The organism is Streptomyces sp. NPDC002125 (assembly GCF_053593715.1).
Window position 1 is genome coordinate 1 of record NZ_JBSFDD010000020.1, and the last position, 112,668, is coordinate 112,668.

Consider the following 112,668-nt stretch of genomic DNA (forward strand, 5'->3'; position numbering starts at 1 on the left):
GGCCACCCGCTCGTCGGGGGGCAACCCCCCGGGGGCCCCTTGCGCCCGCACCCCCCCCCCCGGGCGCCCCCGGGGGGGCGGGGGCGCCCCCCCCCCCCCGCCGCCACCGGGCCCGCCCTCGTTACGCTGGGCGGGTGTGCTTCTATGCGGAGACCTCGTACAAGCTCCACTACGCGTGTGTGACCTGCCGGGTCAGCTTCAAGAAGCACCCGGACCCGGCGCGAAGGCACACGTGCCCCAACTGCTCCCTGCCTCTGCTGTGTGCGGGGCACGACTTCGCCGCGCCGCCCCGTCGGGACGTGCGGGCCTGGTCCGTCGTCGCCGCGGTGCTGAGACTGGGACTGCGCTACGAGGGCCGGTCCGCGTGCGGCTGCGCCAGGGAGCCGGAGTCCCGCCCCCGTACGCGTGCCGAGCTGCGCACCCGCCTCGTTCTCTCCTCCAGATACGGCGTACCGCTGAGTGAGGCGCTGGCCCGCAGGGACCCGTGGCCGGCCCCCGAGGAGTCGGCCCGGGTGCGTGGGGCGGGCGGTCCACCGGGCCACTGAGACGGGCGGCCGAAGGCGGTGACGGGACGATGGCGTAAGGCAGTTCCACGCCGCTCCCCTCCGGACGTACCGGCAGACGCGGCGCACGCCGGACAGCGCGGAGCTCCCGGCAGTGCGGCGCGTGCGCGCACTGCCGGGAGCGGTCCTGCGGGGGTTGTTCCTTACGGCTGTTCGCCGTCGTGGAGCGCGGTCACCTCCTGGTCGGTGAGCGCCTTGTCGAACACCTTGACCTGGTCGACCGAGCCGTTCCAGAAGTCGACGTTGCCGCCGGACCACTTGGCACGGCCGACGGACAGCGCGCCGGAGCTCACGTCGGCGGTGCCTGCGGCCGCGGTGGAGGCCAGCTTGCCGTCGACGTAGAGCTTGATCTCGTCACCGCTGCGGACGCCGACGAGGTGGTACCAGTGGCCGAGCTCGGGCTGGATCTCCAGCCGGGCGCGGTGGGCACCCGGGGTGGAGAAGGCGAACGCGCCCTGTCCGTACTGGAGATAGAACGGGTTCTCCTGGCGCCGGCCGTCCTGGCTGACGACGGTCGCGTAGTTGCCGGGGAGCGCGTCCAGCGACGCCCAGGCGGAGACGGTGTAGTCACCGGTCGTGTCGACGACCGGGCCGTCGGTCTCGGCGAACTGGCCCTCGCCGTTGAACTTCAGCGCGGAGCCCTGCACGCCTGGCGTCCAGGACGTCCCCTCGGAGAGGGTGAGGTCCTTCTGGTTCGGGCCGCTGTCGGCCGCCGTGGTCCCCTTGTTCTCGTCGAGGGACCACGCACCGCCCCCCTTGATCTCGTCCCGCTCGCCCGCGGCGGCACCGGCCGCGATGACCTCCTGGTTGATCTTCCGCACCTTCGCGGGGTCGACCTTGATCTCGCGGCGGTCGTACGTCCAGAGACCGTTGAGCTCGTTCTCGAGGTCGGTCACCTGGGTGTAGATGGAGCCGGAGAGCTCGGCGCGGGCCGCGTCCAGGTAGTACGTGCGGGTGTTGTCGACGTACTTGGCGGTCAGCGCGTCCTTGTCGGCGACGCCGCTGTAGATCGCGGTGGGGGCACCCGGCCACATGTTTCCGGGCATCCGGAGGGTGAAGCCGCCGTGCTCACCGTCCATCGCCGCGCGGTTGGCGTCCGGGAAGGCGGGGTCGGTGTTGTTGTAGTCGTGGTGGTCGATGATGTCGCCCTTGCCGCTGTCACCCTTGGAGTTGCAGCAGTTGACACCGCTGTGGGCGTTGACGACCCGGGAGGGGTCGGCGGCCTGGACCTTCTCGGTGATCTTTCCGGTCTCGGTGCGGTCCCACTCGCCCCAGCCCTCGTTGAAGACGATCCAGGCACCGATCGAGGGGTAGTTGTGCAGCTGCTCCATCATCTCGGCACCCTGGTCGAGGAAGGCCTTCTGGCCCTTCTCACCGGTGATGTTGCCGGAGACGAAGTCCTGCCAGACCAGCAGCCCGAGCTGGTCGGCGTGGTAGTACCACCGCGCCGGCTCGACCTTGATGTGCTTGCGTACGGAGTTGAAGCCGAGGTCCTTCTGCGCCTTCAGGTCGAAGACGAGCGCCGCGTCGCTGGGCTGCGTGTTCAGACCGTCGGGGTAGAAGCCCTGGTCGAGCTGGGCGAGGGAGAAGAACGGCTTCCCGTTGAGCACCAGCTTCTGGTAGCCGCCGACCTTCGCGACGCCGAAGGAGCGCATCCCGAAGTAGCTGTCGACGGTGTCCTTGGAGCGGCCGTCCTTGAGGGTGACCTCCAGGTCGTACAGGTACGGGTCGTCCGGCGTCCAGAGGTGCTGCCTGGCGACCGGGAGGCTCAGCTCGCTGTTGGCGGGACCGGTGACGGTACCGACGACCTTGCCCTTCTTGTCACGGGCGACGGCGGTGACACGGGCGGACTTCGAGGCGTCCTCGGAGTTGACCGTCAGGGCCAGGCGGCCCTTGTCGATGTCCGGGGTGGTCTTCAGGGAGTCGACGGCGGCGGGAGCGACCGGCTCCAGCCAGACGGTCTGCCAGATGCCGGAGGAGGCGGTGTAGAAGATGCCGCTGGGGTTGGCGGACTGCTTGCCCGTGGGCTGGTCGGCACCGGTGGTGTCGGTGACCGCGACCACGATCTCCTGCGGACCGCTGCCCTTGAGGGCGTCCGTGATGTCCGCGGTGAAGGCCGTGTAGCCGCCGGTGTGCTCGGCGACCTGCTTGCCGTTGACCCAGACGCGCGCCTGGTAGTCGACGGCACCGAAGTTGAGCTTCAGACGGTCGTCGCCGCTCTGCTTGCCGACCGACCAGCTCTTGGGCACGGTGACGAGCTTGCGGTAGAACATGTGGTCCTCGTGGCGCTCGATCCCGGAGAGCTGGGACTCCACGGGGAACGGCACGGTGATGCGCTCGTCGAGGGACTTGCCGAAGACCGGCTGCTCACCGGCGGTGGCTCCGGCGAACTCCCACGGTCCGTTGAGGTTCTTCCAGTCGTCGCGCACCTGCTGCGGGCGGGGGTACTCGGGCAGCGGGTTCTTCTTGTCCAGCTTCTCGCCCCACGGGGTGAGAAGCCGGTGCGTGGAGAGGTTCTTCGCCCTGCGGCTGATCTCCGGGACGGTCTCGTCGCCGTTCTTCAGCCCGCCCTGACCGTCGTACGCGAACCTGACCTGCTGGTTCTTCTGGATGGCACCGCCCAGGGTGACGATGAGCGCCTTGCGGTTGTTCGAGGCCCTGACGACCGACTTCACCGGCATCGGCGTGGTGTCCGCCTCGACGGCGAGGTGGCCCTTCACGTCCTCGATGCCGCTGACCTCGTGGTCGAAGGTCGCCTGCACCTTCAGGCCGTCCTCCGCGACGCTCAGCCCGACCGGGTAGACCTCGAAGTCGGCCGGCGGGGTGAACGCGGACTCGGGGACGATCTGCTTGGCGAGCTTCGCGCTCGACCAGCGCAGGAACATGTTCGCCCCGCCGACGTCCTGGAACATCTCCAGCCGGAAGGTGTGCTGCTCACCGGCCTTCAGGGTGACGGGCGCGCTGGTCTGCTCCTTGTCCCAGTCCGGCACCCAGTGGTCGATGACGGGCTTGTCGTCGATGAAGAGCCGGAAGCCGTTGTCACCGATGGCGGAGAAGGTGTAGTCGCCGTCCTCCGGGGCCGCGATCTGCCCCGTCCAGCGCGCGGTGGTGTGTTCGGTCTTCCCGGTGGCCGACTCGAACGCACCGGTCAGACCGGGGAAGTTGATGTCCGGGTCCAGCGCCACCGCACCGAGCGTCGCGAAGTCGCGGGCGCCCGGGGCGGACATGGCGAAGTACTCGCCCTTGAGGCCGTGCACCTCGGTGGAGGGGTCCTCCGCCGCGAACGTCCTGGCGGCGGCACCCGCGGAAGGAACCGTTGCGGGGGCCGCAGCAGCGGCGGGGACCATGGTGGCCCCGACGGGCATCATCAGCGCCGCCGTACAGGCGAGCGTTCTCAAGAGCGTGCGGGGGCGGGCTAGTTGTCGTATCAAGGCGTCGTCCTCGTCGAAGAAGCCGGAGTGCCCCGGACCGCGGAGCACTGCACATAGTCGAACATTGAGCCACAGCCCCAAACACCTGACAACGGTCGTGCAGTGAGAATTTTCAACGATAGAAAAATGAGACCCGGCTCGCTCCCGGCGGCGGGCATGCCGGACCCGGCGAGCGGCTGTGCGCCGTCCGCCGGGTACCGGACCGGACCTCGTCGACGTGTTACCGAGGAAGACCCGCAGGTCCCGTGGCCCAGGAGGTGTTCGGCCGGTCAGCGAGCCGGTAGGTCAGCGCACCTCCCCGGGTGACCAGTCGGGCGTCCGTCCAGGACCGGTCGCTCGTCCGCCCGTCGACCTTCACCGCGTCGATGTACGGATGTGTCGCATCGGCCTCCGGGGCGCTGATGGTGATGTCTCCGCCCTCCCGCCTGTCCAGGACGGCGGACGGGAAGAGCGGCGCCCCGAGCAGCATGGTGGCGCTGCCCGGCGTCTGCGGGTAGAGGCCGAGGGCGGAGAAGACGTACCAGGCCGACATCGTGCCGAGGTCGTCGTTGCCGGGCAGGCCGCGCGGGCCCGTTCCGTACACCGTGTTCACGATCTCGCGTACGGTCTCCTGGGTCTTCCAGGGCTGCCCCAGCGCGTTGTAGAGCCACGGGGCGTGGATGCCCGGCTCGTTGGTCGGGTCGTAGCGCAGGGCGTCGCCGCCCTTGACCGACCAGGAGCCGTCGGCCTTGTGGAAGAAGCCGTCCAGCCGCTTCGCCGCCACGTCCCGGCCGCCCATGGCCTCTGCCAGACCCTGTACATCCTGCGGGACCATCCAGGTGTAGGTGGCACTGGTCCCCTGCGCGAAGCCCCGGTCGCTGCCGGGGCTGAACGGGGTCACCCAGGAGCCGTCCAGGTTGCGCGCCTGGATGTAGCCGGTGGTTCCTGCGCCGTCGCCTGCCCCGGGGTTGAACACGTTGCGCCACCAGGTGCCGCGCACCTCGAAGGCCGCGGCCTCCTCGTCGCGCCCGAGCAGCCGGGCCCACCGGCCGAGCGCCGCGTCGGCGACCGCGTCCTCCAGCGTCTCGGCGGCCCCGCCCCAGCAGTGGCAGACGTCCTGGGCCGCGTAGTGGGACTCCAGGTACTGCGCGAGGTTGGGCCGCTGACCGGTGCACTGGCCGGGGCAGCCCGCGTCGGAGAGGCCGTCCGGGTGGGGCACCGTGGCCTGGCGGGCGAGGGACTCGAAGGCACCCTCGTAGTCGAAGTTGCGTACGCCCATCGCGTAGAACGTGGCGAGGGTGGCGGCCGTGGGGTCACCGGTCATCACATGCGTGGCGCCGTTGATGTGCACCCAGCGGTCCCAGACGCCGCCGTTCTGCCGGGCGAAGTTGTACAGGGACTGGGCGAAGTCGCCGGCGATCCTCGGCTTGAGGAGCGCGAGGAGCTGGATCTGGGCGCGGTACTGGTCCCAGCCGGAGAAGTTGCTGTACTGCGCCTTCTGGCCGCGTGCCACCCTGTGCGGTTCGCCGTCCATGCCGGGGTAGCGGCCGTCGGTGTCGCTGATCAGGTTCGGCTGCATCAGCGAGTGGTACAGCGCGGTGTAGAAGGAGGTGCGCTGCGCGTCGCTGCCGCCTCCGACGCGCACGGAGGAGAGCTCCCGGTCCCACGCACCGGCTCCGGCCCGGGCCACGTCGTCGACGCTCGCCCTGGGTGCGATCTCCTTGCGGAGGTTGGCCTCGGCGCCCGCCTGGCTGACGTAGGAGATACCGATCCGCATCCGGACGTCGTCGTCCTCGGCCGTGTCGAAGCCGACCCAGCCGCCGGATCCCCGCCCTGCGCGGTCGGCGCCGGTGGCGTAGCCCTCGCCGCCGCTTCCGCTGGTCGCGCCCGGTGCGAGCGTGCCGTCGCGCCAGGTGCCGGTGCCGGCGAAGTCCCGGTCGAAGGAGGCGCTGAAGTAGAGCCGGTAGTAGCTCTTGCGGTTGTTGGTGCCTCCGTTGGCGCGCCGGCCGCAGAACGCCCCGGTGAGGACCGAACCGGTCACCTTGCGGTGCGCGGTGTCGATCCGGATCTCGGCGTCCTCGCTCCCGTTGAGGGAGTTGGACACCCGGAAGAGAAGACTGGCGGACTTGTCGGCGGGGAAGCTGAAGTCGGCCACGCCTGCACGCTCGCTGACCGCCAGGTCCGCGGTGGCGCCGGAGTCGAGTCCGACGGTGTAACGGCCGGGCACGGCACGCTCGTTGTCGTGCGAGAAGCCCGAGGCGTAGACGGCGTCCTTGGTGTCGGCGGACGGCGAGGAGGTGACGTCGCCGACGAACGGCATGATCGGCACGTCCCCCGCGGCGCCGGGGTTGCACCCGGCGCCGTTGACATGGGTGAGGCTCAGTCCGCGCATCCGGGTCACGCCGTACTCGTAACCGTTGGCCGCCCCGGTGCTCGTCTGGTCCCCCGTGGTGCTGGTCGGGGACCAGGCGATCATGCCGTACGGGCGGACAGCGCCCGGATAGGTGTTGCCGCCGTTCGCCGTGCCGATCATCGGGTCGACGTAGGCGGTGGGATGCGCGACGAGCGGGGCCGCCTGGGCGGCCGGGGGCAGGACGGCCCCGGCGAGGGCGCCGGTGACGACGAAGGCGGCGGCCCGTGCGGCGAACCGCTTGGCCGCGGAGCGTCTGGAGGGCATGTTCTCGGATACCTCCGGCAGGTTGGACAACGTTGTCAGCTTCGCTCACGGTGCGATGTGACAGCGTTGATCGATTCGCGGCCGAGCGTAGATCCCTCGGGCGTTCGAGGGAATGCCCGGGGCCGTGCCGAGCGGTGAACTGGCGGTGAACGGCGCCTGCGGAGGGCCCTGCTGACACGATGTGACCTGCTGGGAGACAATCCGATCAGCCACCGAGGAGCGCCGTGATCCGCTGGACGTACGCCTTCATCGACCGACCCGCCCCTGACGCAAAGCGCGCGGCCTCCTTCTGGAGTGCGGTCACCATGACCCGCCCGTCCGCCCCGTGGGGCGAGCGGGGGGAATTCACCACCCTCTCCCCCGAGGGGGCGGACGCCTGCCTGGTGACGCAGGCCGTCGGGGACCAGGGAGGGGCGCATCCGGATTTCGCGGTGGAGGACATGGCCGCGTTCACCGCCCGGGCCATTCGGCTGGGCGCGACAGCCGAAAGATCGCGGCCCGAATTGACCGTCCTGCGCTCGCCCGGCGGGCAGCCGTTCTGCGTGGTGCCCTGGCGGGGACAGCGGACCCTGCCTCCGGTCCTGACGCACCCCGGGGGCACGACGACCCGGCTGGACCAGCTCTGCCTCGATGTGGCACCGGACGCGTTCGGGACCGAGGTGGCGTTCTGGGCGGAGCTGACCGGGTGGGACGCGCGCCCGGGCGACCACCGGGAGTTCCACGTGCTCCGGCCACCCCTGGATCTGCCCGTCCACCTGCTGATCCAGCGCCTGGACGAGCCGCGCCCCGCCTCGGCGCATCTGGATCTGGCCTGCTCCGATCTCACCGCGGGGCGGAGCCTGCACGAACGGTTGGGTGCCGAGTTCCTCCGCGACGGCGACGGATGGTCGGTCATGCGGGATCCGGCGGGCGGGATCTACTGCCTCACCGGACGCGATCCCGCGACGGGCGAGTAGGCCGTTCCCTCCGGCCCACCTTGCTGACCACACGAAGACGCCTGCCAGGTGGAGGGCCGTTCCGCCGCAGTCACTGTCAGTGTCAGTGTCAGTGTTCCCGCATACGGTTCTCCCATGGACCATCAGCGGTCGTCACCTCGCCTGGAGGACCATTTCACAGGCCGGGAGACCGGACAACGTTCTGTGAGGGTGAGCGATCTGGGTGGGTGTGCTCCACGTACGTGCGCATCCTGCCGGAATGGAGAACACACGTGAGTGAAACGCCGATGCACGAGACGCGAGACGCACGAGAGGCGTGGGCCCGGGTGACCGGGTGGCTTGAACGCAACGAGCCTGAAACTCTCGCTGCGCTCGGCGGCCCGGGAAGTCTTGCGGCCATCAGGGCAGCCGAACTGCACATGGGTCTGGACCTGCCGGCGGAGATGCGGCAGTGGCTGCTGGCGAACGACATCGATGCCGACCGGCAACCGGATGGACAGTCGTGTCTGGTGGCGCTGGGGTGCGAGATAGACATCCCCGGCGGCCATCTCCTCCTCGGGCTGACGGACATTCAGCGGGTCTACCTCAGCCGGATGGGCCTGGAGGAGATACAGCGGTCCGCAGACCCCGACCATCGGGTCTGGCGACGCGAGTGGGTGCCCATCGCCGCGGAGCGCGATGGGCTCTACGGAACGTTTCTAAACACGTTCAACGGAACCATCGGAACGTGGGACGAGGCATACGGTCCCGAGGAAGGCGCATACGCCTCGTTGTTCGCCTTCTTCCAAGAGACAGCGGACCGACTGGAAGGGGTCTCCTCGGGAGATTGGAGAGGTCCCGGCAAGTGCGCTGAACCCCGTAGTCTCGATCCCCGTCCGAAAGACGAGCCGATACGCCTCTGGGCACGAGCCAACGGTTATCTCGTAAATAACCGGGGTCGTATACCGGCGGAAATTCGCGAGGCTTACGAGGTAACACAGAGGTGAGCGCCGGCTCCGGCTGTGCCGGGCAACCACCGCCGGGGTGCCGCCCCGGTCCCCAGGTCCGTCGCGGCAACCAGCCCGAGGTCGGTGTCGCCGATGCGCAAGCCGCGGTAGAAGGCCGCCCCTTCCTCCGGTACCCGGAAGGTCTCCTCGACGCCGAACAACATCGGCAAAGCTGCACCGCCAGACGATCCACGCCCCGGACCGCCGCCCACGACCACCCCCACTTCGATCGTTCACATCTGCCGGCCGTGGTGGTCTACAAGGGTGGTGAGCAGGTGGGCCAGCTGTTCACGTTGTGTCATGGACAGCGGGGCCAGCACCTCGTCTTCCGCGTCGGCGAGCAGTTTGTCCAGTCTGAGCAGCTTCCGGCGGCCCGCGCCGGTCAGCGTGACCATGTTCCGACGGCGGTCGGCAGGGTCGGGTGCGCGTTCGGCCAGCCCTCGGTCGGCCAGTTCGTTGATGACTGCGACCAGGTCGCTGCGGTGGATGCCGGTGCGCGAACTCAGCTCGGCCTGACTCGCTGAGCCGAACTCGTCCAGCGTGGCGAGCACCGCATAGTGCCACTTGCGGGCGTCCACGCGGGCCATCTCTTCATTGACCCGACGATCGGAATGGATCGCGGCGAGGGACAGCAGCCGGGTGGGGAGTCTGCGCAGCCGCTCGGCACCCGTCCATCGGTCGCCCGGTCGAGTCGCCGCGGATGCGTCGTGGGGCGTGCTGTCGCTCATGGCGCCACCCTACCTCGTTGCGTTAGTCAGACTAACGGTTTAGGGTCGGCCACCGAACCGTTGGTGTGACTAACGAATGGGAGGCATGCATGCCGGTCACGAACGTGCTGGACTCGACCATGTACCACGAGGAGCTACCCGGCGACGGCACGCCCATCGTCTTCCTGCACGGCAACCCCAGCTCGTCCCATCTGTGGCGCAACGTCATGCCCGCGCTCGACGTGCCCACCCCGATCCTCGCCCCGGACCTGATCGGCATGGGCCGTTCCGGCAAACCCGACGCGCCCTACCTGTTCGCCGACCATGCCCGCTACCTGGACGCCTGGTTCGACCGGCTGGACCTGGACGACGTGATACTCGTCGGCCACGACTGGGGCGGAGCGCTCGCCTTCGACTGGGCGGCGCGGCACCCCGGCAGGGCCCGCGGCGTGGCCTTCCTCGAGACCATCGTGCGGCCCATGTCCTGGAGCGAGTTGGGCGACGGGCCCCGGTCACGCGCCGAGGCCGTGCGTGGACCGAAGGGCGAGGAACTGGTGCTCGACCGGACCTTCTTCCTGGAGTCGGCCTTCACCGGCGGCGTGCTCCACCCGGTCGACGAGGGGGACCTCGCGGCCTACCTGACCCCGTACCCCACCCGGGACAGCCGCCGCCCCATCCTTGAGTGGGCCCGCTCGCTGCCGCTCGACGGGCAGCCGGCACACGTCACCGCCCGAGTCGAGCAGTACGACGAGTGGCTGGCCGGCAGCCACGACGTACCCAAGCTGCTCCTCACCTTCGACTCCTCCCCGACCCTCCTGATCGGCGCGGAGATGATCGAGTGGTGCAAGGCCAACATCGCCGCGCTGGAGATCCGGCACTGCGGCCCGGCCGGGCACCACGCGCCGGAGGACCAGCCCACGGCCATCGCCGAGGCCGTCACCACCTGGGCGAAGCGACACGGGCTTGCGCGAAGCCGGTAGCCCGCTTCGAGACACCCAGGGCAGGCTCGGCCCGGACGGGTGACCCCACCCCTGCGTACTCCGCCGGGACGACTGCCCCACCGCCGCGCCCTCCGCCCTGGGGGCCGGCCACACAGCCCTTGGCTCAGCCCGCCTGACGGTGGCACGCCCTCCACGCCTTCACTCCGATTGAAACGTCAGGTAGCCTGACAATTCAATCGGAGCCGATTCCGGAGGTTCGCCATGACCATGGAGTACGCCACCCAGTACCGCTCCCGCTCGCACATCCCCCCGCAGCCGGGCAAGCCGTACTTCATCGAGAAGGGCATGGGCGACCGGGCCCACCTCTTCGGTGACCTCGTCACCGTCTACGCCGGCGGAGAGCAGACGGAGAACGCCTTCAACTTCTTCACCGTCGAAGGCACGAAGGGCGACATCATCCCGGCCCACCTGCACGCGGACACCTACGAGGTCTTCTACATCGGCAGCGGAGCCGCCCGGCTCTTCGTCGAGGACCAGGAGGGTGAGCAGTACGAGAAGCTGCTCACCACCGGCGACTTCGGGTTCGTACCCAAGAACTGCCCGCATGCCTATCGCATCGAGCGGCACCACAGCCAGATCATCGGTGTGGCCGCGGGCCCCGGCGGCACCTTCGAGCGCTTCTTCGAGAACCTCGGGACCCCGACCGACGAACTGACGCTTCCACGCGAGCCCTTCGTCCCCGAGCCCCACAAGTTCGGCACGGTTCCGCAGGAGTACGACGTGCGGTTCATGCCCGAGCAGACGTGGCGCACCCAGGGCTGACCCGTCGTTCCGTACGCCGGCGCGCCGGTCGCGGGTGCCTGCCCCGACGGCCCGCCGGCGGAAGTCCTCGCCTCCTCCCGCCAGCAAAGGTCCGTTCCATGACGCGATCCGGTCTCCCGCCCTTCCCCTTCGAGCTCCTCTCACCGCCCGACCCCGCCACGCTGGCCCTGCCGCCCGTGGCGACTCCCGAGCCGGGGGTGGAGCTCCTGCGCGGTGCGGTCTACGCCGTCCCCGACGGCAGCCGTCCGCTGGAGCTGGACCTGTGGCGGCCGGCCGGGGCGGACGGGCCCGTACCCGTCATCGTGTTCGTCCACGGCGGCGGCTGGCGGACGGGGCGGCGGGACGACATGGGACCCCGTTTCCGCACCTGGCGGCCCGGCCCGTTCGCCCGTCTCGTCCAGGCGGGGTTCGCGGTCGCCTGCGTCGACTACCGGCTGAGCGGCGAAGCACGCTTTCCCGCACAGCGGGACGATCTCGCCGCCGCGCTGAGCTGGCTGCGCCTCCGAGCGGACGAACTCGCGGTGGACCCTTCACGGATCGTCCTGTGGGGCGAGTCCGCGGGCGCGCATCTGGCCGCGCTCGCCGCGCTGATCTCGGCGACACCGGAGGAAGCAGTGCGGGGGTGCGTGTGCTGGTACGGCCCCAGTGATCTCGGTGCCCTCGCGGAGGACCACGGCGGCGGCTTCGACCCCGGCGACCCGACCACCCGCGAGGCCCGCCTCCTGGGCGCTGCCCCCGCCGTCGACGAGGAACTGGCCAGGGCCGCGAGCCCGGTCACCCATGTCTCGGCGGGCTCCCCCGCCTTCCTCCTGCTGCATGGGACCGACGACACCCTCGTGCCCAGCCGCCAGAGCGTCCGCCTGGCCGACGCGCTGCGCGCGGCGGGAGCCCCGGTGGAGCTGCGGCTGATCGAGGGGGCCCAGCACCTGTGGGTGGGGCTCCCGGACGAGGCCGTGGCCGAGTGCTTCGAGGGCTCGGTCGCATACGCCAGGGCGCGCACCCGCTGACCGGCCGCCCGGCCGGGGCCGGGACCGTATGCTCGGAAGTCCGCCTGCCGACGAGGAACGATGACCGACGCCGCACCCAACATGCCCCAGCTGCTCAGCGAGGCCAAGCGCTGGTTCGACGACGCCCTGCACGCCGGGATGCGGGCCGCCGGCGAAGAGCCCGTGACCGCCGCGCAGGCCGCGGTCTTCGCGACGCTCGACCCGGGCGGCACCTCGATCTCCGAGCTGGCCCGCCGGATGGGGGTCACCCGTCAGACGACGCATCAGGCGGTGCACAGCCTGATCGGTCTGGGGCTGATGGAGCAGACGGACGATCCGTCCTCGGCCCGGTCCCGCATCGTGCGTACGACCCCCGAGGGTGCCCGGGCGCACGCGCGGGCGCAGCTCATGCTCACCGAGCTGGAGGCCGTCCTGGCCGAGCGCATCGGCCCTCAGGCCGGGCTGCTGCGCGAGATCCTCGCACGCCCCTGGGGCGAACCGCCCGCTCCGGCACAGGGTGACGCGGGTACGCGGGCACGCCGACGCGATTCGGCCTGACCCGCCTGCAACCGGGACTGGAAACCCGTCCGGGGGCGGGCGGTCCGCGAAGTGCACAAGCGGAACGACTCGTACGAGTAGTGCGGATGATCTTTCACTGAGTACGGTGAAGTGTCAGGCGGTCGACAGCTCGGCCAAGTCGCCCTCGGGATACCGGGTTCGGCTGTCGGTACTTCCCGTGCGCGAGAACGTCTCCGCGGCAGGAAGGTGCGCCGCCGGACGACGACCCGTTCCCCGGCCCCGGTGGTGAGGCGGTTCGTGTCGCCGGTCCGGCGATGACGTACCGCCGGCGCCACAGGGACCAGAAAGTGAGCAGACAGATGCAACCGACGTTCGTACTGGTTCACGGAGCTTTCGCGAACTCCTTCTCCTTCGCGCCGCTCCAGGCCGAACTCGGCCTCCTCGGGCACCGTTCCGTCGCCGTCGACCTTCCGGGGCACGGGTTCGCGGCGACGTACCACCGCGCCTACCAGGCGCCGCAGGACCTCGAAGCGCTCGCCACCGCGCCCGGGGCCATCAAGGGCGTCACGCTCGCCCACAACGCCACGCACCTCATCGGGATTCTGGAGCGGGCCAAGCAGAACGGGCCCGTCGTCCTCGTCTCGCACAGCCGCGGCGGCATGACGGCCACCGTCGCGGCCAATCAGCGGCCGGATCTGATCGATCACATCGTCTATGTCTCCGCCTGGTGCCCCGTCGACCTCGACGTCGGCGCCTACTACGCCGAGCCCGAGATGGCCACGGTCGACTCCAAGGGGCTGGCCTCGGCGATGGTCGGCAACCCTGCCGAGCTCGGGCTGCTGCGCTCCAACTTCCGCACGGCGGACTCCGGAACCCTCGCGGCCTTCAAGGCGGCCTTCCTCGCCGACGGGACGGACGAGGAGTTCATGGTCTTCCTCAACACCTTCCAGCCCGACGAGAACCTCGACGTCGGCACGCCCGACGACCGTGCGCAGGCAGGGACTTGGGGCCGGATACCCAAGTCGTACGTCCGGCTCACCGAGGACACCAGCATGCCGCTCGCCGTGCAGGACCGGATGATCCGCGAGGGTGACGCGCTGACGCCGGAGAACCCCTACGACGTCCGTACGCTCACCAGCAGCCACCTGAAGTGGCTGGTCGACCCGGCACCGGCGGCCCGCGTTCTGGGTGAGATCGCCGCGCTGCTGCCCGCGGACTCGTGACCGGTACCCGCGCCGCCGGCCCCGGAGCCCGCGCTGCCCCGATTCCCAGCGGATCGAGGGCGGTTGCATGCCAGTCATGGCCGGACTTCGGCTCTTCCGGTCGTTGCGGTCCACTCACGGGATCTTGAGGCCGCGAGCAGCCCATGGCAGGCTCACGCCGCATGATCGATGAATTCGCGAAGGACAACCTGCACGGGAGACTGCGGCGGGACCGCGAGACGCTGCTCTGGAAGCTCGACGGCTTGTCCGAGTACGACGCCCGTCGACCGTTGACAGCGACCGGGAGCAACCTCCTCGGCCTGGTCAAACACGTGGCCTGCGTCGAGGCCAGATACTTCGGCGAGGTCTTCGACCGCCGGTTCCCGGACCCGCTGCCCCGGTGGCAGGACCACGACGGCAGCGATCTGTGGGCGGCTGAGGGCGAGACCCGCGATCAGATCGTCGAGTTGTACAGGCGCACATGGGAACACTCGGACGCGACGATCGACGAGCTTCCCCTCGATGCCCCCGGCCACGTGCCCTGGTGGCCGGCTCCTCATTCCCACACGAACCTGTTCGCCGTCATGGTCCATGTCCTCGGCGAGACCAACCGGCATGCCGGGCATGCCGACATCCTGCGCGAAGGCCTCGACGGCCGGACCGGAATGCGCCCCGAGCATGAGGTGCGGATCGATGAGGAAGCCCGCGCCGCCTACTGCGCGAACATCGAGCAGGCCGCCAGATCGGCCGCAGCGGCCGGAGCATAGAGGCTGTGCCACGTGATGTGAGGTTCGAGCGGCAGCAGAACGGCGGTCGGAGTCGATCACTCCGACCGCCGCCTCAATCGGGCATGTGGCGCACGCTCTCCCGGCTACGGCGTCGTGATGACCGGCCGCGGCGCGGTCGCCATGCCGCTCCCGATGGCGAAGCTCGGGTGCGGCGGCTGGTTGTAGGCCGTGTTCTGCCAGGCCAGCGCCGTGCGGTACATCGTGTCGTGGAGCAGTGTGGTGATCTTCGTGCCGGTCTCGTGCGGCGTGGAGTAGATCCGCAGTGCCGTGTTGTTGGTGGTCGCCCAGACCACTTCCTCACGCCAGTCGCCGAAGATGTCGCCGGAGAGCGCGGGCGTGGCCTTGGTGCCGTTGTTCGAGTGGACCGAGGACCCGGTCAGCAGACGGGTGTCGCCGGAGGTTCCGTACTTGTCGATGTGGTCGCCGTCGAGGAGTTCGCGGGTGGTGTCTCCGTCCCACCAGGACAGGAAGTTGGAGCTGGACGGTTTGCGGCTGGTGACGACGTCGCCCTTCGGGCCGCGTACCCCGGAGACGGCGGAGGACCAGGACTCCGCGCCGGCGCTGCCGGACCAGATGTCGCCGGACACCCCTCGCCCGTTGTCCCCGCTGGCCGGGGTGGACCACAGGATCTGGCCGGACTTGGCGTCCGCCATCCAGGAGGACGGCTTGGAGCTGTCCTCGTCGACCTTGAACTCCTCCAGGCCGGCGCGGGAGGGGTCGAGGTCCCCGACGTGCATGGCGTCCCCGTGGCCGTTCTTCGTGGTCCACAGTCCGGAGCCGTTGTCGTCCACGGCCATGGCGCCGTAGATGATCTCGTCCTTGCCGTCACCGTCGGCGTCGGCGATGGACAGCTGGTGGTTGCCCTGGCCGTCGTATCCCTTGCCTGTGTTGGTGGAGCTGTTCGTGTCGAAGGTCCAGCGCCGGGTGAAGGCTCCGTTGCGCCAGTCCCAGGCGGCGATGACGCTGCGCGTGTAATAGCCGCGCGCCATGATCAGGGACGGCCTCGCGCCGTCCAGATAGGCCGTGCCGGCGAGGAAGCGGTCGACCCGGTTGCCGTACGAGTCGCCCCAGGAGGACACCGTGCCGCGCGCGGGGACGTAGTCGACGGTGCCCATCGCGGCACCGGTCCTCCCGTTGAACATCGTCAGGAACTCGGGGCCGGACAGGATGTAGCCGGAGGAGTTGCGGTGGTCCGCGGAGGAGCTGCCGATCACCTTGCCGGTTCCGTCGACGCTGCCGTCGGCGGTCTTCATCGCCACCTCGGCCTGGCCGTCCCCGTCGTAGTCGTACACCTGGAACTGCGTGTAGTGCGCCCCGGAGCGGATGTTGCGCCCCAGGTCGATGCGCCAGAGCCTGGTGCCGTCCAGCCTGATGCCGTCGATGATCGTGTTGCCCGTGTAGCCGGACTGGGAGTTGTCCTTGGCGTTGGTGGGCTGCCACTTCAGTACGAAGTCGAGGGCGCCGTCGCCGTCCAGGTCGCCCACGGAAGCGTCGTTGGCCTCGTAGGTGTACGCGACCCCGTCGGGTGTCGTCCCGCCCGCGGGCGGGCTGATGGGCACGTCCTTGTATCCGGCGCGGAACTGGATCGCGTGCACGGAGTCGGCCTGTTCCACGCCGTTGACGACCGCGCGCACCGTGTAGTCGGCGGTGGCGGGCGCGCCCGCGTGGAAGTAGTTCGTCGACGCGGTGACCGGCGAGGCGTTCACCTTGGTGCCGGCCCGGTAGACGTTGAACGACACGTTGTCGGGGTCGGTACCCAGCCAGCGCCAGCTGACGAGGTTGCCGCTGTCGGTGTGGACGCTCACGAGGCCGCGGTCGAGGGCCTCCGCCTGCCGGGCGGTGGCGGCCTGCGAGGCCGGGCCGAGGGCGACGAGCCCGCCGGCGGCGAGCAGCCCGGCCGCCAGCGCGCCGATCAGCGCGCGGGTGCGGGTGGTGCGGCGTCTGCGAGGGGGACGGGATCCGGGTGGGGTGAGCGGAGGCTCCACGGGAGGCACCTTCTGGCCGGGGATGGCTTACGCCCCCTCAGTTGCTCCCGGAAGCCGAAAGGTTGCCGCCCGGTTCGTTCCGCGTCACGGCGTCCCGGCCCCGCCCCACGCCCGCCGTGTGCGCCGCGGCGTGCAGGGAGCGCAGGGCGAGCAGCAGGAAGCCGATGTCGTCGAGGTAGACGGGGTCCGGCAGGAGGTCGACGGGCGACACGGTGTAGATCACGGCCGCCCACACCAGCGCCTTGTCGCGCAGGGGGATTCCGGCGTCCATCAGCAGCTTCCTGGCGCGGATCACCCGTACCAGCAGGACGGCGGCGCAACCCGCCAGGAGCAGCAGTACGATCGCGCCGATGAGGAGCCAGACCCAGGTGTCCATGGCTCATCCTCTCCCGGCGGGGCGCCCGGAGCGGGGAGGCGTCATCCGTGGCTCCTGGCCTGGCGGCGGGAACGGCGACGCTTCAGTGCGCGGCGTTCGTTCTCGTCCGTGCCTCCCCACACGCCGGCGTCCTGGCCGTTCTCCAGAGCCCATTCCAGGCACTGTTCCCGCACGGGGCATGCCCGGCAGACCGCCTTGGCGTCCTCGGTCTGCACGAGTGCCGGGCCGCTGCTGCCGATGGGGAAGAACAGGTCGGGGTCCTCCTCGCGGCATGCCGCGTGGGTGCGCCAGTTGTCCATGTCGCTCACTCCTTCTCGTACGGGACGGTCCCGCCGACGCGGCGGTTCCCGCTTCGTCGCTGTGTGTTCCGTGCGTTGCGTGAGTCGCGCACTGTGCGCGTGACCGCCTCTGGGCGTTCGAAACCACAACAGGCCCGTTCTTCAAAGGTTTCCGGGATTTTCCCGGCCGGCCGGGAGGGGCGTGCCCGGGTGCGGGGCGGACGCGCAGGCGGCGTCCAGCCTGATGCGGCAGTCCATGACGGCGGCCGGTTCGTCGATGATGTCCACGCGGCTCCCGGGGATCTCCAAGACCGCGCGGTCGCCGATCTCCGGGGCCTGTACGCGCAGCAGGTGCAGGGGCGGGACTCCGGTCATGGGGTGCGGCGGGTGGTCGAGGGGGACCACCTGGACCGTGAGGTGCCGGCGGTCGACGGCCTCCTCCAGCAGGGCCCGCTGCTCGGCCATCACCCCGGGGCCGCCGACGCGGGTGTGCAGGGCGGCTGCGGGGAACAGGGCCCACAGGGCCGCCCCGCGCTCCTCCAGACGGCGTTGCCGCTCCCCCAGCAGTTCGACGCGGCGGTCGCGCCACGCGCCGGATTCGGCGGGGAACAGGGCGTGACAGAGGGCGGCCTCGTAGGCCGGGGTGCGCAGCAGTTCGGGGACCACCGCGGGGTGCCAGGCCCGGATGAGCCGGGCGGAGGACTCGATGCCGATGACCTCCTGCTGCCACGGCAGCATCGTGTCCCGCCACCCGTGCCACCAGCCGGGCAGATTCGCGGCGGCCAGGCCCGCCATGATCGGCTCGCCCTCGGCGTCGGAGACTCCGTAGCGCTCCAGGAGGACCCGGACCTGGTGGGCGTCGAGCCCCGTCTCGGCACGCTCGATCCGGCGTACGGTCGCGGGGTGGGCACCCAGTGCCACAGCGGCGGCCTGCAGGCTGACGCCCGCGCGTTCCCGCAGGAGGCGCAGGCGTGCCGCCAGAACACGGTGCTCGACCGTGGGGCCGGATCGGGGCCTCATCCACGCACCTCTCTCGACGCCCCGAAACGGGTGGGTTTCGGGCAGACGCAGCACAGCTTCAGACACTATCTGGAACTATTCGGTCATTCTGCCTCTTGCAAAGTATGCACATTGCACGGAGAGTACGTACATGTCGGAAATAGTCGCGTGCGCGCGTCTCATCCCGGAGGGCTCGGGTGGGCGCAGCGCACAGAGCTGGTGGATTCCCCGCCTCCCCCGGGGTGTCCCTGAAGCAAGGCACCGCGTGCAGCACGCCATGCGGAGCTGGGGAGAGCCCGACGAACGTGTGGAGACGGCTGCCCTGGTGGTGACCGAGCTGGTGGCCAACGCGGTGGAGCACACCACGGGCCGGCGCATCCGGTGCCGCCTGCTGCGGACTCCCGGCCGGGTGCGTATCTGCGTGTGGAACCGCCGGCTGCGGCACGGGCAGCCACTGCCCCGTCCGAGGGACCCGGTCACGCCGCACACCCGCCACGCCGCCGCCCGCCAGGAACAGCACCGCGCCGCAGGCGACGGGTCTCATGGCCCGGGCGCGCACGACGGCACGGAGGCACCGGGGCCGATCGCCGCGACCGTGCCGGACGGCGTGGACGGGCACGAGGGGTTCAGCCTCGCCTCGGTCGCCGAGGACGGGCGGGGCCTGATGCTCGTGGACGCGCTGGCGTCACGGTGGGGCACCCGCACCAGCGTGTCCGGCCGGCTGGTCTGGGCCGACATCTGAGCGCCCCGGGCGGTCACCTCAGGCGAGCGCCCGGCACTCCGGATGGCCCCAGCCGCTCGCGTTCTTCGCGATCATGTCCTTGGCCGCATACGGCTTCCCGCACTGGCAGCGGCCCGCGAACTTCGCCCTGATCGTCGCGCCCGACCGGGCGGACCCACCGGCAGCGGTGCCTGCGGACCCCGTTCCGCCGGACCGGGTGGCCCCCCCGCGCGCCGCGCCCGTACCTCCCGCCCTGCCCTTGGCCGAGCGGGCCGGTGCCGGCACGGGCAGCGCGGCGGTACCGTGCGCGGTGCCCGCGGCCCGCTGGGACACGGCGACCTCGCTCGCGGCCTGGTCGGCCAGCGCGTTGAGCGGATCGCCGTCGACCTGGTGCGCCGGCACGTAGCGGAATTCCACACTGCGCCCGGCCAGCAGCTCGTCGATGCCGACCACCAGCTCGCGGTTGGCGACCGGCTTGCCGCCCGATGTCTTCCAGCCGTTGCGCTTCCAGCCCGGGAGCCACTTGGTGACCGCGTTCATGGCGTACTGCGAGTCCATCCGCACCTCGACGGGGACGGCGGGGTCGGTCGACCTCAGCAGTTCCAGCAGGGCGGTGAGCTCGGCGACGTTGTTGGTGGCCGTGCCGAGCGGGCCCGCCTCCCATCGCTGGGGGTTTCCCCGGTCATCGGCCACGACCCACGCCCAGGCGGCAGGTCCCGGATTGCCCTTCGATGCCCCGTCACACGCGGCGATGATGCGCTCGTTCATGCCCACGATCATGCCAGCCCCCGGGGCCGTTCCCGACGGCCCGTGAACGCGCGGGGGCCCCGGACCGCAGAGAGCGGCCGGGGCCCGTATCGCGTGCGCCCAGAGCCTCGCGTCGGATCATGCCGGGCTCGCGTGCCCCGGCCCGATCCGGACGGAAGACCTAGAGAACGCCGGACGCGGAGACGGCGATGGCGGCCTTGGTCTGGCCGGAGGACGAGCCGTACGACTCGATCTTACGGACGAGCTCCATGCTGGACTCGTCGGCGACCTCGCCGAACACCACGTGCTTGCCGTCCAGCCACGGGGTGACGACGGTGGTGATGAAGAACTGCGAACCGTTGCTGTTCGGTCCGGCGTTGGCCATCGAGAGCAGACCCGGCTTGTTGTGCTTCAGGGTGAAGTTCTCGTCGGCGAACTTCTCGCCGTAGATGCTCTTGCCGCCGGTGCCGTTGCCCCTGGTGAAGTCGCCGCCCTGGAGCATGAAGTCCGGGATGACGCGGTGGAACGGCGAGCCCGCGTAACCGAAGCCGTGCTCGCCCGTGGCCAGTGCGCGGAAGTTCTCCGCGGTCTTGGGGGCCACGTCGTCGAAAAGGTTGAACACGATCCGCCCAGCGGGCTTCTCGTCGATGGTGATGTCGAAATACGCCTTGATGGTCATGAGTCCATCCTGACATCACCGGACGCCTCCCGTTGCACAGCCCCCGCCCACGCGGTCCCGGAGCCGTGCGGCGGCACAGACGAACGCGGCGTACCACGGGGGTGAGCCGTGGTACGCCGGCCATCCGGGCCCATCGCTCAGGGAGAACGCTCAGGCCTTTCGCTCAGGCAGCACGCCGGGAAGAACGCCGCTTCCCCCCGGCCACGCCGTTCAGCGGTTGCCGCGGTGGCCGCCGTCACGACCGCCGCCGCGGTGGTCGTCGCGGTGGCCGCCGTCACGGTGCCGGCCCCAGGACTCGGAGTCGATCTTGCGACCCCGGTTGTCACGGAGGGTCGCGGTGTCCCGGCTGTCCCACACGTAGTTGCGACGGTCCTGGTAGACGTCGTGCCGGGTGTCGCGGCCCACGCCGGTGTGGACGCGGACGGAGGAACGGCCGGCCAGCCGCAGGTCGAACGTGTACGAGCGCCGGCTCTCGTCGGTGAGCGTCCAGCCGCGGAGGTTCACGGAGTGGCGGCTGGTGTTCGTGACGGTGACCCACTCCGCGTTCAGGCTGCGGTTGGAGCCGTTGTCGCGGCCGGGGCTCTCGTACTGGATCTCGCCCAGGACGATCGCCGAGCGCTGGCGGTCGTGGTCCCGGCCATCGGCCGTGGCCGGCAGGGCCGCGGCGCCGAGCAGGGCGCCGGCGGTGAGAACGGTGGCGGTGATCCGTCGTGCGGAACGGGACATGGAAACCCCTCATCAGGCGGGCCCGGAATGGAGTGCCGGGCGTTTTTCCGACCCCGGCGTCGTGCCGGGAACGCAAACTTTGTCCCGCTTTCGAGATGGCCGAAAGGTGCCCTGGTTCGTGTGACAAAGTGCGGACATTTCTGTCACACACGACTGCATTCGACACGGATTCCGGCGGTCGTAGACCTGTCAACCGTTGATCATTGCACCGACCCTTTCGGCGGGCCGTTCGCCTGGTCGGAGCGCCCCGTTCACACCCGCTCCGCTCCCCCGGGCGCCGAGGCCGGGAAGGCCCTGTTCCGTGTAACAGCAGCGAGAGCGCTTGCCTGGACAGGCGTTTCATTACCGTCGGGATAGAAGTTCGCGCGTTCGAGCCCTCAGGACCCAGCGGGACGGCGCGATCCGGGCGCGCTGCCCGCCGCTGGTGACCAACGCGTTCACCGGCGTCATCGGATCCAGCGCCATCGTCCTGGCCAGCAGGACGCCGACGGCCAGCGGGAGCAGGGTGACGGCCAGCGCCGATCCGGCACTGGTCAGGTTCTTCTGGATACGGGGGCGCGGCGGCGCGATGCGGACCATGACCCCATTCGACCGCCGACGGCCGGTGGCGGCATCGGGCCGGGTACTCAGACGGGCCGCTCCCCCGTACTCACTCCGGCCGGTGGGCACCTGCCCCGGACGGCGCCGTCACGCTTCGGACGGCGGGCCCCAGTGCGAGAAGCGGGGCAGCCACTTCACCCGGTAGTCGGGGTGCCCCGCGTGCTCGGCGGCCATCTGCCGGACGACGAAGCCGAGCCCCACGGCGCGGCCCGAGGTGAAGTCCTGGGCGGGCCGGTCGGTGTCCAGGACCGCGATCTCCTCGTACTCGTCCAGGAGGACTCTGGTCGTCTCGATACGGCGTAGGGTGCGCGCCGGGTCCTGGAAGGCGATGTGCCGGTCGTAGCCGCGCGACCGTACGACGAACGCGATGCCGCTCGTACGGTCGTGCACCTCGCCGGGCGCCTCGGCCGGGGTGCGCCAGCCGTCTCCGCCGGCTTCCCGCGCGATGAGCTCCTCCTCGGCGAGGCGCGCCCGCACGAAGGCCAAGAGGTCCGAGTTGTCTGCCATCTGGTTCCGAATCCTTCTCCGTCACAGACCACGGCGGATCTTTGTTCACCGTCGCGGACCCGTTCTGCCCGACCAGCAGAGGATGCCTCACCCGGGCGCCCGGACCGCAGCCCGGGGCGGAGATCAGCACGACGGATCCCGGCGGGCGGCCAGCAGGAGGGCGATGTCGTCGGGGCGGTCGTCGTCCAGTCCGGCCCGCGCGATCACCCGGTCCGCGGTCTCGGCCAGCGACAGACGGCCCGTGTCCGCCAGCGTGCTGCGCAGCCGTTCGATGCCCTCGTCGATGTCCGTGCCCGCCTTCTCCACCAGTCCGTCGGTGAACAGCGCCAGAACGGCCCCGTGTCCGAGCCGCAGCTCGGTCACGGGGTACGAGGCATCGGGGTCGACACCGAGCACCACACCCCCCGCCAGGTCCAGCACCTCGGTCCTGCCGTCGGGGTGCCTGAGTACGGGCTGGGGGTGTCCGGCGCGTACGGCCCTGACGGTGCCGGTGGCCGGGTCGAGGAGCACGTAGCAGCAACTGGCGAACTGACCGGGATCGAGGCCGATGAGCAGTTGGTTGGTGGCGCTCATGATCTCCTGCGGCTCGTGCCCGGTGAGAGCGAAGGCGCGTACGGCGCTGCGGAGTTGGCCCATGGTGGCGGCAGCGGCGACTCCGTGGCCCTGGACGTCGCCGATGACCAGGGCGAGTCCGCTCCCGGTCTCGACGACGTCGTACCAGTCGCCGCCGATCTCGATGTCCTGGGTGCCCGAGAGGTAACGCCCGACGGTGTCGACCTGGTCGACGACCGGCAGCCGGTGCGGCAGCAGCGCGTCCTGGAGCCCTCGCGCGAGTGCGGCCTCCGTGTCGTAGCGCTGGGCTCGCTGGAGCGCCTGGGCGATGAGCCCGGCCAGCGCGGTGAGCGCGGTGCGCTCCTCGGGGCTGAAGCCGCGGGGCTGGTCGAAGCCGAGGATGCACGAGCCGACGGGCCTGCCGGAGGCGATCAGCGGCAGGAAGGCGCGGGCGCCCACATCGGTGTCCAGGGGGATGCCTGGGTAGGCCTCGGCCAGTTGCTCCATTGACTCGAAGAACAGCGGCCGGCCGGTCGTCAGCGTTTCCACGCCGGGGATGTGCGCGTCGAGGCCGACCCCGTCGAACCGGTCCAGGAAGCCCGGGGGGAAGCCCGTCTCCCAGGCCATGTGGAGACGCCGCTCGTGCTGGAGGTAGATGGCCAGCTGCCTGCCGCCGAACGCGGGGAGGAGTTCCTCGGTGACCACGGCGGAGACCTGGCGCGCGGTGACGGCCTCCGTCAGCGCGATGGCCAGGGCGACCGGCCGGTACAGGACGGCGGAGCGGTCGGCGGGCTTGCCGGATCCCGCTCCCGCCTGGGTGGCGGGATCGGGCGTGTGCCCGGGCCGCCCGGAGCGGATGACGGTGACGGTGACCCCGTCCCGGCCGGGGAACATCGCCACGGAGAGCCACTGCTTCGGGTTGCGGCGGGCGAGGAAGTAGACGGGAGCGTCGGAGAACAGGGCGGCCCTGTGGTGGTCCTCGTACGCAGGATTCGCGAGCCAGGGCAGCGCCTCCCACAGGATCCGGCCCGCCAGCTCCGCCCTGGGGTGCTCCAGGATCTGCTCGGCCCTGCGGTTGACGTAGGTGATCCTGCCGGTCCGGTCGAGGGAGAGCATGCCGCGCGGGACCCGGTCGGCCGCCTCCGGGACCACGGGCTCCGCTCCCGGGTCGAGCAGGAGGCCCGCTACCCGGTGGCCGTTCTCCCCGCGGCCGGTGAGTTCGACCACCAGAGGGCGGCTGTCGGGGCCCCAGAGCCGCATGCGGCGCACACGGGGCTCCGCCGAGCGCGCGGCCCGGTGCCCGAGGGCCCACAGTCCGTAGACGTCGTCCGGCAGCAGCCCGGCCGTCATCGCCTCCATGGTGTGCACCGCAGAGGCGGTGCTCCCGTGGCCCAGGATGGCGTGGGCCTCCTCGTCCGCGGTGACGGCCCCGCTGTCGACGTCCCACTCGAAGCGTCCGACCCGCAGCGGGCGCGCGGTGTCCGACGGCAGCCGCAGAAGCCTGGGCTCGCCCTCCCATTCGACCGGGTGCCCGTCCCGTTCCAGGGCGGCGAGCTCTTCGCCGAGCCGCTCCGCGAGCTCCTCCATCCGGCGCCGGTCGGCACCGCCGACCGGCACGCCTCTGGTGGCGTAGCGCAGCACGACGAGGACGCCCAGGGGGGTGGTCCCGCCGACGACGGGGACACAGAGCGAGCCGAAGGGGAACGGCAGGCCCGCCATCAGCTGCGGGAAGCGGCGCATGGTCTCCTCGGCGTCGCCGAGGTACACCGGATGGCCCGAGCGGTAGGCCTCGGCCACGGGGAAGGGCCGGTTCACATGCATGCGCGACCAGGGCCGCAGCAGCGGGCCGGGCAGCCCCGCGAGCACCGCCAGCATCAGGAGGTCGGGGGTGCGCGTGCGCAGATAGACGCCGCCGGCGTACCCCCCGACGGCGTCGACAGCGCTCACTACGGCCTGGGCGAGCGCCAGCGACAGCCCGTCGGGTGTCCGGCCGGCTTCGGGGCTCCAGGTCACACAGCCAGGATGCGCACCGGCTCCCGGCCGCGCATGTCCACGGCCGCGGCTCCCCCTCAGGTTCCGGCGGGCACGGAGGGTTCCGTACCGGCCCGCGCGCAGACCGATGCGGCGGCCCGGGAGGCGAAGGACAGCATGTCCCGTACCGTCCCGGGGTCCGGGCTCGCGGTGAAGGAGCCGAGGGCGCTCATGCGGCTCAGCAGGCCGGCGGCGAACGCGTCCCCGGCGCCGATCGTGTTGACGACCTCGACGGGCACCGCGTCGACGGACACGGGCGGAGCCGTCGCCGTGTACGCGGTGCTGCCCCGGGCGCCCCTGGTCAGGACGGTCAGCCGCCCGCCCGCCGCCAGCCTGCGGCAGGTGTCCTCCGGGCGGGCCCCCGGCCACAGTCGCTCCAGGTCCTCGTCGCTGGCCTTCACGACGTGTGCGAGGCCGCACAGCGCGCGCAGGACCGCCGAGCCGTCGTCCTCGCCCAGGGCGCGGTCGTGCCGGACGTTGGGGTCCACCACGAGGAGGGAGCCGGAGGCCGCGGCCTCGGCTGTCGCCCGTACGACCGCGGCCGCGGGTTCCACCACGGCCGCGAGCCCGCCGACGTACACGGCACCGAACCGGGAGGTCTGCGCGGAGAGGTCCGGCAGCCGGAAGGTGGCCGTGTCCTGGAGGTGGAAGTGGTAGCCCGTGCCCCCCGCGCCGGGCTCCGCGACGGCCAGCGCGGTGGGCAGGCCGGAGCGTGCGCACAGGGTGAGGTCGGCCCCGGCCTCCCGCAGCCGCTCCTCGATCGTCCGGGCGAAGCCGTCGCCGCCGATGCCGCCCGCGAACACGGTGGGGGTGCCGAGCCTCGCCAGCCCGACGGCGACGTTGGCCGGCGCCCCGCCGAACTGTGCGGCCCGTACGCCGCCGTCCCCGTCCACCGGTACGAGATCGATGAGGGCCTCGCCCAGCACCAGCACGGGGCCGGGCCGCCCGCCCGTCACGGCTCGACCACGATCTTGCGGCCGATGCCCGCCTTGAAGCGGTCGATGGCCTGGGGGTATGCGTCGAGCGGCATCCGGTCGCTGATGAAGACGGCCGGGTCGAGGACCCCGCCGGCGAAGAGCGCGGCGGCGCGTTCGTAGCTGTGCAGGACGGCCATCGAGCCGGTGATGGTGATCTCCTGGTTGTAGATGCGGTACGGCTCGATGACGGCCGTGGTCGCGTAGTCCGCGACCCCGAACTGGAGGAAGGTGCCGCCCTTGGCGACGCGCCCCAGGCCGTCCTGGATGGCGGCGGCGTTGCCGGTCGCGTCGATCACGACGTCCCAGCCGCCGGGCCGGTCCAGCTCGTCGGCCCCGGCCGCCGACCGGGAACAGCCGAGGAGCCCGGCCGTGGCGAGGCGTTCGGGGTTGACGTCGAGGACGTCGACGCCCGCCGCGCCGGTGCGTTTGGCGAGCTCCAGCATCATCAGGCCCATGGTGCCTGAGCCGTAGATGAGCACCTCGGCACCGAGCGTGCTGTTCAGTACGTCGTATCCCCTCACCGCGCAGGAGAGCGGCTCGATCAGGGCCGCGTCCTTCACGTCGATGTGCTCGGGCAGCTTGACGCAGTTGGCCACGGGGGCGACCGCGTACTCGGCCGCGCCGCCCGCCACGGTGACGCCGATGGCGGCCCAGCGCTCGCAGAGGTTGCCGCGCCCCATGCGGCAGTACCGGCACTCGTGGCAGTGCAGGGAGGGGTCGACGGCCACCCGGTCGCCGATGGCCAGCTCCGTGACGTCCCGGCCCGTGCCCACGACCTCCCCGGCGAACTCATGACCCGGGACGATGGGCAGGGTGGGCGCGAACTCGCCCTGGAGGATGTGGAGATCGGTGCCGCAGAGGCCGCAGGAGGCGACGGAGACGACGACGTCACGGGGGCCGGGCGCCGGGTCGGGGACGGTGGTGACGGAGATCCTGCCGGGGGCTTCGACGATGGCTGCCCGCATTATTTCACTGCTCCGAGGGACAGGCCCTGGACGAGTTTGTCCTGGGCGGCGTAGCCGGCGGCGAGCACCGGCAGGGACACGACGACGGACGCGGCGCACAGCTGGGCCAGGAACAGGCCCTGGCTGGTGACGAATCCGGTGAGGAAGACGGGCGCGGTCTGGGCGACGACGCCGGTGAGCACCCGCGCGAAGAGCAGCTCGTTCCAGCTGAAGATGAAGCAGATGAGGGCGGTGGCCGCGATGCCGGGCGCGGCCATCGGTGCGACGACCCGGACCAGGACGGTAGGCAGCCTCGCGCCGTCGACCTGGGCTGCCTCGATCACGGAGACGGGGATGTCCGACAGGAAGGACTGCATCATCCAGACCGCGATCGGCAGGTTCATCGAGGTGTAGAGCAGGACGAGCAGCCAGATGTTGTCCAGCATTCCGGCGTTCTTGGCGAACAGGTAGACGGGCAGGAGTCCGGCGACGACGGGCAGCATCTTCGTGGAGAGGAAGAAGAACATCACGTCCGTCCACTTGCGGACGCGCCGGATGGACAGGGCGTACGCCGCCGGAAGCGCCAGCAGCAGCGTCAGGAGCGTGGAGAAGACCGACGCGCCCAGGGAGTTGAGCAGCGGCGGCCACGGGGTGACGCCGGTGTCGGCGCCGAAGAAGGCCCGGTAGCCGTCGAGGGTGAGCGGCGCGAAGAGGGACGGCGGGTTGGTGGCGGCGTCCGGCTCCGCGTGCAGCGAGGTCAGCAGCATCCACAGCGCGGGCAGGCAGAAGGCGAGTCCGGCCGCCCAGGCCAGCAGGCCGAGCGCCGTGCTGCGCCGTTTGGACCTGCGCAGGGCGCTGCGCGCGGACGGGGCCGGCGCGGGGACGGTGGCGGTGGTCATGCGCGGTTCGCCTCCTCACTGAAGAGGGACGAGACGGTCCGGAGCGCGAAGGTGGCGATGATGATCGTGCCGATCACCACGACGACTCCCGCGGCGGACGCCAGTCCGTATTCGTGGGCCTGGTAGAAGGTCTGGTAGATCGTGTATGGGAGGTTGGCGGTGCCGAGCCCGCCGGCGGTGAGGGTGAACACCGCGTCGAAGTTCTGCACGATGTAGACGGCGCCGAGCAGGACGCCGAGTTCGAGGTATCTGCGAAGGTGCGGCAGGGTCAGGTAGCGGAACGTCTGCCAGGCGCTCGCCCCGTCCAGTCGCGCGGCCTCGACGACCTCGGCGGGCCGGCTCTGGAGCCCGGCGAGCAGGATCAGCATCATGAACGGCGTCCACTGCCACACGAGTGCGGCGATGACGGCGAGCAGCGGCATCTCCGCGATCCAGTCGGGCTGGCTCGGGGTGGTGTCGCCGAAGAGCTCACCGACCCAGCTCAGCGCGCCGTTGAGCAGGCCGTACTCCGGGTTGTAGAGCGCGTGCTTCCACAGGAGCGCGGCGGAGACGGGCACGATCAGGAACGGCGTGATGAGCAGGGTGCGGACCATGCCGCGGCCGAAGAACGTGCGGTCCAGGAGCAGCGCGAGGGCCAGCCCGAGCACGACGGTGGCGATGACCACGCCCGCCGTAAGCAGGATCGTGGTGAGCACCGAGTCGCGCAGCGCGGCGTCGGTGAAGACCGAGGCGTAGTTGTCGAGCCCGTTGAAGGCGCGCTTCTCGGGGCTGAGGGAGTTCCAGTCGAAGAGGGAGATCACCAGGGTCGCCACGAAGGGCAGCTGGGTCACGACGACCAGGAAGACCAGTGCGGGCAGCAGGGGCGCCCTGGTGGCCCAGGCCCGGGGTCCGCTCCCGCGGCGGGCGGGGGCGTGGGGTGGCCGGGGCGGTGACTGCGGGGTGGTGCCGACTGCTGTGGTCATCGGTACTCCTTGGCGACCTGTTCGGCCAGCTCCTGGGACGTGGCCAGCGCCTTGTCGACGGACTGGCGGCCGGCGATGGCCGCGCTGATCTCCTGCGCGACCCTGGTGCCGAGATCGGTGAACTCGGGGATGCCCACGAACTGGATTCCGGGCACAGGGCGCGGCTGGACGCCGGGGTTCTTCGGGTCGGCGCCGGCGATGGCCTGCTCGGTGACGGTAGCGAAGGCACCCGCGGCCTTCAGGTAGCCCGGGTTGTCGTACGTGGATGCCCGTTTGCCTGCGGGTGCGCTGGACCATCCGCTGGTCTCGCCGACGAGCGACTCGTACTCCTTGCCGGAGGCCCAGGAGACGAACTTCCAGGCGTCGTCGGCCTTCCTGGATGCCTTCTGGACGCCCCACGCCCAGGTGTAGAGCCATCCCGAGCTCTTGGTCCTCTCGACCGGCGCGGGGACGTAGCCGACCTTCCCCTTGACCGGTGAGCCCGCGGCCTCCAGCGAGCCGGCGCCCGCCGTGGCGTCGTACCACATGGCGGTCTTGCCCTGGGTCATGTTGTTGAGGCACTCCGCGTACCCGGACTGGGAGGCGCCGCGCTCGCCGTGCTCGCGCACGAGGTCGACGTAGAACTTCGTGGCCTTCTTGAACTCGGGCGCGGTGAGCTGCGGTTTCCAGTCCTCGGTGAACCAGGTGCCGCCCATGGTGTTGACGACGGTGGTGAGCGGGGCGACGAGCTCGCCCCAGCCGGGCAGTCCGCGCAGGCAGATGCCCTTCATCCCGGGCTCGGCGCCGTCGGCCCGCGCGGCGAGTGAGGCGACCTGTTCCCAGGTGGGGTGCGCGGGCATCTCCAGCCCCTTCGCCTCGAAGACGTCCTTGCGGTACATCAGGAAGGACGACTCGCCGTAGAAGGGCTGGGCGTAGAGCCTGCCCTCGGCGGTGAGCAACTCCCGCAGGGGTTCGAGGATGTCGTCCTGGTCGAAGGCGGTGTCCTTCGCGGCGTAGTCGTCGAGCGGATGCAGCCAGTCGTTCTTGGCGAAGAAGGGGACCTCGAAGTTGCTGATGGTGCCGACGTCGTACTGGCCCGCCTGGTTGGAGAAGTCCTGACTGATCTTGTCCCGGACGTCGTTCTCGGGCAGCACCGTGAAGTGGACCTTGATGCCGGTCTCCTCGGTGAAGTGTTCGGCGGTGAGCTTCTGCAGTTCGAGCATCTGGGGGTTGTTGACCATGAGTACGTTGAGTGCGTCACCTCCTCCGAAGGCGGTGCCGCCCGCTCCCGCGCATCCGGCGGTGACCAGGGCCATCGCTGCCGTGCCCGCGACCGCACGCACGCGGATCCCACGGCGTCGTTGCTGGTGGGGCATAAGTTGATCTCCTGTATCGGTCGTAGCGGCTCATGGGTCGGTAGCCGTGCCCTTCGCGGCTCTCCTGACGGTCCGAGGGCGTGGCGGGGCTGCCCTCCGGCCTCCTGGGCGGGACGGGAAGGTGAGCGGGGGACGGCGGGATCAGACGCGGATGACGTTCGGGCCGAGGAGGGAGTAGCGCTGGGCCTCCGCCGAGGGCAGCCCTGTGTCGGTGACGACGGTCTCGAAGTCGTCGACGCCTGCGAAGCGGCAGAAGCTCACCGCTCCGAACTTCGTGTGGACGCCGGCGAAGACCCGGCGGCGGGCACTGCGCATGGCCTGCGCCTTGACCTCGCACACCGCCGGGTCCGGGGTGGTCAGCCCGTACTGCCGGGAGATTCCGTTCGCGCCGACGTAGGCGAGGTCGATGACGAAGTCGGCGAGCATACGGGTGGCCCAGTGGTCGACCGTGGCCATGGTGGAGCCCCGCACGCGCCCGCCGAGCAGGAGCACCGCGGTCTTCTCGGCGTCCGCGAGGACGGTCGCCACGGCCAGGGACGCGGTGACCACGGTCAGCGGCCGGTCGCGCGGGAGGGCTTCGGCGATGAGCTGGGGAGTGAAGCCCTCGTCGACGAACACCGTCTCCGCGTCGCCCAGGAGGTCGGCGGCGGCCTTCGCGATCCGGGACTTCTGCGGCACGTGGTGCGTGGTGCGCATCGCGAGCGTCGTCTCGAACCCCGCGCTCTCGACCGGGTACGCACCGCCGTGGGTCCGCCGTACGAGTCCGTGCTCCTCCAGGGTGTGCAGATCGCGCCTGATGGTCTCCTTGGCCACCTGGAACCTTTCGGACAGCCGGTTCACGTCGACCGAACCGTCCTGCCGGGCGGCTTCCAGAATTCCCCGTCGGCGTTCCTCGGTGCCCACGACACCATCCCTGCGCTAGTGCGGATCCGGCCGTGGACCCGGCGTCCGTTCGGGCCCACGCATCGTTTGTACAAGCAGCATCGGCTGTTGGACCAGCTTCTTCGCGCCACGGGCTGTGCCCGTTCGTGCCCGAATCGCCTCGGGGTCCCGCGCTGGTGGTCCGCGTGACGGGGGTGGCGGGACGGCCCGGCTGTGCCCGCTTCGCCGATGACCGTGCCCGTTTGCCGCCCGTACGGTGCTCCCACGGGCCCGGGCCGTGCACCGGGATCCGGAGGCGGGGAGCCGTGGTGAAGGAGGACCGCAGCGCGCGAGAGGGGAGTGGAATGCCGTGCGGGTCAGGGAAGTTGATCCCAGCATGACTCAAGGACCAGCACCTCGCGCCCTGTCCGACGCGGCCCTCTCCGACCTGCTCGCGGGGCAGCAGTTCGGGACTCTCGCCACCGTGAAGAAGAGCGGCCATCCGCACCTGACCACCATGCTCTACAGCTGGGACCCCGAGGCCCGTGTCGTGCGGCTGTCCACCACGGCCGACCGCGTCAAGGTCCAGCACGTGCGGCGCGATCCGCACGCGGCGCTGCATGTGCGGGGTGACGACGTCTGGTCGTTCGCCGTCGCCGAGGGCACGGCGGAGGTGTCCGGGATCACGACGGCTCCCGGCGACGCGGTCGGGCGGGAGCTGCTCGCGATGATCCCGTCGGCCGCGAAGCCGGAGGACGAGGACGCGTTCCTCGAGCAGTTGGTCGCCGAGCGCAGGATCGTCATCCGGCTGAGGGTGGAGCGGCTGTACGGGACGGCTTTGGACGTCTAGCACATCCGTCTTCCATGGGGAGGTTATTTGGCCGGGAAATGCTGGAATATGCGCCTCCAGGCTGATTTCGGCCAACAATCCATGTCTCATCACTCTTCGGACAACCTCCGCCGCGAGAGTCGTCTCTCACAGGCTGAGCGAATCCACTGCCCCACGGGGCACTCGGACATCGGAGAGCGATGAGCACCAGAACCCCCCGCAACCGCCTGTGGCGTCCGGCGGTCGCCGCCGCCGCGGTGATCACCGTGACCGCTGGAGTCTCCGGCGCCACGCCCGGCGCCGGGAAGGCGTCAGGCGTCCCGCAGCTCGGCCTGGTCGCCGCCTCGAAGTCGGTGACACTCGACTCGTGGACGGAGGACCCCGGCGTCTACCTGGACCTCGGGACGTATCTCACCGCCTCGGGAGCCCCGCTGGAACTGCGGGTGACCCGGAAGAGCTACAAGGACCCGGTCGTCGCCACCCAGGTGATCCGCGACGGGGCCAGGACCCGCACCAGGGTCCTGCCCGCGGGCACCGTGAAGGACTTCTCCGGGCTGCCGGGCTTCGTCCGGATCACGGTCAGGGACGCGGCGGGCAAGATCGTGGTGAACCGTTCGGAATCGTTCTGCCCGAACAACGCCTCGGGCAGGATCCAGCCCGAGGCCCCGGCCACGTCGAAGTATCCCGAGAGCTGCCCGACGAACCCGTTCACGCTCGGCTCCGTGTGGGGTGTCGAGAAGGGCTGGGCGTCCAACACGTACGCCGGCTACTACGCGGCGCCGGTCGTCCTCCCGGCCGGGCAGTACACCGCCGAGGTGGCCGTGGCCCCGCGCTACCGGATGCTGTTCGGGGTCACCGGAAAGCCGCAGACCGTCAAGGTGACGGTGCGCGAGCGCAGTTGGGAGGAGGAGAACCCCTCCTCGACCGCCCGGGGCAGCCGTGCCGCGTCCGGGCACGCCGGACACACGGGCCATGCGGGCCACGCCGGGTCGCGCACCCCCGCTCCGGTGTCCGCGACCACCGGAGCCGGTCCCTCGTACAACGTGGGTCACGGACCCCACCCGCCCGCGCCCGCGGCCGTGCCGTGGGCCGACAAGCGCCTGGGCTTCCGGCCGGCGCAGGGCGAGACGCCGGGCCGTACGGACGGCTCCCGGCAGGCTCCCGCAGTGGCGCCCGAGGCGCGGCGTCCGACGGGCAGGGCTTCCGTACCGGACGTGCCGAAGCCCGATCTGCGTTCGCTGCCCGCCTACGGCATCACGATCGGCCAGACGACCGGTGGCGAGCCGGGCAAGGACTACCTGGCCTTCAGCGCCAACGTGTGGAACGCGGGCCCCGCGCAGCTGGTGGTGGACGGCTTCCGCAAGCCCGGCAACGCGCTGATGGACGCCTACCAGTACTTCTACGACGCCTCCGGCAAGCAGGTCGGCTACACCCCGACCGGCACCATGGAGTGGGACCCCCGGCCGGGTCATGAGCACTGGCACTTCACCGACTTCGCCAGCTACCGGCTGCTGAAGGCCGACAAGAAGGAGACGGTGCGCAGCGGCAAGGAGGCCTTCTGCCTGGCGAACACCGACGCGGTCGACTACACGGTGAAGAACGCCAACTGGCACCCGGGCAACACCGATCTCTCCACGGCCTGCGGCCAGGAGAACTCCATCTCCGTCCGGGAGGTGCTCGACGTGGGTTCCGGTGACACCTACACCCAGGACCTTCCCGGCCAGTCCTTCGACATCACCGGTCTGCCGAACGGCACGTACTTCATCCAGGTGCTGGCCAACCCGGAGAAGCGGCTCAAGGAGACGGACCTCGGCAACAACAGCGCCCTGCGGAAGGTGGTCCTGGGCGGCAAGCCCGGCGCCCGCACGGTGACCGTCCCCAAGCACGACCTGGTGACCGCTCCCTGACACCCGTCCGCCGCGCGGCCCCCGGGGAAGGAGTCCCGGGGGCCGCGCGGCTCGGTGCCAGCAGGAGCCCGTACGCCGGGATGGCCGTGTGTCAGACTTCCCGCACCACCGGTCCGGAAGGGGATGTCCCATGGCCGAAGGCCACCAGCACCCGGCAGCCGAGGCGTTCGACGCCATCGGTGCCGATTACGAGCGGGCCTTTGCCGGCTCGGACGCGCACCGCGCCTCGCTGGAACGGCTGCTGGAGCAGCTCGCCCCGCGCAGCCGGGTCCTGGACGTCGGCAGCGGGACCGGGCGGCCGACCGCGCACACCCTGGCCGGTGCGGGGCACGAGGTGCTGGGCGTCGACGTCTCGCCCGTCATGGTGGACCTCGCGACGCGCGGCGTCCCCGGGGCGGCCTTCCGCTGCGCCGACATCCGCGACGTCGCGCTGGAGGAGGGCTTCGACGCGGTCTGCGTCTACTTCTCGCTCCTGCAGATGACGCGCGAGGAGCAGCGCGCGCTCGTGCGCCGTCTGGCGGGCGTCCTGCGTCCCGGCGGCCATCTGGTCCTGGCGACGGTGCCGCTGGACGTGGAGGGCGTGAGCGCCGTCTTCATGGGCCAGGACGTACGGGTGACGAGCTTCGGCCCCGAGGCGTTCCGGGCACTCGCGACGGAGGCCGGGCTCACCGTCACGCACCAGGAGGACACGGTGTTCACGCCGTCCCATCCGGCGGCCGTGCCCGAACCCCATCTCTTCCTGCACTGCCGCAGGTGACCTGACGGCCACCACCCCGGCGACCCGACAGCGCGCGGCCGGTCACTCCGGGCCGTTCACCTCCGGCTGGAGCACCTGTTCCGTCCAGATGACCTTGCCTCCGTCGTCGGTGTAACGGGTGCCCCAGCGTTCGGCCAGCTGGGCGACGAGGAAGAGTCCCCGGCCCCCCTCGTCCATGCTGGCCGCCTGGCGCAGATGGGGCGAGGTGCTGCTGCGGTCGGACACCTCGCAGATCAGTGTCCTGTCGCGGATCAGGCGGACGCGGATGGGGCCGGTGGCGTAGCGGATGGCGTTGGTGACCAGCTCGCTGAGGATCAGCTCGGTGGTGAACGCCTCCTCGACGAGATCCCACTCGGCCAGCTTCCGGGACACGTCGGAGCGGACCCGGGCGACCGCCGAGGGATCGGACGGCACGTCCCACTCCGCCACGTTCTCGGGGGCGAGACGGAGGGTGCGTCCGACGAGCAGCGCCACGTCGTCACGGGCCTTGGCGGGCACCAGGGCCCGCAGGACGGCCTCGCAGGTCTCCTCCGGCGGCCGGTCCGGGTGCCCGGCCAGGGCCTCGCGCAGCGTCTCCAGGCCCTCGTCGATGTCGCGGTGCCGGTCCTCGACGAGCCCGTCCGTGTACAGCACCAGCCGGCTGTCCGGCGGAAGCTGTACGTCGAGGGTCTCGAAGGGCATGCCGCCGAGGCCCAGGGGCGGACCACCGGGGACGTCCGCGAAGACGGCCTCGCCCTCGGGGCTGACGACGACCGGCTGGAGATGGCCGGCCCGGGCCATGGTGCAGCGCCCGGAGGCCGGGTCGTAGATCGCGTAGAGGCAGGTGGCCCCGGTGACCCCGCTCCCGTCGGAGCCGTCGGCGGTCTCGTCCTGGTCGATGCGGGCGACCAGCTCGTCGAGATGCCACAGCAGCTCGTCGGGCGGCAGGTCCAGGGTGGAGAAGTTGTGCACGGCCGTACGCAGGCGTCCCATGGTGGCGGCCGCGTGGAGGCCGTGCCCGACCACGTCGCCGACCACGAGGGCGACCCTGGCGCCGGGCAGCGGGATGATGTCGAACCAGTCGCCGCCGACCCCTCCGAGCCCGCCGAGCCCTGCCTGAGCGGGCAGGTAGCGGTAGGCGGCGTCGATGGCGCTCTGATCGGGGAGGCCGCGCGGCAGCAGGCTGCGCTGCAGGGTGACGGCCACGTTGTGCTCGCGCGAGTAGCGGCGGGCGTTGTCGATGCTCACGGCGGCGCGGGCGACGAGTTCCTCGGCGACGGAGAGGTCCTCGTCCTCGAACGGCTCGGGCCTCTCGGCACGCCAGAACATGGCCACACCCAGGATCACCCCCCTGGCCCTCATCGGTACGGCGATGAGGGAGTGGAAGCCGCTCTCGACCATGCGGTCGGCGCGTTGCGGCTGCTGCTCCTGCCAGCCGGAGCGGGCCGACAGGTCGGGGTCGAGGACGGCCTCTCCCCTGAGCAGCGCGGCGCCGATGTCCGTGGTCGGCCGGAAGCGCATGACCGCGCCCAGCGGATGGAGCCCCGTGTCGCCGCGTGCGCCGCTGAGGGCGGAGCGCCTCAGTCCCCGGCCGGCGGTCCCGGCGGATGTGGGCTCCTCGCCGCGCAGCACCTCCTCGGCCACGTCGACGGTGGCGTAGTCGGCGAACCTGGCCGTGGCGAAGTCGGACAGCTCCTCGCAGGTGCGCATGACGTCCAGGGTGGTGCCGATCTCGGTGCCGGCGTCGTAGAGCAGCTTGAGCCGTCCGCGCGCCATGGCCGCCTTGCCGGAGAGGGCCTGGAGTTCCGTGGTGTCGCGCAGGGTCGTGACGCTGCCGGGGGGTCCGCCGTTCCTGTCGGTGGCCCGCTGGCTGACCGCCAGCAGCCGGTCGCCCACGGAGTGCACCTCGTCGGTCGCGCTGCGTCCCGAGGCGAGCAGTCCGGCGATCACCGGGTCGAGCCCGAGCCGGTCCACGGGCGCGCCCTCGACGTCCAGGGGGAGGCCGAGGAGCCTACGGGCCTCGTCGTTGGCCAGCAGGAGCCTGCCGTCGCCGCTGACGATGACGACGCCCTCCCGCACGGCGTGCAGCACGGCGTCGTGGTGCTCGTACATGCGGGTCATCTCGGTCGGGCCCAGGCCGCGCGTCTGGCGTTTGAGCCGTCTGGTGACGAGCGCGGTGCCGCCCATGGTCAGCAGCAGGACGCCCCCCGCGGTGCCGAGGAGCAGGGGGAGCTGGCTCTGGGTGACCCCGCTGACGTTCTCGATGGTGATGCCGGCGGACACCAGGCCGACGACCTCGCCGTTCGCGCCGGTCACGGGCACCACGGCCTGGATGAGCGGGCCGATGGTCCCTTCGATCTTCTCGGTGACGACGTGGCCCTCCAGGGCGGGCTGCACATCGCCGACGAACTTCTTGCCGATCCGGTCGGGCAGCGGGTGGGTGAAGCGGATGGCGTCCAGGTTCATGACGACGATGAAGTCGACGCCGGAGCCCATCCGTGCCGCCTCGGCGCTCGGCTGGAGCTCGGCGGTGGGGTCGGGGCTCTGGAGGGCGGCCTCCGTGCCGGGGGCATTGGCGAAGGTCTCGGCCACGGCGACCGAACGATTGCGGGCTTCGCGCTCGCTGTCGGCCCGTGACTGCAGCACGAGTGCGGTCACGGAGGCAGCGACGAGCAACACCACGATCGCCACCTGCAGGAGAAAGACCTGACCAGCGAGGCTTCTCATCCGGAGAAACGAACGCGGGCGGCCGTAGCGTCCGGCCATGTCCCCCTTTCTACACGGCTTCCCGCATCCCCGCCGCCCCGCCACGAACCCTCACGGACCGGCCCCAACCGCCATGACCGGTGTCAGAGGCGGACAGGGCAGCCGAAGCGGACCGCGACTCCGGGCGAATACAGCACGCTCTGCGGCTCCCCGACGGGCGCGGGCAGCCCCGCCGCGGTCACCAGGTCCTCGTCGCACTCCAGGAGCGTGGCGCGGTGCAGCGGCCAGCGGGGGTGGGCGTTCGGGAGGAACACCGGGCGGCCGTGGAGGGTGCTGTGCAGGCCCCAGCGCGCGGTCAGGAAGTGTTCGAGTTCCGTGGGGGCCGTGATCGGCCCGCCGGTGCGCAGCACGATCCTGCTGTGGGCGCCCCGTGGCCCGGGAAATCGCCGGCTGCTGGTGTACGTGAGCGTGCCGGCCTCGCGTACGACGTCCATCCGGGACCAGACGTACGGCAGCCGGAAGACGCTCCTGGCGACGGCCACCGGGATGAGCCTGGAGGCGTCGAGCGAGCGGAAGACGACACCGCGCCTTCCCCGGGCGTCGCGCGAGTACAGCCGTACGTTCGTCTCGGGGAAGCTGCCGAGGTACGGGATGCCGGGGAGGCGGAGCCATCCGACGCGGTGCATGCGGAAGGCGACGAGTCCGACGTAGGTGACGCCGCCCAGGGTGTCGGGCTCCGTTCCGTCGGGCAGCAGCGGTGCCACGTCCGCGGGGTCGGCCGCCCAGTGCAGGAAGGCCAGGTCCAGCCAGGACTGGGTCATCAGCGGGCGCATGTCCGGGTGCGGCGGGTCGGGGGTCGTCGCTTCCGGAGGGAGGGCGAAGGCGGGCACACCGCCAGCATGTCAGCTCCGGCGCCGGAGCGGCTATTGCAGGGCTCGTACCGCCGCGCCGAACAGCGGGGGCATGCGCTGGGCGGCCGGCACGATCAGTCCGGCGGTCAGGGGGTGCCGTGCAGCCGTCAACAGCGCCTGGGTGAGCAGCCGGTGACGTCGCGTCAGTTTTCGCCACCGAGCGGCGTAGAGCTCGGGCCGCCCGGCCAGGAGGCAGTCGACCGCCGCCGAGGCGGTCGCCGTGGCCAGTGCGACGCCCTCGCCGGTGAGGGCGTCGACGTAACCCGCCGCGTCGCCTACGAGCAGGACCCGTCCTGCTCTCGGTCCGCTCGCGGTCCGGCGCAGGGGGCCCGCGCCGCGCACGGGCCCGGCTTCGAGCCCCCGGATCGCCCGGGCCAGCGCGGGGAAGGCCGCGAGGTGCTGTTCGTGGGTGCGCCGGTGGTGGCTGAGCACGGCCACACCCACCAGCTCCTCCCCCACCGGTGTCACGTACGCCTCGCCGTGACGTGACCAGTGCACCTCCACGAAGTCCGTCCAGGGCGCGATGCCGTAGTGGCGGCGCAGCCCGTATCTGCGGGGTGCCGCGCAGGGGCGCTCCAGGCCGAGGGCACGGCGCGTCGGCGAGTGCAGGCCGTCGGCCGCGATCAGCCAGCGCGCCGTCAGGCCCGCCGCCGTGACGCTCCCGGGCCCTTGGCGCACCTCCCCCACCCTGCCCGCGACGACGCGTACGCCGAGGTCCGCGGCCCTTCGGTGCAGGGCCGCGTGCAGTGCGGTCCGCCGTACGCCGAGGCCCGGGTGGTCCCGGAAGGGCGCCTCGGCGCGCCGGTGGCCCTCGATGTAGCGGATTCCGCGCAGTTCGCTGCCCGCCGGGGTCACCCCCAGGGCGCGCAGGGCCGCCACTCCGCTGGGCATGATGCCCTCGCCGCAGGCCTTGTCCACGGGAGCCGGGCGGGGTTCGACGACGACGGCCTCCAGGCCCGCCGCGGCTGCGCGGATCGCCGCCGCGAGCCCGGCGGGTCCGCCGCCCGCCACCAGGATGTCGATCACGCCCGCGCCTCCGCTCCGGCGGCGCTCGCCAGCGCGCCGTCCTCGCATCGGATGCGTACGGCCATGAGCGCCGCGTTGAGCACGGTGAACACGACGGCGGTCGTCCAGGCGCCGTGGACCAGTGGCAGGGCCGCGCCCTCGGCCGCGACCGCCACGTAGTTGGGGTGGCGCATCAGGCGGTAGGGGCCGCCGGTCACCAGGGGAAGGCCGGGGACGACGATGACCCGGGTGTTCCAGCGGCGGCCCAGGGTCCGTACGCACCACCAGCGCAGCCCCTGGGCGGCTGCCACCACCGCCACCATCGTCCAGCCGAGCCAGGGCAGGAACGGCCGTTGCGCCAGCCAGGTCTCGGCGAGACAGGCGCCGAGGAGAGCGGTGTGCAGGGCCACCATGGCCGGGTAGTGGCCTCGTCCGGCCTCGGTGCCGCCCCGGGCCAGGCTCCAGCGCGCGTTGCGCAGCGCCACCGCCAGTTCGGCGAGGCGCTCGACGGCGACCGCCAGTACCAGCGCGGTGTACCAGATCATGTGTTCCTCCGGACTACCAGCGCAGCAGCACCAGTTCGCAGCAGAAGCCGGGGCCCATGGCCATCAGCAGACCGGGGGTGCCCGGCTCGGGCCTTCGCCGTTCCATGGTGTCCCGCAGGACGTGCAGGACCGAGGACGACGAGAGGTTGCCGACCTCGGCCAGCGACGTCCAGGTGACGTCGAGGGCGCCGTCGGGCAGGGCCAGGACCTCCGTGACGGCGTCCAGGACCTTGGGGCCGCCGGGGTGGCAGACCCAGCGGGCGATGTCCTTCGGTTTCAGGCCGTGCTCCGCGAGGAAGCCGGTGACATCGTCGGCGAGATACCGGCGTACGACGTCGGGGACGGACGGGTCGAGCACCACGGTGAACCCGGAGCCTCGGATGTCCCAGCCCATGACGTGCCCGGTGTCCGGGTACAGCCGGCTGCGGGTGTCCAGCACCTCGGGTCCGTCGGCCGGGACGGGGCGGTCGCCGCCGACGAGGACCACCGCGGCGGCGCCGTCGCCGAACAGCGCTGTGGCGACCATGTTGGCGGGGGTGGCGTCCCCGCGCTGGAAGGTCAGGGAGCAGAGTTCGACCGAGAGCAGGACGGCCACCTGGTCGGGTCTGCCGAGCAGATGGTCGTGCAGCCGCGCCACCCCGGCGGCTCCGGCGACGCAGCCGAGCCCGAAGACGGGGAGCCGCTTCACGTCGGGGCGCAGTCCGACGCGTCCCACCAGCCGTGCGTCGATCGAGGGCGCCGCGATCCCGGTGACGGAGGTGAACATCAGCAGGTCCACGTCAGCGGGCCGCAGTCCCGCCTTGCGCAGGGCGCCTCTGACCGCTTCGGCGCCGAGCTCCACGGCGGCGGAGATGAACACGTCGTTCGCCGCCCCGAAGTCGTCGAGTCCGGCGTAGCTGTCGAGCGGCAGGACCGTGTTCCGGCTGCGGACCCCGGCGTTCGCGTGGAGGCGGTCGAGCACCCGGCGGTCGGCGCCGTCGGGCAGGCAGGTGCGCGCCACCATGTCGGTGACCGCGCGCTGGCTGTGGCGGTGCGGCGGCAGCACTCCGTGCACGGCCGCGATGCGGGTCATCCGGGCCACCGCTTCGGAGAAGTCATGACCCATATCCTGCCCACAGAGCGGGGCAAATCGTCGCACATGTGACGCGCGGCTGCCGTGTTCGTACGCCCCTGCGTCCCTACGATCGCTCCGTGGACACCACGGACCGGCTCTCGTCCCCCTCCCCCGCCGCGCGGCTGCCGCAGCTGGCCGGGGGGCTGGCCCTGTCCTGCCATCCGGGTCCGGTCGCGGCGGTGACGGTGCTCGTCACCGCGCTGGCCGTCAGTTCCGGTCTCGGGGGCGGGCGTTGCGCGCTGGTCGCGTCGGCGGTGCTCGCGGGGCAGCTCTCGGTGGGCTGGTGCAACGACGCCTTCGACGCCCGCCGCGACGCCGAGGCCGCCCGCCCGGGCAAGCCGGTGGCAGAGGGCGTGGTGGGCGCCGGCACGGTCTGGGGCGCGGCGTTCGCGGCGCTGTTCCTGTGCGCGGCGCTGTCGTTCGCGTGCGGCGCCGCCGCCGGGGCGGTGCACCTGGCCGGGGTCCTGGCGGCCTGGGCGTACAACCTGAGGCTGAAGGAGACGGTGCTGTCCTGGCTCCCGTACGCGATCGGCTTCGGCGGCCTGCCCTGTCTGGTCGCGCTGAGCCTGCCCGGCCGGCCCTGGCCCGCGTGGTGGGCGGTGACGGCGGGGGCGCTGCTGGGCGTCGCGGCCCATCTCGCCGATGTGCTGCCGGACATCGAGGCGGATCTGCGGGCGGGCATCCGCGGTCTGCCGCAGCGGTGGGGCGAGGCGCGCACCCGGCGTCTGCTTCCGGTGCCCCTGGTGGCGGCGACCGCGGTGCTGGCACCGGTGCCCACGGGGGCGCCCGGAGGCTGGGGCCCGCTCGTCCTGTGCGCACTGGTGGCGGTGGCGGCGTACGCCGGTTCGCGGCGGGTCGGCACTTGGCGCAAGGCGGCACTGGCGGGGACGGTGGCCGTGGCGGCGGTGGACGTGGCGCTGCTGCTGGCCAGGGGCACGGCGATCGCGTGACGCGTGACGGCCCGTACGGACGCCGTGCCGTCCGTACGGGCTGCGGGGCCGTGCGCTACTGGCCGGCGAGACCGGTGTGCGCGATGCCCCGCACGATCTGCCGCTGGAAGAACGCGAAGACGATCAGGAGCGGCGTCCCAGCGATCACGAGCGAGGCCATGATCTGGGCGTACCGCACGCCGAACGTCGACTGGACGTTGACGAGGCCGACGGGCAGGGTCATGCCGCCCGGGTCCGTGGTCACGAGGAACGGCCAGAGGAAGTTGTTCCAGGTGGAGATGAAGGTGAAGATCGCCACGGCGGCCAGCACCGGCCGGGAGAGCGGGATCACGATCGTCCAGAACACCCGCCAGCGGCCCGCCCCGTCGACGAAGGCGGCCTCCTCCAGCTCCCGGGGCAAGCCCTCGAAGAACTTGACCAGGATGAACACCATGGCGGGCACGGCGACCTGGGGCAGGATCACGCCCCAGTAGGTGTCGACCAGGCCGAGCTGGACCATCTCGCGGAACAGGGGCGCGATGAGGACCTGCGGGGGCACCATGATGCCGGCGAGCACCAGACCGTAGAGCAGCCGGCGGCCCCGGAAGTCGGTGCGGGTGAATCCGTAGGCGGCCATCGCGCAGGTCACGACGGTCAGCAGGGTCGTCATGACGGAGATGTACGCCGAGTTCATCAGCCAGACCAGCAGGTCGCCGGACTCCCAGACCTTGGAGTACGCCTCGAAGGTGACGCGTGAACCGATCCAGGAGAGCGGGGTCTTCGCGGTGTCTCCCTCCGGCTTCAGGGAGGTGGCGACGGCCCAGGCGATCGGAAGGAGCCAGGCGGCCGTCAGCACCAGGGCGACGACGAGCAGGACGATCCGGCCGGGGGTCCACCGCGGCCGGCGGCCCCCTTCCGCGGCGGATCCCCGGGGCCTCTCGGACTCCTCGGCCCCCGTGCGGGGCGGGATGACGGTGACGGAACCGCTCACTTCGCGGCCTCCTCAGCTCGGCGCCGGGACAGCAGCGGCTGCACCAGGGAGACGGTCAGGATCAGGGCGAAGAAGATGTAGGAGACGGCGGAGGCGTAGCCGATGCGGTAGCCCGTGAAGCCCTGCTGGTAGACGTACTGGAGGATCGGCCGGGTGGACTCGTCGGGGCCGCCGCCGGTCATGATGTACACCTGGTCGAAGATCTTCAGCGAGGCCAGCACCTGGAGGACGACGACCAGTCCGGTCGTGCGGCGGAGCATCGGCAGGGTGATGTGCAGGAGCCGCTTCCAGGCGCCCGCCCCGTCCAGCTCCGCGGCCTCGTACAGATGCGCGGGGATGGCCTGGAGCGCGGCGAGGTACAGCAGGAAGTTGAAGCCGACGGTCCACCAGACGGTGGTCGCGACGATGCTGAGCATGGCGTAGCGCTCGTCGGTGAGCCAGCCGATCTCCGGGGTGAGGCCGACGGAGGCGAGCAGCTGGTCGGCGAGGCCGAAGTCGGACGGCAGGATCATGTTCAGGAACAGGAGGCAGACGACGCCGGAGGGAAGCAGGAACGGGGCGAACCAGCTGAGCCGCCAGAGCCACTGGACGACGCGCAGCTGATGGGCGAGGAGTGCCAGGACGAGTCCGACGACGACGAGGGGGACGGTGGACAGGACCGTGAACCAGACGGTGTTCCACAGCGAGGACCACACCTCGGGGTCGCGCACCGCTTCGGCGTAGTTGTCGAGGCCGACGAACTCACCGCCGCTACCGGTGATGTTCTCGCTCGTCAGGCTCATGCCCAGGCCGGATATCAGCGGCCAGATCAGGAACATGGCGTAGACGAGGAAGAAGGGCGCGATGAACACCAGGCCGTGTTCGGTCCACTTCCTGCGCACGGAGCGGGCCAGCCGCCCGGCCGTGCTCCCGGCGGGCTGCGTCACGGGTGCCGTCGCCGCCGCGGTGGTGGAGGTCATGACGCGGCTCCCGGGAGGGGGTTGCGGGTGTCGAGGAGGGTCCGCAGCCGGGCCTTGGCCTCGGTCAGGGCGTTGCGCGGGCTGCGGGAGCCGGTGAGGACCCCGGAGAACACGGCCCCGAGCTCGATCCACAGCCGGGAGGCGGAGCCGGCGAACCAGGCGGGCTCGTCCAGGGCGACGTCGTCGATCACGTCGCGGTATTCGGACTGCGGCTTGAGCGCCAGGTAGGCCGGGTCGTCGAGCACCGGCAGATAGGCGGGCACATGGCCGCCCTTGGCCCAGGCCACGGAGTTGCTCAGCATCCAGGCGACGAGGATGTGGGCAGCCTCGTTGGCGGCCCCGCCCCGGTCCGCCTGGTGCGGCAGGACGAAGGCGTGGCAGTCGGCCTGGGTGGCCGCGCTGCCGAAGAGCGCGGGAATGCGGGTCATGGAGAACGGGAGCCCGGTGGTCTTGAAGGTGGTGATCTCCCATTCACCGTTGAGGTGGAAGGCGGTCTTTCCGCCGTTGAAGACCCCGATGGACCCCGCGTAGTCGACGCGGCGCACCATCAGTCCTTCCTCGACGAGCCGGGCCAGGTATTCCAGCACCCGGAGCGCCTTGGCGTCGTCGAGCGCGAGGCGCTTCCCGTCCCCGGAGAGCACCTTGCCGCCGGTCTGGGCGTAGAAGCTGGAGAAGAGCCGCCACGGGGTGATGCAGTCGGGTCCGAGCGTCTCGGTCACGAGCCCCGGCTGCCCGGTCACCTTCTTCGCGGCGCGCAGCGCGTCGGCGAACTCCTCGGCGCCGTTGATCGGCTTGAGCCGGCCGCCCGACAGCAGTCCGGCCTTCTCGCACACCTCGGTCTGGAAGTAGAGGACGAAGGGGTGGGTGTCCAGCGGTACGGCGTACTGCTTGCCGCCCGCCTGGCCCCGGCGCCAGATGTCCGGCGGGAAGTCCTCCTCCTTCACCCCGTGCTCCGCCAGCAGATCGAGGTCGAACGGGTCGAGGAGCCTGCCCGGGGCGAAGCCCGCGAGCCGGGCGAGGTGCAGGGCGGCGAGCTCGGGGGCCCGGCCTCCGGCCCCGGCCATGCCGAGCTTGGTGTAGTACGGCGCGCCCCACTGCAGGGTCGAGGCCTCCAGGGCGATGTCCGGGTGCTCACCGCGGAAGTCGTCCAGCATGCCCTGCATGTTGACGCCGTCACCGCCTCCGAAGAGGTGCCAGAACCGCAGCAGGGTCTGTCCGGGACCGGCTGCGGTGGCGGGGGCGGCACAACCGGACAGGGAGCCCAGGGCTCCGGCGGCGGCCAGGGCGCCGGCACCGCCCGCGAGGGCTCGGCGCCGGCTGAGAAGGGGTGGTTGCATGGCGGCTCGTCTCGACTCGTCTCTGAGGTGCGGGGACGCGGCGAAGGAGGACAGGATGTTCGAAATCTCGACGCCTGCCCGCCACTTCGGACGGGACCGTAGGCCCGGCGCAACCCGGCGTCAATGACTCGCGCTGAAATTGCGAACAATGTTCGACACCGCGAACAAGAACCCCTCCCTGCGGCCCTGCGCACCCGGAATCGGGGGCGGTCGGCGGGGTACCCGAGGAGGAATCGCGGAGGCACCCGGGGAGAAATCGGGGGGATGCGCTCACATTTCTTACTGGGGGGTAGGCCCGCCCGGCATCCTTGCTATACCTTCCGTCTAACAAGCGGTACGAGACGGCTGCCCTGCGGAAGGACGCCGGTCCTCCGCTCATGCTGCCGACACAACAGGCCCCAGTCATAGGCCGGTTGACGAATCATCACCGCAACCACGCAATGTGACAGCACCAAGGAACACCGCTGACGAACCGAGGAGCCGCACCATGGCAAGCAGCACCGTTCGACCGGATGCGCAGGACCGGCCGCCCGAGGACGACCTCACCCGTCGTCTCCTCGAATCGGCCGCCGTGCTCGCCTACGACCCCGCCACCGAGGTCGACTGGGACACCCCGCTGGACAAGGACTTCCACGGTGCGAGCCCGGAGTGGAGCACCCTCTACGGCACGGCGTACTGGGCCGAGCTCACCGAGGAGCAGCGCAAGGAACTCACCCGCCAGGAAGCCGCGTCGGTGGCGAGCACCGGCATCTGGTTCGAGATGATCCTGCAGCAGATGGTGCTGCGCGACGTGTACGCCAAGGACCCGACGAGCGCCGACGTCCAGTGGGCGCTCACCGAGATCGCCGAGGAGTGCCGGCACTCGATCATGTTCGCCCGGGGTGCGCAGAAGCTGGGCGCCCCGCCCTACCGGCCCCACCGGCTCGCCGTGGAGCTGGGGCGGGCCTTCAAGACGCTGGCGTTCGGCGAGGCGGCGTACGCGGCGATACTCGTCGCCGAGGAGGTCCTCGACGTCATGCAGCGCGACTGGATGCGGGACGAGAGGGTCGTGCCCTTCGTCCGCACCATCAACAACATCCATGTCGTCGAGGAATCCCGGCACATGAAGTTCGCCCGCGCCGAGACGCGCAAGCACCTCAGCGGTGCCGGTCCTGTCCGGCGCAGGATCAACGCGCTGGTCATCGCGATCGCCTCGTACGTCATCGTCACGAGCATGGTGAACAAGGGCGTCTACGCCAACGCCGGACTCGACGCGGAGCGTGCGATCGGCGAGGCCAAGGCCAACGAGCACCACAAGTCGATGATGCGCTCCAGCTGTGCGGGCCTCATGGACTTCCTGGCCTCGGCCCGCCTGCTGACCAAGCCCGCCCTGGTGTTCTACAAGCGCGCCCATCTGATCTGAGCGGACGACATGACCTACGCCATCACCCAGACGTGCTGCAGCGACGCCACCTGTGTCTCGGTGTGCCCCGTCAACTGCATCCATCCGACTCCGGAGGAGCCGGACTTCGGCCGGACGGAGATGCTCTACATCGACCCGAAGTCCTGCATCGACTGCGGTGCCTGCGCCGACGCCTGCCCGGTGGACGCCGTCCTCCCCCTGGACAGCCTGCCGGCCGCGCAGCGGGAGTACGGCGCGCTCAACGCCGCGTACTTCGAGGGCCGGGAGGCCGCACCGGCTCCCGCGGGGCCGAACTTCCACGTGTGGGGCGAGCCGTCCTTCGACCGCGAACTCCCGGCGGACTTCGCGCCGCTGCGGGTCGCGGTGATCGGCACCGGACCAGCGGGGATGTACGCGGCCGAGGACCTGCTGCTGCACACCGCCGCCGAGGTCACACTGCTGGACCGGCTGCCGGTCGCCGGCGGGCTGATCCGCTACGGTGTGGCGCCCGACCACCTGTCGACGAAGAAGGCGGGTGACACGTTCGCCCGGTTCCACACGCATCCGCGCGTGCGGATGCACCTGGGTCTGGAGGTGGGCCGCGACATCACGCCGGAGGAGATCGCCGCGCACCACGACGCGGTGATCTACGCGGTCGGCGCTCCGGCCGGCCGGCGGCTCGGGATACCCGGCGAGGACCTGGCCGGCAGCATCTGCGCGACCACGTTCGTCTCCTGGTACAACGCCCACCCCGACGTCGCTCCGGACGCGGTGGACCTGTCCGCGGAGCGGGTCGTCGTGGTCGGAAACGGCAATGTCGCACTCGACGCGGCCCGCATCCTGGTCTCGGACCCCGGGGCGCTGGCCGCCGGGGACATCGCGGGCCACGCGCTGGACGCCCTGCGCGACGGCGCGGTGCGCGAGGTGGTGCTACTGGGACGGCGGGGGCCCGAGGACGCGGCGTACACCCGGTCCGAACTGCTCGCGCTCACGCATCTGCCCGGCGTCGAGCTGATCGTCGACGACCACGACCCGAGGACCGGTGCGGCGATCGACGCCGCCGCGCCGGGCGGCAGGGCCGCCCTGCTGAAGGATGTCGCCCGCGAGGAGGTGGACTGGTCGGTTCCGCCTCCGGCGGGACGCCGCATCGTGTTCCGCTTCCACTCCGCGCCCGAGGAGGTGCTCGGCGACGGCACCGTCCGCGCGGTCCGGGTCACCGGCGGGGCCGGGGACCGGGAGATCCCGGCCGGGCTGCTGCTGCGGGCCGTCGGCCAGCGCGGGGTGGCGGTCGCCGGGCTGCCGTTCGACGAGGCGACGGGCACCGTCCCGCACGAGGGCGGCCGGGTGACGGACCGTCCTGGCACCTATGTCGTGGGCTGGATCAAGCGCGGCCCCTCCGGCGGCATCGGGGCCAACCGGACCTGCGCGGCCGAGACCGTCGGCACGCTGCTGGCGGATGCCGTGGCCGGCACGCTGCCGGCGGCCGAGCACGGGGCGAAGGCGTTCCAGCGGCTCGTGCGGCGCCGCAACCGGCGGATCGTGGACGCCCGCGGGCTGGCCCGGATCGAGCGGGCCGAACGCGCCCTGGGCCTCAGGGAAGGACGGCCCCGGGTCAAGCTGGCGACGGTTGGGGAGCTGGTGGCGGCCGCGAAGAGCGGGCGCCGCATACCGGGCTGACCTGGCAGAAAGGCCCGGGTGAGGGACGAGAGGGACGTCGACGCGGTGCTGCCGCTCCTCACGGGCGGCAGCGGCGGGGCTCGCGGGTGCGATCGCGGGGACGCACGGCCCCCGCGTCCCCGTCACGCGCGCCTGGCCCGCCGGACGTGACGGGGGAGAGGGCCGGGAGCTCCCCGGTCCTCTCCCCCGTTCCTCCCGGCGGTGGCGAGCCGCTCAGGCTCCCGCCGTCGACTGGGCCTCGGCCGCCGCGCGGTAGAGGCGGCGCAGCCGTACCACACCGAGGTCGTGCTGGTAGAGGTTCTCCCGCTGGTCGGCGTCGGCCGGCATGGACTCCAGCATGACGCGGTCCTGCTCAAGGACGTCCCAGTGGCGCTGCTCGATCAGCGTCCGGTAGAGGAAGCGCCAGGACGCGCGCTGCCAGTCCTGGACACGGCGGTAGCGCCAGAAGAAGACACCGCTGCGCTGCTCGTCCACCGGGCAGACCATGCCGACGATGCCGAACGCTCCGCCGGGGCCCGCGGACGGCGGGTACGGGATGGAGAGGTCGACCCAGTCCACCCCGGTGCGGCAGAGCTCCACCCAGTCGAAGTTCACGCCGCGCTGGTCGGTCTTCTCGAAGAAGTAGCCGCGGGCGGTCTCCCGGATGCGGAACTTGGCCGTGGTGTCGCCGTCGAACATCGTGTGCGAGTCGTGGTGCAGGAAGGCGCCGTGCATCGGGTCGAGCAGGTTCTCCACGGCGTACCGCCAGGGCGAGTTCCACTCCGCGTAGCACAGGATGGCGTCCACGTCGGGGTCGGTGAGCGGCTCCGGCAGGGTCAGATCGGCCGGCTCGGGGTGCTCCTCGTCGCCGAAGTAGGCGAGGATCGCGCCCGAGACCTCGCGCACGGGCAGCGAGGTCACCAGCCGCTTGCCCTCCAGGCTGCAGCCGGGCAGCCCGGGGACGGAGGAGACCGTGCCGTCGGGCTCTACCTCGACTCCGTGGTACCAGCAGGCGACCCGGTCGCCGAGGTGTTTGCCGAGCGACAGCGGGGCACCGCGGTGCGGGCAGCGGTCGGCGAGCATGGACAGGGTGCCGTCGGACTTGCGGAACAGCAGCCACTGCTCACCGAGCGCGGTCACCTTGCGCATCGCGCCGGGGGCGACGAAGTGCGAGGGGACGACGGGGTGCCACTGGTTGCGCAGACCGGTGGCGTAGATGTGTTCCGCGGTGGCGGAGGACGTCAGCGTCATGGTCAGGCTCCCAGTCGGTTCATCTCGGCGCGGAAGGAATCCTCGGTCCACGGGCTGCCGTCGGCGGCGTGGACCTGGCGGGCGTTGAGTCCGCGCACCACGTCGGCGAGCTCGTGGCCCACGTGGGTGTAGACGTCCTCGAGCGTCGCGGCGAGCTTGTACTCGTACGGCGTCGGCTCGTGCGTACGGGACTGGTGGATCTCCAGGTACGGCCAGGTGTCGTTCACGGTGTCTCCTGAAAGTGCGGGGGAAGGTGTCACAGGTCGAGGACGAGCCGGCCGGAGGCGCACCGCGAGACGCAGATCATCATCGAGGTGCCCGCGGCCCGCTCGGCCTCGCTGAGCAGGAAGTCGCGGTGGTCGGGGGTTCCTTCGAGCACCCGGGTCTCGCAGGAGCCGCAGATCCCGTCGCGGCACGAGTTGTCCACGGTGAGCCCGGCGCCCTCCGCGGCCTCCAGGACGGAGGTCCCCGCGCCAACCGTGAGCGTCACGCCCGAGGTGCGGCATTCGACCTCGAACGCCTCGTCGTCCCCGGTGCGTTCGACCGTCGGCGCGGCGAACCGCTCCAGGCGCAGACGGTCCCCGGGGCAGCGCTCCTCGACGGCTCCGAGCAGCGGCTCGGGACCGCAGGAGTACACGAGGGTTCCTTCGGGAAGCCCGCCGAGCACGGAGTCGAGGTCGATGTGCCCCTGCTCGTCCTGCGGTACGAGGGTGAGGTCACCGCCGAGCGCGTCGAGCTCGGCGGTGAACGCCATGGAGGCCCGGCTCCTGCCCCCGTAGACCATGCGCCACTCGGCTCCCCGGCGGGCGGCCTCCCGGGCCATCGCCAGGAGTGGAGTGATCCCGATTCCGCCGGCGACGAACACATACGCGTCAACGTCCTCCAGCGCGAAGTGGTTACGCGGCTCGGAGACGGTGATCTGCTGACCCGGCCGCAGCTGGGTGTGCACGAAGCGTGAACCGCCTCGCGAGGCGGGCTCGTTGAGCACGCCGATGCGGTAGACGTCGGCGGTGCGGGGGTCGCCGCACAGGCTGTACTGGCGGACCTGGCCGCCGGCGTGGACGTCGATGTGCGCGCCGGGGGTCCAGGCGGGCAGCGGCTTGCCGTCGGGATGGACGAGCTCGACGGACAGGACGCCCTCGGCCTCCCAGGTCATACGACGGACGATCAGCCGCAGCGAATCCTCACTCATGGTCTGTTGCCTCCTTACCGGCAGTTCGGGCGGCCGGGCTACTGGCCCGGGATGCGCACGGGCGGGGTGAACGGGTTCTTCATCGGGCCGAGCGCGTCCAGGTCGACCTCGACGAGCGTCGGTCCTTCGGAGGCGACGGCTTCGCCGATCACCCGCGCCGCGTCCTCCTCGGCACCGATACGGGCGTACGGCAGCCCGCACGCCTGGGCGAGGAGACCGAAGTCGGGCGTCGTCAGGTCGACCCCGGAGCGGCGTTCGCTGTGGCGGTCCTGCATGTTGCGCAGGACTCCGTAGCCGCCGTCGTTGAAGACGATCAGGGTCAGCCGGGGGCGCTCCTGGGCGAGGGTGAGGAGCTCGCCGAGGTGGACGGCGAGTCCTCCGTCGCCCGCGATGACGACGGTGGGCGCGTCGGGGCGGGCGAGGGCGGCGCCGATGCCCATGCCCAGGCCCTGTCCGATGCCGCCGCCGCGCGGGAAGACGTTGTCCCTGGGGTCGTACATCTCCAGGAGCCTGTTGCCCCAGCTGCTGGAGGGGATGGTGACGTCGCGGGCGACGACGGCCTCGCGGGGCAGGGCGGCGCGGATCGCGTCGCAGATCGCGGCCTGCGGGCCGATGTTGTCGTGCAGGATCGCGCGCACCTCGGTGCGTACGGCGCCGATCCGGTCCGTCCAGCCGGGCTCGGCGGGCACGGCGTGCGGCAGCAGGCCGGTGAGGGCCTCGGCCGCGTCGGCGTGCAGTGCGTGGGTGGCCGGGTGGACCCTGCCGATGGAGGCGGCGTCGACGTCGATCTGGATGTGCGCCCCGGGGAGCCCGAGCGTGTAGTCGGCGGTCTCGTTCGACCGGAAGTGCGTGCCGATGGTCAGCAGGACGTCCGCGTCGGCGAGCAGGGCGCGCACGGCGGGCGTGGTGGCGAAGTTGCCGATGACCTGCTCGTGGTCCTCGGGCACGCTGCCGCGCCCGGAGTTCGAGGTGATCAGTCCGGCGCCGGTGGCCTCCAGCAGCGCTGCCAGCTCACCGCGCGCGGTGTTCGCGCCGCCGCCCGCCCAGATCAGGGGACGCCGGGCGGAGGCCAGGAGGGCTCCCGCTGCGGCGAGCTCGTCCGCGCCCGGGGTGAGGGGCGCGGGCGTACCGAGGCCCTCGGGTTCGTCGGTCTGCGCAGCGTACTGGAGGTCGATGGGCCATTCCACGCTGGCGGGTCCGCCCGGTGCGGCGAGCGCCGCGCGGGCCGCCTCGCGCAGGATGCTGCCCGCCCGCGTGGCGTCCGGCACGCTCCTGGCGTACGCGGAGACGGCCGTGAGCATGCCGAGCTGGTCCTTGGTCTCGTGGATGAAGCCCCGTCCGCTGCCCAGGAACTCGCTCTCCACCTGACCGGTGATGTGCAGGACGGAGCTGCCCGCGCTGAGCGCCTCGATCAGCGATCCCGCCGCGTTGCCGGCGCCGGTCCCGGTCGAGGTGAGGGCGCAGCCGAGGGTGCCGCGGGCGCGGCCGTAGGCGTCGGCGGCGTTGACGGCGGACGCCTCGTGCCGCACGGGGACGAATCGCAGCTCACGGTCGACGGCTTCGACGAGCGGCAGGTTGTGGACGCTGACGATGCCGAAGACGGTGTCGATGCCGAGTTCGCGCAGGACGGTGACGAGGAGATCGCCTCCGTTGTCGTGACGCATGGTGGTGTCTCCTCAGAGGATGGAGCGGCCGACGCCGCCGCAGACGTCGATGCTGGTGCCGGTGATGTAGGAGGCGCGGGGCGAGAGCAGGGCGACGACCGCGTAGGCGACCTCTTCGGCCCTGCCGAGGCGGCCCAGCGCGATGCCCCGGTCCTCGGCCAGCTCCGCCTGCCACTCCTCGTAGGTCAGGCCGGAGTCCGCGGCCGCGTGGCGGCGGGTCCACTGCCCGGTGTCGACGAGCCCGAGGCAGACGGAGTTGACCCGGATGCCGTCGCCGGCGAGTTCGGCGGAGAGGGACTTGGAGAGGTTGAGGATGCCGGCGCGGGCGGCGCTCGTGGTGATCAGCCGGGTCTCGGGCTGCTTGGCGAGGACCGCGTTGATGTTGACGACGCTCGCCGCTCCGGAGGCGGCGAGGTGGGGGCGCGCGGCCTGGAGGGGGTTGAGCACCCCGGCGAACTTCAGCTCCAGCTCGTCGCGCCAGTCGTCGGCGGTGGAGTCGTCGAGTCCCTTCATGCGGGACTGCCCGGCGTTGTTGACGAGGCCGTCGATGGAGCCGAACGCGTCGGCGGTGCTGTCGACGAAGTCGCGTACGGCGTCGGCGTCGCGTACGTCGCAGACGCCGGTGAGCAGGCGGTCGCTCCCCGCGCCGAGGCCGGCTGCGGCCTTGGCGAGGCGGTCGGCATCACGGCCGCAGGTGGCGACGCGGGCGCCCTCGTCGAGCAGGGCGCGGACCGTGGCCAGGCCGACGCCCGAGCTGCCGCCGGTGACCACGATCGTGCGGTCGGCGAGGCCCAGATCCATAACTCGTATCTCCTGCGGTTCAGTTCATGGTGAATCCGCCGTTGACGGCGATCACCTGTCCGGTCAGATAGCGGGACTCCTCGCCGAGCAGGAAGGAGACGATCCCCGTGAGGTCGTCGGGCTGCTGCGGCCGGGAGATGGCCCGGTTCATGCGGTAGAGGTCGTGCCGCTCGGCGGGCACGGTCTCGGTCGCCTCGCACTCGGTGAGGCCGGGGGCCACCGCGTTGACGGTGATCCCCTTGCCGCCGAGCTCGCGCGCCATGGCCCGGGTGAGCGCGATGACGGCGCCCTTGGAGGCGATGTAGTGCGCGAGGCGCGGGGAGCCGTACAGGGCGGCGTCCGAGGCGATGTTGACGATGCGGCCGGGCTCGGTGAAGAGCGGGTACAGGGCCTTCGACACCAGCCAGGGGCTGCGGGCGTTGACCGCCATCAGCCGGTCCCAGACCTCGATGTCGATGTCCTGGAACTCCTTGCCGCCCACACCGTTGGCGAGCGCCGCGTTGTTGACCAGGCCGTACAGCGGGCCGAGGCCGCGCACCGCTCCGGCGAGCGCCTCGACGGACGCGGGGTCGGCGACGTCGCAGCGTACGAAGTGGGCGTCGATGCCCTCGGCGCGCAGTCCGTCGGCCGCGTGCTCGCCCCGGTCACGCTCCAGTTCGGCGAGGACGACCCGGAAGCCGTCGGTTCCCGCCCGGCGGGCCATGGCCAGTCCCAGGCCACGGCCCGCTCCGGTGACGACGACGGTGCGCCGGCCTGCCGGGGGCAGGTCAGCCACGGGTCACGCCGTGCATCGGCGAGTACTCGGGGTAGGTCGGCACCTGCGGCTTCTGCGTGCCGATGACGACGCAGAACAGGGCGTCGGTGTCGCCCTCGTTCTTGAGGGACCGGGTCACACCGGCGGGGACGACGATCATGTCGCGGTAGCCCAGGGTGCGGTACTCGGCCTCGTCGGCGCCGCGGTGGATGCCGACCTTGACCTCGCCCTCCAGGACGAAGAAGGCCTCCTCGACGTCGTGGTGGGTGTGGGCCGGGCCCTCGGCGCCGGGCGGCAGCAGCATGTTGGAGAAGGTGAAGCCGCCGGAGGGGAGGATGCGGCTGTCGCTCTCGTGGTTGCCGGTGGCGCCGGAGCCGACGTAGCGGATCTGGCCGCGGCGGAACTGCGGGCCGGCCTTCTCCTGGAAGGAGAGGGTGTCGAAGTCGGCGACCCGGGAGGCCTTGGTGGCGATGAGGGAGTCGGTGTACGCGGAGAGGTCGTCGCCGTTGTCGTACGCGTCGGTGGTCAGAGGCATGGTGAGGGCTCCTGTTCGGGGAGGGATGCGGTGATGTGGAGGTGGGAGAGCACCCAGGCGTTGAAGTGGCCCGGCTGCTCCTGGTTGGCCAGGTGACCGGCGTCCTTGACGATCACGTAGGCGGTCTTGTGGATGGCCCCGGCGATGGCCTGGCTCGCCTCGATGCCGGTGACCCGGTCCTGTTCGCCGCAGAGGACGAGGGTGGGGGCGGCGATCGAGGGGAGTTCGGCGCGCAGGTCGGCGGAGGCCATGGACTCGGCGGCGTGGGCGTAGCCCGGCAGCCGTACCGAGGCGGCCATGGTGTCCACCACGCGGCGCACCAGCTCGTCCGGTGCGGCGGGCGAGACGAGGCGCGGGCCGCGGGCCTCGGCGAAGGCGCGGGGGCCGAGCTCGGCGAGGTCGGCCGCCCTGGCGCGCATGCCGGCCGCCTTGGTCGCGTCGGTGCCCGAGCCGGGGCTGGAGTCGGCGACGATCAGCGAGGCGACGAGCTCCGGGTGGCGGGTGGCGAGCCGCAGCGCGATCACACCGCCCCAGGAGACGCCGAGGACGTGCGCGGTGGTGGCGCGCTCCCGGATGAGGGCGGCGGCCGTGTCGGCGTAGTCGTCGAGGTCGAGCGGGGCCTCGGGGTCGGGAGACTTGGCGTATCCGGGGGCGTCCCAGGCCACGACCCGTGCGGAGGAGGAGAGTTCGGCGAGCTGCGGGGCGAAGGCCGCCGAGGACGAGCCGATGCCGTGCAGGCAGAGCAGCAGGGGGCCCTGGTCGCCCGCCTCCTCGACGTGGACGGGGGCGGCGCTCACAGGATCTGCCCGGTGCGGCCGGCGATCGCGGCGAGGCTGCGCAGTACGGCGTAGGGCACCACCTGGCTGGTGGCGGGGTTGCCGGGGTCGGGCAGGTGCGCGACCTCGAAGCGGTAGGAGCCGTGTCCGCCGGACGCCTCGATGACATGGCGGGTGTGGTGGGCCGCCGGGTCGGCGACGACCTGGACCCGCACAGTGTCCAGGTCGCCGACGGCCAGCGCGACCGAGGCGGCCACGTTCGTCGACTTGGGGAACTTGACCGGCACCTCGCGGGCGGTTCCGGACATGACCTCGACCGGGCCGGTCGCCGTCCGCATCCGGTTCAGCAACTCCTCGTCCATCCATGGCTGTTCGAGCGTCGAGGGCAGCTTGGTGGTGGTCAGCCGGACGTCGTCGAGCGGACCGAGGGAGCGGACCGCCTGGAGCAGGTCGAGGCCGCCGACGGCGCCGCCCGTGAAATACACCCGGCCCGGTCCTGCGGCGAGCAGCCGCTTGGTGAGCTCGTCGTCGGTCAGCGCGCCGGTGGAGGCGATCAGCAGATCGGTGCCGGAGGACAGGACCCGCTCGCCCCATTCGCGTACGACGCCCTGTCCGGCGGCCTCGACGATCAGGTCGCAGACCTCCATGGCCTCCTCGAAGGTGGCCTGGGGCACGGGGGCGGCCTCGCCGAGCGGGCGGTTGTCGATGACGTGGACCAGTTCGGCGCCGGTGATCCGGCCCTCGGCGAGCGCGGTTCCCACGACCCGGCCGATGGCGCCCCAGCCGACGACGGCGACCTTGCGTACGGTGCTCATGCGGTGGCCTCCTGGGCGTCTACGGGAGCGAGCGGGCCGGAGCCCGGGGTGTCGGGGGAAGCGAGCGGGCCGGGGTCCGGGAAGCCCGCCATGCTGCAGCGGATCTCCTTCGAGGGCGGGCCGGCCGTGCCCCACAGGTCGGACAGTTCGGGGACCCGCCGCCACACCCGGGCGATCCAGGCGTCCTCGACGATCTGGGCGACCTCCGAGGTGTATTCGCAGACCAGTCCGGAGGGGTCGGTGAAGTAGGAGAAGGTGTTGTTCCCCGGCCCGTGCCTTCCGGGCCCCCACTGCGGGGTGATGCCGTGGTGGCGCAGCCGCCCGAGGCCCCGCATGAAGTGGTCGACCGAGCTCATCTCGTACGCCACGTGGTTCAGCGAGGTCCACTCGGCCTGGTTGAAGGCGATGCAGTGGTGGTCGCTGTTGCAGCGCAGGAACGCCATCTGGTGCTCGGACCAGTCGGAGACGCGCAGTCCGAGCACGTCGCAGTAGAAGGCGACGGCGGCGTCGATGTCGGTGGTGTTGAGCACGGCGTGCGTGACTCCGACGGGTACGGCGCCGTCCCGGCCGCGCGGGGTGACGGCCTCGACCTGGGCGCTGATCTCGATGAGGCGCCCCTCGGGATCGGTGAACCGCAGCCCGTAGCCGCCGCCGGCCTGGTCCAGCGGTCCGGGTCCGGCGACAGGCACGATCGAGCGCGCCTCCAGGCGCCGGGCCGCCTGGTCGACCTCGGCCGGGGTGGCGACGGCGAAGGCGATCCGGCCGAGGCCGACGCGGTCGCGCTGGGTGAGGTGGAGCACGTGGTGCTCGTCGCTCGTACCGCGGAGCCAGCGGGCGCCGGTGTCGGACTCGACGGTCTCCAGGCCCCAGACGTCCTCGTAGAAGCCGGCGGCCTCGGCGAAGGCGGGGGTGTGCAGTTCGACGTAGCGCAGGGAGCGGAGCCGGGCGATCGGACCGGGCGGTGGTTGCATGGGGTTCCTCCGGGAAAGGCAGGTGTGCCGGGTCAGTTGGCCCACGGGAGCGGGTGGTCCGAGACGCCCCAGTACAGGGACTTCTGGCGCTGGTAGGCGCGGATCGCGTCGCGGCCCTTCTCGGTGCCGAGGCCGCTGTCCTTCCACCCGCTGAAGGGGGTGGAGGCGCTGAACTGCTTGTACGTGTTGATCCAGACGGTTCCGGCCTGGATCCGGCGGGCGAGCGCCCCGGCGGCCCGGAGGTCGCGGGTCCAGATGCCGCAGGCCAGGCCGTAGACCGAGTCGTTGGCCTGGTGGACCAGGTCGTCCTCGTCGTCGTAGGGCAGGGCGACCAGGACGGGGCCGAAGATCTCCTCCTGGCAGGTGCGCGAGGTGTTCGCCAGCCCGTCGAGCACGGTGGGCAGGTAGTACGCCCCGTCCTCGTAGAGCTCGCCCTCGGGCGCCGATCCCCCGCACAGCACGCGGGCGCCCTCGGAGCGGGCGAGGTCCACGTAGGCGGCGACGGAGTCGCGGTGGCGGTGGTGCACCAGCGGGCCGACCTGGGTGGCCGGGTCGGTGCCGGGCCCGACGCGCAGTTCGCGTACGCGCTCGACGAGTTCGCCGACGAAGGAGTCGTAGATCTCTCGGGCCACGAAGAGCCGGGAACCGGCGATGCAGGACTGGCCGCTGGAGGAGAAGATCCCGAACAGCACTCCCGCCAGGGCCTGTTCGACGTCGGCGTCGGCGCGCACGATGGTCGGCGACTTGCCGCCCAGCTCCAGCGAGGCGGGGATCAGCTTCCGGGCGGCGATCTCGGCGATGGACCGCCCGGTATCGGTGCCGCCGGTGAATCCGACGCGGCCGACGAGGGGGTGGCGCACCAGGGCGTCGCCGACCACCCGGCCGCTCCCCGGCAGGACCGAGAGGAGCGCGGCGGGCAGCCCGAACTCGTCGAGTGCCCGGGAGATCAGCCGGCCGAGGGCCAGGGAGACCAGGGGTGTCCACGCCGCGGGTTTGAGGATGACGGCGTTGCCGGCGGCGAGCGCGGGGGCGATCTTCTGCGCGTCGCTGGCGATCGGGGAGTTCCAGGGGTTGATGGCGCCGACGACACCGATCGGCTCGTGCGTGCTCACGGTGACGTACGCGCCCCGGGACGGGGTGACCGCGTCCTCGGCCGTCTCCAGGACGGCCGCCATGTAGCGGAAGGTGCCCGCCGCGCTGAGCGCGAGCGCCCTGGTCTCGGTGAGCGTCTTGCCGGTGTCGGCGGTCTGGAGCGCGGAGAGCTCGTCGGCGGACTGCTCGGTGAGCTCGCCGATCCGGTGCAGCAGCCTGGCCCGGTCGTGGGCGAGCAGGTCGCGCCAGGCCGGGTCCGCCACCGCCGCCGCGGCGGCCTGTGCCGCCTCGGCGACCTCGTCCGCCGACGCGGAGTGGACGGTGGCGAGGACGCGGCCGGTCGACGGGTCGACGGTGTCGACGGGCTCGCCCGCACCGCGCCGCCACTGGCCCGCGATCAGGATTTCGGTGGGGAACTGCACGGGTGGACCTCCGGACGAGGCGGGAAGGGGGTGGACTCCGGGTGCGGACAGGCTCGTCGGGTTACCGCCCCCGGACTGCCGAAGTGCTAGAAATCTAAGCGCTTAAGTTTCTCGACACAAGACCCCGAGGTGAAATCGTTGCCTGGAAGTCCTTGAGCACCACATCCATGGCACCGATGATGGTGGCCGAGTCGTCGGGAGCAAGCTTCCTAAGCTCTTAACTATTGACCGCTTAGGTATTGGACCCTACTGTCTCCGCAACTCATCGCCCGCGGAAGGACACCCTCCATGACGACTGTGGCCGGCAAGCCAGCCCTCGGCTCCATAGCCGCGAGACTTGAACGACTGCCGCACTCGCGCTGGCACATCAAGGTCCGGTTCCTCATCGGCGCCGTCACCTTCTTCGAGGCCTTCGACCAGCTCCTGGCCGCCTCAGCGCTGCCCGTCCTGATGAAGGAATGGAACCTGAGCACCGGGCAGGCCACGTTCGCGGTCACCTCCGCCTCGATCGGCATGCTGCTCGGCGCCCTCGCCGCGGGCTGGCTGGGCGACCACATAGGCAGGGTGCGCACCGTCGCCCTGGGCGTCGCGGTGACCGGGCTCGCCAGTCTCGCCGTGGCCTTCTCGGGCAGCATCGAGACCTTCTCGCTCTTCCGCTTCGTGCAGGGGCTCGGCATCGGCGGTGTCGTGCCGGTCGCCGCCACGTACATCAACGAGATCGCCCGCTCCGACAAGCGGGGCCGCTTCGTCCTGCTCTACGAGATGATCTTCCCGGCCGGTCTCGCTGCGGCCACGCTGCTCGCCGTCTGGGTGGTGCCGGCCTTCGGCTGGCGTGCGATGTTCCTCGTCGGCGCCCTTCCGGTGCTGATCGCCGCCCTGCTGCCCCGCCATGTCGAGGAGTCCCCGCGCTGGCTGCTGGCCCGCGGGCGTACGGAGGAGGCGGAGGCCGCCATCTCCCGCATCGAGGCGCAGGTCGCCCGGGCCACCGCCGAGGAGCTTCCCGCGCCGGTGCCGTCCACCGACGAGAACGAGCCCAAGGGCACGCTGATGGACCTGTTCCGGGGGCGCTATCTGCGGCGTACGGCGGTGCTGTCCGGCCTGTGGTTCGTCGCGTACTACGTCAACCACGGCATCTCCACCTGGCTGCCTTCGCTCTACACGAAGGAGTTCGACCTCGACCTGACCACGGCACTGGTCTTCACCCTGGTCAGCAATGTCACCGGTCTGCTGGGCACTTTCGTGATGGCCATGCTGATCGACCGCATCGGCCGAAGGCCCGCGCTGATCGGCGCGTTCGTCGGCACCGTGCTCTCGCTCGGCGTACTGGCCGTCGCCGGCGCGACCTCGGGCGGCCAGGTCGCCCTCTTCGCCTCCTGTACGACCTTCTTCCTGTACGCGATCAACGCGGGCCTCTACCTCTACTCCCCCGAGCTGTACCCCACGTTCAACCGGGCCAAGGGCGCGGCGTTCGGCGGTCTGTGGAACCGGATCGGCGTCATTCTCGGCCCGGTGACCGTGGGCGCGATCATCGGGGCGGGCGGCAGCCTGGCCCTGGTCTTCGCGCAGCTCGCCGTGGTCGGCGTGGTCGGCGCCGTGATCGCGTGGTTCGCCATCGAGACCAAGGGCAAGACGCTGGAGGAGCTCAACAGCTGATGATTCCGCTCCGGGGCCGGTGGCCGAGGGCAGTGTTCACTGCTCCGGGCCGCCGGCCCCGAGCGTCTGCCCCAGGGCCCCCAGCAGCGCGGTGAGCCGCCGTCTCTCCCCCGGCCCCATTCCGGCCAGCAGCTCACGCTCGTGCGCCTCGCGGACGGCCGCCACCCGGCCGGTCAGCTCCAGGCCCTCGGCCGTGAGGCACAGCCTGACGATCCTGCGGTCGGTGCTGTCGCGCTCCCGCCGGATGAGCCCGGCCTCCGCGAGCCTGTCGGCCTGCTGGGTGAGCCCTCCGGCGCGGACCGCGCCGGCCGCCGCGACCTCGCCCATCGTCAGCCGGTGGGGCGCCCCCGCCTCGCGCAGGGCGGCCAGCACGTCGTAGGCGGGCAGGCTGATGCCGTACGCGCGCACGGCCCGGCCGACGGCGAGCTGATGACGCGCCGCGCAGTCGTCGAGCAGCGCGAAGAGCGGACCCGGGGCCTCGAAGGACGCCCCGGAAGAGGGGGAGGGCGCTTCGGGAGACCGGGAGGGCGCCGCGGGGACTTCCTCCGTCGGCTGCCCGGGAGGCGCCCCGGCCGGCCCGGGGGCGGGGTGTCCGGGACGCGGCTCCCGGGCGGGGTCCGACGCCCCCGGCTCGCTCGTCCCGGCGCCCGGACCGCCCGGGGACCGGCCGAACGCCGTGGCCAGCACGTCCGTCAGCGCCTGGGCGAACTCCTCGGTCGGCACGGAAGCGGCCGGTTCGTGCGCGAAGAGATAGCGCTCCATGATCACGCCGAACAGGACGCTGCGGACGACCGAGGTCCGCACGTCGGCCTCGGCGCTCGTGCCGAGCACCTGGGCCAGCGGCTCGCCCACCTGCCGGTCGAGGATCGTCCGCAGCAGTTCGGCGCTCGGCGGATGGCTGACCGCCGAGCGGATCAGCGCGGGCCAGGGGTCGTCGGCGGGCAGCCGGTCCCAGCGGTCGAGATAGGCGCGGGCCAGGGCGCCCGGCAGGTCTCCCGGCTCACCGGCCGCCGCCGCGAGCAGATCGCCGCTGACGCCCGCCCCGTCGCCCACCGCCTCGCGGAAGAGACCGTCCTTGGTGCCGAAGTACGCCATCACGAGGCCGGGTGTCACCCCGGCGTCGGCCGCGATGGCGCGTACCCCCACGCCCTTGAAGCCGTGTGCGCCGAAGAGGCGCCGCGCGGCGTCGAGCACCGCCCGGCGGTTGCCCTCCGGGTCGTGGGAGCCGGGCCTGCGCTGCCCGGCCGCCTCCGGGACCTCAGCCCGCGCACTGCCGCCGGAGCGCCGCATTCCGCTCTTGGTCTTGCTCTCTGGATCCACATGCATCAGATTAAACGGATGTTTATAAAAACAGTCGTTCAAAACGAGTCACGCCGGGTGCACGGGACCCTTACCGGCGGTGAGCGGCAGACCGCTGCCACCGCGCCGTACGGCGACGATCTCCGCCAGGACGGACAGCGCGGTCTCCTCGGGCCCCCTGCCGCCGAGATCGAGGCCGATCGGCGAGCGCAGACGGGCGAGTTCGGCCCTGGTCGTGCCCGCCTCCAGCAGCCGCTCCACCCGGTCCTCGTGCGTACGGCGGCTGCCCATGGCACCCACGTAACCCGCCCTGCTGCGCAGCGCCAGGGTGAGCACCGGGAGGTCGTAGCGGTGGTCGTGGGTCAGGACGCACACCGCCGTCGCCTCGTCCACGAGGACCTCGTGGGCCCGGAACCAGCGGTCGGGGCGGTCGACGACGACCTCGTCGGCCCCGGGGAAACGCCCGGCGTCCGCGAACGAGGGCCTGGCGTCGCAGACCGTCACCCGGTGCCCGAGCGCCGCACCGAACTCCGCCAGCGGCCGGGCGAATTCGGCCGCGCCGAAGATCAGCAGCCGGGCCCGCAGCGCGAAGGACTGCACCAGCAGCTCGCGCTCCGGCACACAGTCCGGGCCGGCCGCGCCGCCCGCCCGCCCCTCGCCGACCGTCAGCGGTCCGCTCGCGCCCCGGCCGAGCATGCCCTCCGCGGCCAGGGCGGCGGCGCGGTCGACGGCCGGATCGCCGAGTGAGCCGCTCACCGTCCCGCCACCCACGGCGAGGCTCCCCGAACCGTCGACCGCCGTGACCAGGGCGACCGGGACCCCCGCGGCGAGGTCCGCGGACACCCGGTCGAGCGGCGCCTCGGGACGCACCTCACGAATCAGCACCTCGATTGTCCCGCCGCAGGTCAGACCCACCGCGAAGGCATCGTCGTCGCCGACTCCCCAGCGCGCGACGACCGGCGGTCCGCCCGCGAGGATCTCCTCGGCCTCGGCGACGACGGCGGCCTCGACACAGCCGCCGGAGACGCTGCCCACGACACGGCCGTCCTCGGCCACCAGCATGGAGGCACCGGGTCCGTGCGGGGCCGAGCCCCAGGTCCGCACCACGGTCGCGATGACACAGCGGGTGCCCGATCTCTGCCAGGCAGCCGCCTGGTCGATGACATGTCGCATTTCGCTCACTTCGGGACGTGAAATCTGCGGGAGCCTCTTGCCAACGAGAAACTTTAGTGTAAATCATTTCAGGTACTAGATAGATCTGTGCGTGTCGATTCGTACGTGGGCGTGGAGAGCGCCACGGCGTGACGACCATCCGAGAGGCCCGGTGGCAGCAGATTTGAAACCCACACCCTTCGACTACACCGCCCCCCGCACCGTCGCCGAGGCGGTCGCCCTCCTCGGCGACCCGGCACGTGACGCCAAGATCGTGGCGGGCGGCCAGTCCCTGATCCCCATGCTCAACATGCGACTCGCGCGCCCCGAACTCCTCGTGGACATCACCCGCATCCCCGACCTGGCCCGGCTGGCCGTCGACTCCTCGGGCGCGCTGCACATCGGCGCGGCCGTCAGGCAGGCCCGGGCCGCGGCAGACCCCGCCGTACGGCGCGGATGGCCCCTGCTGGCCGCCGCGATCGGGCACATCGGCCACCCGCAGATCCGCAGCCGGGGCACCGTCTGCGGCAGCCTGGCCCACCACGACCCGGCGGCGGAACTCCCCACCGCGGCGCGGGCCCTGGACGCCCGCTTCGTGATCACCGGGCCGGGGGGCAGCCGTACCGTGTCCGCCGAGGACTTCTTCGTCGCCACGTTCTCCACGGCCGTCGAGCCCGACGAGCTGCTCACCGAGGTCGTCGTGCCCGCTCCCGGGGCGCGGACCGGCTGGGCCTTCGAGGAACTCACCCGCAGACACGGCGATTTCGCGACCGTCGGGGTGGCCGTCCTGCTGGAGCGGGACGCCTCCACGGACACCGTCGGCGGTGCCCGGGTCGTCTTCAGCGGGGCGGGCCCCGCCCCCGTACGCCTGGCCGCCGTGGAGGACGCGCTGCTCGGCACCGATGCCGGCGAAGACGCGCTGGCCGGGGCGGCGCGTGCGGCCCTCGCGGGCCTCACCCCGTCCGACGACGTCCACGCGAGCGCCGCCCACCGGCGCGAGACCGCCGCCCATCTCCTCGTCCGCGCCTGTACCACCGCCTGGGAGCGCTGCTCATGACCCCCTCCGTCCCGACCCCTCTCACCGCCCGAACCCCACCGCTGTCCGAGCCCTCCGGCTGGCACCGGATCGCGCTCACCGTGAACGGCGAGCGGATCACCGCCGAGGTCGAGTCCCGGCTGCTGCTCAGCGACTTCCTGCGCGACCGGCTCGGCCTCACCGGCACCCATGTGGGCTGCGAGCACGGGGTGTGCGGGGCGTGCACCGTGCTCGTCGACGACGAACCGGTGCGCACCTGTCTGACGCTGGCCGTGCAGTGCGAGGGCGCCTCCGTCCGCACCGTCGAGAGCCTCGCCCCCGGCGACGCTCCGCTGACCCCTGTCCAGCGCGCCTTCCACGAATGCCACGGCATGCAGTGCGGCTTCTGCACCCCCGGCTTCGTCATGACCACGACGGCCCTGACCGAACAGCCCGAACGGCCCGGCACCGAGCAGGTCGCCGACGCCCTCAGCGGGCATCTCTGCCGGTGCACCGGCTACCGCAACATCCGCCGTGCCGTGTGCCAGGCACTCGACGAGAACTTCGGGGAGTGACCCGCATGTCCCACGATGGTGCCCCCGGACGGCAGGACGGCAACTGGATCGGCCGGTCCGTCCCGCGCGTCGAGGACGACAGGCTGCTGCGCGGAAACGGCCGTTACGTCGACGACATCGCGCTCCCCGGAGGCGTCGAGGCCGCCTTCCTGCGCAGCCCGCACGCCCACGCCCGTATCGAGTCCGTCGATGTGAAGGCCGCGCTGGAGTCACCGGGCGTCGTCGCCGTGTGGACCGGCGACGACGTGGCCGGGCTGCCGCACATGCTCAACAAGGAGGAGCTGCGTACTCCCCCCGGCCTCGCCAAGGTCCTGGACCCCACGGTCCGGATGACGCCCATGCCGCTGCTCGCCGCGGAGAAGGTGCTGTACGTCGGTCAGCCCGTCGCCCTCGTCCTGGCGGAGAACCGCTACCTCGCCGAGGACGCGCTCGAACTCATCGACGTCCGGTACGCCCCGCTGCCGGTGCTCGTCGACCCCGAGGAGGCGCTGGACGAGCGGGCGCCCCTGCTGCACGAGGACCTCCCGGACAACACCGCGGTGGCCGTCACCGCACGCGTCGGCGACCCGGACGCCGCCTTCTCCTCCGCGCACACGGTGGTCAGCGAGCGCTTCGAGGCGCACCGCTACGTGGCCTCACCGATCGAGACCCGCGCGGTCTCGGCCCAGGTCGACCCGTACAGCGGCCGGCTGACCGTCTGGTCGGGGACCCAGACGCCCCACCGGCTGCGCGAGGCCATCGCCCACACGCTCGGCCTCGCCACCGACGCGGTCCATGTCATCGCCGCCGACGTGGGAGGCGGCTTCGGGCAGAAGGGCATCCTCTACGTCGAGGAGCTCCTGATCCCGCACGCCGCCCGGCTGACCGGCCGCCCCGTGCTGTGGCGCGAGGACCGCAACGAGAACCTCACCGCCTCCTCGCACGCCCGTGAGCAGATCCACGACATCGAGCTCGCCGCGGACGCCGACGGCCGCATCGTCGGCGTCCGTGACCGGATCACGGTGAACTTCGGCGCGTACAACATGACGGGCCTCGTCGTGCCGTACAACTCGCTCTGCCATCTGCTCGGTCCCTACCGCGTGCCGCACGTGGACATCGATGTGACCGGTGTCCTCACCAACACCACCTTCGCCACGCCGTACCGGGGTGCGGGCAGGCCGGAGACGGTGTTCGCGATGGAACGCGCGATGGACAGGCTGGCCGCCGCGCTGGGCCTGGCTCCCGAGGAACTGAGGGCACGCAACCTCGTCGGCCCGGACGAGATGCCGTACGCCACCGGGCTGGTGGACCGTTCCGGCAGTCCGCAGTCCTACGACTCCGGGGACTTCCCCGAGCTCCTGCGCCGTGCCGTGGCCAAGGCGGACGTGGAGGGGGTGCGCGCCCGGCAGCGCGAGGGAGGCCGGAACGGCAAGCACCTCGGCATCGGCTTCGCGATGTACATCGAGGCCACGGGCCTGGGGCCGTTCGAGACCGCCCGTATCGACATCGCCGCCAGCGGCCGGGTGCGGCTGGCCATCGGGGCTCCCTCCCAGGGGCAGGGCCACCGTACGTCGATGGCTCAGATCGCCGCGGACGCCATCGGGGTGCCGGTCGACGTCATCGATGTGACCGGCGGCGACACCGAGGCCACACCGTTCGGTGTGGGCACCATCGCCAGCCGTGCCCTGGTCAACGCGGGCAACGCCACCCACCGGGCCGGCCGGCTGGTGCGCGAGAAGATCATCGACGCCGCGGCGCGCCGCCTCGGTGTGGCGGCGGACGCGCTGGACCTGAGCGACGGGGTGGTCTCGTCGAAGGAACCGGGCGGCCCGTCGATCGACCTGGCGGAGCTGGCAGGCCGGGCCCCGATGCCCGGCACACCCGAGCCCACCGACGGACGGCACGGCACGGAGCTCAGCGAGACCGTGCACTTCCGTCCGCCGGGCTTCGCCGTAGCGAGCGGGGCACACGCGGCCGTCGTCGAGGTCGACGAGCACACCGGCGGAGTCGAGATCCTGCACTACGTCGTCGTCCACGACGCGGGAGTCATCGTCAACCCGATGATCGCGGAGGGCCAGGTCACCGGCGGTATCGCGCAGGGCATCGGCGGCGCGCTGTACGAGGAGATGGTCTACGGGCCCGACGGGCAGCCCCGGACCGGCACCTACATGGACTACCTGGTGCCGACCTCGTCGGAGATCCCCGACCTCGACATGGACGAGCTCCACACCCCGAGCCCGATGAACGACCTCGGCGTCAAGGGACTGGGCGAGGGCGGCGCGATAGCCCCGCAGGCCCTGCTCGCCAACGCGGTCGAGGACGCCCTGCACCCCTTCGGCGTGATCGTGCGCCGTGGCCCGCTCTCACCGAGCCGGGTGCGCGACCTGATCCGCGCCTCGGGCACGGGTGCCCCGGGCGTCTGACACCGCACCACCGCTCTTTTCGAACCTCAGGATGGAATCGCCATGCAGCTCGACCACTCGTTCACCGTCCCGGCCGACCCCGACGACGCCTGGAAGCTCTTCCACGACCTCGGCCGGGTCGCGCCCTGTATGCCCGGCGCCGTGCTGGACACCCTCGAAGGTGACACGTTCACCGGCCGCGTCAAGGTCAAGATCGGCGCGGTGCAGATGAGTTACCGGGGCGAGGGCACCGTCACCCGCGACGAGGCGGCGCGCTCGATGCACCTCGACCTCAGCGGCAGCGAGACCCGGGGCGCGGGCACCGCGTCCGCGACGGTCACCGCGACCCTGACCTCGGGCGCCGACGGCACCCGGGTCCATGTGCGCACGGACCTCGACATCACCGGGCGCCCGGCGCAGTTCGGCCGGGGGATCATGACCGAGGTCGGCGACCGGCTGGTCCAGCAGTTCGCCGGACGTCTGGAGGACCTGCTGCGCGAGTCCGGCCCCGGCGTCGGAGGAGCCGGGCTCACGGTCCCGGGCGCGCATCCCGCCGAGCCGGAGGCCGTGGACCTCGGCGCGGCGGCGCTGCCGGTGCTGCTCAGGAAGGCGGCCGTACCCGCGGCGGCCGTGGTGGTGGCTGTCGTGCTGATCAGGGCGCTGAGGGGACGCTCGCGCGGATGATCCACCTTTCTCCTCAGCGGTAAGATTCTCAGTGCAGTGAGAAGCCGGAGGGACGCCGGCCGGAGCCGTGCGAGGGGATGAGATGGCAGCATCAAGGCCTGGCGACCAGGACGCCGTGGCGAAGGTGATCGAGGACTGGGCGCGTGAACGGCCTGAGCTGGACACGAGTCCGCTCGAGGTCCTCGCCCGGCTCCACCGCTCCTTCCTTCGCTACAGCACCGGCCTCACCGAGTCCGTCGAGCGGCACGGTCTGTCGGTGGCCGGTTTCGACGTCCTGACCGCGCTGCGCAGGTCGGGCGAGCCCTACCGGCTGACGGCGGGGCAGCTCGCCGACTCCGGGCTGGTGTCGTCGGCGGGGGTGACCCTGCGTATCGACCGCCTGGAGAAGGACGGCCTCATCGTCCGTGAGCGTGACACCCAGGACCGCAGGGTCGTGTACTCCCGCCTCACCGAGAAGGGCCTCGCCACCGTCGACACGGCGTTCGCCGAACACCTCGACAACGAGAACCGGATGCTCGCGGGGCTGTCACCCTCCGAGCGCCGGCAGATCGCCCGGCTGCTGCGCAAGCTGGAGATCTCGATCCTCGACGCCGAGCGGGAACGGCCCGGCTCGGCGCAGTAGCACGCGGAGGTCTCCCGGCAGCGGCTGGTTCGCCGATTGCCGCTCACCACGGCCGCCCCTTCATGACCCACAGCATCCCCGTGGGGACCCACGGGACCCACGGGACCGACGCCGAGTACGGTCCGGGCCGAAGTCTCCCTGACCGGGCGGTCCTTGGCGGAAGGCTCCGGGCTTTCCACGAGGGGGGACAGGGCCCATCATGGCGGTATGACTGCCGGCGAAGTCCTGCTCTGGGATGCGGATGACAAGAGCCTGCGGATGGTTCCGCGACTCCGGCGCGTCGGAGTGACGTCCGGCTGCATCGGCTTCCTCGGCCTGTTGATCTGGACCGGCTCCGACGCCACATGGGTGCTCTACGCAGGCGCTCTCTACTGGTGCGCGGAGGCCGTGCACGCGGTGTGGGACCGTCGGCGCCTGGTCGAGGCGCGCATTGTCCCGGGCGGGGCCGACGGCCCTGCCCGACTCCACCTCCGCCGTGTCGGCGGACGGATCACGGAGCACGACCCCCACCACGTGGTCCGCGTCCTCCTCATCCACGACAACGTGCTCGACCTGGCATCACTGCGCCTGCGCCTGCGCGACAGGCACCTCCTGCACGGACGCCCGGGCCGTGATCCCGACCTCACCCGGTGGCGCCGCGCATGCCCGGAGGCCGAAGTCGGTGACAGAGCCGCTCGATGGGGCATGCCAGGGGTCCCCGACTGAGGTCTTTCGGGGCGCCCGGGGCCGGGGACGTCGCCGGCCGACGACGCCGCGGTGCACGCGAGCGGGCTCGGGTGTCAACGTGCCGACGAGGCCCCGGAGTGCACCACCTCCTGTGTCCAGAGGTGGCGCGGCTGCGTGTGCAGCCGCCAGTAGTGCTCCGCGATGCGGTCGGGGTCGAAGTCGGTGCCGGGTGCCACCGGGCCGTCCACGGTGACAGCGGCCACATGCACCCCGGCGGCTCCGTACTGCTGGTCGAGCAGTGTGGTCAGCGTCCGGAGACCCGACTTGCCCAGGGAGAGGCTCACGTACTGCGGCTTGGGTTCCGGCATTCCACCCGTTGCGAGAAACGTGCCGCTCCCGCGGGCCGCCATGGCCGGCAGGAGGCGCGCTGCCGCGTTGACGGCTCCGATGACGTTGACCGCCCACGCGTCCAGGTGCTCGCGCACCGACAACTCGCCCAGTTCGTCCGCTCGTACGAGGGCGGCGTTGTACACGGCGACCTGCGGAACGCCATGTCTGTCGACAGCCTGGCGGAGAGCCGCGTCCAGCTCGGCCCGGTCGGTGCTGTCGGCCCGTAACGTGACGACGGGAACGCCGTGGGAGGCCACCGAGCGGGCCACGTCTGCCATCTGCTGTCCACGCCGCGAGATCAGCGTGATCGGCAGGCCCTCCCGTGCGAACCGATGGGCGACCGCCTGCCCGATCCCGGGCCCCGCCCCGATGATTACCGCACCTGACATGGTTGCGCTCCTCCGCTTCGCCACCAGCAATACTGAGGACGGTAGGGCGTCACATCCATGTGAAGGTCAAGGAGAAGCCGAAATGCGCATCGGTGACCTGGCGAGCGAAACCGGCGTGAGCAGGAGGCTGTTGCGCTACTACGAGGAACAGGGGCTGCTCCGGCCCGCCCGGTCGGGCAACGGCTACCGCGACTACGCCGAGACGGATGTCGCGAGGGTGAACCACGTCCGGGCGCTGCTCGCCGCGGGGCTCTCCACCACGGTCATCGCCCAGGTGGTGCACTGTGTCCACAGCAAGGGCGAGCTCGAGATGCCGGCCGGCTGCCCGACCTTCGTCGGGGTGATACGGCGCGAACGTGCCCGCGTCTCCGAGTCGATCGCCCTCCTCGAGAGTTCGAGGACGATCCTGGACACCATCCTCGCCACGGCGTCCTGGGACGGGAAGGAGCCGGCGCGGGACACCTCCCCCGCCTCTGCGGACCGGAGGCTCCCGGACCCTCCGGATGAGTGAGCGAGCGGCTCGGCATCACTCGACCGTCCGGTCGCTCGTATGGGAGCACCGGGAGCCCTCCGCCTGCCGCAGGACCCGCATCCGGCGCATGAGGTCGCGGGTCACGCGCCGGTCGAGCGTGGTACGCCAGACGACTCCGGGGTATCGGGCCCGGAGGTGGGAGAGCGCCCTGGTGCCCAGCCCGCTGCCGTGGAACCGGTTCTCGATGCTCACCTCGGTGATGACCCCCTCCGAGCAGGAGGCGCAGAGGCGGAATTCCACTTGGCCGACCACCTTGCGCACCAGTACCAGAAGCAGGCAGCGGTCGTCGGCGCTCCGCCCAGCGGACTGGACCAACTCGACCTTTCTGTAGGCGAGTACACGCCGGTGCCAGGCCCCCCTGCGGTGGCCGGGCAACCGGTGGCGGCCCTCGCGGCCATGGTGCGCGGGGGTCTTGACCGCTCCTGCCGCCGAAAGGGACGGGCGGTGGAGCGGGTACGTCACGGGCCGTGCGTGGCTTCCGAGCATGTCTCGCGCCTGCCCGCCCTGCGGCGGCCGATGCCTGCGGTCCGCTGTCGGGCCCCTCTTGGACCGTGCGGGCCCGTGCCCGTACCGGCGGTGCATACCGGTCGGCCGGCCGGGCACACGGCAGGTCACATCGACCTCGGGAGTGCATCATGGTGATCGTCGGCATCGTCGCCGTCTGTATCGTTCTGGCCGTCCTCGCGTTCTTCGTCCCCCGCCTGTCCCGCCACCCCGAACGCGGCACCCAGCGGACCCTGGGGGTCGGATCTCGCATGGGTGGCAAGGCGCCGGGCGCCCTGGGCCGGATCTTCAGCAAGCCCTTCCGCAGCAGCTCCAAGGCCGTGGGCAGCAGCGGCTCCGCCGGCCGCCGGGCGCGCAGGCGTTTTCCGTTCTGACGACGGAGGCCGCCCGACACCGCCTGCCGCGGATCGGTCTCCAGGCCGAGCAGGAGGCTGCCGAAGCGCTGGGGGTCTCTCCCCCGGTCCCGCTAGCGCTCGATGGTCGCCAGAGGGCGCCTGAACAGCGGGTTCAGCAGGATCGTGCCCGCGGCGACAGGCAGGGCGGCCGTCCCCGCATGCGGACTCACGATGCGTTCGGGATCCCCGCAGACATGGGAGAGATCGACCGCGGCACCCCGTGTCACCCCGCCGCAGCGGCTCACGGCTGCTCGGCGGGGTCGGCGGCCTCGCGTCCGCCGACACTGACCAGCCCCGTCTCGTAGGCGACGATGACGGCCTGGACACGGTCGCGCAGGCCGAGCTTCCCGAGGATCCGGGCGACGTGGGTCTTGACGGTCGCCTCCGCCAGACGGAGGCGGGTGGCGAGTTCCGCGTTGCTCAGCCCCCGGGCCAGCAGGCCGAGGACCTCCAGTTCGCGCGGGGTGAGCGAGGCGAGGTCGCGGTGGAGGGCCTCGGTGTCGCTGCCGCGCCGGGCGAACCGCTGCACGAGCCGGCGCGTGATGGCAGGCGCCAGAAGGGCGTCGCCCGTACGGACCGTGCGCACGGCCGCGGTCAGGTGCTCAGGGGTGACGTCCTTGAGCAGGAAGCCGCTGGCACCGGCGGCCAGCGCCGCGTAGACGTACCGGTCGAGGTCGAAGGTGGTCAGGATGATGACGCGGGGTTCGCCCGGGGCGCCCGTGAGGATGCGACGGGTGGCTTCCAGGCCGTCCGTACCGGGCATCCGGATGTCCATCAGGACCACGTCCGGCCGGCTGCGGCGGACCGCTTGGACCGCTTCGGCTCCGTCGGCCGCCTCGGCGACGACATCGATGCCGTCGGCTCCGAGGATCATCCGGAATCCGGTGCGGACGAGGGTCTGGTCGTCGGCGAGGAGCACGCGCAGCGGCTCGGTCACGGTGCCTCCAGCGGGATCAGGGCTTCCACACGGTAGCCCCCCGTCAGACGACGGCCGGTGTTCAGGGTTCCTTCGTAGACGGCGAGGCGCTCGCGCAGGCCGATCAGGCCCCGGCCGTTCCCGGTGAGCGCCCCCTCGCCCATGTGCCCACCGGTGTCGGTGACTTCGACGCGGAGCCGCTCCTGGCCGTACTCGACGGTCACCGCGGCGGCGGAGCCGGACGCGTGCTTCACGCTGTTGGTCAGGGCTTCCTGGACCACACGGTAGGCGGTGAGTTCCACGCCGGGCGGGAGGGGACGTGGCGGGCCGGTCACGGTGAGGCCGACCGGCAGCCCGGTGTCCCGGACCCGCCCGACCAGTGCCTCCAGCTGGCCGAGGCCGGGCTGCGGGGCCAGCCCCGCGTCGGTGCCGGCCATGTCCGTGCCCTCGCCCGTGCCGTCGTCCTCGCCTCCCACGGTGAGCAGGCCCATGACGTGGCGCAGTTCGGTCATGGCCGCCCGCCCGCCGGCCTCGACGGCCAGCAGCGCCTCCCCGGCCTGCTCGGGCGAGGTCTTCATGACCGTGCGCGCGGCACCGGCCTGGATGATCATCACGCTGACGTTGTGGGTGACGACGTCGTGCAGTTCGCGGGCTATCCTGGCCCGCTCGTGCTCGACCGCCCGGCGCAGCGCCTCGGTCTGTTCGCGTTCCAGGGCGGAAAGGCGGGTGCGGCTCTCGTCGCTCCGGAGTCTCCAGGTACGCACTCCGATGGCGGCCACCGCCATCGGAGCCAGGATCAGCAGCGCGACGTACTCGTTGGGGACGATCGGTCTCACCGAGTTCCCGGCCGTCCCGACCAGCACGACCGCCACCGGAAGCACCGCCAGGGTCGCCGCCCGGTAGGGGCTGTGGACGGCGGCGCTGTAGACGGCGACGACGAACGCGTAGAAGGTGAGCCGCGATACGTCGTACGGGGTGAGCAGGGCCGCGGCCGTCACCACGCACAGCATGGCGAGCGGGTAGCGGCGGCGCAGCGCGAGCGCGGCCGAGGCGACGAACGCGAGGGTCACCATGAGGGTCAGCCCGTCGAGGCCGGAGGGCGGCACATGGCGGACCACGCCGGGTGGGAGCCCGTCCGCCTGCTGCCTCCAGTTGTCGACGGCGTAGTGGAGGGTGGTGACGCCGAGCACCAGCGCCAGGAGTGCGTCGAACCGCCTGGCGCGCCGGGTGGGCCGCGGGGGCGGGCCCGACGGGCTCCGGGCGTCACGGAGCGCTTCCCGCAGCCGGGCCGACGCCGTAGTTGCGTTCATCACGGGTTCATTGTCGCCACCGCGCGGGGCCCGCGAGTCCGTCTCAGTGGCCGTTCCCGGCGCGGCGGGTACATCAGCCGCCTACATCGCAGGGATGACTTCTCCGGGGCTCATCCCGGTGCGGTACCGCATGGGGTCCGGGCGGGCGACGCGTGACGGCCGGGCCCGCTCCTAGCGTTCGGGAGGCCAGCAGCCCGAACCCGAGGAGCCACTCCATGACCACGTCGGTGATCGAACTGCGCGGGGCGAGCCGCCGCTACGGAGACGGCCCGCCCGCGCTGCACGAAGCATCGCTCACGGTGCGGCCCGGAGAGGCCGTCGCGATCCTCGGACCCTCCGGCAGCGGCAAGTCCACCCTGCTCAACCTGATCGCGGGCCTGGACCGGCCGGACACCGGGACCGTGACCGTGGACGGGGTGAGGGTGGACCGGCTGGGCGAGGCCGGTGCCGCGCTGTACCGGCGGTCCAGGATCGGCATGATCTTCCAGTTCTTCAACCTGCTCGACGATCTGACCGTCGCCGACAACGTCGTCCTGCCCGCGCGGCTGGCTGGTGTGTCCCGCGCGGAGGCGGACCGCCGGGCGGCGGAACTCCTGGAGACCCTCGGTATCGCCCGGCACGCCCGTTCCTACCCCGGAAAGCTGTCCGGCGGCGAGCGCCAGCGCGTGGCGGTGGCACGGGCGTTGATGAACCGGCCCGCGCTGCTCCTGGCCGACGAGCCGACAGGAGCCCTGGACACGGCCGCGGGACAGGACGTCGCCAGGCTGCTCACCGGCCTCAACGCCGAGGGGCAGACCATCGTCCTGGTCACGCACGATCTCGCTCTGGCCCGGTCCTGCACGCACCGTACGGTCCGGATCGCCGACGGCCGGATCACCGACGACGTCCGGTCGGACGCCGTCACCCCGGAGGGCGTCCGATGAGCGCGCTCGGCAGGGTGGTGCGCTCGGGGGTGGCGAGGCGCCGGGTGCAGACGCTGGTGATCGGGCTCGCCACGATGATGGCGGTGGCCGCGTCCGTCCTCGGCGGATCGCTGCTCGTGGTCTCCGGCGCGCCCTTCTCCGACGCCTTCGCGGACCAGCACGGCGCTCATCTGTCCGTCGAGTTCGACGCGGCCGAAGTGAGCGCCGCGCAGCTGTCGCAGTCCGCGGACGCCGAAGGTGTGAGCGGTGCGGCCGGTCCTTTCCGTACGGCGACGGTCACTCCGGAGCCGGACGGGCCCAGCCCCGGCTGGCCGATCACCGTGGTCGGCCGGGAGGGCCCCGGCGAGGACGTGGACGAGGTGAGGCTGCTCGACGGACGGTGGCCGGCGCGTCCCGGCGAGCTGGTCCTGTCCGCCGGAGCCCCGCTCGTCCCGGTCCTGGGCGCAGAGGTCGTCCTCCCCGGCCTGCCCGGTGACCCGGCGCTGACGGTGGTCGGGACGGCCCGGTCGGTCACCGGGACCGCCGACGCCTGGGTGGTCCCGTCCCAGATGCCGGCGCTCACCGCTCCCGGGGGCGGCGGCTACCAGATGCTCTACCGCTTCGCCGGCGCGGACACCGGCGCCGGCGCCGCGATCGCCGCGGGCCGCGCGGCCGTGACCGGGGCCCTGCCGCCGGAAGCGGTCGTCGGCGAACAGTCCTGGCTGGCCGTGAAGAAGAGCGCCGAGCGCGACACGGCCGTCTACATCCCGTTCCTCGTCGCGTTCGGGACGCTCGGCCTGGTCATGTCGGTGCTCATCGTCGGCAACGTCGTCGCGGCGGCGGTCGGGACGGGGACCCGCCGCATCGGCATCCTCAAGGCGGTCGGTTTCACCCCGGCCCAGGTCGTACGGGCCTACGTCGGCCAGGCGCTGGTCCCGGCCACCGCCGGCACGGTTCTCGGTGTTCTCACCGGTCACCTGCTGGCCGTGCCCGTACTGGCGGAGACAGGGGAGGTCTACGGCTCCTCGTCCCTGACGATCGCCCCCTGGGTCGACCTGGCGGTGGCCGGCGGGGTGCTCGGCCTCGTGGCGGTGACCGCGTGGGCAAGTGCCTGGCGGGCCGGGCGTCTTCGTACGGTGGACGCACTCGCCGTCGGGCGCACAACCGTGACGGGGCGCGGGCGGTGGGCCGCCCGACTGGCCGGGCGGCTGCCGTTGCCGCAGCCGGTCGCACTGGGCCTGACCCGGCCCTTCGCGCGGCCCGCCCGGGTGCTGGCCATGGGCACGGCGGTGCTGTTCGGCACCGTCGCCGTCACGTTCACCGTGGGTATGGTCGCCTCGCTCGGCGAGGTGATGGAGGCCAGGGCGCACGATGTCGCCGATGTCACGGTGCCCGCGCCACCGCCCGACTTCGCGCCCCCGCTTCCCGGCGAGGAGAAGCGGCCGGCGGCCGACCCCGCCGCGGTCGCCGCGGCGATCGAGGCCGGCCCCGGAACCGGGAAGTACTACAGCGCCGCGACCATCCGCGCGACCCTGTCCGGCGTGACCGGCATCGTCGACGTGATCGCCTTCACCCACGACGCGTCCTGGGGCGGCTACACGATGGTCTCGGGCCGCTGGATCGACAGGCCCGGCGAGGCCGTGGTCCCGACCCCCTTCCTGGCCACCACCGGCACCCGCGTCGGCGACACCGTCACGGTGAACGGTCTGGCCGAGCCGGTCACGGTCCGGATCGTCGGCGAGGTGCTGGACCCGCGCAACGACGGCATGCAGGTCTTCACCGACGTGGCGACGCTCGCGTCCGCACGCCCCGACCTGACGGACACGAGCCATCACATCGCGGTCGCACCGGGGACCGGGGTGTCCGACTACGTCGACGCGCTGAACGAGGACCTCGCACCGCTGGGGTCCACGGCACAGGAGGGCGGGCTCAGCTCCGGCGGTGACATGGTCGTCACGCTCAACGCGCTCTCCGTGGTCCTCACGCTGATGCTCGTCGCCGTCGCCGCGCTCGGTGTGCTCAACAGCGTTCTGCTCGACACCCGCGAGCGCTTCCGGGAGCTCGGCATCCACAAGGCCCTGGGCATGACCCCCCGGCAGACCGTCGCGATGGTCATCACCTCGGTCGTGGTGACCGGGCTGGCCGCGGGAGCCCTGGGCGTGCCGCTCGGCGTGGCCCTGCACGGCTGGGTGCTGCCCGAGATGGGCGAGGGCGTGGGGCTGCGGCTGCCCGACTCGGTCATCGCCGTCTACGGCCCGGCCCAACTGCTCCCGCTCGCACTGGGCGGCCTGCTCATCGCCACCGCGGGTGCGCTCCTGCCCGCCGGCTGGGCCGCGCGGACCCGGACCGCCACGGCTCTGCGCACCGAGTAGGAGCCGGGCCGGTCCGGGGCGACCGGTGTGCGGGGGCGGTCACGCGCTCGGGCACGGGCGCCCCGGACCGGCGGCGGTCACAGGTCAGGGCACCGATTGCATGATCAAAATCGGGTGCGGTTAACATATGAGCACCGCCTAGCTCGAAAGATGGACTTGTGACTGCCACCGAGGACTCGTTCACCAATTGGAAGACCCGCGAGGAGATCGCGGAGTCGATGATCCCGATCATCGGGAAGCTGCACCGCGAGCGGGATGTCACGATCCTGCTCCACAGCCGCTCCCTGGTGAACAAGTCGGTGGTCAGCATCCTCAAGACCCACCGCTTCGCCCGGCAGATAGCCGGCGAGGAGCTCTCGGTCACCGAGACGCTGCCGTTCCTGCACGCGCTGACCGCGCTCGACCTCGGCCCTTCGCAGATCGACCTCGGCATGCTCGCCGCGACCTACCGGACCGACGACCGCGGTCTCTCGGTGGCGGACTTCACCGCCGAGGCCGTGGCCGGCGCCACCGGCGCCAACAAGACGGAGCGCCGCGAGTCGCGCGACGTCGTGCTCTACGGATTCGGCCGCATCGGCCGCCTGCTGGCCCGCCTGCTCATCGAGAAGACCGGCTCGGGCAACGGCCTGCGGCTGCGCGCCATCGTCGTACGCCAGGGCGCCGGGCAGGACATCGTCAAGCGCGCGTCGCTGCTGCGCCGCGACTCGATCCACGGCCAGTTCCAGGGCACGATCACCGTCGACGAGGCGAACAGCAGGATCATCGCCAACGGCAACGAGATCCAGGTCATCTACTCGGACGACCCGACCTCGGTCGACTACACGGCGCACGGCATCAAGGACGCCATCCTCATCGACAACACCGGCCGGTGGCGCGACCGTGAGGGCCTCTCCAAGCACCTGCGGCCCGGTATCGCGAAGGTCGTCCTCACCGCCCCGGGCAAGGGGGACGTCCTCAACATCGTCCATGGCGTGAACCACGACATGATCAAGCCGGACGAGCAGATCATCTCCTGCGCCTCCTGCACCACCAACGCGATCGTGCCGCCGCTGAAGGCGATGGCGGACGAGTACGGCGTACTCCGCGGCCATGTCGAGACCGTCCACTCGTTCACCAACGACCAGAACCTGCTGGACAATTACCACAACTCCGACCGGCGCGGCCGTTCGGCGCCGCTCAACATGGTGATCACCGAGACCGGTGCCGCCTCCGCCGTCACGAAGGCGCTGCCCGACCTCCAGGCGAAGATCACCGGCAGCTCGATCCGCGTCCCGGTGCCGGACGTCTCGATCGCGATCCTGAATCTTCAGCTCGCGCGCGGCACCAGCCGCGAGGAGGTCCTCGACTACCTCCGGAACGTGTCGCTGACCTCTCCGCTCAGGCGCCAGATCGACTTCATCACCGCCCCCGACGCGGTGTCGAGCGACTTCATCGGCTCGCGCCACGCCTCGATCGTCGACGCCGGAGCCACGAAGGTCGAGGGCGACAACGCGATCCTCTACCTCTGGTACGACAACGAGTTCGGCTACTCCTCCCAGGTCATCCGGGTCGTCCAGCACGTCTCCGGCGTGGAGTACCCGACCTACCCGGCACCGGCGGCCTGACCGCCGGGCGGGCGGCTCCCGCGCCGGGAGCCGCCCGCCCGCCCCACGGGGCGTCCGGTCTCAGGCGACTTCCCCCTCCTCGGCGCCGGGCAGGGGCTGTTCGGCCCAGATGGTCTTGCCGGTGGCGGTGTAGCGGGTGCCCCAGCGCTCGGTGAGGCTCGCGACGAGCAGGAGTCCGCGTCCGCCCTCGTCGAAGATCCGGGCGCGGCGCAGGTGCGGGGCGGTGCTGCTGCCGTCGACGACCTCGCAGATGAGCGCGGTGTCCCTGATGAGCCGGAGGCGGATCGGGTCCCCGCCGTAGCGGATGGCGTTGGTGACCAGCTCGGAGACGACCAGCTCGGTGGTGAACACGGCGTCGTCCAGGCCCCATGCCATGAGTTGCGCCGAGGCGCGCTTGCGGGCGTTGGACACGACGGCCGGATCGGCGACCAGGTCCCACGTGACGAAGTGGCCCGCGTCCAGGCGCCGGGTACGGGCCAGCAGGAGGGCGACGTCGTCGTCCGGCTGCTCGGGGACGAGTGCGTCCATGACGGCGTCGCATGCGTCTTCGAGGGAGAGCGCGGGGCGGCCGAGCAGCGCGCGGAGCTCGGCGAGGGAGTCGTCGATGTCCCGGCCCGCCGTCTCGATCAGTCCGTCCGTGTAGAGGGCGAGCCTGCTGCCCCCGGGCAGCTCGAAGTCCGCCGCCTCGAAGGGCAGTCCGCCCACTCCCAGCGGCGGTCCCGAGGGCAGCCGCAGCTGTTCGACAGTCCCGTCGGGGCGGGCCAGCATCGGCTCGGGGTGGCCCGCCCTGGCCATCGTGCAGTGCCCGGTCGCCGGGTCGTACACGGCGTACAGGCAGGTCGCGCCCGCGACCGTCGCGCCGTCGGCGCTGTCGGGCGGCTGTTCGCGGTCGAGCGTCATCACCAGGTCGTCGAGCTGGGTGAGCAGCTCCTCGGGGGCGAGGTCGACGTCGGCCAGCGTCCGCACGGCGGTGCGGAGCCTTCCCATGGTGGCGGAGGCGTGCAGGCCGTGGCCGACGACGTCACCGACGACCAGGGCGACCCGGGCGCCGGACAGCGGGATGACGTCGAACCAGTCGCCTCCGATGCCCGCGCCTCCGGTGTTCGGGAGATAGCGCGCGGTGACGTCGACGGCCTTCTGACGTGCGGCGCGGCGGGGCAGCAGACTGCGCTGCAGGGCGAGTGCCGTGGCCCGCTCGCGGGTGTAGCGGCGGGCGTTGTCCACGCAGACGGCCGCCCGCGAGACGAGCTCGGCCGCGAGCTGGAGGTCTGCGGCGCCGAATCCGGCGGGGGTCCGGTGGCGGCAGAACAGTGCGATGCCGAGGGTGATGCCGCGGGCCCGCAGCGGAACGACCAGTACCGAATGGACCTTGTTGATCCGCAGGCTCCGCGCCCGTGCGGGGTCGTCCGTCCAGCTCCGCAGGGCCTCCTCGTCGACGGTGTAGCGGGCCGGCTCTCCGCTGATCAGCGCGCCACCCACCACGGAGTTGCGGCTGTACTCGTGGATCTCCCCGAGCGGGACGACCGATTCGGGGCAGCCCGCGAGCACGGACCGCTGGGCCACCCGGTGGAAGGAGATCCTCTCCCGGTGCAGCACGGAGCGCGCCTCGTCGCCGGTCAGCACCTCGGACAGCAGGTCGACGGTCACGAAGTCGGCGAAGTCCTCGATGGCCAGCTCCGCGAGCTCCTCGGCGGTGCGGCCCACGTCAAGGGTGCTGCCGATGCGCATGCTGGCCTTGCTCAGTACGGCCAGGCGCCGGCGCGCCCAGAACTGCTCGGTCGTGTCGAGCGTCACGACACTCACGCCCTGCACCTCGCCGGCGGCGTCGCGTACGGGCGACAGCGCCGCCTGCCAGATGTGCTCGGTGTCCCGGACCATGAGGTGCGTCTCGTAGGGCTCGCCCTCGCCCGAGTGCATCACCCGCTCGATGGCCTCTCCGAGGCCTTCCCCGCCCTCCAGGTACAGTCCGGGCTCGATCTCCCCGGGACGCAGCCCGAGCATCGACGCCTCGGTCCTGTCCACGGCTCCGGCCGCCGTCCCGTTGGCCATACCGAGCAGCATGTCCCGGCCGAAGTAGGCCACCGGCACCGGCAGCTGGTCCAGGATCCGGCAGCGCACTTCGGCGGACGGCGGGCCGAAGGCGGCCCGTGCGGGACCGTCGCCTTCCGCTGGCGGGCCGCCACGACCCGTCTCGTCCGCGTTCATGGGCCCATCACTCGTCCTCCCCGCCTAGGCAGGTCGCCCACGAACATCGATATGCGACCTTTGTTCCAGCATGCCCGTGCGGCTACCGGCCCTCAACCGCCCCTCGGCCCGTCATAGCCGTTTGGCTCAGCCGCACCCTCGCCGGGAGCCTGCTCCAGCACCAGGTACGAGCGGGCGGCGAGCCGGGCGCGCCCGCCGACGGAGCGACCGCACACCAGGTCCTCACCGCTCGCCTCCACGGTGACCTCCTCCCCCGTGTGGTTCAGCAGGAACAGGTACGAGCCGGTGGCCGACACACGCCGTACCGCCTCGACTCCGGCGGGTGTGCGAGCCGTGGGCCTCACCCCCGTCGGGGCGAGAAAGCGGCGGAGCAGGCTCTCGACGCCCTCCTGCCCGAGGTCCGCCGAGACGTACCACGCCTCTCCCTCGCCCACCGGGTTCCGGGTCACGGCGGGCAGGCCGCCGAGCGGGCCCCCGTCGTACGATGCGATCACTTCCGCGCCGTCCGCGTGGAGGTGCTCCGTCCACCGGCTGTAGGTCCATCCGGTGTCCAGGGTGCCGTCCACACCGTCGGGCAGGGGCCGGAACTCCTCGACGTGCACCCCGAGCATGTCCCTGAAGGCGCCGGGGTAGCCCCCGAGCCGCACCCTGTTCGCCGGGTCCACGATTCCCGACAGATGGGTGACGAGCACACGGCCGCCGCTGTGCGTGTACGCCTCCAGCGCGCGGATGGTCTCGTCGCCGACGAGGTAGAGAGCGGGGACGACGACCGCTTCGTACCCCTCCAGGGGCGTGCGGGGCGTGATCACGTCGGTGAGGATGTTCCGCCGCCACAGTGCGCGGTGGTACTCCCGCGCCACGTCGGTGATGCGCAGCCCCTGGTGCGGTTTGGGGCCCGCGTCCCAGGCCCAGGCCGCCTCGTCGTCCACCAGGAGCGCGACACCGGCGGGGGCGACCTCCGTGCCTGCCACGGGCGCCAGCGCGCGCAGCGCCGCGCCGAGCTCTCGCACCTCCTTCCAGACCCGGGACCGGGTTCCCGCATGGGGCACCATCGCGGAGTGGTACTGCTCGGATCCGGCCGCGGACTGCCGCCACTGGAAGAACAGGGCTCCGTCGGCTCCGCGGGCGACATGGGCCAGGGAGTTCAGGGCCATCTCGCCGGGCTCCTTCGCGAGGTTGCGCGGCTGCCAGCTCACCGCGCTCGCCGCGTGCTCCATCAGGAGCCAGGGCCTGCGGCCCGCGAGCCCCCGGGTCCGGTCCGCGCTGAAGGCCAGCTCCTGCTCGCGGTGGGGGTCCGCGCCCATCGTGTAGTGGTCCGTGGAGACCACGTCGACGGCGGGCGTCCAGGCGGCGTGGTCGACGACGTGGGGTCCGGCGCCGACCATGAAGTTCGTGGTGGCGTGGCGGTCGGGCGAGAGTTCACGCAGCACTGCGCGCTCGGCCTCGTACTGTCCGAGCAAGGCGTCGGAGGAGAAGCGTGAGAAGTCCAGAACGAGGCCCGGATTTCCCGGCATTCCCGCGTCCCTCGGCGGCTCGATCTCCTCCCACGCGCCGTAGCGGTGACCCCAGAAGGCCGTGCCCCAGGCGGCGTTGACCGCGTCGAGTGAACCGTGGCGCCCCGCGAGCCAGGTACGGAAGGCGCGTGCGGAGTGCGCGCAGTGGCAGAGCCGGTTGCCGTTTCCGTACTCGTTGCCCACGTGCCACATGCGTACCGCGGGGTGCGCGCCGTACCTCTCGCCCAGGGCTCGCACGATGCGCAGGGAGTGCGTCCGCCAGTGCGGGTTGCTCGCGCACCAGCCGAGCCTGCTCCCCGGGGCCAGGCGGGTTCCGTCGGCACGGACCGGCAGGATGTCCGGGTGCTTGCCCAGCAGCCAGGAGGGCGGCGCGGCGGTCGGCGTCGCCAGGTCCACGGCGATGCCGGCCCCGTGGAGCAGACCGAGGACGCTGTCGAGCCATGCGAAGTCGTACGTGCCCTCGTCGGGTTCGAGCAGTCCCCAGGCGAACACCCCGACCGTCACCAGGCTGACGCCGGCCTCCTTCATGAGCGCGATGTCCTCGCGCCAGACCTCCCTCGGCCACTGTTCGGGGTTGTAGTCGCCGCCGTAGGCGAGGCCGTCCGGTTTCCACGGCACGACGGTGCCCGTGCCTTGCGCCGGCTGGTCGGCCATGTGCGTTCTCCTCGGTTGCGGGGAAAGGGTTCCATTTTGTTGGACCTAACAACATAACTATGTCATGATGTCGATCATGTGGGTAGCCGACATCAGATCCAGCTCGCTCAAGGCCGGCATGATCGGCGGAGGGTTCATCGCGGGCGTCCATGCACGGGCGGTCCGGGCGGCGGGCGGTGTGCTGCACGGCATCGCATCGAGCGGCCCCGACCGGGCGAGACGGGCGGCGAAGGCGCTGGGCGCCGAGCGCGCGTACGCCTCCGTCGACGAGATGCTCGAGGACCGGGCCGTCGGCATCGTGCACATCTGCAGTCCGCACGGCACGCACGCGCGTTACGCACGCGCGGCGCTGGAGGCGGGCAAACACGTGATCTGCGAGAAGCCTCTCGCGGTGACACCCTCCGACGCGGCCGACCTGGTCGCGACGGCCGCCGAACGCGGCCTCGTGGCCACCGTCCCCTTCGTCTACCGCTATCACCCGATGGCCGTCGAGGCCCGCGCCCGTGTCGCCTCCGGCTCGCTCGGCAGGGTGGTGAGCGTGCGCGGAGCGTATCTCCAGGAGTGGCGTCTCGCCTACGACGAGGACGGCTGGTGGACCGATCCCGCCGCGACAGGGCCCTCCCGCGCCTTCGGCGACATCGGCTCGCACCTCGGCGACCTGGTGTCCTTCGTGAGCGGGGAGCGCATCACGCGCGTCGTCGCCACCACCCGTACCGTCCACGGCCGTGGGCCGGCCGGCACCCCTCTGACCACGGAGGACGTCGCGGCGGTCACCGTCGAGACGGCGGGCGGCGCCATCGGTACGCTGATGGTGTCGCAGATGGCGCTGGGCAGGAAGAACCACCTCTTCGTCGAGGTTTCCGGCCTGGAGGCGAATCTGCTCTTCGAGCAGGAGAGTCCCAACACTCTCTGGTACGCCGACCGTACGGACCAGCGGACCGTCCCCCGGGACACCCGGCACCTGTCGCCGGAAGCGGCACGTCTCTCCGTGCTCCCCGGCGGCCATCCCATGGGTTACCAGGACGCGTTCAACGCCTTCGTGTCCGACACCTACGCTGCGGTGCGCGGCGCCGAACCCGCGGAGCTGCCGACGTTCCGGGACGGCTTGGAGATGGTCAGGCTCACGCAGGCGGTGGTCGACTCGGCGGCCAGCGGCGCCTGGGTCGAGGTCGGCACGGCACACACACTTCAGGAGGTCTGAGACAGATGGCGAAGACTGCGGGACGGCCCGTCACCCTCTTCACGGGCCAGTGGTACGACGTGCCGCTCGAAGAGATCGCGAAGGACGCGGCGGCGTGGGGGTACGACGGTCTGGAGGTCGACTGCGGCAACCACCTCGACGTACTGCGCGCCGAGGAGGACCCCGGCTACCTCGACCGCTTCCGCGCCCTGCTCGACCAGCACGGACTGGGCGTCTGGGCCATCTCCAGCCACGCGGCGGGCAACGCCGTCGGTACCCCTTCCTTCGACTTCAGGCACGAAGGTCTGCTCCCCCCGTACATCTGGGGCGACGGAACCGCCGAGGGCATCAGGGCACGGGCAGCCGAGGCGATGAAGCGCACGGCCCGGGTGGCGCGGAAGCTGGGCGTGGAGAGGGTGGTCGGCTTCGCCGGTTCCTCGGTCTGGCCCTACGCCGTCGGCTTCCCCGGTGTCCCCGACGACGTGATCGAGGCCGGCTACGAGGACTTCGCCCGTCACTGGAACCCCGTACTCGACGTGTTCGAGGACGAGGGGGTCTCCTTCGCGCACGAGCCGCATCCCGGCGAGATCGCGTTCGACTACTGGACGGCACGGCGCACCCTCGAGGCCCTGGACCACCGGCCCGGGTTCGGCTTCAACTGGGACCCGAGCCACATGATGTGGCAGGGCGTGGACCCGGTCGTCTTCCTGACCGACTTCGCCGACCGCATCCGCCACGTGGACTGCAAGGACATCCGGCTCGCACCCGGGGACGGGCGTTCAGGGCTGCTCGGGTCGCATCTGCCCTGGGGCGATCCCAGGCGCGCGTGGAACTTCGTCTCCGTGGGCCATGGTGACGTTCCGTGGGAAGATGCCTTCCGCGCCCTCAACGCCATCGGCTACACGGGCCCCATCTCCGTCGAGTGGGAGGACATGGGGATGGACCGCGCCTACGGGGCCGAGGACGCACTGGCCCGTATCCGTTCGCTTCAGTGGCCGACGCCCTGAACTCCGGCTGGAAGGCAGCACTGTGGTCGCATCGGCGGAGCCGGTGACAGCGCGGGCGGGCAGGCCTGCCGGGGGCACCGCGGACGACCTGCGGCGCAACAACCTCGCCCGGCTGCTGAAGATCGTGCACCGCAGTGGCGGGCTGACCCGGGCGGAGCTGACCCGGCGCACCGGACTGAACAGGTCGACCGTGGGCGCCTGCCTGGCCGAGCTCGTACAGCTCGGGGTGGTGGAGGAGGGCGCTCCCCCGGCCGGTCCGGGCAAGGGCAGGCCGAGTCCCGTGATCACGCCCTCGGACGAGATCGCAGCGATCACCGTGAACCCCGAGGTCGACGCGATCACCGTCGGCCTGGTGGGTCTCGCCGGCCGGATCAGGGAGCGGTGGCGGATGGAGACCTCGGCCGCGCTGACGCTCCAGGAGGTCGTGGCGCGCAGCGCTGCGGCGATCAGCGCGCTCCTCGCGGGCCGCACCCTCGGCATCGCCGGGATCGCCGTCGCGGTCCCCGGCCAGGTGCGGCTCGCCGACGGTCAGGTACGTGACGCCACCCAGCTCGGCTGGCACGAGGCGCCGCTGGCGGTCGAGCTGGAGAAGGCGACGGGTCTCCCGGTCAAGGCGGCGAACGCGGCGACGCTCGGCATGTACGGCGAGGCGGCGTTCGGCGCGGGTCGCGGCGTGGACGACCTGGTCTATTTCATCGGCGGGGCGAGCGGTGTCGGGGGCGGAGTCATCTCCGACGGCAGGATCCTCACCGGGGCGTCCGGTTACGCCGGGGAGCTCGGGCACTTCCATGTGCACGGGCGGCTCCGCACCTGCCCCTGCGGGGCCCGGGGCTGCCTGGAGGCGGAGGTGCTCCAGCACGAGCTGCTCGACGCACTCGGCCTCGGCCCCCACCAGGCCGGCCGGCTCGACGAGGCACTGGCGGACACCGAGGACCCCGAGGTGCTGGCGCTCGTACGGGAGGATCTGGAGCTGCTCGGGATCGCGGTGCGGACGGCGGTGAACGTCTTCAACCCCGCAGTGGTCGTGCTGGGCGGCTTCCTCGCCCCGCTGTACCGGAACCGGCCCGAGGGCATGGAGCTGGGCGGCGACGCGATCAGGGCGAACAGGGAGTCGCTGCTCGTCGCGACGACGGAGCTCGGCGCGGACCAGCTGATCATCGGCACGGCGGAACTGGCGTTCTCCGACCTGCTGACGGACCCGGTCGCCAACCGTCCGGTCCGCGTGGGCGGGCCGGACGCCTGAGCGAGCGGCTCCACGCGCGACGGAATTGCGGTGAGCGGCCCGAGCGCGGGTGCACATGGACGTGCCGGTCCGCGCGAGCGGTCCCTGTGCCGGGCGGGTTCACGCGAGCGGTCCCCGTGCCCGAGCCGGGCCGGACCGCGCGGCGGGTTCGGACTCCTGAGCGGCCCGGCTCGTGTGAACGGGCCGGGCCGCGCGGGCCGCTCGCCCGGGGCCCCGCAAGCGTCAGCTCGTCACCGATCCGCCGGTCAGTACGGCGTCGAGGCCCCGGACCCAGGCGGCGGACCTGGCGAGGCTCGTGCGGGGGTCGAGGCTCGAGTGGTCCACCTCGATCACGATCCAGCAGTCGTCGTCGGCCCCCAGGCCCGCCACCAGTCCGGTCAGCTCCAGGTCGCCGTCGCCCGGTTCCCTCCACAGGCCGCGCGCCACCGTGGCCCTGTAGTCGAGCCCCTCGGCGTGCGCCGCCTCGGCGACCGCGCGCGAGAGGTCTTTCACGTGCAGTCCCGCAACCCGTGCGCGGTGCCGGTGCAGCAGGGCGGGGAGATCGGCCCCGGCCCAGGCCAGATGTCCCGTGTCGGGGCCGAAGGCCAGCGCGTCGCCGGCGCGTTCGAGTACCGCCGTGGCCTCCTGCGGTGACTCGATCCAGGTCCCGACATGGGGATGGAGCGCCGCGACGACTCCCTCCGCCCGCATGGCCGCCGCCGCCTCGCCCACGAAGTCGGCGATCTCCTCCAGTCCGGCGTCCCGGACCTGCCACCCGCGGGCCGGGTGCCGCATGCGTTCCCCGTCCGGGTCCACGTCGAGTCCCATGAAGGCGAGGGTGCAGCCGCAGGCGGCCAGGTCGTGCGCAAGGGCCCGCACCCGGTCGGCCTCGGCCACGCGCGGACGGGCTCCGGGGCTCCAGGTGAGGGCGGCGTAACCGGGACCCGGCCGGAGACCGGCCGCGGCGAGGCGCCGGCGGTGGACCGCCGCCGGGACACCGGCGGCCGGGGCGGTCTGCACGGCGCCGAAGCCCGCCCCGGCGACGGCGTCGAGGATCTCCTCCTCGGGCGGCGGGTCGCCGAAGTCGAACCAGCCGTCCTCGGTGGCCATGAAGTGGAGCGGGTTGACCGCGACGGGATGCCGCCCTGCGGAGATCATCGAATACCTTTCCGGTCTCTCAGCGGCCCTGCGCCACGGCCCGTGCCGTGCGCAGTGCGAGGGCCACGACGTTGAGCGTGGGGTTGCTCGTCGTGCGGGTGCTCACCACGCCGTTTCCTGCGACGTACAGGTTGTCGGTGCCCCATACTCTGCCGTTGCCGTCGGCCACCCCGGTCTCCTCCGTCCCCAGCCGCGTCGAGCCCATGAGGTGCAGGCTTCCGCCGGGCGGGGCCACGGAGACGCCCAGTCCGTGGGAGGTGTCGCGGATGGTGTCGGCGACCCGCACATGGTCGGCGACGGCGGCACGCACCCGGTCCCGGTCGGCGGCGCCGAGTTCGAATCGGGCGCTCACCGAGGGCAGGCCCCAGGGGCCGGGCTTCCCTTCGCCGAAGACGAGGCGGTTGTCCGGGTCGGGGTCCACCGCGACGAACTGCCCGATGTCCGCCGTCTCCCGTGCGGGCACGCTCCGGTCGAAACCCGCGACCTCGGTCCAGCCGGGGACGATCTGGGTGTGCAGGGGCCGTTCGCCGCTCGACGGGATCCAGACGCCGAAGGACGCGTCGTCGGCCGTGGCGCCCTCACGGACGCCGGCGCTCAGCCTGACCCGGGAGCTCACCATCGAGTGGTCGGTCAGGTAGCGGCCGAGCGCCGGCGGCCGGACTCCCGAGGCGTGCAGGATCGCCGGTGATCCGAGCGCCCCCGCCGCCACGACGACCGCGTCCGCCTCCACCCTCAGGGCCCGTCCGCCCGCCACGGCCCCTGCGAGCACGGCCGTGGCACGGCCGCCGGTCAGTACCACCTGACGGGCCGCGTACCCCGGAACGATGCCCACGGTGGCGGGGCCGGTGGACTGCCCGCCGTCGAGCAGGGCATCGATGCCGGAATACCGCGCCTGCCCCGAGGCGTCCTCGCGCATCCCGACCGGCAGCGGCTGGACGCCCCGTCCCTCGGGCAGCCCGGTGAACTCCTGGCCGAGCAGCCGCCGAAGGTGCCTCTGGCGCACCCCGGCGGCTCCCACCGTGCTGTTGGACCACAGCAGCCGGGCGGCCTCGGCCCACAGGGCGCGCATCTCGGCCTCCGGGACCGAGGGTTCGGCCTCCGTGGCATGGTCCGGTACGGCACAGACGTGCGACCAGTACGACATCATCCCGCCGACCGCGTGCGCGAAGCGCTGGCCACGGAGTGCGGGCAGCGTCGCGGCGGCACGGGCGTAGGGGACGAGCGCTTCCAGCACCCTCGGTCCGAAGCCGGTGCCGAGGTCCTCCTCGACGGGGTACGCGTTGCGCAGATGCGCCCCGAAGCCGTACGGATGCGGAATGTCGCCCGGTTCGAGCACGACCGTGCTCAGGCCCGCCCTGCTCAGTTCACCGGCGACCGCGGCGCCCCCGGCGCCGGAACCGATGACCGCCACGTCCGCCGTGAGCGTGCCGGCGTCGGACAGGTCGTTCCACACCTCGACGTGATGGAGCGGCATTTACCAGGTCCTTCCTCAAGCACCGCACCTCCCGGAGGAGGCGCGGTAAGGGATCTGTCTCGATGCTTGCGCCGCGCATCCGCAGCCTGCTAGACATGTTGCCACCGACAACAAAGTATTTACAAGCCAGCTACGTGCTGGTCACGGAACAGTTGATCCGGTCAGGGAGGCACTGCGTGAGGGTGGAGCTGGTGGAGAGGACGAGGGGCCACACGGAGACGGCGCCCCTGCCGGGGAGCGGCACGGGCGGGGGCCGATGCCAGTGCTCGTGACATCGGCCGACGGCGCGCCGTCACTGCGGAGCGACGCCGCCGGCACCCGCGAAACCCCTGTACCGCACAGGAAACGGTCCTCCTGGACGGGGTTCTGGTTCGTCCTCCCGTTCCTGCTGGTCTTTCTGATCGTCATCGTCGCCCCGGTTCTGTACGCGGTTGTTCTGAGCCTCTTCAGGGACCGGCTCATCGGCGGGACGCTCTTCGTCGGTCTGGACAACTACACCAAGGCGTTCGGCGACCCGGACTTCTCCGCCTCGCTGTTCCGCGTGGCGGGCTATCTCGTGGTGCAGGTTCCCGTGATGGTGCTGCTCTCGATGGGAGCGGCTCTGGCGCTGGACAGCGCCCGTCTCTACCTCTCCTCGGTCTTCCGCATCGTCCTCTTCCTTCCGTACGCGATTCCCGCGGTGGTGGCCGCGCTCATGTGGGGATTCATCTACGGGGCGAAGTCCGGGCTCGTCGGAAACCTGAGCGAGTACGCGGGAATCTCACTCCCCGATCCCCTGTCGTCCAGCTATGTCATCGTGGCCATCGGAAACATCGCCACCTGGGAGTTCGTCGGATTCAACATGCTGATCCTTTACTCCTCGCTCCAGATCGTCCCCAAGGAACGCTACGAGGCGGCCTCGATGGACGGCGCGGGATGGGTCAGGATCATCCGGCACATCAAGATCCCGGCCATGAGGAATTCACTGCTCATGGCGGTCGTGTTCTCGGTCATCGGAAGCTTCCAGCTCTTCAACGAACCGAGCGTCCTGAAGAGCCTCGCGCCCAATGCGATCTCGTCCTCCTACACGCCCAACATGTATGCCTACAACTTGTCGTTCGCCGGCCAGCAGTACAACTACGCCGCGGCGGTGTCCATCCTGCTCGGCATCGTGACGATGGTCGTGGCCTATCTGATCCAGCGTGCGGGCAGCCGTGGTGAGGAATCCCGATGACAATCCAGCAACTGCGTCCCAGGCGGCAGAAGTCGGTCGTCCTCACAGCGATCATGGTGCTCCTGCTGGCCTACGTGCTCATTCCCATCGCCTGGCTGGTCATCAACGCGACCAAGACCCAGGAGAGCCGCCTGACCTCGTTCGGGCTGTGGTTCTCCGGCGACTTCTCCCTCTGGGAGAACATCACCCAGACGTTCGCCTACGCCGACGGCGAGTTCGGGCGCTGGCTGCTCAACACCCTGCTCTACGTGGTGGTCGGGGCCGGAGGCGGCACGGTGCTTGCCACGCTGGCCGGCTACGGCCTGGCACGCTTCGACTTCCCCACCAAGCGGTTCTTCCTGCCCGCTCTGCTGGGCGCCATCGCCATCCCCGCGACAGCCCTCGCGGTGCCGACGTTCCTGATGTTCAGCCAGGCAGGCATCACGAACACGCCCTGGGCCGTCATCCTCCCCTCCCTCGTCAATCCGCTCGGGCTGTACCTGGTCCGGTTCTTCGCGCAGGACGCGGTCCCGGAGGAGATCCTCCAGGCCGCCAGGATCGACGGTGCGGGTGAGTTCCGTATCTTCCGCTCGATCGCCCTTCGGCTCCTCATGCCCGCGCTCGTACCGGTTCTGCTGTTCAGCTTCGTGACGTCGTGGAACAACTACTTCCTGCCGCTCATCATGCTCAACGAGTCCAAGTGGTTCCCGCTCACGGTGGGTCTCAACAACTGGAGCATGCAGAACCAGCAGGCCGTCACGGCGACGGGGCTTCCGATCGACAACATCATCATCACCGGCTCACTGCTGTCGGTCATTCCCACCATCGTGCTCTTCCTCCTCCTCCAGCGTTACTGGGAGTCGGGGCTGGTGGCGGGCAGCGTGAAGGAATAGCAGGCGCTCGACCCGAAGGGAATGCGATGGGGATCAACAGCTTCACGGCGCCACTTCGTCCATGGAAACCGGCTCTCGTCCTCGCGACGGTCATCGGCATGGTGCTGACGGGATGCGCCCCGCAGCCGAAGGACACCGTTTTCGACGGCACACAGGCCGACGTCCACAAGGCTCTGCACACAAGAACGACGATCGACTTCTGGTCGTGGTCGCCGCAGGCGGCCGAGATGGCGAAGGCGTTCGAGAAGGAATATCCGGACATCACCGTCAAGGTGACGAACGTAGGGGGCAGCGATGTCGCCTACACCAAGCTGCAGAACGCCATGAAGGCCGGTTCAGGAATTCCGGACGTGGTGTACATGGAATACCTGGCGATGCCTCAGTTCGCCCTGCAGAATTCCCTGACCGACCTCCGGCCGTACGCCGAGGAAGAACTGTCGGGCAGCTTCAGCGACCAGGTGTGGTCCCAGGTCGAGACGCGCGGCGGCGTGTACGGCGTGCCGCTGGACTCCGGTCCGCTGGTCCTCTACTACCGCCCGGACGTCTTCGAGAAGTTCGGCATCGAGGTACCGACGACCTGGGCCGAGTACACCCGGGCCGCCGAGAAGCTCCACACGGCCGACCCCGCGAGGTACATCACCGCGGACGCGGGCGACGGGAACGGCGCCGCGGCTATGATCTGGCAGGCGGGCGGGCAGCCGTTCTCCTCCTCGGGCGACGAGTTGTCCGTCGACCTCTCGGACAGCGGCACCAGCGCCTACGCGGAGATGTGGGGCGGCCTGCTCCATAAAGGTGTCATCGACAACAAAGTCGCGCAGTGGTCCAACGAATGGCGCCGCGGCATGGCGGACGGCACCTACGCGACCTGGATCGCCGGCGCCTGGGGCGGCTCCGCGCTCGCCTCGCACGTCCCGACCGCGTCCGGGAAATGGCGGGTCGCGCGCATCCCGCAGTACACGGCGGGCGCGAACGCCGGCTCGCTCAGCGCGGGTTCGGGCCTGACCGTGCCCGCGGGCAGCGACAGCAAGGCCGCGGCGGCCGGTTTCGTCCAGTGGATGACGACAGGCGAGGCGGCGGCCGACATCTGGGTGAAGGCCGGACAGGTGCCGGCGGCGGAGCAGGTCCTCGCCTCGGCAGCCTGGCTGGAGAGGAAGGACCCGTATCTCGGCGGCCAGCGTGCCAACAAGGTGTACGCCGAGGCGACCGCGTCGGTGCGCCCCGGCTGGCAGTACCTCCCCTTCGAGCCGTACGCCAACAGCGTGTTCAGCGACACGGTGGGTCAGGCGTTCGCCCGCACCACCACCCTGCGGGAAGGTCTCCAGGCATGGGAACGCGACATCGTCGGCTACGGGAAGGAGCAGGGCTTCACGGTCCGCTGACCGCAGGGAGCGTCCGGCCGGTGCGGGCCAGCGGGGACAGGGCCATCAGCACCGGGGAGAGAAGCATCCCGGACGCCGCCACCAGGAGGCCGCCGCGCAGCCCCCACTCGTGCGCGAGCTGTCCGCCGAGCAGCGAGCCGAGCGGGGCGAGGCCCAGTCCGGCGAAGTTGATCGTCGCGGCCACCCGGCCCTGCATACCGTCGGGGGTGAGTGCCTGCCGGACCGCCATGACCGTCACGTTCACCAGCTGGCCGGAGGCCCCGAACACGAAGTTGACGGCGATCAGGACGCCGAGGGTGACGGCGGATGATCCGCGCAGCGCCGGCACGCACAGCATCACCGCGTCGCCGGCCAGGGCTGCGGCCACCATCACGGGTCCGAACCCGAGCCGGGCGGGGAGCCGGGCGGCGAGCAGCGAGCCGGCCAGCGCGCCCGGCCCCGTCGCGGCGAGCGCCAGACCCGCGGCGGCGCCGGACAGGTTCAGTTCGCGCGGCAGGAAGAGCAGATAGACCGTCATCGTGGCGGCGAGGAAGAACTGGAAGGCGGCCGATGCGAGGCCCACGGCGCGCAGCGAGGCGTCGGCGGCGACGAGGACGAGCCCTTCCTTGATGCGCCGCCGCACACGGAGAGGCCGTGCCGGGCGCACAGGGACGGCCTCGTCGCGGCGTACGCCCCTGATCGAGAGGAAGGACACGGCGAAGAACGCCGCCGCGGCGGCGGCCCCCGCCGTCGCCGACAGGAACGACACCGCCGCGCCCCCCAGGGCGGGACCGCCGAACTGCGCCGCCGAGCGGCTGCCTTCGAGCGCGCTGTTGCCTCTCAGCAGCTGGTCGCGGTGCACCAGGCGTACGAGTGAGGCCTGATATGCCACGTCGAAGAAGACGGACAGGGCCCCGGCCAGCAGAGCTGCGGCGAACAGCACCGGCAGACCCAGCACACCCAGGAAGCCGGCTGCCGCCACTCCGGCGAGCACCAGGGCGCGGCCGGTGTCCGTCAGCACCATCACGGTGCGGGTCCGCCATCCGTCCACCCACGCACCGGCGAGCAGCGCGAGCAGCAGGACCGGCACCTGCCCCGCCGCGCGGAGGGCGCCGACCTGCCCGGCACCCGCGCCGAGTGTCAGTACGGCGTACAGCGGCAGGACCACCAGGGCGGTGTGCTCGCCGAGTTGGGAGGCGGTCTGGCCCGCCCAGAGCCTGCGGAAGTCGCGGTCCCGCCACAGGCCCGGCGGAGCGGGACGGCCGGGACCGGACACGGCGGAGGAAGCTGGTGACACGAGGACCCCTCGGGGCGCAGGGAAACGAAGCCCGCCCCGTCGACAGCTCCGGGGCGGGAAGGATCGCTGTGCCGCGTATCAGGGGCAGCACGCGATGACGGGCCTGTGAGGGCCTGCGACGTCAACGCGCGCTGGGACGACCGGGCATGCCTCAGCTCCTCGTGGGTCGGTCTGCGCTCCGACCGTACGCGCCCAAGTGCCGTGCGCGAAAGCCGTTTCGGTGCCACGGGCCACGTGGCACCGTCGGTCCCTCGCCCGCCCGGTGTCAGCCTCGGGGCCCCGCGCGGTGTCCCGCCACCGCGAGTGGCCCGGTGGCGCGGAACGCCAGGTCGGCGAAGCGTTCGCCGATGCGGCAGTGTGTGGCGGCGTCGGGGTGGAGTCCGTCCGGCAGCGGGAGTTCGGCGGAGTCCTCCTCGCCGTAGAGCGCGCGGCCGTCCAGGTAGTGCAGGTTCGGGTCCTCGGCCGCGCGCTGCTCGACGACGCGGGCGAGCTCGTCCCGGATGATGCCCAGGGTGAGCTTCCCCGTGGCGGTCTCGGCGGGGTCGCCCGTCGCGCGGAAGCGCAGCCGTCCTTCGCCCAGGCCGCTGAGGTCCGGGGCGCTGGGCCCCGGGGTGTCCTCGTGGATGGGGCAGAGGACGGGCGAGATGACCAGCAGCGGGGTGCGGGGGTGGCCCTCGCGGATCGTGTCGAGGAAGCCGTGGACGGCCGGGGTGAAGGCGCGCAGACGCATCAGGTCGGTGTTGACCAGGTTGATGCCGATCTTCACGCTGATCCGGTCGGCGGGGGTGTCGCGCAACGCGCGGGCGGTGAACGGGTCGAGCAGCGCGCTGCCGCCGAAGCCGAGGTTGACCAGCTCCACACCGCCGAGCGCGGCTGCCAGCGCGGGCCAGGTCGTCGTCGGGCTCGCGGCGTCCGAACCGTGGCTGATCGAACTGCCGTGGTGCAGCCAGACCGGCCGGCCGCGGTCCGGCAGCGGCTCCACGGGGGCGTCGGTGCGCAGGGCGACCAGCTCGGTGGCCTCGTTGTGGGGCAGCCAGATCTCGACGTCCTTCGGCTCGGCGGAGAGACCGTCGAAGCGCAGGGTGCCGACGGGGCCCTCCCGGACCTCGGCGGAGCCGGTGGCCATGTCGACGGTCAGGGTCCTGCCTCCGGTCGCGGTGGCCCGGCCCGCGAGGCGGCCGTCGACCAGCAGGTCGTAGATCCCGTCGGGGCGGGGCGGCGCGCCCGCGTACACCCGCCGGGTGGGCAGGGTGTCGAGCTCCACGACGGTGGCCCGGGTGCGCAGGGCTATCCGTACGCCGGAGGGCTGGGCCTCCGCCATGGCCAGCTGGCCGTCGGTGTACTGGGCGCGGGCCCGCGCGGGCAGCCGGTGCGGCAGCAGGCCGTGCTCGGTCCGCTCCAGGTCGAGGGCGCCCCGCAGGAGCTTCTCGGTGAGGGGCGTGGTCATCAGCTCGGGGTGGGTGGTCATGTTCCGCTGCCTGTTCTGTTCCGGGTGGCCTGTCGTGCCGTGAGGGGGCCGGGTCAGGGCGCGGGCCAGTTCCGCAGGAGGGCGTCGAGCGCGTCCAGCACCCGTGACCAGGTCTCGTCAGTGCCGGGGGCGCTGTGGCTGAAGCTGCCGCCCCTCTCCAGGCTGATGTAGCCGTGAAAGACACTGCCCAGCAGCCGGACGGCGTGTGTCTGGTCCGGTTCGGTGAGGTCGTAGCCGCGCAGGATCGCCCGTGTCATCTGGGAGTGCCGCGCGCCGGCACTGGCCGCCGCGGCCTCCGGGGTCAGCCTGAGCTGTGCCGCGGCGTAGCGGCCGGGGTGCTCCCTGGCGTAGTCGCGGTAGGCGTTGGCGAACGCCTCCAGGGCGTCCTTGCCCGCGCGCCCGGCCAGCGCTGCCGCCACTCGGTCGGCGAGCTCCGCCAGAGCCAGCAGGGCGATCCTCGTCTTGAGGTCCTGTGAGCTCTTCACGTGCGAGTAGAGGCTCGCGTCCTTCACACCGAACTGCCGGGCGAGTGCCGCGACGGTCACCTTGTCGAAGCCGACCTCGTCGGCGAGTTCCGCTCCGGCCCGCGTGAGGCGCTCCGCGGTCAGTCCCACTCGTGCCATGCCCATCATCCCCTCCGGCTGTTTCCATTATGCATTTACCTAAGAGCATTAGGCAAACTGCCAGAGGTATTAAGTACGAGCGCCTGCCCGGCGCGGCGGACTGCGCACATCCGATTCCGCAGCGGTCGCACCCGTAAGGTGACGCCTCGCGGGCGGAGACCATGGCGAGAGACTGAGGCGGTGGGGCACATGGGCGCCGACCGGCAGTGGGACGACTCGCTGTTCTCCGGCACGGCGGCCTACTACCGGCGCGGGAGGCTGCCGTACGCCCCCGGCCTGGCGGACGCCCTCGCCGACGCCCTGCCTTCCGGTGGACGAGGACGCCTGATCGACGTGGGGTGCGGGCCGGGCATCCTGGCTCTGGAACTGGCGCGTCTGTTCGATGACGTCGTCGGGGTGGACCCGGACCCCGGGATGCTCACCGAGGCGGCGCAGGCGGCGGGCCTGGCGGGCCTGGCGGGGAGAACACGCTGGGTGCGCGCCCGTGCGGAGGAGCTGCCCGCGGGCCTGGGGGTGTTCGACGTCGCCGTCTTCGGCCAGTCCTTCCACTGGATGGACCAGGAGCTCGTGGCGGGCACCTTCAGGCAGATGCTCCGGCCCGGCGGATCGCTGGTGCACATCTCGGATCTGAAGTCGGAGGTCCGGTCCGTCGAGGGGCTTCCGTATCCGGCGGTGCCGTACGCGGCGATCGACGAGACGGTCAGGCGTTTCCTGGGACCGGTACGGCGCGCGGGCCGCGGAGTGCTCCCCCAGGGGACCCGAGGGGGCGAGGCGGAGGTCCTCGCGGGCGCGGGGTTCACCGGCCCCCGCCGCCTCGTCGTCCCAGCCGGCCAGGCGCTGGAGCGTACGCACGACGACGTCGTCGCCTACGTCTTCTCGCTGTCCTCCTCGGCACCGCATCTGTTCGGCGCGCGGCAGGACGCGTTCGAGGAGGATCTGCGGCGGCTCCTGCGGGAGGCCTCGCCCTGTGGCCTGTTCTCCGAACGCGCGCCGGGCACCGAGGTGTTCGTCTGGGGGAACGACGGCCCTCCCGGCCGGTGAGCGGCAGCCCGGCGAACGTGCGGGGACGCGCACGCCCGGAATCCCCGGACGATTTCCCCGGCCGGGACACCGAAAGCCAGGATGGCGCCGAAAACATGTCGGGCAAAGGGTCCGCTCGCGGATACGAGCGGGATACAAAGAGTGACGGCGGAATACCGGTAGCGCATTCCCGCCGTCACTCTTCGTATTCCGGACCGACAGAGACCGCACCATCTCCGCGTACGGACCGCGTCAAGAAGTCCGCCACCCCCGTATGGAGGACGTCAAAAGCGCTGAACACGTGACCGAGCCTGCGGTTTGCTTTTGATCGGCCGCACCGGCCGACTCCATCTCATTCACTTCACACAGGAGCTCACGATGGCCGATCTGGCCTTCGTAGCCACCACGATCGCGGTTTTCGCACTGGTGGCTCTCATCGCGAGGGGGGTGACGAAGCTGTGACCGCCGAGAACATCGCCGGCCTGGTCGTGGCCGTCTCCCTGCTGGTCTACCTCGTCCTCGCACTTGTGTACCCGGAGAGGTTCTGAGCACCGATATGAGCCCCGTAACAGCGGGTGTGCTTCAGTTGCTGGCGCTGATCGCCGCGCTCGCACTGGCATACCGTCCGCTCGGTGACTACATGGCCCGGGTCTACTCCTCCGAAAAGCATTACCGGCCGGAGAAGTGGATTTACCGCGCCATCGGCGCCAACCCTTCGGCCGCGATGCACTGGCCCGCTTATCTGCGTGGCGTTCTCGCTTTCTCCGCGGTGAGCGTTCTCTTCCTCTACGGCCTGCAGCGGCTCCAGGGCGTCCTGCCCGGTTCGCTCGGTTTCGTGTCGATCGACCCGGACCAGGCGTTCAACACGGCCGCCTCCTTCGTGGCAAACACCAACTGGCAGTCGTACTACGGCGAGCAGGCCATGGGTCACGTCGTGCAGACCGGCGGCCTCGCGGTGCAGAACTTCGTCTCGGCCGCCGTCGGCATGGCCGTGGCCGTGGCCCTCGTCCGCGGGTTCGCGCGCTCCCGCACCGGCGAGCTGGGCAACTTCTGGACGGACCTGGTGCGCGGCACCCTGCGCATCCTGCTGCCGATCGCGGTGATCGGCGCCATCGTGCTGGTGGCGTGCGGTGTCATCCAGAACTTCTCCGGCATCCACGAGGTCGGACAGTTCATGGGCGGCAGCCAGCAGTGGAACGGCGGCGCGGTCGCCTCGCAGGAGGTCATCAAGGAGCTGGGGACGAACGGCGGCGGCTACTTCAATGCCAACTCCGCCCACCCCTTCGAGAACCCGACCCCGTTCTCCAACCTCTTCGAGATCTTCCTGATCCTGCTGATCCCGTTCGCGCTGACCCGGACGTTCGGCCGCATGGTCGGCAGCCTGCGGCAGGGCTACACGATTCTGGCCACGATGGCCACCATCTGGATCGGGTTCACGGCCCTGATGATGTGGACCGAGTTCGCCCACCACGGCCCGGCGCTGGAGATCGCCGGCGGTGCGATGGAGGGCAAGGAGAGCCGCTTCGGCATCGGCGGATCGTCGATCTTCGCCGTGGCGACCACCCTGACGTCGACCGGTGCCGTCAACTCCTTCCACTCCTCGTACACCGGGCTCGGCGGCGGCATCACCATGCTGGGCATGCAGTTGGGCGAGATCGCGCCGGGCGGCGTCGGTTCTGGGCTCTACGGCATGCTGATCATGGCGATCATCGCGGTCTTCATCGCGGGTCTGATGGTCGGCCGTACGCCCGAGTACCTCGGCAAGAAGATCGGCACCCGTCAGATCAAGCTCGCGGCGTGCTACATCCTCATCACCCCCGCCCTGGTGCTCTGCTTCACCGCGGTGGCGATGGCACTGCCCACTCCGCCCCACTCGATGACCAACAGCGGCGCGCACGGATTCTCCGAGATCCTCTACGCCTACACCTCCGGCGCCAACAACAACGGCTCCGCCTTCGCCGGCCTCAACGCCGACACCCAGTGGTTCAACACCACCATCGGCATCGCGATGCTGCTCGGCCGCTTCCTGCCGATGGTGTTCGTCCTCGCGCTGGCCGGATCGCTCGCCGAGCAGCGTCCCGTGCCGTCCACCGCGGGCACCCTGCGGACCGACAAGCCGCTCTACGCGGGCCTGCTCGTCGGCACGATCCTCATCATCACCGGACTGACCTACTTCCCGGCCCTGGCGCTGGGTCCGCTCGCCGAAGGACTCGCCTCATGAGCAGTCTCACCCCCACCCGTGCCCCGCACGAAGACCTGTCCGGCGCCGGCGCGTCAGGCCAGGTCGGCGGGGGGCTCTTCGACCCGAAGCAGCTGCTCAAGTCCCTTCCGGACGCGGCACGGAAGCTCGATCCGCGCGTCATGGTCAAGTCCCCCGTCATGTTCGTGGTGCTCGTCGGCTCCGTGGTCACCACCCTGCTGGCGCTCCGGGATCCGGGCGACTGGTTCGGCTGGGCCATCACTGCCTGGCTGTGGCTGACCACCCTCTTCGCCAACCTCGCCGAGGCCGTCGCGGAGGGCCGCGGCAAGGCCCAGGCCGACACCCTGCGCAAGGCCAAGACCGACACCCTCGCCCGCCGTCTCGAGGGCGGAACCGAGGTGGAGGTGCCCGGCACCGAGCTGCGTATCGGCGATCTGGTCGTCTGCGAGGCCGGCGACATCATCCCCGGCGACGGCGACGTGGTCGAGGGCGTCGCGTCCGTGGACGAGTCAGCCATCACGGGCGAGTCCGCCCCGGTCATCCGGGAGTCGGGCGGCGACCGCAGTGCCGTCACCGGCGGTACGAAGGTGCTGTCCGACCGGATCGTCGTCAGGATCACCACCAAGCCGGGCGAGACCTTCATCGACCGGATGATCGCCCTTGTCGAGGGCGCGGCACGGCAGAAGACCCCCAACGAGATCGCGCTCAACATCCTGCTGGCATCGCTGACCATCGTCTTCCTGCTCGCCGTCGTGACGCTCCAGCCGTTCGCGGTCTACGCCGGTGCCCGGCAGTCGATGATCGTGCTCACCGCACTGCTGGTCTGCCTGATCCCGACGACCATCGGGGCGCTCCTCTCCGCGATCGGCATCGCGGGCATGGACCGGCTCGTGCAGCGCAACGTGCTGGCGATGTCCGGCCGCGCGGTGGAGGCGGCGGGGGACGTCTCGACGCTGCTGCTCGACAAGACCGGCACGATCACGCTCGGAAACCGCCAGGCCGCCGCGTTCATCCCCGTACGGGGAGCGACCGAGGCCGAACTGGCCGACGCCGCGCAGCTGTCGTCGCTGGCCGACGAGACACCCGAGGGCCGCTCGATCGTGGTGCTCGCGAAGGAGGAGTACGGCCTGCGCGAACGCCATCAGGGCGAGCTCGCCGACGCGACCTGGGTCGCCTTCACGGCCCAGACCCGTATGTCGGGGGTGGACCTGGACGGTCAGAAGGCCCGCAAGGGCGCGTCCGGTTCGGTGATCGCGTGGGTGAGGGAGCGGGGCGGCCAGGTCGCCGATGACGCCGGTACGCTCGCCGACCGGATCTCCCAGGCCGGCGGCACACCGCTGCTGGTCGCCGTCGAGGACTCCAAGGGCGCCCGCATCCTGGGTGTCGTCCACCTCAAGGACGTCGTCAAGGAGGGCATGCGCGAGCGGTTCGACGAACTGCGCCGGATGGGCATCAGAACCGTCATGATCACGGGTGACAACCCGCTGACCGCAAAGGCGATCGCCGAAGAGGCGGGTGTCGACGACTTCCTCGCCGAGGCCACCCCTGAGGACAAGATGGCCCTCATCAAGCGGGAGCAGGCCGGCGGCAAGCTCGTCGCGATGACGGGTGACGGCACCAACGACGCCCCCGCGCTCGCCCAGGCCGACGTCGGCGTGGCCATGAACACCGGCACCTCGGCCGCGAAGGAGGCCGGGAACATGGTGGACCTGGACTCCAACCCCACGAAGCTCATCGAGATCGTCGAGATCGGCAAGCAGCTCCTCATCACCCGGGGCGCCCTGACCACCTTCTCCATCGCCAACGACGTCGCGAAGTACTTCGCCATCATCCCGGCGATGTTCGCGGTGGTCTACCCCGGTCTGGACAAGCTCAACGTGATGGGTCTCGCGTCACCGGAGTCCGCGATCCTGTCGGCCGTCATCTTCAACGCGCTGATCATCATCGCCCTCGTACCGCTCGCCCTCAAGGGTGTCCGCTACCGGCCGACCAGCGCCGACAGGATGCTCCGCCGCAATCTCGGGATCTACGGACTCGGCGGCCTGATCGCCCCGTTCATCGGCATCAAGATCATCGATCTGCTCATCTCCCTCATTCCCGGGCTCACCTGACCCAGAAACGGCTGATCAGCCATGAACACCTCACTCAAGAACACCGCCCGGCTGCTGGGGGCGGGGCTGCGCGCCCTCCTCGTCCTGACCGTCGTCTGCGGCGTCCTCTACCCGCTCGCCGTCACGGGCGTCGCGCAGGCGCTCTTCAACGACAAGGCCAACGGTTCCGAGATCACCGACGCGAGCGGGCGCACCGTCGGGTCGTCGCTGATCGGGCAGACCTACAACCTGCCGAAGCAGAACCCCGACGACCCGGAGGAGGCGGCGAAGCCGGACCTGAAGTGGTTCCAGCCGCGCCCCTCCAACGGCCTGGGCAGCAACAGCGTCAACCTCCAGTACTCGCTGATCCTCTCCGGTGCCACCAACCGGGCCGCGGACAACACGGAGCTGGTGGAGTGGGTCACGGACGCGAAGGCGGCCGTCGTGGCGGACAACTCCGTCCCGGGCTACACGGTGCGGCCGCAGGACGTGCCCGCCGACGCCGTCACGTCCTCCGGCTCGGGCCTGGACCCGGACATCTCCCCGGCCTACGCCGAGCTCCAGGTCCACCGTGTCGCCCAGCGGAACGGCCTTCCCGTGCAACAGGTCGCGAAGCTCGTGTCCGAGCACACCGAGGGCCGCATCCTCGGCTTCATGGGCGAGCCCCGGGTCAACGTGCTGGAGCTCAACATCGCACTCAAGGACCTAGGCAAGGGCTGACCGCCCGCACGGGCCCACGGCGAACGGCGGCCACCGCGCATCCTGATGCGCGGTGGCCGCCGTTCGGCGCACCCGGGACCGAAAGAGCACCGAAACTTTCGAACTACTTAGCCCCTCAAACCGATCGACATTCTCTCGCCCATTTGCATGCCAACGAACCGATATCCAGGGACACTCCACCTGAACTGCTGGAATGCACTGGAGCCACGTTCGGTCCCACATCGACGCTTTCGTAATCTCTGTCGAAACCATTGACAGTCCACAGGGCCAGATCAACACTGTTCGCCGTCGACAGACCTCAACCACTGTCGATCCGGGCCCACTTGGGACCGGCACTCCGGCAGGGTTCCGCTCGATCGACGCACCGCGGACACACCGAACGACGCGCGGTCCGACGTCGGCCGCATGCACACCGACACCCCTCGCAGGGCGTCCCGTGCTGCCCGGAACCCGCCGGCCTCACGAGGAAGAGGAGGAAAGCCGCACATGAACGACGCACCCGCACGGTCGACGAGCCGTACGAGCAGCAGGTTCAGACGGATCGTCCGCAATGCCTTCGCCCTGGCGATGGCCACCGTCGCCGTCCTGGCACTGCCCGGCACCGCCAACGCCGACACGGTCGTGAACTCCAACCAGACCGGCACCAACAACGGCTACTACTACTCCTTCTGGACCGACAGCCCCGGCTCGGTCTCGATGAACCTGGCGTCCGCGGGCAGCTACAGCACCTCGTGGAGCAACACCGGGAACTTCGTGGCCGGGAAGGGCTGGAGCACCGGCGGCCGCAGGAGCGTGACCTACTCGGGCACCTTCAACCCGTCGGGCAACGCCTATCTGACGCTGTACGGCTGGTCGACGAACCCGCTGGTGGAGTACTACATCGTCGACAACTGGGGCACCTACCGCCCGACGGGCACCTTCAAGGGCACCGTCACGAGCGACGGCGGCACGTACGACATCTACGAGACGACGCGCGTCAACGCACCGTCCATCGAAGGCACCAAGACGTTCAAGCAGTTCTGGAGCGTCCGGCAGTCGAAGCGCACCGGCGGCACCATCACCACCGGCAACCACTTCGACGCGTGGGCCCGCTACGGGATGAACCTGGGCACCTTCAACTACATGATCATGGCCACCGAGGGCTATCAGAGCAGCGGCAACTCCAACATCACCGTGGGCAGTTCCTCCGGCGGTGGGGGTACCGGCGGAGGAGGAGGCGGCGGCTGCACCGCCACCGTGACAGCGGGCGAGAAGTGGAGCGACCGCTACAACCTCAACGTCGCGGTCACCGGCTCCAGCAACTGGACCGTCACCATGAACGTCCCCTCACCCGCCAAGGTCCTCTCCACCTGGAACACCACCGCGAGCTACCCCAGCTCCCAGGTCCTCACCGCCAAACCCAACGGCAACGGCAACAACTTCGGCGCCACCATCCAGGCCAACGGCAACTGGACCTGGCCCACCGTCTCCTGCACCGCGAGCTGACCCACCACCACCCACCCACAGGGGCGGCGGCCCCACACGCCGCCCCGCTTCCGGACCCGCCGATGTCCCACCTGGACGAGGAGGACTCACCCGCATGCAGACCACGCCGCGCCTGTCCGTACGATCCGCGGTCACGGCACTGTCCGTCGCCGCCCTGACCGCGACGGCCGCCGTCGCGGCCGACACCACGCCCTCGCACGCCGCCACCGCCGCGGCCTGCAACGGTTACGTCGGCCTCACCTTCGACGACGGCCCGTCGGGCAGCACCCCGGGACTGCTCAACGCCCTCAGGCAGAACGGGCTGCGGGCCACGATGTTCAACCAGGGCCAGTACGCCGCCGCCAACCCGGCCCAGGTCAAGGCCCAGGTCGACGCGGGGATGTGGGTCGCGAACCACAGCTACACCCACCCGCATCTGACCCAGCTGAGCCAGGCACAGATCGACTCCGAGATCTCGCGTACCCAGCAGGCCGTCGCCGCCGGTGGCGGCGGGACGCCGAAGCTGTTCCGCCCTCCGTACGGTGAGACCAACGCGACGGTGCAGTCGGTCGCCGCCAAGTACGGTCTGACGCAGGTGATCTGGGACGTCGACTCGCAGGACTGGAACAACGCGAGCACCGACGCCATCGTGCAGGCCAACGCGCGGCTCACCGACGGCCAGGTCATCCTCATGCACGACTGGCCGGCCAACACGCTCGCCGCGATCCCCCGCATCGCCCAGGGCCTGGCGAGCCGAGGGCTCTGCGCGGGCATGATCTCCCCGCAGACCGGGCGCGCGGTGGCTCCCGACGGCGGCGGCACCGGCGGTGGCGGTTCCGGCGGCTGCACCGCCACCGTGACGGCGGGCGAGAAGTGGAGCGACCGCTACAACCTCAACGTCGCGGTCACCGGCTCCAGCAACTGGACCGTCACCATGAACGTCCCCTCACCCGCCAAGGTCCTCTCCACCTGGAACACCACCGCGAGCTACCCCAGCTCCCAGGTCCTCACCGCCAAACCCAACGGCAACGGCAACAACTTCGGCGCCACCATCCAGGCCAACGGCAACTGGACCTGGCCCACCGTCTCCTGCACCGCGAGCTGACACCTCATCACCCACCGTCAGGGGCGGCGGCCCCACACGCCGCCCCGCTTCCGGCCGGAGGACCGAAACGTTATCCCTCTCCTGCCCACGAGTTGGCTCTCCCCGGCCCGTTCACCGCTCGTGTTCCCTATTCTGTTCGAAAGCTGATCATCCGCAGTCGCGCACACCCAGGAGCCCGCCATGTCCCGACCGGAGAACGATGCCCCCGCCCTGCGCATCGACACCAGCAGACCTCATCCCGCGCGGATGTACGACTGGTTCCTCGGCGGCAAGGACAACTATCCGGTGGACGAGGCGATGGGCCGGCAGATGCTCCTCGTCGAGCCCAGCGTCCCCGTCATGGCGAAGGTGAACCGCGCGTTCATGCACCGCGCCACCCGCTGGCTGACCGGCCAGGGAATCCGGCAGTTCCTCGACATCGGCACGGGTATCCCCACCGAGCCCAACCTCCACCAGGTGGCGCAGCAGGAGGCGCCCTCCACCCGGGTCGTCTACTGCGACAACGACCCGATCGTGCTGGCCCACGCGGCAGCGTTGCTGAAGGGGACGCCGGAGGGTGCCATCGACTACGTACAGGCGGACGCGAGGGAGGTCGACTCCATCCTCGAACACGCGGGGAAGACGCTGGACTTCGACCAGCCCGTGGCGCTCTCGCTGATCTCGCTGCTGCACTTCGTGAGCGACGAGGACGGCGCCTACGAGCTGGTGGACCGGCTGACCGATGTGCTCGCGCCGGGCAGCCACCTGGTGATCTCGCACCTCACCGCGGACTTCCACCCCGAGGAGGCGCGCAAGGTCGACGAGCTGTACAAGGCCAACACGCTCACCCTGGCGCCCCGCACCCGCGACCAGTTCTCCCGCTTCTTCGACCGGCTCGACATCGTCGATCCCGGCATCGTGGCGGCGGAGGCCTGGCACCCCGGCCTCGGTGAGCCCGTTCCCGGCCAGGACGACATCGTCAGCGCCGGATACGTGGCCGTGGGCCGCAAGCCGTAGCCACCCGCGCGGAGCACCGTGCCACCGGCCCGCCGCCCCGGCCAGTACCGGGCGGCGGGCCGGTCGCGTGGTCGGCCGGTCATGCCAGTCGTCCCTCGTCGTCGGCGTGCCGGAAGCACGAGACGACCACGACGAGCGGCCAGAACGACTGGGCGAAGGTGATGACACGCTCGGCGGCACCGGCCGTGTCCAGGTAGAACAGGGCGAGCAGGAACCAGCCGCCCCCGATCCACATCAGCGCGGCGGCCGTCACGGACGGCACGGGCCGCAGTCCCCAGGGCGCCGTCCTCGCGGCGCTCGGGTCCACCGATTGCAGTCTGCCGGGCAGTTCGCGTGCCGGCGCGCTCCGGCGTACGAAGGCGTCCCGCCGCACGGCGAGGACCGGCCACACCGCGAGCAGCGAGAAGCCCACGGCCACGACCACGCCGTGGGCGAACGAGCCACCACTGCTCGGTGCCGGGAACAGGGCCAGCAGCATCGCGGAGACTCCGCCGCCGGCCAGTGCCACCCGTCCGAACGCTGCGGCGGGTCGCAGCCCGCACGCGGTGACCACGTGGCAGGCTCCCAGGGCGAGCAGGGCGGACGTCATCACCCAGTACCCGTCGGCGCCGTCGGCGGCGAGGATGCTGATCGTGGCCCTCGCGGGATCGTAACCGGGCCCCTGGAGCTCCGCCGAGACGGCCCAGCCGCCGACGAGGAGGATCGGGGCACACACCGAGGAGAACAGGACCCACCAGGAGACAGACCGCATCGGTGAACGGTAGAACGCCCGGGCCCGAGTCGGACGGTGCACACGCGGGAGCGGGCGTACTCCGCTCGCGAGCGGGTAGGCGCGTGACGCCTGGTCACACAGTGGCGTGTGACCGCACCGATCGGCCGGGCCGGACGACGGCCCCGTGTCCCGGCGCGCCGCACCCGACGTGGATCCGAACAGAACGAGGGGAACCCGCTGTGCTGAAACCCGGTCCTCAGGACCTCCGAGTGGCTCTGGCCCGCTATGCCGACGCCCGTATCGAGGACGCGCGCCGCTCCACTGCCGCGACCGCCCGTGCGGCGGAGGACGCCGCCTACACCCTGTGCGTGATGACGGGCACCCAGGCCGTACCGCAGGCCCTCGACGCCGCGGACGCCATGCTCGGCATGCGGACAACGGACTCCCCCGCGCTCCGCCGGACCGTCGGTACGCAGCCCGGGGAACGCCGCGCCGGCACCGGTCCTGACGGGGCCGCACCCCGCCTGCGCACCGTCTGACCTGCCGTCACCGGCGTGCACCGAGCCGGTCAGACGAACTGCTGCACCACCAGCGCCGCACCCGCGACCGCCGGCACCGTGGCGGCCGTACGGGTGCGGCGCACGTCCAGCCTGCGGGTGAACGGACGGGCTACGGGTTCATCTCGTACGCCCCCGACAGCGCCTCGACCCGCTCCCAGACCCGGGCGGCACGCGCCTCGTCGACGACCGGACGGCGTACCGCCGCGATGGCCCAGTCCTGCTGCGCGCCGGTGGCGGAGTCCTTGCCGTGCAGTTCGACGGCGTTCGCGGAGAAGTCACGGACGAGTACGGAGAACAGTTCGTCGAGCACGTCCTCGTCCAGACCGGTCAGCCGGGCCTGCTCCAGGATCAGCTGGCCGTGGACGACCAGAGCGAAGAGCTGCCCGACGGAGAGCAGGAAGTCGAGGTCCCGGCTCTGCCGCTCGTCGGGCGCGATGCGTGACACGAAGTCGCAGAGCGCGTCCGCCTGTTCCCGGAAGCGGGCGACGTTGGGCACCGAGGCGTAGGCGTCGTAGGCCGGGCGCCAGTCGTGGAAGCGTACGGAGCCGAGGCCGCGGGCCGGACCCTGCCGGAAGAGGAACGCGTCGTCCGCCGCGTCCAGACGGGTCCCCACGGGCTCGTATCCCACGGGGTCCAGCAGGTGGTTGCGCATGAACTTCAGGATGAGGGCGAGGTTGACGTGGACCGTGCCCTCCAGCTTGGGCAGGCCCCGGATCTCCACGGCGGCCTGCGCGAAGTAGGTGTCCTTCTCGAAGCCCTTGGCCGCGACGACGTCCCACATCAGGTCGACGACCTTCTCGCCCTCCGTGGTCACCTTCATCTTCGTCATCGGGTTGAACAGGAGGTACCGGCGGTCGTCGGGCCCGGCGGAGCGGAAGTAGTCGACGGCGCGGTCGCTGAACAGCTTCATGCCGACGAGCCGGACGTAGGCGTCGGTCAGCTCACGGCGCACGTGCGGGAACGCGGTGACGGGACGGCCGTAGAGGATGCGGTTGTGGGCGTGGGTGACGGCCTCGTACATCGCGTGCTCGCAGATGCCGATCGAGGCGGTGCAGAGGTTGAACTTGCCCACGTTGACGGTGTTGAGGGCGGCGTCGAAGGCGGCGCGGCCGGTGTGCAGGACGTCGTCGGGACCGACCGGGTAGCCGTCGAGGCGGAACTCGCTGACGTACTTGGAGGAGTCGACGACGTTCTTCACCAGGTGGTAGTCCGGGTGGCGGCTGTCGGCGGCGAAGAAGACGTAGCCGTCGGGGCCTTCGACGTCGGTGCGGCGACCGAAGACGGAGACGAGACCTGCGGCGTTGCCGTTGCCTATGTAGTACTTGGAGCCGGTGGCGCGGAAGCCGCCGTCGCCGTCCGGCTCCAGGAGCATGTCGGTGGAGTAGATGTCGGCGCCGTGCGCCTTCTCCGACAGGCCGAAGGCGAACACCTCTCCCTCGGCGAGCAGCCGGGCCGCGCGGCTCCGCGCGGCCTCGTTGTCGCTCTGCCAGACCGGGCCGAGACCGAGGATGGTCACCTGCCAGGCGTACCAGTAGTCGAGTCCGTAGAACCCGAAAATCTCGTTGAGCGCGGCGATCCGGGCGGTGTCCCAGCGCCGGCCCTCGCCCTCGGCGGCGGACGCGGGCGTGAGGAAGGTGGCGAACAGGCCTTCCTTCGCGGCGAAGTCGAGGAAGTCACCCAGCCAGGCGCGGGACCGGTAGTCCTCGATGAGCCGGCGCTTGCCTCGCGCCTCGAACCAGTCGACGGTGGCGCGGAGCAGCCTGCGCGTCTCGGGGTCGAAGTGTGCCGGGTCGTAGGCACGCGGGTTGAACAGCAGCGGGTCGGCCATGGTGGTCCGCCTTCCGGAGGGGTACGGGTGGGAGGGGGTGCGGGTGGTTCAGGTGCGCGGGCGTGCGCCGCCGAGCCGGTCGAGCGTGGCGAGTACGTCGTCGAGCCAGGCGACCGTCATGCGCTCGTACGCGATGCCGCCGCGCAGCACGACGTGCTGGAGCTCCTGGCCGGCGTCGAGCGGTACGGGGGCGTCGGGGCCGGTGAAGTCACGCAGTTCCCCGGCGAGGTAGTGGGCGAGCCGTTCGCTGTGCACCTGGTGGTGCCGCTCGACCTCGCGGACCAGCGCGCCCGGGTCGTCGAAGGCCGCGCCGCGGATCTTCACGGCGAGATCGTGGCGCAGGCTCTCGGGTTCGATCGGCTCGTGCAGCCAGAGGGAGAGCGCGGCACGGCCCGGGCCGGCGACGGAGTACTCCTTCTTGTCCGGCCTGCGTTCCTGCGGGACGTCCCGCACATCGAGCAGACCGTCGCCCTCCATGCGCTTGAGCACGCGGTAGATCTGCTGGTGCGTGGCGGTCCAGAAGTATCCGATGGACCGCTCGAACCTCCGGGCCAGCTCGTAGCCGGAGCCCGGCTGTTCCAGCAGGGAGACGAGGATCGCGTGTTCGAGCGCCATGCCCCGATCGTTCTATGCAACTGGTTGCATAGCAAGCGCCTGCGGCCGGGTGAGACACGCCTCACCCGGCCGCCGCCGCGAGCACGCGGGCGGCGCCGGTCCGCGGCCGGCATCCCCCCGAGCACCGGTCACCAGTCGTGGACCGTGCCGTCCTGGAGCCGGTTGACGGGCAGATAGGCGGCCTCGTACGGGTGCGCGGCCGCCGCCCGCTCGTCGATCTCCACCCCGATACCGGGGGCCTCGCCGGGGTGCAGGTGCCCGTCGGCGAAGGTGTAGGCGTGCCGGAAGACCTCCTCGGTCGCCGGCGCGTGGCCCACGTACTCCTGGATGCCGAAGTTGTGGACGGCCAGGTCGAGGTGGAGGGCAGCGGCCATGCCCACCGGGGAGATGTCCTGGGGGCCGTGCACCGCCGTGCTGATCTGGTAGAGCGCGGCGAAGTCGAAGAGCTTCCGCAGCGGGGTCACGCCCCCGAAGTGGGTGACGGCCGACCTGACGTAGTCGATCAGCTGTTCCGTGATCAGGGTCTGGTAATCCTGAACGGTGTTGAAGACCTCCCCCACCGCCAGCGGGGTGGTGGTGTGGCGGCGCACCAGGCGGAAGGCCTCCTGGTTCTCGGCGGGTGTGCAGTCCTCCAGCCAGAACGGCCTGTACGGCTCCAGGTCCTTGCCGAGCCGTGCCGCCTGAGCCGGTGTGAGGCGGTGGTGCGCGTCGTGGAGCAGCGGCAGTTCGGCGCCGAACTCCGCGCGTACCGCCTCGAAGACGGCGGGGACGTGGCGGAGGTAGGCGTCGGTGTCCCAGTCCTCGACCAGCGGCCTGGCCTGCTGGTGGAGCACGGGTGAGCCGTCGTCGTTCGTGGTGTGCACCCCGTACACGGCCTTCAGACCGGGGACGCCCGACTGGACGCGTACCGCCTGATAGCCCTCGGCGAGCCGTGCCCGCACCGAGTCGAGCAGCTCCGGGATGTCCGCGCCGTTGGCGTGCCCGTAGGCGCGGATGCGCTCACGGCTCGCGCCTCCGAGGAGCTGGTAGAGCGGCAGCCCCGCGGCCTTGGCCTTGATGTCCCACAGTGCGACGTCGACGGCGGCGAGCGCTGCCATCGTCACCGGTCCGCGCCGCCAGTAGGCGCCGCGGTAGAGGAACTGCCAGGTGTCCTCGATCCGGTGCGGATCGAGACCGGTGAGCAGCGGGACGACATGGTCGGTGAGGTAGCCGACGACGGCCATCTCCCTGCCGTTGAGCGTGGCGTCGCCCAGGCCGGTGAGGCCCTCGTCCGTCGTCAGCTTCAGCGTGACGAAGTTGCGTCCGGGGCTGGTGACGACCACCGTCGCGTCGACGATCTTCATGCTGCTGCACTCTCCGATGCGATGGGCGGGGCGGACCGGCTCAGCCCTCTGCACCCGGGTCAACCCTCGCACCACGGCGGGGAGCACCGCGCGGGAGGGTGATCAGTCCGTCGTGCGGAGCAGCCCGGCGGCGACGAGGCCCGCTAGCCCCATGTCGGTGTCGGTGTACTCACCACTGAGGATGTGGGCCACGTACGCGTCCCGGGCCAGGGTGACCGGCTCGACGAACTCCTCGGCGTCCGGGGTGGGTTCGGCGACCTTTCGGCAGTCCCTTGCCAGCACCCCGTACCGCACATGGGTCGCGTAGGACGCGAGGTACGTCCGCATGACGACCTCGGCGGTGCCCGCGCGGAACCCGGTCTCCTCCAGGAGCTCCCGCACCGCCGCGTGCAGCACGTCCTCACCCGGCTCGATCCCGCCACCGGGCAGTTCGGCCAGCACCTTGCCGGGTCCCGGTCTGTACTGGCGTACGAGGATGCCGTCGCCGCCCTCCGTGAACGCGACGACGGCGACCGTGGGCGAGCCCTCCAGGACGTCCCAGTCCGAGTCCTTGCCGTCGGGCTGCACATACGTACGGCACCGCACCCTCAGATGGCCGGCGAATCCCGGACGCTCGCTCTTCAGCGTCCACTCCAGCGCTTCACGGCTCTCGGTCACGACCGGATCATGTCCCGCGCGCGGGACGGCAAACGGGGACACACCCCGCCCCGGTGCGCATGGGAGCGCGCCGAAGGGGAACGAGACTGCATTAGGCATGTACATGCTCGCGAGGAACGGCCGATGACTCACCCCGGGGGAGCTCATGCGTCTTCACAGGACATCCGCAGCAGTCGTCGCCGTCGCGGCGGCCCTCTCGCTCGGCGCGTGCGGCGGCAAGGACGGCGGCGGGCGGGGCGGCAGCGACAACGCCGCCGCCGAAGCGCCCGCCTCGCTGCCCTCACCCTCCACCGCACCCGACTCCACGAGCCCGGGCGCGGACGGCGGCGGGGACACGACGGCGTCGGCCTCGACACCTCCGCGGGAGCCCTCCTCCGGTGCGGGCGGCCTCTGCCTGACCTCCCAGCTCTCCTTCAGCAGTTCCGGCGGCATGGCGGAGGGTGAGGTGCTGATCCACCTCGAGAACACCGGGCACAGCGCCTGTTCGATGCGCGGTTTCCCCGGCCTGGACCTCAAGGGCGAGGACGGCACCGTGAGCGCCGTGCGCAGCGACCGGAAGGCCCCGACGGTCACCCTGGCGCCCGGTCAGGGCACCCACTTCTCCCTGCGCTTCCCGCCGAACCTCGGCGGCGGTTCGGGCACCACCTTCACCTCGGCGGTCGTGACTCCGCCGGACGAGACCCACTCGCACACCATGCCCCTCTCCGTCAGCGTTCCGGCGGACACGGGCTCGGCCCGGCGCATCACCGTGGACCCGGTCGGTTCGGGCAAGTAGGAGCTCACTGCTTGCACACATCCTGGACACATCGTCCGGATGGTGAGACGCGCTTGCGGAGGCGGGGGCCCCGGGAGTCTCATCGCGGCTGTGCAAACCGAACAGAAAACCCCTGATCAAGCCGTGTCCGACGACAAGGGGGCCCGGCGCGCCGTCACGGTGTTCCCCGTCCTCGTACTCGTGGCGGGCGTGGCCGGTCTCGTCACTCCCGGGACGTTCGCCGGCTGGACGGAATCGGTTCCGTACCTGCTGGGCATCGTCATGTTCTGCATGGGTCTGACGATGACCCCGCTCGACTTCAGGGGTGTGGCGAGGCGTCCGTGGGCCGTGGCGATCGGCCTCGTCGCGCACTACGTGATCATGCCGGGTCTCGGCTGGGCCATCGCCCATCTGCTCGGGCTGCCTCCGCAGCTCGCCGCCGGTCTCATCCTGGTCGGCTGCGCGCCGAGCGGGACCGCGTCAAACGTCGTGACCTTCCTGGCCCGTGGCGACGTGGCGCTCTCGGTCTCCGTGGCCACCGTCTCCACGCTGGTGGCCCCTCTGGTGACGCCCCCGCTCACGCTGCTGCTGGCCGGTGCCTATCTGCCGGTGGACGCCGGTTCGATGATCACGGACATCCTCAAGACCGTGCTGCTTCCGGTCATCGGCGGTCTGGTGGTGCGGCTCGTCGCGGGCCGGCTCGTCGACCGGGTGCTGAGCGTCATGCCGTGGCTGTCCTCGCTGGCCGTCGCCGCGATCGTCTGCGCCGTGGTGGCGGGCAGCGCCAGCATGATCAAGTCGGCCGCGCTCACCGTGCTGATAGCCGTGGTGCTGCACAACGGCCTCGGACTCGCGCTGGGCTACGCCGCGGGCAAGGCGGCCAGGCTGGGCAAGCCCGCCAGCCGCGCCATGGCCTTCGAGGTCGGCATGCAGAACTCCGGGCTCGCCGCCTCGCTGGCGACCGCCCACTTCAGCCCGCTGGCCGCCCTGCCCGCCGCGGTGTTCTCCGTGTGGCACAACATCTCGGGCGCCCTGGTCGCCGCCTGGATGGCCCACCGGTCACGGCGCGACGAGGCGGCGTCCGAGGGCGCCGGTCCCGCGCTGGGCACCGCGACCGCCAACAGCGCCTGACAGACGCGCCGGAGCGCCCGGCCGGGACCGACCCGGCCGGGCGCTCCGGCGCGGTGACCGTCAGTCGCCTGGGTAGCTCACGATCGTCTGGGTCACGGCGGGTGAGTCCTGCGTCGTGTAGTAGTGGCTGCTGAGCCCGGAGAACCGTGCGGTGTCGCCCGTCTCCAACTGGTGGGGGACGTCGTCCACCACCAGGGTCGCCCTGCCGGACAGCACGGTCACATATTCGACGGAGTCCGTGCCGTGCGAGCTGACCTGGCTGGTGCCGTGCGGGTGCAGCCGTGAACGGTAGATCTCGATGCGGCCCTCTCCCCGGCCCGCGAAGAGCAGATTGACCGAGGTCTCGTCGTCCGGCTCGTGCAGCTCCCCGGCGCGGATGATCTCGGGACGCAGCATCGGCTGCCGCAGCAGGTCCGTGGCGCTGGTCTCCAGTACGTCGGCGATCCGCACCAGCACATCGACCGTCGGGTTCGCCTCGGCTCGCTCGATCTGGGAGAGCAGCCCCTTGCTCACACCGGTCGCGGCCGAGAGCTCACGCAGGCTCAGCCCCCGGGCCAGCCTGCGGCGGTTGAGGTTGGACGCCAGCGACGACCGTACGGTCCCGGGTCCGGCCTGCGGAGTCTGCGGGCGCGCCGGTGCGGGCAGGGTCGCCGTGACGGGTGTGTCCACGTTCCGTTCCTCCTCGCGGTCTCGGGCAGGCGCAGGTCAGCGCCTCACTCTAGCGGTGCGCCTGTCGGTCCGTCAGCCCTCGTCGGCGCCTGCGGACCCGTGGCCAACCGTCCGTCCGGGCAGTGCGTCGAGCATCCGCCCGGTCCACGGATGGACCGGGGCGTCGAGCACCTCGCCCACGCTT

Annotated in this window: 102 protein-coding genes and 2 pseudogenes (1 of these 104 only partly in view); 45 read left to right on the top strand and 59 right to left on the bottom strand. The window is 71.4% G+C overall.

Features of this window, described 5'->3' with window-relative positions; genetic code table 11:
- The first annotated feature begins 134 nt into the window (after positions 1–134).
- Complete coding sequence (locus ACWCQM_RS28250) at positions 135–545, top strand: hypothetical protein (RefSeq protein WP_450917929.1); 411 nt, start codon at positions 135–137, stop codon at positions 543–545.
- A gap of 161 nt (positions 546–706) precedes the next feature.
- Here the strand turns inward: ACWCQM_RS28250 and ACWCQM_RS28255 are convergent, their stop codons facing one another.
- Complete coding sequence (locus ACWCQM_RS28255; protein WP_450917930.1) at positions 707–4,042, bottom strand: LamG-like jellyroll fold domain-containing protein; 3,336 nt, start codon at positions 4,040–4,042, stop codon at positions 707–709.
- 172 nt (positions 4,043–4,214) lie between these two features.
- Positions 4,215–6,650, bottom strand: coding sequence for a GH92 family glycosyl hydrolase (locus ACWCQM_RS28260; RefSeq protein ID WP_450917931.1), 2,436 nt, complete (start codon positions 6,648–6,650; stop codon positions 4,215–4,217).
- 224 nt (positions 6,651–6,874) lie between these two features.
- On the opposite strand from ACWCQM_RS28260, the gene ACWCQM_RS28265 reads away from it, so the two are divergent.
- Positions 6,875–7,606: a VOC family protein gene (locus ACWCQM_RS28265; RefSeq protein WP_450917932.1), complete on the top strand. Its 732-nt coding sequence runs from the start codon at positions 6,875–6,877 to the stop codon at positions 7,604–7,606.
- Between the two features lie 869 nt (positions 7,607–8,475).
- Positions 8,476–8,571: pseudogene (locus tag ACWCQM_RS28270) on the top strand (Lsr2 family DNA-binding protein); the annotation flags it as partial.
- Between the two features lie 32 nt (positions 8,572–8,603).
- Here ACWCQM_RS28270 and ACWCQM_RS28275 read toward each other — a convergent pair.
- Both ACWCQM_RS28275 and ACWCQM_RS28280 read right to left on the bottom strand, forming a co-directional pair.
- Positions 8,604–8,735, bottom strand: a pseudogene (locus ACWCQM_RS28275) (extradiol dioxygenase); the annotation flags it as partial.
- A gap of 69 nt (positions 8,736–8,804) precedes the next feature.
- Positions 8,805–9,299, bottom strand: coding sequence for a MarR family winged helix-turn-helix transcriptional regulator (locus ACWCQM_RS28280; protein WP_450917933.1), 495 nt, complete (start codon positions 9,297–9,299; stop codon positions 8,805–8,807).
- Between the two features lie 89 nt (positions 9,300–9,388).
- Between ACWCQM_RS28280 and ACWCQM_RS28285 the strand changes: the two genes are divergently transcribed.
- The 6 genes from ACWCQM_RS28285 (at position 9,389) to ACWCQM_RS28310 (ending at position 14,515) form a co-directional block, all read left to right on the top strand.
- Complete coding sequence (locus ACWCQM_RS28285) at positions 9,389–10,258, top strand: haloalkane dehalogenase (protein ID WP_450917934.1); 870 nt, start codon at positions 9,389–9,391, stop codon at positions 10,256–10,258.
- A 222-nt stretch (positions 10,259–10,480) separates the two neighbouring features.
- Complete coding sequence (locus ACWCQM_RS28290; protein ID WP_450917935.1) at positions 10,481–11,041, top strand: quercetin 2,3-dioxygenase; 561 nt, start codon at positions 10,481–10,483, stop codon at positions 11,039–11,041.
- Positions 11,042–11,139: 98 nt separating this feature from the next.
- The gene (locus ACWCQM_RS28295; protein WP_450917936.1) at positions 11,140–12,048 is read left to right on the top strand and encodes an alpha/beta hydrolase fold domain-containing protein; all 909 of its coding nucleotides are present in this window, start codon (positions 11,140–11,142) and stop codon (positions 12,046–12,048) included.
- Between the two features lie 60 nt (positions 12,049–12,108).
- The gene (locus ACWCQM_RS28300) at positions 12,109–12,585 is read left to right on the top strand and encodes a MarR family winged helix-turn-helix transcriptional regulator (protein WP_450917937.1); all 477 of its coding nucleotides are present in this window, start codon (positions 12,109–12,111) and stop codon (positions 12,583–12,585) included.
- A gap of 320 nt (positions 12,586–12,905) precedes the next feature.
- Positions 12,906–13,769 carry an alpha/beta fold hydrolase gene (locus ACWCQM_RS28305; RefSeq protein WP_450917938.1) on the top strand — a complete coding sequence of 288 codons (864 nt, stop codon included), beginning with the start codon at positions 12,906–12,908 and terminating at the stop codon, positions 13,767–13,769.
- Positions 13,770–13,930: 161 nt separating this feature from the next.
- Positions 13,931–14,515 (top strand): DinB family protein, encoded by a 585-nt coding sequence (locus ACWCQM_RS28310; protein ID WP_450917939.1) that lies wholly within the window; start codon positions 13,931–13,933, stop codon positions 14,513–14,515.
- A gap of 104 nt (positions 14,516–14,619) precedes the next feature.
- On the opposite strand, the gene ACWCQM_RS28315 is transcribed toward ACWCQM_RS28310, so the two are convergent.
- From ACWCQM_RS28315 to ACWCQM_RS28330, 4 genes are all read right to left on the bottom strand, one after another.
- Positions 14,620–16,521: a rhamnogalacturonan lyase gene (locus ACWCQM_RS28315; protein WP_450917940.1), complete on the bottom strand. Its 1,902-nt coding sequence runs from the start codon at positions 16,519–16,521 to the stop codon at positions 14,620–14,622.
- Between the two features lie 37 nt (positions 16,522–16,558).
- On the bottom strand, positions 16,559–16,897 hold the full coding sequence (locus tag ACWCQM_RS28320) for a YkvA family protein (RefSeq protein WP_450917941.1): 339 nt from the start codon (positions 16,895–16,897) through the stop codon (positions 16,559–16,561).
- A 41-nt stretch (positions 16,898–16,938) separates the two neighbouring features.
- Complete coding sequence (locus ACWCQM_RS28325) at positions 16,939–17,196, bottom strand: WhiB family transcriptional regulator (protein ID WP_450917942.1); 258 nt, start codon at positions 17,194–17,196, stop codon at positions 16,939–16,941.
- Positions 17,197–17,337: 141 nt separating this feature from the next.
- Positions 17,338–18,195 (bottom strand): helix-turn-helix domain-containing protein, encoded by an 858-nt coding sequence (locus tag ACWCQM_RS28330; RefSeq protein ID WP_450917943.1) that lies wholly within the window; start codon positions 18,193–18,195, stop codon positions 17,338–17,340.
- A 130-nt stretch (positions 18,196–18,325) separates the two neighbouring features.
- Here ACWCQM_RS28330 and ACWCQM_RS28335 point away from each other — a divergent pair, with 130 nt between their 5' ends.
- Positions 18,326–18,916, top strand: coding sequence for an ATP-binding protein (locus tag ACWCQM_RS28335; protein WP_450917944.1), 591 nt, complete (start codon positions 18,326–18,328; stop codon positions 18,914–18,916).
- Between the two features lie 18 nt (positions 18,917–18,934).
- On the opposite strand, the gene ACWCQM_RS28340 is transcribed toward ACWCQM_RS28335, so the two are convergent.
- From ACWCQM_RS28340 to ACWCQM_RS28395, 12 genes are all read right to left on the bottom strand, one after another.
- Positions 18,935–19,663 carry a ribonuclease H family protein gene (locus tag ACWCQM_RS28340; protein ID WP_450917945.1) on the bottom strand — a complete coding sequence of 243 codons (729 nt, stop codon included), beginning with the start codon at positions 19,661–19,663 and terminating at the stop codon, positions 18,935–18,937.
- A 160-nt stretch (positions 19,664–19,823) separates the two neighbouring features.
- Entirely contained in the window at positions 19,824–20,321 is a 498-nt protein-coding gene (locus ACWCQM_RS28345) for a peptidylprolyl isomerase (RefSeq protein WP_450917946.1), read from the bottom strand.
- Between the two features lie 210 nt (positions 20,322–20,531).
- Entirely contained in the window at positions 20,532–21,047 is a 516-nt protein-coding gene (locus tag ACWCQM_RS28350) for a lamin tail domain-containing protein (protein WP_450917947.1), read from the bottom strand.
- A 342-nt stretch (positions 21,048–21,389) separates the two neighbouring features.
- Positions 21,390–21,626: a hypothetical protein gene (locus ACWCQM_RS28355; RefSeq protein WP_107428477.1), complete on the bottom strand. Its 237-nt coding sequence runs from the start codon at positions 21,624–21,626 to the stop codon at positions 21,390–21,392.
- A gap of 108 nt (positions 21,627–21,734) precedes the next feature.
- Positions 21,735–22,154 (bottom strand): DUF6221 family protein, encoded by a 420-nt coding sequence (locus ACWCQM_RS28360; protein ID WP_267077472.1) that lies wholly within the window; start codon positions 22,152–22,154, stop codon positions 21,735–21,737.
- A gap of 123 nt (positions 22,155–22,277) precedes the next feature.
- Positions 22,278–24,719, bottom strand: a complete 2,442-nt coding sequence (locus tag ACWCQM_RS28365; protein WP_450917948.1) for a SpoIIE family protein phosphatase — start codon at positions 24,717–24,719, stop codon at positions 22,278–22,280.
- A 56-nt stretch (positions 24,720–24,775) separates the two neighbouring features.
- On the bottom strand, positions 24,776–25,693 hold the full coding sequence (locus ACWCQM_RS28370; protein WP_450917949.1) for a PfkB family carbohydrate kinase: 918 nt from the start codon (positions 25,691–25,693) through the stop codon (positions 24,776–24,778).
- Positions 25,690–26,679, bottom strand: a complete 990-nt coding sequence (locus tag ACWCQM_RS28375) for a zinc-dependent alcohol dehydrogenase family protein (protein WP_450917950.1) — start codon at positions 26,677–26,679, stop codon at positions 25,690–25,692. The genes ACWCQM_RS28370 and ACWCQM_RS28375 overlap by 4 nt, the downstream gene beginning before the upstream one ends.
- Positions 26,679–27,557, bottom strand: a complete 879-nt coding sequence (locus ACWCQM_RS28380; protein WP_450917951.1) for a carbohydrate ABC transporter permease — start codon at positions 27,555–27,557, stop codon at positions 26,679–26,681. Before ACWCQM_RS28380 ends, ACWCQM_RS28375 begins: the two co-directional genes overlap by 1 nt.
- A complete protein-coding gene (locus ACWCQM_RS28385) occupies positions 27,554–28,519 on the bottom strand; it encodes a carbohydrate ABC transporter permease (protein ID WP_450917952.1) in 966 nt (321 codons plus the stop codon). Before ACWCQM_RS28385 ends, ACWCQM_RS28380 begins: the two co-directional genes overlap by 4 nt.
- Positions 28,516–29,874: an ABC transporter substrate-binding protein gene (locus tag ACWCQM_RS28390; protein ID WP_450917953.1), complete on the bottom strand. Its 1,359-nt coding sequence runs from the start codon at positions 29,872–29,874 to the stop codon at positions 28,516–28,518. Before ACWCQM_RS28390 ends, ACWCQM_RS28385 begins: the two co-directional genes overlap by 4 nt.
- A 141-nt stretch (positions 29,875–30,015) precedes the next feature.
- Positions 30,016–30,777, bottom strand: a complete 762-nt coding sequence (locus ACWCQM_RS28395; protein WP_450917954.1) for a DeoR/GlpR family DNA-binding transcription regulator — start codon at positions 30,775–30,777, stop codon at positions 30,016–30,018.
- 355 nt (positions 30,778–31,132) lie between these two features.
- Here ACWCQM_RS28395 and ACWCQM_RS28400 point away from each other — a divergent pair, with 355 nt between their 5' ends.
- The 3 genes from ACWCQM_RS28400 to ACWCQM_RS28410 all read left to right on the top strand — a co-directional run bounded on the left by ACWCQM_RS28400 (position 31,133) and on the right by ACWCQM_RS28410 (position 34,228).
- Positions 31,133–31,585, top strand: coding sequence for a PPOX class F420-dependent oxidoreductase (locus tag ACWCQM_RS28400; RefSeq protein WP_450917955.1), 453 nt, complete (start codon positions 31,133–31,135; stop codon positions 31,583–31,585).
- Between the two features lie 179 nt (positions 31,586–31,764).
- Positions 31,765–33,471 carry a lysyl oxidase family protein gene (locus ACWCQM_RS28405; protein ID WP_450917956.1) on the top strand — a complete coding sequence of 569 codons (1,707 nt, stop codon included), beginning with the start codon at positions 31,765–31,767 and terminating at the stop codon, positions 33,469–33,471.
- A gap of 130 nt (positions 33,472–33,601) precedes the next feature.
- Complete coding sequence (locus tag ACWCQM_RS28410; protein WP_450917957.1) at positions 33,602–34,228, top strand: class I SAM-dependent methyltransferase; 627 nt, start codon at positions 33,602–33,604, stop codon at positions 34,226–34,228.
- 42 nt (positions 34,229–34,270) lie between these two features.
- On the opposite strand, the gene ACWCQM_RS28415 is transcribed toward ACWCQM_RS28410, so the two are convergent.
- The 5 genes from ACWCQM_RS28415 to ACWCQM_RS28435 all read right to left on the bottom strand — a co-directional run bounded on the left by ACWCQM_RS28415 (position 34,271) and on the right by ACWCQM_RS28435 (position 40,446).
- Complete coding sequence (locus tag ACWCQM_RS28415; RefSeq protein ID WP_450917958.1) at positions 34,271–36,973, bottom strand: SpoIIE family protein phosphatase; 2,703 nt, start codon at positions 36,971–36,973, stop codon at positions 34,271–34,273.
- 83 nt (positions 36,974–37,056) lie between these two features.
- Positions 37,057–37,746 carry a YqjF family protein gene (locus ACWCQM_RS28420; RefSeq protein WP_450918040.1) on the bottom strand — a complete coding sequence of 230 codons (690 nt, stop codon included), beginning with the start codon at positions 37,744–37,746 and terminating at the stop codon, positions 37,057–37,059.
- Between the two features lie 90 nt (positions 37,747–37,836).
- Positions 37,837–38,850 carry an NAD(P)/FAD-dependent oxidoreductase gene (locus ACWCQM_RS28425; RefSeq protein ID WP_450917959.1) on the bottom strand — a complete coding sequence of 338 codons (1,014 nt, stop codon included), beginning with the start codon at positions 38,848–38,850 and terminating at the stop codon, positions 37,837–37,839.
- Positions 38,847–39,374: an isoprenylcysteine carboxyl methyltransferase family protein gene (locus ACWCQM_RS28430; protein WP_450917960.1), complete on the bottom strand. Its 528-nt coding sequence runs from the start codon at positions 39,372–39,374 to the stop codon at positions 38,847–38,849. Before ACWCQM_RS28430 ends, ACWCQM_RS28425 begins: the two co-directional genes overlap by 4 nt.
- Before the next feature lie 13 nt (positions 39,375–39,387).
- Positions 39,388–40,446 carry a type III polyketide synthase gene (locus ACWCQM_RS28435; RefSeq protein ID WP_450917961.1) on the bottom strand — a complete coding sequence of 353 codons (1,059 nt, stop codon included), beginning with the start codon at positions 40,444–40,446 and terminating at the stop codon, positions 39,388–39,390.
- Between the two features lie 119 nt (positions 40,447–40,565).
- Here ACWCQM_RS28435 and ACWCQM_RS28440 point away from each other — a divergent pair, with 119 nt between their 5' ends.
- The gene (locus ACWCQM_RS28440; protein WP_450917962.1) at positions 40,566–41,438 is read left to right on the top strand and encodes a UbiA family prenyltransferase; all 873 of its coding nucleotides are present in this window, start codon (positions 40,566–40,568) and stop codon (positions 41,436–41,438) included.
- 55 nt (positions 41,439–41,493) lie between these two features.
- Here ACWCQM_RS28440 and ACWCQM_RS28445 read toward each other — a convergent pair whose 3' ends face one another.
- From ACWCQM_RS28445 to ACWCQM_RS28455, 3 genes are read right to left on the bottom strand one after another with little or no spacing between them, the layout of a single operon-like run.
- Positions 41,494–42,387: a carbohydrate ABC transporter permease gene (locus ACWCQM_RS28445; RefSeq protein WP_450918041.1), complete on the bottom strand. Its 894-nt coding sequence runs from the start codon at positions 42,385–42,387 to the stop codon at positions 41,494–41,496.
- 17 nt (positions 42,388–42,404) lie between these two features.
- Positions 42,405–43,367, bottom strand: a complete 963-nt coding sequence (locus ACWCQM_RS28450) for a carbohydrate ABC transporter permease (protein WP_450917963.1) — start codon at positions 43,365–43,367, stop codon at positions 42,405–42,407.
- Positions 43,364–44,704: an extracellular solute-binding protein gene (locus ACWCQM_RS28455; protein ID WP_450917964.1), complete on the bottom strand. Its 1,341-nt coding sequence runs from the start codon at positions 44,702–44,704 to the stop codon at positions 43,364–43,366. The genes ACWCQM_RS28450 and ACWCQM_RS28455 overlap by 4 nt, the downstream gene beginning before the upstream one ends.
- A 487-nt stretch (positions 44,705–45,191) precedes the next feature.
- Here ACWCQM_RS28455 and ACWCQM_RS28460 point away from each other — a divergent pair, with 487 nt between their 5' ends.
- Together ACWCQM_RS28460 and ACWCQM_RS28465 are read left to right on the top strand one after the other, a co-directional pair.
- Entirely contained in the window at positions 45,192–46,106 is a 915-nt protein-coding gene (locus tag ACWCQM_RS28460; RefSeq protein ID WP_450917965.1) for an AurF N-oxygenase family protein, read from the top strand.
- Between the two features lie 9 nt (positions 46,107–46,115).
- Entirely contained in the window at positions 46,116–47,762 is a 1,647-nt protein-coding gene (locus ACWCQM_RS28465) for an FAD-dependent oxidoreductase (protein WP_450917966.1), read from the top strand.
- Positions 47,763–47,975: 213 nt separating this feature from the next.
- Here ACWCQM_RS28465 and ACWCQM_RS28470 read toward each other — a convergent pair whose 3' ends face one another.
- From ACWCQM_RS28470 to ACWCQM_RS28520, 11 genes are read right to left on the bottom strand one after another with little or no spacing between them, the layout of a single operon-like run.
- Positions 47,976–48,992, bottom strand: coding sequence for a Rieske 2Fe-2S domain-containing protein (locus ACWCQM_RS28470; protein ID WP_450917967.1), 1,017 nt, complete (start codon positions 48,990–48,992; stop codon positions 47,976–47,978).
- 2 nt (positions 48,993–48,994) lie between these two features.
- Positions 48,995–49,219: a recombinase-like helix-turn-helix domain-containing protein gene (locus tag ACWCQM_RS28475; RefSeq protein ID WP_073749694.1), complete on the bottom strand. Its 225-nt coding sequence runs from the start codon at positions 49,217–49,219 to the stop codon at positions 48,995–48,997.
- A gap of 29 nt (positions 49,220–49,248) precedes the next feature.
- Positions 49,249–50,184 carry a PDR/VanB family oxidoreductase gene (locus ACWCQM_RS28480; RefSeq protein WP_450917968.1) on the bottom strand — a complete coding sequence of 312 codons (936 nt, stop codon included), beginning with the start codon at positions 50,182–50,184 and terminating at the stop codon, positions 49,249–49,251.
- Between the two features lie 38 nt (positions 50,185–50,222).
- On the bottom strand, positions 50,223–51,848 hold the full coding sequence (locus ACWCQM_RS28485; RefSeq protein WP_450917969.1) for a thiamine pyrophosphate-binding protein: 1,626 nt from the start codon (positions 51,846–51,848) through the stop codon (positions 50,223–50,225).
- A 12-nt stretch (positions 51,849–51,860) separates the two neighbouring features.
- Positions 51,861–52,649 carry an SDR family oxidoreductase gene (locus ACWCQM_RS28490; protein ID WP_450917970.1) on the bottom strand — a complete coding sequence of 263 codons (789 nt, stop codon included), beginning with the start codon at positions 52,647–52,649 and terminating at the stop codon, positions 51,861–51,863.
- Positions 52,650–52,668: 19 nt separating this feature from the next.
- Complete coding sequence (locus tag ACWCQM_RS28495) at positions 52,669–53,424, bottom strand: SDR family oxidoreductase (RefSeq protein ID WP_450917971.1); 756 nt, start codon at positions 53,422–53,424, stop codon at positions 52,669–52,671.
- Positions 53,417–53,938 (bottom strand): cupin domain-containing protein, encoded by a 522-nt coding sequence (locus tag ACWCQM_RS28500; protein ID WP_073749699.1) that lies wholly within the window; start codon positions 53,936–53,938, stop codon positions 53,417–53,419. The genes ACWCQM_RS28495 and ACWCQM_RS28500 overlap by 8 nt, the downstream gene beginning before the upstream one ends.
- On the bottom strand, positions 53,929–54,735 hold the full coding sequence (locus tag ACWCQM_RS28505; RefSeq protein WP_450917972.1) for an alpha/beta fold hydrolase: 807 nt from the start codon (positions 54,733–54,735) through the stop codon (positions 53,929–53,931). Before ACWCQM_RS28505 ends, ACWCQM_RS28500 begins: the two co-directional genes overlap by 10 nt.
- Positions 54,732–55,529: an aspartate dehydrogenase domain-containing protein gene (locus ACWCQM_RS28510; protein WP_450917973.1), complete on the bottom strand. Its 798-nt coding sequence runs from the start codon at positions 55,527–55,529 to the stop codon at positions 54,732–54,734. The genes ACWCQM_RS28505 and ACWCQM_RS28510 overlap by 4 nt, the downstream gene beginning before the upstream one ends.
- Entirely contained in the window at positions 55,526–56,500 is a 975-nt protein-coding gene (locus ACWCQM_RS28515) for a VOC family protein (RefSeq protein WP_450917974.1), read from the bottom strand. The genes ACWCQM_RS28510 and ACWCQM_RS28515 overlap by 4 nt, the downstream gene beginning before the upstream one ends.
- 32 nt (positions 56,501–56,532) lie before the next feature.
- A complete protein-coding gene (locus ACWCQM_RS28520) occupies positions 56,533–58,014 on the bottom strand; it encodes an aldehyde dehydrogenase (protein ID WP_450917975.1) in 1,482 nt (493 codons plus the stop codon).
- 288 nt (positions 58,015–58,302) lie between these two features.
- Between ACWCQM_RS28520 and ACWCQM_RS28525 the strand changes: the two genes are divergently transcribed.
- Positions 58,303–59,667, top strand: coding sequence for an MFS transporter (locus tag ACWCQM_RS28525; protein ID WP_450917976.1), 1,365 nt, complete (start codon positions 58,303–58,305; stop codon positions 59,665–59,667).
- 36 nt (positions 59,668–59,703) lie between these two features.
- Here the strand turns inward: ACWCQM_RS28525 and ACWCQM_RS28530 are convergent, their stop codons facing one another.
- Both ACWCQM_RS28530 and ACWCQM_RS28535 read right to left on the bottom strand, forming a co-directional pair.
- Positions 59,704–60,987, bottom strand: a complete 1,284-nt coding sequence (locus ACWCQM_RS28530; protein ID WP_450917977.1) for a TetR/AcrR family transcriptional regulator — start codon at positions 60,985–60,987, stop codon at positions 59,704–59,706.
- Between the two features lie 48 nt (positions 60,988–61,035).
- Positions 61,036–62,139, bottom strand: a complete 1,104-nt coding sequence (locus ACWCQM_RS28535; RefSeq protein ID WP_450918042.1) for an XdhC family protein — start codon at positions 62,137–62,139, stop codon at positions 61,036–61,038.
- A 163-nt stretch (positions 62,140–62,302) separates the two neighbouring features.
- Here ACWCQM_RS28535 and ACWCQM_RS28540 point away from each other — a divergent pair, with 163 nt between their 5' ends.
- The 6 genes from ACWCQM_RS28540 (at position 62,303) to ACWCQM_RS28565 (ending at position 68,100) form a co-directional block, all read left to right on the top strand.
- Positions 62,303–63,175: an FAD binding domain-containing protein gene (locus ACWCQM_RS28540; protein WP_450917978.1), complete on the top strand. Its 873-nt coding sequence runs from the start codon at positions 62,303–62,305 to the stop codon at positions 63,173–63,175.
- The gene (locus ACWCQM_RS28545; RefSeq protein WP_267077441.1) at positions 63,172–63,708 is read left to right on the top strand and encodes a (2Fe-2S)-binding protein; all 537 of its coding nucleotides are present in this window, start codon (positions 63,172–63,174) and stop codon (positions 63,706–63,708) included. The genes ACWCQM_RS28540 and ACWCQM_RS28545 overlap by 4 nt, the downstream gene beginning before the upstream one ends.
- Before the next feature lie 5 nt (positions 63,709–63,713).
- Positions 63,714–66,110, top strand: coding sequence for a xanthine dehydrogenase family protein molybdopterin-binding subunit (locus ACWCQM_RS28550; RefSeq protein WP_450917979.1), 2,397 nt, complete (start codon positions 63,714–63,716; stop codon positions 66,108–66,110).
- Positions 66,111–66,152: 42 nt separating this feature from the next.
- The gene (locus tag ACWCQM_RS28555; protein WP_450917980.1) at positions 66,153–66,773 is read left to right on the top strand and encodes an SRPBCC family protein; all 621 of its coding nucleotides are present in this window, start codon (positions 66,153–66,155) and stop codon (positions 66,771–66,773) included.
- A gap of 82 nt (positions 66,774–66,855) precedes the next feature.
- The gene (locus ACWCQM_RS28560) at positions 66,856–67,395 is read left to right on the top strand and encodes a MarR family winged helix-turn-helix transcriptional regulator (RefSeq protein ID WP_450917981.1); all 540 of its coding nucleotides are present in this window, start codon (positions 66,856–66,858) and stop codon (positions 67,393–67,395) included.
- Positions 67,396–67,602: 207 nt separating this feature from the next.
- Positions 67,603–68,100: a hypothetical protein gene (locus ACWCQM_RS28565; protein ID WP_450917982.1), complete on the top strand. Its 498-nt coding sequence runs from the start codon at positions 67,603–67,605 to the stop codon at positions 68,098–68,100.
- A 74-nt stretch (positions 68,101–68,174) separates the two neighbouring features.
- On the opposite strand, the gene ACWCQM_RS28570 is transcribed toward ACWCQM_RS28565, so the two are convergent.
- Entirely contained in the window at positions 68,175–68,840 is a 666-nt protein-coding gene (locus ACWCQM_RS28570; RefSeq protein ID WP_450917983.1) for an SDR family NAD(P)-dependent oxidoreductase, read from the bottom strand.
- 82 nt (positions 68,841–68,922) lie between these two features.
- Here ACWCQM_RS28570 and ACWCQM_RS28575 point away from each other — a divergent pair, with 82 nt between their 5' ends.
- Entirely contained in the window at positions 68,923–69,351 is a 429-nt protein-coding gene (locus tag ACWCQM_RS28575; RefSeq protein ID WP_450917984.1) for a MerR family transcriptional regulator, read from the top strand.
- 15 nt (positions 69,352–69,366) lie between these two features.
- On the opposite strand, the gene ACWCQM_RS28580 is transcribed toward ACWCQM_RS28575, so the two are convergent.
- Complete coding sequence (locus tag ACWCQM_RS28580; RefSeq protein ID WP_450917985.1) at positions 69,367–69,834, bottom strand: hypothetical protein; 468 nt, start codon at positions 69,832–69,834, stop codon at positions 69,367–69,369.
- Between the two features lie 173 nt (positions 69,835–70,007).
- On the opposite strand from ACWCQM_RS28580, the gene ACWCQM_RS28585 reads away from it, so the two are divergent.
- Positions 70,008–70,250, top strand: a complete 243-nt coding sequence (locus ACWCQM_RS28585; RefSeq protein ID WP_450917986.1) for a DUF6411 family protein — start codon at positions 70,008–70,010, stop codon at positions 70,248–70,250.
- Between the two features lie 262 nt (positions 70,251–70,512).
- On the opposite strand, the gene ACWCQM_RS28590 is transcribed toward ACWCQM_RS28585, so the two are convergent.
- Together ACWCQM_RS28590 and ACWCQM_RS28595 are read right to left on the bottom strand one after the other, a co-directional pair.
- Entirely contained in the window at positions 70,513–71,208 is a 696-nt protein-coding gene (locus ACWCQM_RS28590) for a response regulator (RefSeq protein ID WP_450917987.1), read from the bottom strand.
- Entirely contained in the window at positions 71,205–72,497 is a 1,293-nt protein-coding gene (locus ACWCQM_RS28595) for a sensor histidine kinase (RefSeq protein WP_450918043.1), read from the bottom strand. Before ACWCQM_RS28595 ends, ACWCQM_RS28590 begins: the two co-directional genes overlap by 4 nt.
- A 215-nt stretch (positions 72,498–72,712) precedes the next feature.
- Between ACWCQM_RS28595 and ACWCQM_RS28600 the strand changes: the two genes are divergently transcribed.
- From ACWCQM_RS28600 to ACWCQM_RS28610, 3 genes are all read left to right on the top strand, one after another.
- Positions 72,713–73,420, top strand: a complete 708-nt coding sequence (locus tag ACWCQM_RS28600) for an ABC transporter ATP-binding protein (protein ID WP_267077431.1) — start codon at positions 72,713–72,715, stop codon at positions 73,418–73,420.
- Positions 73,417–75,771 carry an ABC transporter permease gene (locus ACWCQM_RS28605; protein WP_450917988.1) on the top strand — a complete coding sequence of 785 codons (2,355 nt, stop codon included), beginning with the start codon at positions 73,417–73,419 and terminating at the stop codon, positions 75,769–75,771. Before ACWCQM_RS28600 ends, ACWCQM_RS28605 begins: the two co-directional genes overlap by 4 nt.
- 158 nt (positions 75,772–75,929) lie before the next feature.
- Complete coding sequence (locus ACWCQM_RS28610) at positions 75,930–77,375, top strand: glyceraldehyde-3-phosphate dehydrogenase (protein ID WP_450917989.1); 1,446 nt, start codon at positions 75,930–75,932, stop codon at positions 77,373–77,375.
- A gap of 60 nt (positions 77,376–77,435) precedes the next feature.
- Here ACWCQM_RS28610 and ACWCQM_RS28615 read toward each other — a convergent pair whose 3' ends face one another.
- Complete coding sequence (locus ACWCQM_RS28615; RefSeq protein WP_450917990.1) at positions 77,436–79,580, bottom strand: SpoIIE family protein phosphatase; 2,145 nt, start codon at positions 79,578–79,580, stop codon at positions 77,436–77,438.
- 92 nt (positions 79,581–79,672) lie between these two features.
- On the bottom strand, positions 79,673–81,748 hold the full coding sequence (locus ACWCQM_RS28620; protein WP_450917991.1) for a beta-galactosidase: 2,076 nt from the start codon (positions 81,746–81,748) through the stop codon (positions 79,673–79,675).
- 76 nt (positions 81,749–81,824) lie between these two features.
- Between ACWCQM_RS28620 and ACWCQM_RS28625 the strand changes: the two genes are divergently transcribed.
- From ACWCQM_RS28625 to ACWCQM_RS28635, 3 genes are read left to right on the top strand one after another with little or no spacing between them, the layout of a single operon-like run.
- Positions 81,825–82,949, top strand: a complete 1,125-nt coding sequence (locus tag ACWCQM_RS28625; protein ID WP_450917992.1) for a Gfo/Idh/MocA family protein — start codon at positions 81,825–81,827, stop codon at positions 82,947–82,949.
- Between the two features lie 5 nt (positions 82,950–82,954).
- The gene (locus tag ACWCQM_RS28630; protein ID WP_450917993.1) at positions 82,955–83,935 is read left to right on the top strand and encodes a sugar phosphate isomerase/epimerase family protein; all 981 of its coding nucleotides are present in this window, start codon (positions 82,955–82,957) and stop codon (positions 83,933–83,935) included.
- A gap of 22 nt (positions 83,936–83,957) precedes the next feature.
- On the top strand, positions 83,958–85,178 hold the full coding sequence (locus tag ACWCQM_RS28635; protein ID WP_450917994.1) for an ROK family protein: 1,221 nt from the start codon (positions 83,958–83,960) through the stop codon (positions 85,176–85,178).
- A gap of 222 nt (positions 85,179–85,400) precedes the next feature.
- Here the strand turns inward: ACWCQM_RS28635 and ACWCQM_RS28640 are convergent, their stop codons facing one another.
- Both ACWCQM_RS28640 and ACWCQM_RS28645 read right to left on the bottom strand, forming a co-directional pair.
- Positions 85,401–86,315 (bottom strand): sugar phosphate isomerase/epimerase family protein, encoded by a 915-nt coding sequence (locus ACWCQM_RS28640; protein WP_450917995.1) that lies wholly within the window; start codon positions 86,313–86,315, stop codon positions 85,401–85,403.
- A gap of 19 nt (positions 86,316–86,334) precedes the next feature.
- Positions 86,335–87,789: a GMC oxidoreductase gene (locus ACWCQM_RS28645; protein WP_450917996.1), complete on the bottom strand. Its 1,455-nt coding sequence runs from the start codon at positions 87,787–87,789 to the stop codon at positions 86,335–86,337.
- A gap of 256 nt (positions 87,790–88,045) precedes the next feature.
- On the opposite strand from ACWCQM_RS28645, the gene ACWCQM_RS28650 reads away from it, so the two are divergent.
- From ACWCQM_RS28650 to ACWCQM_RS28660, 3 genes are read left to right on the top strand one after another with little or no spacing between them, the layout of a single operon-like run.
- Positions 88,046–89,002, top strand: a complete 957-nt coding sequence (locus ACWCQM_RS28650) for a carbohydrate ABC transporter permease (protein ID WP_450917997.1) — start codon at positions 88,046–88,048, stop codon at positions 89,000–89,002.
- Complete coding sequence (locus tag ACWCQM_RS28655; protein ID WP_450917998.1) at positions 88,999–89,874, top strand: carbohydrate ABC transporter permease; 876 nt, start codon at positions 88,999–89,001, stop codon at positions 89,872–89,874. Before ACWCQM_RS28650 ends, ACWCQM_RS28655 begins: the two co-directional genes overlap by 4 nt.
- 26 nt (positions 89,875–89,900) lie before the next feature.
- Positions 89,901–91,253 (top strand): ABC transporter substrate-binding protein, encoded by a 1,353-nt coding sequence (locus ACWCQM_RS28660; protein WP_450917999.1) that lies wholly within the window; start codon positions 89,901–89,903, stop codon positions 91,251–91,253.
- On the opposite strand, the gene ACWCQM_RS28665 is transcribed toward ACWCQM_RS28660, so the two are convergent.
- The 3 genes from ACWCQM_RS28665 to ACWCQM_RS28675 form a co-directional block, all read right to left on the bottom strand.
- Positions 91,240–92,529, bottom strand: a complete 1,290-nt coding sequence (locus ACWCQM_RS28665) for an MFS transporter (RefSeq protein ID WP_450918000.1) — start codon at positions 92,527–92,529, stop codon at positions 91,240–91,242. The two genes, ACWCQM_RS28660 and ACWCQM_RS28665, sit on opposite strands and share 14 nt — an antisense overlap.
- A gap of 265 nt (positions 92,530–92,794) precedes the next feature.
- Positions 92,795–93,997: a GDSL-type esterase/lipase family protein gene (locus ACWCQM_RS28670; RefSeq protein WP_450918001.1), complete on the bottom strand. Its 1,203-nt coding sequence runs from the start codon at positions 93,995–93,997 to the stop codon at positions 92,795–92,797.
- Positions 93,998–94,050: 53 nt separating this feature from the next.
- Positions 94,051–94,620 (bottom strand): TetR/AcrR family transcriptional regulator, encoded by a 570-nt coding sequence (locus ACWCQM_RS28675; protein WP_450918002.1) that lies wholly within the window; start codon positions 94,618–94,620, stop codon positions 94,051–94,053.
- Between the two features lie 189 nt (positions 94,621–94,809).
- On the opposite strand from ACWCQM_RS28675, the gene ACWCQM_RS28680 reads away from it, so the two are divergent.
- The 8 genes from ACWCQM_RS28680 to ACWCQM_RS28715 all read left to right on the top strand — a co-directional run bounded on the left by ACWCQM_RS28680 (position 94,810) and on the right by ACWCQM_RS28715 (position 104,215).
- On the top strand, positions 94,810–95,661 hold the full coding sequence (locus ACWCQM_RS28680; protein ID WP_450918003.1) for a class I SAM-dependent methyltransferase: 852 nt from the start codon (positions 94,810–94,812) through the stop codon (positions 95,659–95,661).
- 437 nt (positions 95,662–96,098) lie between these two features.
- Positions 96,099–96,188, top strand: coding sequence for a K(+)-transporting ATPase subunit F (kdpF, locus tag ACWCQM_RS28685; protein WP_033304754.1), 90 nt, complete (start codon positions 96,099–96,101; stop codon positions 96,186–96,188).
- Between the two features lie 8 nt (positions 96,189–96,196).
- Positions 96,197–97,861, top strand: a complete 1,665-nt coding sequence (gene kdpA, locus ACWCQM_RS28690; protein ID WP_450918004.1) for a potassium-transporting ATPase subunit KdpA — start codon at positions 96,197–96,199, stop codon at positions 97,859–97,861.
- Positions 97,858–99,951 (top strand): potassium-transporting ATPase subunit KdpB, encoded by a 2,094-nt coding sequence (gene kdpB / locus ACWCQM_RS28695; protein WP_450918005.1) that lies wholly within the window; start codon positions 97,858–97,860, stop codon positions 99,949–99,951. The genes kdpA and kdpB overlap by 4 nt, the downstream gene beginning before the upstream one ends.
- A 21-nt stretch (positions 99,952–99,972) precedes the next feature.
- Positions 99,973–100,650, top strand: coding sequence for a potassium-transporting ATPase subunit C (locus ACWCQM_RS28700; protein WP_450918006.1), 678 nt, complete (start codon positions 99,973–99,975; stop codon positions 100,648–100,650).
- Between the two features lie 567 nt (positions 100,651–101,217).
- Positions 101,218–102,135 (top strand): glycoside hydrolase family 11 protein, encoded by a 918-nt coding sequence (locus tag ACWCQM_RS28705; RefSeq protein ID WP_450918044.1) that lies wholly within the window; start codon positions 101,218–101,220, stop codon positions 102,133–102,135.
- Positions 102,136–102,229: 94 nt separating this feature from the next.
- Positions 102,230–103,219, top strand: a complete 990-nt coding sequence (locus tag ACWCQM_RS28710; protein ID WP_450918007.1) for a polysaccharide deacetylase family protein — start codon at positions 102,230–102,232, stop codon at positions 103,217–103,219.
- A gap of 180 nt (positions 103,220–103,399) precedes the next feature.
- Positions 103,400–104,215: an SAM-dependent methyltransferase gene (locus ACWCQM_RS28715; protein ID WP_450918008.1), complete on the top strand. Its 816-nt coding sequence runs from the start codon at positions 103,400–103,402 to the stop codon at positions 104,213–104,215.
- Positions 104,216–104,294: 79 nt separating this feature from the next.
- Here the strand turns inward: ACWCQM_RS28715 and ACWCQM_RS28720 are convergent, their stop codons facing one another.
- Positions 104,295–104,966: a DUF998 domain-containing protein gene (locus ACWCQM_RS28720; protein WP_450918009.1), complete on the bottom strand. Its 672-nt coding sequence runs from the start codon at positions 104,964–104,966 to the stop codon at positions 104,295–104,297.
- Positions 104,967–105,166: 200 nt separating this feature from the next.
- Here ACWCQM_RS28720 and ACWCQM_RS28725 point away from each other — a divergent pair, with 200 nt between their 5' ends.
- On the top strand, positions 105,167–105,466 hold the full coding sequence (locus tag ACWCQM_RS28725) for a DUF5133 domain-containing protein (RefSeq protein WP_450918010.1): 300 nt from the start codon (positions 105,167–105,169) through the stop codon (positions 105,464–105,466).
- A gap of 130 nt (positions 105,467–105,596) precedes the next feature.
- Here ACWCQM_RS28725 and ACWCQM_RS28730 read toward each other — a convergent pair whose 3' ends face one another.
- The 4 genes from ACWCQM_RS28730 to ACWCQM_RS28745 all read right to left on the bottom strand — a co-directional run bounded on the left by ACWCQM_RS28730 (position 105,597) and on the right by ACWCQM_RS28745 (position 109,930).
- Positions 105,597–107,315, bottom strand: coding sequence for an acyl-CoA dehydrogenase family protein (locus ACWCQM_RS28730; RefSeq protein WP_450918011.1), 1,719 nt, complete (start codon positions 107,313–107,315; stop codon positions 105,597–105,599).
- 48 nt (positions 107,316–107,363) lie between these two features.
- Entirely contained in the window at positions 107,364–107,930 is a 567-nt protein-coding gene (locus ACWCQM_RS28735; protein ID WP_450918012.1) for a PadR family transcriptional regulator, read from the bottom strand.
- 128 nt (positions 107,931–108,058) lie between these two features.
- Positions 108,059–109,273, bottom strand: coding sequence for a D-mannonate dehydratase ManD (gene manD, locus ACWCQM_RS28740; protein ID WP_450918013.1), 1,215 nt, complete (start codon positions 109,271–109,273; stop codon positions 108,059–108,061).
- 102 nt (positions 109,274–109,375) lie between these two features.
- A complete protein-coding gene (locus ACWCQM_RS28745; RefSeq protein ID WP_450918014.1) occupies positions 109,376–109,930 on the bottom strand; it encodes an NUDIX domain-containing protein in 555 nt (184 codons plus the stop codon).
- Between the two features lie 145 nt (positions 109,931–110,075).
- Between ACWCQM_RS28745 and ACWCQM_RS28750 the strand changes: the two genes are divergently transcribed.
- Positions 110,076–110,705, top strand: coding sequence for a DUF4232 domain-containing protein (locus tag ACWCQM_RS28750; protein ID WP_450918015.1), 630 nt, complete (start codon positions 110,076–110,078; stop codon positions 110,703–110,705).
- Between the two features lie 90 nt (positions 110,706–110,795).
- Positions 110,796–111,815: a bile acid:sodium symporter family protein gene (locus ACWCQM_RS28755; protein WP_450918016.1), complete on the top strand. Its 1,020-nt coding sequence runs from the start codon at positions 110,796–110,798 to the stop codon at positions 111,813–111,815.
- Between the two features lie 60 nt (positions 111,816–111,875).
- Here the strand turns inward: ACWCQM_RS28755 and ACWCQM_RS28760 are convergent, their stop codons facing one another.
- Positions 111,876–112,484, bottom strand: a complete 609-nt coding sequence (locus tag ACWCQM_RS28760) for a helix-turn-helix domain-containing protein (protein WP_450918017.1) — start codon at positions 112,482–112,484, stop codon at positions 111,876–111,878.
- A 72-nt stretch (positions 112,485–112,556) separates the two neighbouring features.
- On the bottom strand, positions 112,557–112,668 hold the 3' portion of the coding sequence (locus ACWCQM_RS28765; RefSeq protein WP_450918018.1) for an ABC transporter ATP-binding protein. Its footprint extends 1,802 nt past the window's final position; 112 of the gene's 1,914 nt are visible here — the last part of the coding sequence; its start codon lies off the right edge, out of view; it ends in the stop codon at positions 112,557–112,559.

Coding starts and splice junctions, on each gene's coding strand:
- ACWCQM_RS28715 (WP_450918008.1), top strand. CDS start 103,400: ATGTCCCGACCGGAGAACGATGCCCCCGCCCTGCGCATCGACACCAGC.
- manD (WP_450918013.1), bottom strand. CDS start 109,273: ATGAAGATCGTCGACGCGACGGTGGTCGTCACCAGCCCCGGACGCAAC.
- ACWCQM_RS28320 (WP_450917941.1), bottom strand. CDS start 16,897: ATGGACACCTGGGTCTGGCTCCTCATCGGCGCGATCGTACTGCTGCTC.
- kdpA (WP_450918004.1), top strand. CDS start 96,197: ATGAGCCCCGTAACAGCGGGTGTGCTTCAGTTGCTGGCGCTGATCGCC.
- ACWCQM_RS28465 (WP_450917966.1), top strand. CDS start 46,116: ATGACCTACGCCATCACCCAGACGTGCTGCAGCGACGCCACCTGTGTC.
- ACWCQM_RS28325 (WP_450917942.1), bottom strand. CDS start 17,196: ATGGACAACTGGCGCACCCACGCGGCATGCCGCGAGGAGGACCCCGAC.
- ACWCQM_RS28430 (WP_450917960.1), bottom strand. CDS start 39,374: ATGATCTGGTACACCGCGCTGGTACTGGCGGTCGCCGTCGAGCGCCTC.
- ACWCQM_RS28380 (WP_450917951.1), bottom strand. CDS start 27,557: ATGACCACCGCCACCGTCCCCGCGCCGGCCCCGTCCGCGCGCAGCGCC.
- ACWCQM_RS28575 (WP_450917984.1), top strand. CDS start 68,923: ATGCGCATCGGTGACCTGGCGAGCGAAACCGGCGTGAGCAGGAGGCTG.
- ACWCQM_RS28585 (WP_450917986.1), top strand. CDS start 70,008: ATGGTGATCGTCGGCATCGTCGCCGTCTGTATCGTTCTGGCCGTCCTC.
- ACWCQM_RS28410 (WP_450917957.1), top strand. CDS start 33,602: ATGGCCGAAGGCCACCAGCACCCGGCAGCCGAGGCGTTCGACGCCATC.
- ACWCQM_RS28660 (WP_450917999.1), top strand. CDS start 89,901: ATGGGGATCAACAGCTTCACGGCGCCACTTCGTCCATGGAAACCGGCT.
- kdpB (WP_450918005.1), top strand. CDS start 97,858: ATGAGCAGTCTCACCCCCACCCGTGCCCCGCACGAAGACCTGTCCGGC.
- ACWCQM_RS28645 (WP_450917996.1), bottom strand. CDS start 87,789: ATGCCGCTCCATCACGTCGAGGTGTGGAACGACCTGTCCGACGCCGGC.
- ACWCQM_RS28355 (WP_107428477.1), bottom strand. CDS start 21,626: ATGGTCCGCATCGCGCCGCCGCGCCCCCGTATCCAGAAGAACCTGACC.
- ACWCQM_RS28360 (WP_267077472.1), bottom strand. CDS start 22,154: ATGGCAGACAACTCGGACCTCTTGGCCTTCGTGCGGGCGCGCCTCGCC.
- ACWCQM_RS28525 (WP_450917976.1), top strand. CDS start 58,303: ATGACGACTGTGGCCGGCAAGCCAGCCCTCGGCTCCATAGCCGCGAGA.
- ACWCQM_RS28345 (WP_450917946.1), bottom strand. CDS start 20,321: ATGACCATCAAGGCGTATTTCGACATCACCATCGACGAGAAGCCCGCT.
- ACWCQM_RS28290 (WP_450917935.1), top strand. CDS start 10,481: ATGACCATGGAGTACGCCACCCAGTACCGCTCCCGCTCGCACATCCCC.
- ACWCQM_RS28655 (WP_450917998.1), top strand. CDS start 88,999: ATGACAATCCAGCAACTGCGTCCCAGGCGGCAGAAGTCGGTCGTCCTC.
- ACWCQM_RS28720 (WP_450918009.1), bottom strand. CDS start 104,966: ATGCGGTCTGTCTCCTGGTGGGTCCTGTTCTCCTCGGTGTGTGCCCCG.
- ACWCQM_RS28460 (WP_450917965.1), top strand. CDS start 45,192: ATGGCAAGCAGCACCGTTCGACCGGATGCGCAGGACCGGCCGCCCGAG.
- ACWCQM_RS28670 (WP_450918001.1), bottom strand. CDS start 93,997: ATGACCACCCACCCCGAGCTGATGACCACGCCCCTCACCGAGAAGCTC.
- ACWCQM_RS28605 (WP_450917988.1), top strand. CDS start 73,417: ATGAGCGCGCTCGGCAGGGTGGTGCGCTCGGGGGTGGCGAGGCGCCGG.
- ACWCQM_RS28400 (WP_450917955.1), top strand. CDS start 31,133: ATGACTCAAGGACCAGCACCTCGCGCCCTGTCCGACGCGGCCCTCTCC.
- ACWCQM_RS28675 (WP_450918002.1), bottom strand. CDS start 94,620: ATGGCACGAGTGGGACTGACCGCGGAGCGCCTCACGCGGGCCGGAGCG.
- ACWCQM_RS28625 (WP_450917992.1), top strand. CDS start 81,825: ATGTGGGTAGCCGACATCAGATCCAGCTCGCTCAAGGCCGGCATGATC.
- ACWCQM_RS28340 (WP_450917945.1), bottom strand. CDS start 19,663: ATGAACGAGCGCATCATCGCCGCGTGTGACGGGGCATCGAAGGGCAAT.
- ACWCQM_RS28485 (WP_450917969.1), bottom strand. CDS start 51,848: ATGCGTCACGACAACGGAGGCGATCTCCTCGTCACCGTCCTGCGCGAA.
- ACWCQM_RS28335 (WP_450917944.1), top strand. CDS start 18,326: ATGTCGGAAATAGTCGCGTGCGCGCGTCTCATCCCGGAGGGCTCGGGT.
- ACWCQM_RS28705 (WP_450918044.1), top strand. CDS start 101,218: ATGGCCACCGTCGCCGTCCTGGCACTGCCCGGCACCGCCAACGCCGAC.
- ACWCQM_RS28385 (WP_450917952.1), bottom strand. CDS start 28,519: ATGACCACAGCAGTCGGCACCACCCCGCAGTCACCGCCCCGGCCACCC.
- ACWCQM_RS28415 (WP_450917958.1), bottom strand. CDS start 36,973: ATGGCCGGACGCTACGGCCGCCCGCGTTCGTTTCTCCGGATGAGAAGC.
- ACWCQM_RS28285 (WP_450917934.1), top strand. CDS start 9,389: ATGCCGGTCACGAACGTGCTGGACTCGACCATGTACCACGAGGAGCTA.
- ACWCQM_RS28710 (WP_450918007.1), top strand. CDS start 102,230: ATGCAGACCACGCCGCGCCTGTCCGTACGATCCGCGGTCACGGCACTG.
- ACWCQM_RS28470 (WP_450917967.1), bottom strand. CDS start 48,992: ATGACGCTGACGTCCTCCGCCACCGCGGAACACATCTACGCCACCGGT.
- ACWCQM_RS28310 (WP_450917939.1), top strand. CDS start 13,931: ATGATCGATGAATTCGCGAAGGACAACCTGCACGGGAGACTGCGGCGG.
- ACWCQM_RS28405 (WP_450917956.1), top strand. CDS start 31,765: ATGAGCACCAGAACCCCCCGCAACCGCCTGTGGCGTCCGGCGGTCGCC.
- ACWCQM_RS28515 (WP_450917974.1), bottom strand. CDS start 56,500: ATGCAACCACCGCCCGGTCCGATCGCCCGGCTCCGCTCCCTGCGCTAC.
- ACWCQM_RS28300 (WP_450917937.1), top strand. CDS start 12,109: ATGACCGACGCCGCACCCAACATGCCCCAGCTGCTCAGCGAGGCCAAG.
- ACWCQM_RS28730 (WP_450918011.1), bottom strand. CDS start 107,315: ATGGCCGACCCGCTGCTGTTCAACCCGCGTGCCTACGACCCGGCACAC.
- ACWCQM_RS28640 (WP_450917995.1), bottom strand. CDS start 86,315: ATGATCTCCGCAGGGCGGCATCCCGTCGCGGTCAACCCGCTCCACTTC.
- ACWCQM_RS28420 (WP_450918040.1), bottom strand. CDS start 37,746: ATGCGCCCGCTGATGACCCAGTCCTGGCTGGACCTGGCCTTCCTGCAC.
- ACWCQM_RS28550 (WP_450917979.1), top strand. CDS start 63,714: ATGTCCCACGATGGTGCCCCCGGACGGCAGGACGGCAACTGGATCGGC.
- ACWCQM_RS28735 (WP_450918012.1), bottom strand. CDS start 107,930: ATGGCGCTCGAACACGCGATCCTCGTCTCCCTGCTGGAACAGCCGGGC.
- ACWCQM_RS28620 (WP_450917991.1), bottom strand. CDS start 81,748: ATGGCCGACCAGCCGGCGCAAGGCACGGGCACCGTCGTGCCGTGGAAA.
- ACWCQM_RS28490 (WP_450917970.1), bottom strand. CDS start 52,649: ATGGATCTGGGCCTCGCCGACCGCACGATCGTGGTCACCGGCGGCAGC.
- ACWCQM_RS28435 (WP_450917961.1), bottom strand. CDS start 40,446: ATGACCCGCATCGCGGCCGTGCACGGAGTGCTGCCGCCGCACCGCCAC.
- ACWCQM_RS28750 (WP_450918015.1), top strand. CDS start 110,076: ATGCGTCTTCACAGGACATCCGCAGCAGTCGTCGCCGTCGCGGCGGCC.
- ACWCQM_RS28630 (WP_450917993.1), top strand. CDS start 82,955: ATGGCGAAGACTGCGGGACGGCCCGTCACCCTCTTCACGGGCCAGTGG.
- ACWCQM_RS28615 (WP_450917990.1), bottom strand. CDS start 79,580: ATGAACGCGGACGAGACGGGTCGTGGCGGCCCGCCAGCGGAAGGCGAC.
- ACWCQM_RS28595 (WP_450918043.1), bottom strand. CDS start 72,497: ATGAACGCAACTACGGCGTCGGCCCGGCTGCGGGAAGCGCTCCGTGAC.
- ACWCQM_RS28500 (WP_073749699.1), bottom strand. CDS start 53,938: ATGCCTCTGACCACCGACGCGTACGACAACGGCGACGACCTCTCCGCG.
- ACWCQM_RS28330 (WP_450917943.1), bottom strand. CDS start 18,195: ATGAGGCCCCGATCCGGCCCCACGGTCGAGCACCGTGTTCTGGCGGCA.
- ACWCQM_RS28570 (WP_450917983.1), bottom strand. CDS start 68,840: ATGTCAGGTGCGGTAATCATCGGGGCGGGGCCCGGGATCGGGCAGGCG.
- ACWCQM_RS28565 (WP_450917982.1), top strand. CDS start 67,603: ATGACTGCCGGCGAAGTCCTGCTCTGGGATGCGGATGACAAGAGCCTG.
- ACWCQM_RS28680 (WP_450918003.1), top strand. CDS start 94,810: ATGGGCGCCGACCGGCAGTGGGACGACTCGCTGTTCTCCGGCACGGCG.
- ACWCQM_RS28700 (WP_450918006.1), top strand. CDS start 99,973: ATGAACACCTCACTCAAGAACACCGCCCGGCTGCTGGGGGCGGGGCTG.
- ACWCQM_RS28650 (WP_450917997.1), top strand. CDS start 88,046: ATGCCAGTGCTCGTGACATCGGCCGACGGCGCGCCGTCACTGCGGAGC.
- ACWCQM_RS28280 (WP_450917933.1), bottom strand. CDS start 9,299: ATGAGCGACAGCACGCCCCACGACGCATCCGCGGCGACTCGACCGGGC.
- ACWCQM_RS28295 (WP_450917936.1), top strand. CDS start 11,140: ATGACGCGATCCGGTCTCCCGCCCTTCCCCTTCGAGCTCCTCTCACCG.
- ACWCQM_RS28510 (WP_450917973.1), bottom strand. CDS start 55,529: ATGAGCACCGTACGCAAGGTCGCCGTCGTCGGCTGGGGCGCCATCGGC.
- ACWCQM_RS28535 (WP_450918042.1), bottom strand. CDS start 62,139: ATGCGACATGTCATCGACCAGGCGGCTGCCTGGCAGAGATCGGGCACC.
- ACWCQM_RS28600 (WP_267077431.1), top strand. CDS start 72,713: ATGACCACGTCGGTGATCGAACTGCGCGGGGCGAGCCGCCGCTACGGA.
- ACWCQM_RS28305 (WP_450917938.1), top strand. CDS start 12,906: ATGCAACCGACGTTCGTACTGGTTCACGGAGCTTTCGCGAACTCCTTC.
- ACWCQM_RS28545 (WP_267077441.1), top strand. CDS start 63,172: ATGACCCCCTCCGTCCCGACCCCTCTCACCGCCCGAACCCCACCGCTG.
- ACWCQM_RS28260 (WP_450917931.1), bottom strand. CDS start 6,650: ATGCCCTCCAGACGCTCCGCGGCCAAGCGGTTCGCCGCACGGGCCGCC.
- ACWCQM_RS28450 (WP_450917963.1), bottom strand. CDS start 43,367: ATGACCTCCACCACCGCGGCGGCGACGGCACCCGTGACGCAGCCCGCC.
- ACWCQM_RS28390 (WP_450917953.1), bottom strand. CDS start 29,874: ATGCCCCACCAGCAACGACGCCGTGGGATCCGCGTGCGTGCGGTCGCG.
- ACWCQM_RS28350 (WP_450917947.1), bottom strand. CDS start 21,047: ATGTCCCGTTCCGCACGACGGATCACCGCCACCGTTCTCACCGCCGGC.
- ACWCQM_RS28555 (WP_450917980.1), top strand. CDS start 66,153: ATGCAGCTCGACCACTCGTTCACCGTCCCGGCCGACCCCGACGACGCC.
- ACWCQM_RS28375 (WP_450917950.1), bottom strand. CDS start 26,679: ATGCGGGCAGCCATCGTCGAAGCCCCCGGCAGGATCTCCGTCACCACC.
- ACWCQM_RS28480 (WP_450917968.1), bottom strand. CDS start 50,184: ATGAGTGAGGATTCGCTGCGGCTGATCGTCCGTCGTATGACCTGGGAG.
- ACWCQM_RS28455 (WP_450917964.1), bottom strand. CDS start 44,704: ATGCAACCACCCCTTCTCAGCCGGCGCCGAGCCCTCGCGGGCGGTGCC.
- ACWCQM_RS28560 (WP_450917981.1), top strand. CDS start 66,856: ATGGCAGCATCAAGGCCTGGCGACCAGGACGCCGTGGCGAAGGTGATC.